Origin of the sequence: Arthrobacter sp. FW306-2-2C-D06B (assembly GCF_021789175.1) — a bacterium.
Lineage (GTDB): Bacteria > Actinomycetota > Actinomycetes > Actinomycetales > Micrococcaceae > Arthrobacter.
On sequence record NZ_CP084560.1, the window covers coordinates 3024691 to 3140033 of the forward strand.

The 115343-nt window shown below is 62.5% G+C and carries 108 protein-coding genes, 1 tRNA gene, 1 other RNA gene, 2 pseudogenes and 1 riboswitch (2 of these 113 only partly in view); of the genes and pseudogenes, 44 read left to right on the forward strand and 68 right to left on the reverse strand.

Going from position 1 to position 115343, the window contains the following annotated elements; translation table 11 throughout:
* The 7 genes from LFT47_RS14105 to LFT47_RS14135 all read right to left on the reverse strand — a co-directional run.
* On the reverse strand, window positions 1–746 hold the 5' portion of the coding sequence (locus LFT47_RS14105; RefSeq protein ID WP_236811720.1) for a F0F1 ATP synthase subunit delta. It extends 82 nt beyond the left edge of the window; only the first 746 of its 828 coding nucleotides appear in the window; the start codon lies at window positions 744–746; its stop codon lies off the left edge, out of view.
* Window positions 746–1306 carry a F0F1 ATP synthase subunit B gene (locus tag LFT47_RS14110; protein ID WP_236811722.1) on the reverse strand — a complete coding sequence of 187 codons (561 nt, stop codon included), beginning with the start codon at window positions 1304–1306 and terminating at the stop codon, window positions 746–748. The genes LFT47_RS14105 and LFT47_RS14110 overlap by 1 nt, the downstream gene beginning before the upstream one ends.
* Before the next feature lie 54 nt (window positions 1307–1360).
* A complete protein-coding gene (gene atpE / locus LFT47_RS14115) occupies window positions 1361–1579 on the reverse strand; it encodes an ATP synthase F0 subunit C (protein WP_028264751.1) in 219 nt (72 codons plus the stop codon).
* An 82-nt stretch (window positions 1580–1661) separates the two neighbouring features.
* On the reverse strand, window positions 1662–2462 hold the full coding sequence (atpB, locus tag LFT47_RS14120; protein ID WP_236811724.1) for a F0F1 ATP synthase subunit A: 801 nt from the start codon (window positions 2460–2462) through the stop codon (window positions 1662–1664).
* 81 nt (window positions 2463–2543) lie between these two features.
* A complete protein-coding gene (locus LFT47_RS14125) occupies window positions 2544–2882 on the reverse strand; it encodes a hypothetical protein (RefSeq protein WP_236811726.1) in 339 nt (112 codons plus the stop codon).
* Window positions 2869–3357 carry a hypothetical protein gene (locus tag LFT47_RS14130; protein WP_236811728.1) on the reverse strand — a complete coding sequence of 163 codons (489 nt, stop codon included), beginning with the start codon at window positions 3355–3357 and terminating at the stop codon, window positions 2869–2871. The genes LFT47_RS14125 and LFT47_RS14130 overlap by 14 nt, the downstream gene beginning before the upstream one ends.
* A gap of 128 nt (window positions 3358–3485) precedes the next feature.
* A complete protein-coding gene (locus LFT47_RS14135; protein ID WP_236811730.1) occupies window positions 3486–4595 on the reverse strand; it encodes an MraY family glycosyltransferase in 1110 nt (369 codons plus the stop codon).
* A gap of 213 nt (window positions 4596–4808) precedes the next feature.
* On the opposite strand from LFT47_RS14135, the gene LFT47_RS14140 reads away from it, so the two are divergent.
* The gene (locus LFT47_RS14140; protein ID WP_236811731.1) at window positions 4809–5705 is read left to right on the forward strand and encodes a glycosyltransferase; all 897 of its coding nucleotides are present in this window, start codon (window positions 4809–4811) and stop codon (window positions 5703–5705) included.
* Here the strand turns inward: LFT47_RS14140 and LFT47_RS14145 are convergent.
* From LFT47_RS14145 to argS, 10 genes are all read right to left on the reverse strand, one after another.
* A complete protein-coding gene (locus LFT47_RS14145; protein ID WP_236811733.1) occupies window positions 5702–6499 on the reverse strand; it encodes a WecB/TagA/CpsF family glycosyltransferase in 798 nt (265 codons plus the stop codon). The two genes, LFT47_RS14140 and LFT47_RS14145, sit on opposite strands and share 4 nt — an antisense overlap.
* The gene (locus LFT47_RS14150; RefSeq protein ID WP_236811735.1) at window positions 6496–7281 is read right to left on the reverse strand and encodes an L-threonylcarbamoyladenylate synthase; all 786 of its coding nucleotides are present in this window, start codon (window positions 7279–7281) and stop codon (window positions 6496–6498) included. Before LFT47_RS14150 ends, LFT47_RS14145 begins: the two co-directional genes overlap by 4 nt.
* 12 nt (window positions 7282–7293) lie before the next feature.
* The gene (gene prmC, locus LFT47_RS14155; protein ID WP_236811737.1) at window positions 7294–8166 is read right to left on the reverse strand and encodes a peptide chain release factor N(5)-glutamine methyltransferase; all 873 of its coding nucleotides are present in this window, start codon (window positions 8164–8166) and stop codon (window positions 7294–7296) included.
* An 18-nt stretch (window positions 8167–8184) separates the two neighbouring features.
* Window positions 8185–9258, reverse strand: a complete 1074-nt coding sequence (prfA, locus tag LFT47_RS14160; RefSeq protein ID WP_028264759.1) for a peptide chain release factor 1 — start codon at window positions 9256–9258, stop codon at window positions 8185–8187.
* Window positions 9259–9435: 177 nt separating this feature from the next.
* On the reverse strand, window positions 9436–11529 hold the full coding sequence (gene rho, locus LFT47_RS14165) for a transcription termination factor Rho (RefSeq protein WP_236811739.1): 2094 nt from the start codon (window positions 11527–11529) through the stop codon (window positions 9436–9438).
* Window positions 11530–11830: 301 nt separating this feature from the next.
* Entirely contained in the window at window positions 11831–12805 is a 975-nt protein-coding gene (gene thrB / locus LFT47_RS14170; protein ID WP_236811741.1) for a homoserine kinase, read from the reverse strand.
* A gap of 2 nt (window positions 12806–12807) precedes the next feature.
* Complete coding sequence (gene thrC / locus LFT47_RS14175) at window positions 12808–13914, reverse strand: threonine synthase (RefSeq protein ID WP_236811743.1); 1107 nt, start codon at window positions 13912–13914, stop codon at window positions 12808–12810.
* On the reverse strand, window positions 13915–15231 hold the full coding sequence (locus LFT47_RS14180) for a homoserine dehydrogenase (RefSeq protein ID WP_236811746.1): 1317 nt from the start codon (window positions 15229–15231) through the stop codon (window positions 13915–13917).
* Window positions 15224–16708: a diaminopimelate decarboxylase gene (gene lysA, locus LFT47_RS14185; protein ID WP_236811748.1), complete on the reverse strand. Its 1485-nt coding sequence runs from the start codon at window positions 16706–16708 to the stop codon at window positions 15224–15226. The genes LFT47_RS14180 and lysA overlap by 8 nt, the downstream gene beginning before the upstream one ends.
* The gene (gene argS / locus LFT47_RS14190; RefSeq protein WP_236811750.1) at window positions 16708–18357 is read right to left on the reverse strand and encodes an arginine--tRNA ligase; all 1650 of its coding nucleotides are present in this window, start codon (window positions 18355–18357) and stop codon (window positions 16708–16710) included. Before argS ends, lysA begins: the two co-directional genes overlap by 1 nt.
* Window positions 18358–18576: 219 nt before the next feature.
* Here argS and LFT47_RS14195 point away from each other — a divergent pair, with 219 nt between their 5' ends.
* The 6 genes from LFT47_RS14195 (at window position 18577) to LFT47_RS14220 (ending at window position 23092) form a co-directional block, all read left to right on the forward strand.
* On the forward strand, window positions 18577–18996 hold the full coding sequence (locus tag LFT47_RS14195; protein WP_236811752.1) for an FMN-binding protein: 420 nt from the start codon (window positions 18577–18579) through the stop codon (window positions 18994–18996).
* A gap of 4 nt (window positions 18997–19000) precedes the next feature.
* On the forward strand, window positions 19001–19873 hold the full coding sequence (locus LFT47_RS14200) for an FAD:protein FMN transferase (protein ID WP_236811754.1): 873 nt from the start codon (window positions 19001–19003) through the stop codon (window positions 19871–19873).
* Window positions 19870–21393, forward strand: a complete 1524-nt coding sequence (locus tag LFT47_RS14205; protein ID WP_236811756.1) for an FAD-dependent oxidoreductase — start codon at window positions 19870–19872, stop codon at window positions 21391–21393. Before LFT47_RS14200 ends, LFT47_RS14205 begins: the two co-directional genes overlap by 4 nt.
* Before the next feature lie 87 nt (window positions 21394–21480).
* Window positions 21481–21553: transfer RNA gene (locus tag LFT47_RS14210), tRNA-Arg, on the forward strand.
* 177 nt (window positions 21554–21730) lie between these two features.
* Entirely contained in the window at window positions 21731–22747 is a 1017-nt protein-coding gene (locus LFT47_RS14215; RefSeq protein ID WP_236811758.1) for a M4 family metallopeptidase, read from the forward strand.
* A gap of 33 nt (window positions 22748–22780) precedes the next feature.
* A complete protein-coding gene (locus tag LFT47_RS14220; RefSeq protein ID WP_236811760.1) occupies window positions 22781–23092 on the forward strand; it encodes a protealysin inhibitor emfourin in 312 nt (103 codons plus the stop codon).
* On the opposite strand, the gene LFT47_RS14225 is transcribed toward LFT47_RS14220, so the two are convergent.
* Entirely contained in the window at window positions 23089–24057 is a 969-nt protein-coding gene (locus LFT47_RS14225; protein WP_236811762.1) for a GlxA family transcriptional regulator, read from the reverse strand. The two genes, LFT47_RS14220 and LFT47_RS14225, sit on opposite strands and share 4 nt — an antisense overlap.
* Window positions 24058–24138: 81 nt before the next feature.
* Between LFT47_RS14225 and LFT47_RS14230 the strand changes: the two genes are divergently transcribed.
* From LFT47_RS14230 to hrpA, 3 genes are read left to right on the forward strand one after another with little or no spacing between them, the layout of a single operon-like run.
* Entirely contained in the window at window positions 24139–24303 is a 165-nt protein-coding gene (locus LFT47_RS14230) for a hypothetical protein (RefSeq protein WP_236811764.1), read from the forward strand.
* A gap of 60 nt (window positions 24304–24363) precedes the next feature.
* Window positions 24364–25350, forward strand: a complete 987-nt coding sequence (locus LFT47_RS14235; RefSeq protein WP_236811766.1) for a helix-turn-helix transcriptional regulator — start codon at window positions 24364–24366, stop codon at window positions 25348–25350.
* Between the two features lie 13 nt (window positions 25351–25363).
* Entirely contained in the window at window positions 25364–29365 is a 4002-nt protein-coding gene (hrpA, locus tag LFT47_RS14240) for an ATP-dependent RNA helicase HrpA (protein WP_236811768.1), read from the forward strand.
* Between the two features lie 146 nt (window positions 29366–29511).
* Here hrpA and LFT47_RS14245 read toward each other — a convergent pair whose 3' ends face one another.
* From LFT47_RS14245 to LFT47_RS14255, 3 genes are all read right to left on the reverse strand, one after another.
* On the reverse strand, window positions 29512–29940 hold the full coding sequence (locus tag LFT47_RS14245) for an HIT family protein (protein ID WP_236811770.1): 429 nt from the start codon (window positions 29938–29940) through the stop codon (window positions 29512–29514).
* Entirely contained in the window at window positions 29937–31115 is a 1179-nt protein-coding gene (locus tag LFT47_RS14250; RefSeq protein ID WP_236811772.1) for an NAD(P)-dependent alcohol dehydrogenase, read from the reverse strand. Before LFT47_RS14250 ends, LFT47_RS14245 begins: the two co-directional genes overlap by 4 nt.
* A 77-nt stretch (window positions 31116–31192) precedes the next feature.
* Window positions 31193–32047 (reverse strand): sulfurtransferase, encoded by an 855-nt coding sequence (locus LFT47_RS14255; RefSeq protein ID WP_236811774.1) that lies wholly within the window; start codon window positions 32045–32047, stop codon window positions 31193–31195.
* A 115-nt stretch (window positions 32048–32162) separates the two neighbouring features.
* Between LFT47_RS14255 and LFT47_RS14260 the strand changes: the two genes are divergently transcribed.
* Window positions 32163–33251, forward strand: coding sequence for a PLP-dependent cysteine synthase family protein (locus tag LFT47_RS14260; protein ID WP_236811776.1), 1089 nt, complete (start codon window positions 32163–32165; stop codon window positions 33249–33251).
* 18 nt (window positions 33252–33269) lie between these two features.
* Here LFT47_RS14260 and LFT47_RS14265 read toward each other — a convergent pair whose 3' ends face one another.
* The gene (locus tag LFT47_RS14265; RefSeq protein WP_236811777.1) at window positions 33270–33926 is read right to left on the reverse strand and encodes an MBL fold metallo-hydrolase; all 657 of its coding nucleotides are present in this window, start codon (window positions 33924–33926) and stop codon (window positions 33270–33272) included.
* Window positions 33927–34048: 122 nt separating this feature from the next.
* Here LFT47_RS14265 and LFT47_RS14270 point away from each other — a divergent pair, with 122 nt between their 5' ends.
* The gene (locus LFT47_RS14270) at window positions 34049–34531 is read left to right on the forward strand and encodes a Fur family transcriptional regulator (protein WP_236811778.1); all 483 of its coding nucleotides are present in this window, start codon (window positions 34049–34051) and stop codon (window positions 34529–34531) included.
* Here the strand turns inward: LFT47_RS14270 and LFT47_RS14275 are convergent.
* The 5 genes from LFT47_RS14275 to LFT47_RS14295 form a co-directional block, all read right to left on the reverse strand.
* Window positions 34528–35445, reverse strand: coding sequence for a metal ABC transporter permease (locus LFT47_RS14275; RefSeq protein WP_236811779.1), 918 nt, complete (start codon window positions 35443–35445; stop codon window positions 34528–34530). The two genes, LFT47_RS14270 and LFT47_RS14275, sit on opposite strands and share 4 nt — an antisense overlap.
* Entirely contained in the window at window positions 35446–36279 is an 834-nt protein-coding gene (locus LFT47_RS14280; RefSeq protein WP_442863398.1) for a metal ABC transporter ATP-binding protein, read from the reverse strand.
* Between the two features lie 120 nt (window positions 36280–36399).
* Window positions 36400–37362: a metal ABC transporter solute-binding protein, Zn/Mn family gene (locus LFT47_RS14285; RefSeq protein ID WP_236811781.1), complete on the reverse strand. Its 963-nt coding sequence runs from the start codon at window positions 37360–37362 to the stop codon at window positions 36400–36402.
* Window positions 37363–37495: 133 nt separating this feature from the next.
* Window positions 37496–38557 (reverse strand): hemolysin family protein, encoded by a 1062-nt coding sequence (locus LFT47_RS14290; RefSeq protein WP_236811782.1) that lies wholly within the window; start codon window positions 38555–38557, stop codon window positions 37496–37498.
* Window positions 38554–40020 (reverse strand): hemolysin family protein, encoded by a 1467-nt coding sequence (locus LFT47_RS14295; protein WP_236811784.1) that lies wholly within the window; start codon window positions 40018–40020, stop codon window positions 38554–38556. Before LFT47_RS14295 ends, LFT47_RS14290 begins: the two co-directional genes overlap by 4 nt.
* Before the next feature lie 541 nt (window positions 40021–40561).
* Between LFT47_RS14295 and LFT47_RS14300 the strand changes: the two genes are divergently transcribed.
* The 5 genes from LFT47_RS14300 to LFT47_RS21530 all read left to right on the forward strand — a co-directional run bounded on the left by LFT47_RS14300 (window position 40562) and on the right by LFT47_RS21530 (window position 46873).
* Window positions 40562–44374 (forward strand): multifunctional oxoglutarate decarboxylase/oxoglutarate dehydrogenase thiamine pyrophosphate-binding subunit/dihydrolipoyllysine-residue succinyltransferase subunit, encoded by a 3813-nt coding sequence (locus LFT47_RS14300; RefSeq protein ID WP_236811786.1) that lies wholly within the window; start codon window positions 40562–40564, stop codon window positions 44372–44374.
* Window positions 44375–44509: 135 nt separating this feature from the next.
* On the forward strand, window positions 44510–45109 hold the full coding sequence (locus LFT47_RS14305) for a GDSL-type esterase/lipase family protein (protein ID WP_236811788.1): 600 nt from the start codon (window positions 44510–44512) through the stop codon (window positions 45107–45109).
* A gap of 120 nt (window positions 45110–45229) precedes the next feature.
* Window positions 45230–46078 (forward strand): DUF4097 family beta strand repeat-containing protein, encoded by an 849-nt coding sequence (locus LFT47_RS14310; protein ID WP_236811789.1) that lies wholly within the window; start codon window positions 45230–45232, stop codon window positions 46076–46078.
* Window positions 46078–46692, forward strand: coding sequence for a PadR family transcriptional regulator (locus LFT47_RS14315; RefSeq protein ID WP_236811791.1), 615 nt, complete (start codon window positions 46078–46080; stop codon window positions 46690–46692). Before LFT47_RS14310 ends, LFT47_RS14315 begins: the two co-directional genes overlap by 1 nt.
* Before the next feature lie 106 nt (window positions 46693–46798).
* Complete coding sequence (locus LFT47_RS21530; protein ID WP_369299106.1) at window positions 46799–46873, forward strand: 50S ribosomal protein bL37; 75 nt, start codon at window positions 46799–46801, stop codon at window positions 46871–46873.
* Window positions 46874–46952: 79 nt separating this feature from the next.
* On the opposite strand, the gene rsrA is transcribed toward LFT47_RS21530, so the two are convergent.
* Both rsrA and LFT47_RS14325 read right to left on the reverse strand, forming a co-directional pair.
* Window positions 46953–47210, reverse strand: coding sequence for a mycothiol system anti-sigma-R factor (rsrA, locus tag LFT47_RS14320; protein ID WP_236811792.1), 258 nt, complete (start codon window positions 47208–47210; stop codon window positions 46953–46955).
* Window positions 47207–48046: a sigma-70 family RNA polymerase sigma factor gene (locus LFT47_RS14325; protein WP_442863399.1), complete on the reverse strand. Its 840-nt coding sequence runs from the start codon at window positions 48044–48046 to the stop codon at window positions 47207–47209. The genes rsrA and LFT47_RS14325 overlap by 4 nt, the downstream gene beginning before the upstream one ends.
* Before the next feature lie 217 nt (window positions 48047–48263).
* Between LFT47_RS14325 and LFT47_RS14330 the strand changes: the two genes are divergently transcribed.
* From LFT47_RS14330 to LFT47_RS14360, 7 genes are all read left to right on the forward strand, one after another.
* Window positions 48264–48779 (forward strand): DoxX family protein, encoded by a 516-nt coding sequence (locus LFT47_RS14330; protein ID WP_236811794.1) that lies wholly within the window; start codon window positions 48264–48266, stop codon window positions 48777–48779.
* A gap of 6 nt (window positions 48780–48785) precedes the next feature.
* Window positions 48786–50180 carry a 3-phosphoshikimate 1-carboxyvinyltransferase gene (gene aroA, locus LFT47_RS14335; protein ID WP_236811795.1) on the forward strand — a complete coding sequence of 465 codons (1395 nt, stop codon included), beginning with the start codon at window positions 48786–48788 and terminating at the stop codon, window positions 50178–50180.
* Between the two features lie 2 nt (window positions 50181–50182).
* Window positions 50183–51298, forward strand: coding sequence for a ribosome small subunit-dependent GTPase A (gene rsgA, locus LFT47_RS14340; protein WP_236811796.1), 1116 nt, complete (start codon window positions 50183–50185; stop codon window positions 51296–51298).
* A 75-nt stretch (window positions 51299–51373) separates the two neighbouring features.
* Complete coding sequence (hisN, locus tag LFT47_RS14345; RefSeq protein WP_236811797.1) at window positions 51374–52186, forward strand: histidinol-phosphatase; 813 nt, start codon at window positions 51374–51376, stop codon at window positions 52184–52186.
* A gap of 161 nt (window positions 52187–52347) precedes the next feature.
* Window positions 52348–52460, forward strand: a riboswitch (SAM riboswitch).
* Window positions 52461–52495: 35 nt separating this feature from the next.
* Window positions 52496–53920, forward strand: a complete 1425-nt coding sequence (locus LFT47_RS14350) for an aminotransferase class V-fold PLP-dependent enzyme (RefSeq protein WP_236811798.1) — start codon at window positions 52496–52498, stop codon at window positions 53918–53920.
* 50 nt (window positions 53921–53970) lie between these two features.
* On the forward strand, window positions 53971–54747 hold the full coding sequence (locus tag LFT47_RS14355) for a class I SAM-dependent methyltransferase (RefSeq protein WP_236811800.1): 777 nt from the start codon (window positions 53971–53973) through the stop codon (window positions 54745–54747).
* A 29-nt stretch (window positions 54748–54776) separates the two neighbouring features.
* Window positions 54777–55490, forward strand: a complete 714-nt coding sequence (locus tag LFT47_RS14360; RefSeq protein ID WP_236811802.1) for a metal-dependent transcriptional regulator — start codon at window positions 54777–54779, stop codon at window positions 55488–55490.
* A 9-nt stretch (window positions 55491–55499) separates the two neighbouring features.
* Here LFT47_RS14360 and LFT47_RS14365 read toward each other — a convergent pair whose 3' ends face one another.
* Complete coding sequence (locus tag LFT47_RS14365; RefSeq protein ID WP_442863400.1) at window positions 55500–56951, reverse strand: MFS transporter; 1452 nt, start codon at window positions 56949–56951, stop codon at window positions 55500–55502.
* Window positions 56952–57026: 75 nt separating this feature from the next.
* On the opposite strand from LFT47_RS14365, the gene LFT47_RS14370 reads away from it, so the two are divergent.
* Both LFT47_RS14370 and LFT47_RS14375 read left to right on the forward strand, forming a co-directional pair.
* The gene (locus LFT47_RS14370) at window positions 57027–57401 is read left to right on the forward strand and encodes a hypothetical protein (protein ID WP_236811805.1); all 375 of its coding nucleotides are present in this window, start codon (window positions 57027–57029) and stop codon (window positions 57399–57401) included.
* Window positions 57402–57521: 120 nt separating this feature from the next.
* Window positions 57522–57662, forward strand: coding sequence for a hypothetical protein (locus LFT47_RS14375; RefSeq protein ID WP_236811808.1), 141 nt, complete (start codon window positions 57522–57524; stop codon window positions 57660–57662).
* Window positions 57663–57728: 66 nt separating this feature from the next.
* Here LFT47_RS14375 and LFT47_RS14380 read toward each other — a convergent pair whose 3' ends face one another.
* Both LFT47_RS14380 and LFT47_RS14385 read right to left on the reverse strand, forming a co-directional pair.
* A complete protein-coding gene (locus LFT47_RS14380; RefSeq protein ID WP_236811810.1) occupies window positions 57729–58727 on the reverse strand; it encodes a S1C family serine protease in 999 nt (332 codons plus the stop codon).
* A 126-nt stretch (window positions 58728–58853) separates the two neighbouring features.
* A complete protein-coding gene (locus tag LFT47_RS14385; RefSeq protein ID WP_236811812.1) occupies window positions 58854–59324 on the reverse strand; it encodes a MarR family winged helix-turn-helix transcriptional regulator in 471 nt (156 codons plus the stop codon).
* 123 nt (window positions 59325–59447) lie between these two features.
* Here LFT47_RS14385 and LFT47_RS14390 point away from each other — a divergent pair, with 123 nt between their 5' ends.
* The 9 genes from LFT47_RS14390 (at window position 59448) to LFT47_RS14430 (ending at window position 70162) form a co-directional block, all read left to right on the forward strand.
* The gene (locus LFT47_RS14390; RefSeq protein WP_236811814.1) at window positions 59448–60389 is read left to right on the forward strand and encodes an SDR family NAD(P)-dependent oxidoreductase; all 942 of its coding nucleotides are present in this window, start codon (window positions 59448–59450) and stop codon (window positions 60387–60389) included.
* Between the two features lies 1 nt (window position 60390).
* Complete coding sequence (locus LFT47_RS14395) at window positions 60391–61284, forward strand: amidohydrolase family protein (RefSeq protein WP_236811816.1); 894 nt, start codon at window positions 60391–60393, stop codon at window positions 61282–61284.
* Between the two features lies 1 nt (window position 61285).
* Window positions 61286–62509: an acyl-CoA dehydrogenase family protein gene (locus LFT47_RS14400; RefSeq protein WP_236811818.1), complete on the forward strand. Its 1224-nt coding sequence runs from the start codon at window positions 61286–61288 to the stop codon at window positions 62507–62509.
* A 42-nt stretch (window positions 62510–62551) separates the two neighbouring features.
* Window positions 62552–63007, forward strand: a complete 456-nt coding sequence (locus LFT47_RS14405; protein WP_236811820.1) for a MaoC family dehydratase — start codon at window positions 62552–62554, stop codon at window positions 63005–63007.
* 43 nt (window positions 63008–63050) lie between these two features.
* Entirely contained in the window at window positions 63051–64400 is a 1350-nt protein-coding gene (locus LFT47_RS14410; RefSeq protein ID WP_236811822.1) for an MFS transporter, read from the forward strand.
* Between the two features lie 40 nt (window positions 64401–64440).
* Window positions 64441–66000 (forward strand): o-succinylbenzoate--CoA ligase, encoded by a 1560-nt coding sequence (gene menE / locus LFT47_RS14415; RefSeq protein WP_236811823.1) that lies wholly within the window; start codon window positions 64441–64443, stop codon window positions 65998–66000.
* A gap of 1112 nt (window positions 66001–67112) precedes the next feature.
* The gene (locus LFT47_RS14420; protein WP_442863472.1) at window positions 67113–68165 is read left to right on the forward strand and encodes a permease; all 1053 of its coding nucleotides are present in this window, start codon (window positions 67113–67115) and stop codon (window positions 68163–68165) included.
* Window positions 68155–68916 (forward strand): TIGR03943 family putative permease subunit, encoded by a 762-nt coding sequence (locus tag LFT47_RS14425; protein WP_236811825.1) that lies wholly within the window; start codon window positions 68155–68157, stop codon window positions 68914–68916. The genes LFT47_RS14420 and LFT47_RS14425 overlap by 11 nt, the downstream gene beginning before the upstream one ends.
* On the forward strand, window positions 68906–70162 hold the full coding sequence (locus LFT47_RS14430) for a hypothetical protein (protein WP_236811826.1): 1257 nt from the start codon (window positions 68906–68908) through the stop codon (window positions 70160–70162). Before LFT47_RS14425 ends, LFT47_RS14430 begins: the two co-directional genes overlap by 11 nt.
* Window positions 70163–70295: 133 nt before the next feature.
* Here LFT47_RS14430 and ssrA read toward each other — a convergent pair.
* From ssrA to LFT47_RS14495, 13 genes and pseudogenes are all read right to left on the reverse strand, one after another.
* Window positions 70296–70664, reverse strand: a transfer-messenger RNA (tmRNA) gene (ssrA, locus tag LFT47_RS14435).
* 152 nt (window positions 70665–70816) lie between these two features.
* Entirely contained in the window at window positions 70817–71287 is a 471-nt protein-coding gene (gene smpB / locus LFT47_RS14440) for an SsrA-binding protein SmpB (RefSeq protein WP_028264808.1), read from the reverse strand.
* 64 nt (window positions 71288–71351) lie between these two features.
* Entirely contained in the window at window positions 71352–72743 is a 1392-nt protein-coding gene (locus tag LFT47_RS14445) for a M23 family metallopeptidase (RefSeq protein ID WP_236811827.1), read from the reverse strand.
* Window positions 72744–72781: 38 nt separating this feature from the next.
* Window positions 72782–73696 carry a permease-like cell division protein FtsX gene (ftsX, locus tag LFT47_RS14450; RefSeq protein ID WP_236811828.1) on the reverse strand — a complete coding sequence of 305 codons (915 nt, stop codon included), beginning with the start codon at window positions 73694–73696 and terminating at the stop codon, window positions 72782–72784.
* Window positions 73693–74457 (reverse strand): cell division ATP-binding protein FtsE, encoded by a 765-nt coding sequence (ftsE, locus tag LFT47_RS14455; RefSeq protein WP_236811829.1) that lies wholly within the window; start codon window positions 74455–74457, stop codon window positions 73693–73695. The genes ftsX and ftsE overlap by 4 nt, the downstream gene beginning before the upstream one ends.
* Window positions 74458–74628: 171 nt before the next feature.
* Window positions 74629–75744 (reverse strand): peptide chain release factor 2, encoded by a 1116-nt coding sequence (gene prfB / locus LFT47_RS14460; RefSeq protein WP_236811830.1) that lies wholly within the window; start codon window positions 75742–75744, stop codon window positions 74629–74631.
* A 67-nt stretch (window positions 75745–75811) separates the two neighbouring features.
* Window positions 75812–76222: a hypothetical protein gene (locus tag LFT47_RS14465; RefSeq protein WP_236811832.1), complete on the reverse strand. Its 411-nt coding sequence runs from the start codon at window positions 76220–76222 to the stop codon at window positions 75812–75814.
* Window positions 76223–76284: 62 nt separating this feature from the next.
* Complete coding sequence (locus tag LFT47_RS14470) at window positions 76285–76803, reverse strand: hypothetical protein (protein ID WP_236811834.1); 519 nt, start codon at window positions 76801–76803, stop codon at window positions 76285–76287.
* The gene (locus LFT47_RS14475) at window positions 76784–77206 is read right to left on the reverse strand and encodes a TadE family protein (RefSeq protein WP_236811836.1); all 423 of its coding nucleotides are present in this window, start codon (window positions 77204–77206) and stop codon (window positions 76784–76786) included. The genes LFT47_RS14470 and LFT47_RS14475 overlap by 20 nt, the downstream gene beginning before the upstream one ends.
* Before the next feature lie 4 nt (window positions 77207–77210).
* The gene (locus LFT47_RS14480; protein ID WP_442863401.1) at window positions 77211–77474 is read right to left on the reverse strand and encodes a hypothetical protein; all 264 of its coding nucleotides are present in this window, start codon (window positions 77472–77474) and stop codon (window positions 77211–77213) included.
* A gap of 124 nt (window positions 77475–77598) precedes the next feature.
* The gene (locus LFT47_RS14485; RefSeq protein ID WP_236811838.1) at window positions 77599–78537 is read right to left on the reverse strand and encodes a type II secretion system F family protein; all 939 of its coding nucleotides are present in this window, start codon (window positions 78535–78537) and stop codon (window positions 77599–77601) included.
* The gene (locus LFT47_RS14490; RefSeq protein WP_236811840.1) at window positions 78534–79388 is read right to left on the reverse strand and encodes a type II secretion system F family protein; all 855 of its coding nucleotides are present in this window, start codon (window positions 79386–79388) and stop codon (window positions 78534–78536) included. The genes LFT47_RS14485 and LFT47_RS14490 overlap by 4 nt, the downstream gene beginning before the upstream one ends.
* Window positions 79388–80347, reverse strand: a pseudogene (locus LFT47_RS14495) (CpaF family protein); the annotation flags it as partial. The gene LFT47_RS14490 and the pseudogene LFT47_RS14495, both read right to left, overlap by 1 nt.
* A 108-nt stretch (window positions 80348–80455) precedes the next feature.
* On the opposite strand from LFT47_RS14495, the gene LFT47_RS14500 reads away from it, so the two are divergent.
* Window positions 80456–80920: a hypothetical protein gene (locus tag LFT47_RS14500; RefSeq protein ID WP_236811843.1), complete on the forward strand. Its 465-nt coding sequence runs from the start codon at window positions 80456–80458 to the stop codon at window positions 80918–80920.
* Window positions 80921–80923: 3 nt separating this feature from the next.
* Entirely contained in the window at window positions 80924–81103 is a 180-nt protein-coding gene (locus tag LFT47_RS14505; protein ID WP_236811845.1) for a DUF4236 domain-containing protein, read from the forward strand.
* Window positions 81104–81128: 25 nt separating this feature from the next.
* Here the strand turns inward: LFT47_RS14505 and LFT47_RS14510 are convergent, their stop codons facing one another.
* The 12 genes and pseudogenes from LFT47_RS14510 to LFT47_RS14565 all read right to left on the reverse strand — a co-directional run.
* Window positions 81129–81632, reverse strand: a complete 504-nt coding sequence (locus LFT47_RS14510) for a hypothetical protein (RefSeq protein WP_236811846.1) — start codon at window positions 81630–81632, stop codon at window positions 81129–81131.
* Window positions 81622–82044, reverse strand: a complete 423-nt coding sequence (locus LFT47_RS14515; protein WP_236811848.1) for a helix-turn-helix domain-containing protein — start codon at window positions 82042–82044, stop codon at window positions 81622–81624. Before LFT47_RS14515 ends, LFT47_RS14510 begins: the two co-directional genes overlap by 11 nt.
* Window positions 82045–82047: 3 nt before the next feature.
* The gene (locus LFT47_RS14520) at window positions 82048–82500 is read right to left on the reverse strand and encodes a hypothetical protein (protein WP_236811851.1); all 453 of its coding nucleotides are present in this window, start codon (window positions 82498–82500) and stop codon (window positions 82048–82050) included.
* Between the two features lie 356 nt (window positions 82501–82856).
* Window positions 82857–83090 carry a hypothetical protein gene (locus LFT47_RS14525; RefSeq protein ID WP_236811852.1) on the reverse strand — a complete coding sequence of 78 codons (234 nt, stop codon included), beginning with the start codon at window positions 83088–83090 and terminating at the stop codon, window positions 82857–82859.
* Window positions 83091–83100: 10 nt separating this feature from the next.
* Window positions 83101–83328: a hypothetical protein gene (locus LFT47_RS14530; RefSeq protein WP_236811854.1), complete on the reverse strand. Its 228-nt coding sequence runs from the start codon at window positions 83326–83328 to the stop codon at window positions 83101–83103.
* A gap of 3 nt (window positions 83329–83331) precedes the next feature.
* Window positions 83332–84633 carry a phage major capsid protein gene (locus LFT47_RS14535; RefSeq protein ID WP_236811856.1) on the reverse strand — a complete coding sequence of 434 codons (1302 nt, stop codon included), beginning with the start codon at window positions 84631–84633 and terminating at the stop codon, window positions 83332–83334.
* A 292-nt stretch (window positions 84634–84925) separates the two neighbouring features.
* On the reverse strand, window positions 84926–85180 hold the full coding sequence (locus LFT47_RS14540) for a hypothetical protein (protein ID WP_236811858.1): 255 nt from the start codon (window positions 85178–85180) through the stop codon (window positions 84926–84928).
* A gap of 319 nt (window positions 85181–85499) precedes the next feature.
* Complete coding sequence (locus tag LFT47_RS14545) at window positions 85500–85790, reverse strand: hypothetical protein (protein WP_236811859.1); 291 nt, start codon at window positions 85788–85790, stop codon at window positions 85500–85502.
* A gap of 22 nt (window positions 85791–85812) precedes the next feature.
* Window positions 85813–86487: a hypothetical protein gene (locus LFT47_RS14550; RefSeq protein ID WP_236811861.1), complete on the reverse strand. Its 675-nt coding sequence runs from the start codon at window positions 86485–86487 to the stop codon at window positions 85813–85815.
* A gap of 658 nt (window positions 86488–87145) precedes the next feature.
* A complete protein-coding gene (locus LFT47_RS14555; RefSeq protein WP_236811863.1) occupies window positions 87146–87547 on the reverse strand; it encodes a hypothetical protein in 402 nt (133 codons plus the stop codon).
* Window positions 87532–88929 (reverse strand): recombinase family protein, encoded by a 1398-nt coding sequence (locus tag LFT47_RS14560; RefSeq protein ID WP_236811864.1) that lies wholly within the window; start codon window positions 88927–88929, stop codon window positions 87532–87534. The genes LFT47_RS14555 and LFT47_RS14560 overlap by 16 nt, the downstream gene beginning before the upstream one ends.
* A 43-nt stretch (window positions 88930–88972) precedes the next feature.
* Window positions 88973–89239: pseudogene (locus LFT47_RS14565) on the reverse strand (CpaF family protein); the annotation flags it as partial.
* A 572-nt stretch (window positions 89240–89811) separates the two neighbouring features.
* On the opposite strand from LFT47_RS14565, the gene LFT47_RS14570 reads away from it, so the two are divergent.
* A complete protein-coding gene (locus tag LFT47_RS14570; RefSeq protein ID WP_236811866.1) occupies window positions 89812–91962 on the forward strand; it encodes a polysaccharide deacetylase family protein in 2151 nt (716 codons plus the stop codon).
* Window positions 91963–92539: 577 nt separating this feature from the next.
* The gene (locus LFT47_RS14575) at window positions 92540–94855 is read left to right on the forward strand and encodes a GH25 family lysozyme (protein ID WP_236811868.1); all 2316 of its coding nucleotides are present in this window, start codon (window positions 92540–92542) and stop codon (window positions 94853–94855) included.
* 177 nt (window positions 94856–95032) lie between these two features.
* On the opposite strand, the gene LFT47_RS14580 is transcribed toward LFT47_RS14575, so the two are convergent.
* Genes LFT47_RS14580 through LFT47_RS14595 form a run of 4 tightly spaced genes read right to left on the reverse strand, consistent with a single transcriptional unit; the run spans window position 95033 to window position 98562 of the window.
* A complete protein-coding gene (locus LFT47_RS14580; protein WP_236811870.1) occupies window positions 95033–96499 on the reverse strand; it encodes a lipopolysaccharide biosynthesis protein in 1467 nt (488 codons plus the stop codon).
* The gene (locus tag LFT47_RS14585; protein ID WP_236811872.1) at window positions 96477–97373 is read right to left on the reverse strand and encodes a glycosyltransferase family 2 protein; all 897 of its coding nucleotides are present in this window, start codon (window positions 97371–97373) and stop codon (window positions 96477–96479) included. Before LFT47_RS14585 ends, LFT47_RS14580 begins: the two co-directional genes overlap by 23 nt.
* Complete coding sequence (locus LFT47_RS14590) at window positions 97373–97789, reverse strand: DUF2304 domain-containing protein (protein ID WP_236811874.1); 417 nt, start codon at window positions 97787–97789, stop codon at window positions 97373–97375. The genes LFT47_RS14585 and LFT47_RS14590 overlap by 1 nt, the downstream gene beginning before the upstream one ends.
* Entirely contained in the window at window positions 97786–98562 is a 777-nt protein-coding gene (locus tag LFT47_RS14595) for a glycosyltransferase family 2 protein (protein ID WP_236811876.1), read from the reverse strand. Before LFT47_RS14595 ends, LFT47_RS14590 begins: the two co-directional genes overlap by 4 nt.
* 126 nt (window positions 98563–98688) lie before the next feature.
* Here LFT47_RS14595 and LFT47_RS14600 point away from each other — a divergent pair, with 126 nt between their 5' ends.
* The 4 genes from LFT47_RS14600 to LFT47_RS14615 are packed head-to-tail and all read left to right on the forward strand — an operon-like array spanning window position 98689 to window position 104000.
* Complete coding sequence (locus tag LFT47_RS14600; RefSeq protein WP_236811877.1) at window positions 98689–100746, forward strand: DUF6541 family protein; 2058 nt, start codon at window positions 98689–98691, stop codon at window positions 100744–100746.
* On the forward strand, window positions 100737–101750 hold the full coding sequence (locus tag LFT47_RS14605; RefSeq protein ID WP_236811878.1) for a glycosyltransferase family 2 protein: 1014 nt from the start codon (window positions 100737–100739) through the stop codon (window positions 101748–101750). The genes LFT47_RS14600 and LFT47_RS14605 overlap by 10 nt, the downstream gene beginning before the upstream one ends.
* A gap of 29 nt (window positions 101751–101779) precedes the next feature.
* Complete coding sequence (locus LFT47_RS14610) at window positions 101780–102184, forward strand: GtrA family protein (RefSeq protein ID WP_236811879.1); 405 nt, start codon at window positions 101780–101782, stop codon at window positions 102182–102184.
* The gene (locus tag LFT47_RS14615; RefSeq protein WP_236811880.1) at window positions 102177–104000 is read left to right on the forward strand and encodes a hypothetical protein; all 1824 of its coding nucleotides are present in this window, start codon (window positions 102177–102179) and stop codon (window positions 103998–104000) included. Before LFT47_RS14610 ends, LFT47_RS14615 begins: the two co-directional genes overlap by 8 nt.
* A gap of 172 nt (window positions 104001–104172) precedes the next feature.
* Here the strand turns inward: LFT47_RS14615 and LFT47_RS14620 are convergent, their stop codons facing one another.
* From LFT47_RS14620 to glf, 7 genes are all read right to left on the reverse strand, one after another.
* On the reverse strand, window positions 104173–106323 hold the full coding sequence (locus tag LFT47_RS14620) for an acyltransferase family protein (RefSeq protein WP_236811881.1): 2151 nt from the start codon (window positions 106321–106323) through the stop codon (window positions 104173–104175).
* Between the two features lie 55 nt (window positions 106324–106378).
* Window positions 106379–107461: an ABC transporter substrate-binding protein gene (locus LFT47_RS14625; RefSeq protein WP_236811882.1), complete on the reverse strand. Its 1083-nt coding sequence runs from the start codon at window positions 107459–107461 to the stop codon at window positions 106379–106381.
* Between the two features lie 163 nt (window positions 107462–107624).
* Window positions 107625–109499, reverse strand: a complete 1875-nt coding sequence (locus LFT47_RS14630) for a DUF6541 family protein (protein WP_236811883.1) — start codon at window positions 109497–109499, stop codon at window positions 107625–107627.
* A gap of 102 nt (window positions 109500–109601) precedes the next feature.
* Window positions 109602–110369: an ABC transporter ATP-binding protein gene (locus LFT47_RS14635; RefSeq protein ID WP_236811884.1), complete on the reverse strand. Its 768-nt coding sequence runs from the start codon at window positions 110367–110369 to the stop codon at window positions 109602–109604.
* 1 nt (window position 110370) lies between these two features.
* Window positions 110371–111240 (reverse strand): ABC transporter permease, encoded by an 870-nt coding sequence (locus LFT47_RS14640; protein ID WP_236811885.1) that lies wholly within the window; start codon window positions 111238–111240, stop codon window positions 110371–110373.
* Window positions 111241–113205: a glycosyltransferase gene (locus tag LFT47_RS14645; protein ID WP_236818598.1), complete on the reverse strand. Its 1965-nt coding sequence runs from the start codon at window positions 113203–113205 to the stop codon at window positions 111241–111243. It lies immediately after the preceding gene.
* A gap of 14 nt (window positions 113206–113219) precedes the next feature.
* Complete coding sequence (gene glf, locus LFT47_RS14650) at window positions 113220–114407, reverse strand: UDP-galactopyranose mutase (protein ID WP_236811886.1); 1188 nt, start codon at window positions 114405–114407, stop codon at window positions 113220–113222.
* 211 nt (window positions 114408–114618) lie between these two features.
* Here glf and LFT47_RS14655 point away from each other — a divergent pair, with 211 nt between their 5' ends.
* On the forward strand, window positions 114619–115343 hold the 5' portion of the coding sequence (locus LFT47_RS14655) for an FtsK/SpoIIIE domain-containing protein (protein ID WP_236811887.1). It continues 3406 nt past the right edge of the window; 725 of the gene's 4131 nt are visible here — the first part of the coding sequence; its start codon is at window positions 114619–114621; its stop codon lies beyond the right edge, outside the window.

The following is a 115343-nucleotide window of genomic DNA, read 5'->3' on the forward strand; positions in this document are numbered from 1 at the left end:
ATTCCACCGATCAGAGTCGGATCAACGCTGACGTTGACCTTCAGCTCGCGGCCGTAGAGGGCATCAAGCCCGGCCTGCAGACGGCTGGCCTGCGCATCCGTCAACGGACGGGTAACGCGGACAGTTGCGATCCAGCGCTGCTGGCGCTTGGCTGCAAGCTTGGCGAAATTGTCGATGAGCTTGCTCGGCTTGACGCCGCGCGGCTGCGACACGGCCTGGCCGATGAGGAGCTGGGCTTCCGGGCTTGCACCAGGAAGCAGCTTCTCCGCCAGGCTGATCTTGGCCGCAGCACTTGCCTGCGACTCTCCCAGAGCACGTTGTACCTCGTGGCTGGAAGCAACGGTCTGGTTGAAAGCAAACAGATCGTTTTCCAGCTCTTCCAGCCCCGTGATTCCGGAGGCAGAAACGGCCGACTTGTTTTCAGCCACGGCAATGACCACCGTGGCGGCAAGAGTCTCGAGTGCATCGCCGATATCGCGTGCCGATGCCCAGCGCAAGCTGGCCAATCCACTCGCGATTTCCGCAGCATCAGCGGAGACTTTTCCGCCAACCAGCTGCTTGACCAGCGCCGACTTTTCTTCTCCGCTGCGGGAGGGGTCAGTCAGGGCGCGGCGCAAGCCAGCCGAGCTGTCCACCGTTCCCAGGATTCCGAAGAGGTCCTTAGCCAACTGCAGCGAGGCCGTCGGAAGCGTGGCTTCCAACTGCTCCAGCGCCTTGGTCAGCGATTCGCTCGATACACCTGCCATTACTTAGCTGCACCTGCGCTCTGGGTCTCCAGATCTGCGAGGAAGCGGTCCACCACGCGGGCGGCACGCTCGTCATCGCTGAGCGATTCGCCAACGATGCGCTCTGCCAATGTCGTGGCCAGGGTGCCCACCTCGGAACGCAGGGAGACAACAGCTGCCTGGCGCTCCGATTCGATCTGGGCGTACGCCTGCTCGGTGATGCGAGCCGACTCTGCTGCTGCCTTGGTCTTCAGCTCCGCGAGGATCTGGGCACCTTCGGCTCGAGCTTCTTCGCGGATGCGGTTGGCTTCGGCGCGGGCATCGTGGAGCTGCTGCTTGTACTCTTCAAGAGCTGCAGAAGCTTCTGCCTGGGCCTTTTCAGCCTTGGCAATGCCGCCCTCAATCGCCTCTGCGCGCTCGGCGAAGGTCTTCTCGAACATCGGGACAACAAACTTGACCACGATGTAAAAGAGGACCGCAAAGCCAGCGAGGACGACGCCCATTTCCCAGACGTTGGGAACGAGCGGATTAGCCGACTCGGCGGCACCTTGAGCGGCGGCTGAGATGATCTGCTGATTCATATTTCACCCGTCCTTATCTACTCGGTTCTGAATGTTCGCTTGGTTCTTAGCGGTTTACTTGAGAACGAAAGCGAAGACCAGGCCGAGGATGGCGAGGGCTTCCGTCAGAGCCAGACCAAGGAACGCGATCGGCTGGAGCACGCGCTGGGCTTCCGGCTGACGTGCAACACCGTTGATGTAAGCAGCAAATACGAGACCCACACCGATACCACCGCCGATTGCGGAGAGACCGTAGCCAATGAGGTTAAGGGAGCCGTTGATATCGCCGTTCATTGTTTTCCTTTCAAGATGCCGCAGTCGCGGCAGGTTGTTTGGTTTGCTTCAACCCCCGGAGGGGAAGATTGAGGGGTTGTGCCTAGTGGCTGTCGGCGTGGAGCGCGCCTTCGATGTAGATCGCAGTCAGAAGAGTGAAGACGTACGCCTGCAGCACCATGATCAGGGCTTCAAGCATGTACATGGCGACTGCGCCAACGAGTACCAGCACGGACGCGCCCTTGAGAAGGACGTTTTCCTGCATGACGAGGAACTCAATGCCGGAGCCGGCGATCATCACGATGAGGTGCCCTGCCATCATGGTGGCGAAGAGACGAAGACTGTGGGTGACCGGCCGGACCATGAAGTTGGAGATGATTTCGATCGGCACGACGATCGGCAAGATGTACCACGGAACACCGGAAGGAACAGTGGCCAGCTTGAAGTACTTCAGGCCGTTCTTCTTGATGCCGATGCCGATCCAGGTGACGTACACGACTGCGGCGAGCACATAGGCCCCGCCGACGTGCGAGAAGCTCGGAAGCTGGATCACGGGAATGGCGCCGTAGATGTTGTTCACCAGGATGAAGAAGAACAGGGAGAACAGGAGGGGCACGAACTTCATGAAGTCGCGTCCGCCGATAATGTCCTTGGCGATGCTGTTGCGGACGAAGCCGTAGGCCATCTCGCCCGCGAACTGCAGCTTGCCGGGAACCAGCTGCTGCTTGCGCGCAGCGAGGATGAAGAATGTAGCGATAAGGACGACCGACAGGATCACCAGCAACATCTGCTTGGAGAAGCCATCGCTCGCACCCCACGGCAGGATAGCCGGCAGGTGCATTTGGTCGATTCCGGGAGGAGTGAAGGTCCCTGAATCCTGGGCCGGGAGCGCAAGCGCGATCAACGCGTTTCCTCTCTGCAGTGTCCATCATTGGGCGTTGTTGAGGATCCGGCCGCGTTTCTTGCAGCCATTTCCCGTGTGAAATTATTTGGCATTACTGTCCCCGTCCTGGGACGGACCACTGTCTGCTTTGCTTCCACCGGAAGACGAGCGATGACTAGTGAGGCCGTGCATATGGGAAAGATAGAACCCTCCTGCGGCTCCAAGCAGAGCGCCAAGGAGCACAATCCAGCGAGTCCCCCACAGATTATCCAGACCCCAGCCTATCAAACTCCAGACTATGATTCCGCCAACAATGTAGCTGAAGACGGCGATGCCGGCGTTGTATCCGCCGTCGCTTCCGTCGCTCACTTGTTCAGTGGAATCGCCGGGTTTTGGGGCATTGGGTGCAGCGGAGCGTCGCTTGTTCCTAGGAGTGAACATCGTCGCCCCCTTTGCCTGCTGCGGGGTCGTTGTAGATCTGGAGCCGGGCCTTGCTGAAGCCGTAGATCTCGGCGGCTTGCCACGAGACAACCGTGACGACGGCGCCGATCACGAACCAGCGTCCGTGCAGCCATGCGGGGGCTCCCAACACGAAGAGCACCACCGCGAAGCCGACCACCTTGACAAAGTAGCTGGCAACGAAAAGGCCAACCGCGCCGGAGGGGTTATCCCTGCCGACAAAATGGCCGATCAGGAGGCTGATGGCAAAGAAAGCCATCACGATAGCACCGCCGAATGCGGCAGAAAGCACTCCTACGCCACCGTTCATGACCGCCGCAACAGCCGACGTCGCGGCGAGAGCCGCCACCGCCGTCGTCGAGCTGAGGAAAAGAAGCCGCAGCCACAGCGAAGAGGTGGAGCGGGGGGCAGCAACGCCGCTCGAGTCGGACTGCTGTCCGCCGGCGTTGGAGGTCATGGGGATGCCAATCGTCGTGGCAAAAATGCCAAAGTCTCAAAAAGGGTGGGTGCGCGGGCGAGTGACTGTCCGCCCTAGAATTCTACATGAGATAGAACTGTGATGTTAACGCCCTCGTCACACACCGCCTACTGGGCGGCGCGCCCTTTTCGGACGAAGTATGGCCAGGCTGTCACTCCGGCCATGATCAGCGCGGCCACGATGTCGACCGTCAGGACCATCTGCCACGGGAAGATGGCAAACGCGAGGCCCCCGAACGCCAGAATGCAGGTCCAGACGTACATCATCAGCACCGCCGTGCGGTGGGTGTGGCCGAGCTCGATGAGCTTGTGGTGCAAGTGACCGCGGTCAGCCGACCACGGCGATTGGCCCCGGGCGGTCCGTCGCAACACCGCCAGGCCCAGGTCCAGCAACGGTAGCGACAGGATAGCGAAGGGCAGAAGGATTGGCACGATGGTCGGAATACCGTTGGCGCGGTCGTACAGTCCTGAACTGATCTGGCCCGTTGACACCACACCGGCCGAAGCCATCACGAGGCCCAGAAGCATGGCGCCGGAGTCGCCCATGAAGATTTTGGCCGGGAACCAGTTATGCGGCAGGAATCCGATGCAACAACCCACGATGATCGCCATCAGCAGCGCCGCCAGATCCGAGCGGTCCGTGAGCGTCGCATTGCGGTGGACCCAATACGCCGTCAGGAAGAACGCAACCCCGCCGATTGCGGCGACGCCGGCCGCCAGGCCGTCGAGGCCGTCGATGAAATTGACTGCGTTCATGGTGGTCACGATGAGGAGGGCAGTCAGGACGATCCGCAGCGGTTCGGCCTCAATCCGGATGGGTTCCGGAACAAACGGAATCACGGACATCTGCACTCCCCAGAGCGCAACGATCGTAGCGGCCGTGCATTGGCCGATCAGCTTGACCCACCAGCGGATGTCCATCACGTCGTCGGCAACACCGACCGCGACGATCACCAGTGCACCCGCCAGGATTCCCCACGGCGCACCGTTCCCGTGGAAAATGTCCTTCACGAAGAACGAATTGCTCGCTACCACGAGGGCCACGGCAAAGCCGGCGAAGAGTCCCAGGCCACCGAGTCGGGAAATCGGCACGGAGTGCATATCCCGGCTCCGGATGGGGGCGAAAAGCCGAAGTTTGTTACCCATCTGGCGGGCTACCCACGTAGCGAGGTACGACACGACGGCAGCCGTGAGCATCATGAGCGAATACATGATCACGTGGCGGCTCCTGTTGGCGGTGGTGGTGGATTCTGTCCCTGGCGACTAGCTGCCGGCACAACACCTGCAACACCCCTGCGCACCGCCGAATATTGCTGTACTACAGTTGGACTCTGTCAAGATACTAGCGTCAACGGCGGCTTTGCTCCGTTTCACGCGCCCCTAGGGCGAGCCGGGAGGACCCTCCCCGCGAGTGCCCGGAAGGAACCCTACATGACTGTCTCCGTTGCCGTAGCGGCTGTGACCTTTGACCGCCCCGGAGAGCTAGCAGTCCTGCTCGACGCCATCAACAAGCAGTCCATGCTGGTGGACACGATTTGCCTCGTGGACAGCGGAACCACCCCTTCACGGGAGCTCGCGTCAAGCCATCCAACGGTGGACTACGTCCGCTCAGAAGCGAACCTGGGCGGGGCGGGCGGCTTTGCCCTTGCCATCCTTAAGGCGGTGGCGAGCGGTGCCGAATGGGTCTGGATCATGGACGATGACGCCGAACCCGGCGATCCGGCCTGCCTCGAAACCCTGGTGCGCGAAGCCGAAGCCCGCGGACTTGACGCAGTCGTCCCGCTTGTCGTGGCCCCCGGCCACCCGGACAAGCTTTCCTTCTTCTTCCGGATTGACGGCAAGGTGACCCACGAGCGCGCCGAAGTCGAGAAGGCGGGGTTCCTGCCCGACGTCGGGCACTTCTTCAACGGTGCGCTCATCCGTTCCGAAGTCTTCTTCAAAGTCGGCGTGCCGGATATCCGGCTGTTCATCCGGGGCGATGAAGTGGACTTCATGATCCGCCTCAGGAAAGCCGGGATACGCTTCGGTACGGTCGCGACGGCGTGGATCACCCACCCGCACGCGTTCTCCGAGACGAAGCACGTCTTCGGCGCGCGCTGGCACGTGATCGTGCCGGATTCTGCCTTCAAGCGCTACTTCTACTACCGCAACAGAGGCTACTTGATCCGCCGCTACCGCCGCGGCAAGTCGATGGTGGCCGACGTCGGAGGCTACTTGGGCTATTTCCTCCCCCGCGGTGACTTCCGCGGGCTCGCCGAATGGTTCAGGGCATTCTCCGCCGGTTTGCGGGAAAAGGGCTTCGGCCCGCTGGAGGACCAGACGTTCTAACGGCCCGCCGGGCGCGGCGTGCTGTTCCTGCGGGAGAGCCGACGGCGGACCAGCAGGCCGAGGAGCACCCACGGCTCACCGAAGACCCGGTAAGCGACGCGACCCGGATGCAGGACGAGCCGCCAGGCCCATTCGAGCCCGAGACGGCCCAGCCAGCGTGGAGCAAGCTTCTGGAGGCCCGCCAGCTGCTCGATGGCGCCGCCGACCGTGCAGTAGACCGCAGGCGGAAGCTCGTCCAAGCGGCGTTGCAAGACCGATTCCTGCAATGGCATTCCAAGGCCAAGAAGCACGAGCTGCGGACGGAATTCTGCGAGCCAGGCGACGGCGGCCTCTTCGCTGGCATCGTTCCAATTCTCACCGGGCCGCCCGGAGACCTCGGCCCCGGGCACGATTTTGCGGAGGCGCTCCACCGTCTTGCTGTTGGCCTCGGGGCCGGCGCCCACGACGGCGATCCGGCGGAGTCCTTCGACGCCGCCGAGCGCCGGCACCCAGTCAGTGGATCCCAAACGGTACTCCATCAACCCCGCGCCATCGTCCCTTGAGCCTGTGCGGCGTCCAAGTCCCCAGAGCATGGCGACAGGCGCACCGTCCATGAGCACCACATCGCTGCGCTCATAGAGGCTGCGGAAATCCGGGCTCGAATGAAACAGCGTGACACTGTGCAGATTGTGTCCAAGGACTACCTTGGTGGTTCCGTCCGAAACATACCCGCTGATGGCCTCGATGAGTTCGGCGGCGCAAAGTGCGGTGACGTCCACGTCCAGAAGGGGAACACGATCCCGGACCAGGCTCATTCGGCCCTGGTCTCCGTGTGGACAGGGGTCTCGCCGGGGGCGGTTTCAGTTTCCGGCGCGGCTTCCGCCGCCGGTTCAGTTTCCGGCGCGGCTTCCGCCGCCGGTTCAGTTTCCGGCGCGGTTTCTCCCAGGGCCAGCACTCCGGGAACAATTTCGCGGAGGCGTTCCAGGGAAATGGCACCATCGCGGACCACACGGAGCGGCACGGTGGTGGCGTCGACAATCGTGGACGCCACGGACTCGGTTCCCTCGACAGGCCGGAAGCCGCCCTCAAGGTACACCTCCACCGATTCGGCAAGCTGAGTCTTCGCTTCGGAGGCTGTCTGCGCTGCCGGCTGACCGGTGCGATTTGCCGAGGACACCGCCAGCGGGCCGGTGCGGTTGAGCAGTTCCAGCGCAATTTCGTCGTCAGGCATGCGCAGGGCCACGGTTCCGCGGGTCTCCCCCAGGTCCCAATCCAGGGACGGCTGGGCGTGGAAGATCAGCGTCAGGCCGCCGGGCCAAAAGGCTTCTGCCAGTTTGCGGGCTTCTTCCGATACATCGGTCGCCAGCCCGTCGAGCGCATTGAGCCGCGGAATCAGCACCGGGGGCGGCATATGGCGGCCGCGGCCTTTCGAGACAAGCAGCATGGTCACGGCCTGCGGCGAGAAGGCGTCGGCGGCAATGCCGTAGACAGTGTCCGTCGGCATGACGACACACTTTTTCTCGCTGATGGCGCGCTGCGCATGCTCCAGGCCTTCGGCGCGTTGTTCCTCTGACGTGCAGTTGTAGCTTGTGGTCACAGCGCTATTCTTTCATTCCCGCGAGGTGTCGATTGCCAATACTGCGCTCGTGGCACGTTCCTTGCCGTTGAGATCGACGTGGGTGGCGACTTGCGTCCAGCAGCCTGCAGACTTCAGATGTTCGGAAATCCACCCTGCCTGCACCTCCGCATGCTCCATCACGAAGTAGCCACCGCTCTTGAGGAGGCGGGCAGCCGAGGCGGCAGCCGCCGTCGGAAGCTCCATTCCGTCCGCTCCCCCGCCGTAAAGCGCCTCCGGCGGATCGTGCAGTGCCACTTCGGGTTCGTTCGGAATGGCTTCAGCCGGGATGTAGGGCGGATTGGAAACGACGACGTCGAAAGTTCCGTCGTGTTCGGGCAAGGCATTCCTGAGGTCGCCTTGAACGAGCTTCACCCCGAGGGGCTTCAGGTTCTTCGCGGCCCAGGCATGGGCGAACGTGCTGAATTCGACGGCGTGGACCTCGGCCCCGGGCACTTCGTGGGCGATCGAGGCTGCGATGGCGCCGGAGCCGGTGCCAAGATCAACCACTTTGGGGTGCTCGAATCCCTGGAGGTGGTCGATGACAAGCTGGACGACGGATTCCGTTTCGGGCCGCGGAATGAACACGCCCGGGCCCACGGCGAGCGTGAGGTAGCGGAAGTGCGCGACGCCGGTGATGTGCTGGAGCGGAACGCGCTGGGCGCGCTCGGCCACCAAGTCGGCGTAGCCTTCCGGGGCGGCGGAGTCACCAAGCAGCATGGCGCGCAGGCGTCCGAGGCCGACACCCAGGAGATGTTCCGCGAGGAGTTCCGCGTCCACGCGCGGGGTGGGTACTCCGGCTTCGGACAGGATGGTTGTTGCCTCGCGGACGGCGTCGGCGAGGCTTTGGCCCGGAAAGAGCGTCATGGAGTTCCTTGCAGGCTGTTACTCGCCGAGGGCATCCAGGCGGGACTGTTCATCCATCTCGATGGCCGATTGGATGACCGGTTCCAGGTCACCGTTCATGACGGCGTCGAGGTTGTAGGCCTTGTAGCCGGTACGGTGGTCGGCAATCCGGTTTTCCGGGAAGTTGTACGTACGGATGCGCTCCGAACGGTCCATGGTGCGGATCTGCGACTTGCGCTGGGCCGAGTTCTCGGCGTCGATCTGCTCCTGCTGGTGGGCGAGGATACGTGCACGGAGGACGCGCATGCCGGCTTCGCGGTTCTGGAGCTGTGACTTTTCGTTCTGCATGGCCACCACGATGCCCGTAGGCAAGTGGGTGATGCGGACCGCCGAGTCCGTGGTGTTGACGGACTGGCCGCCGGGACCCGAGGACCTGTAGACGTCGATCTTGAGGTCGTTCTGGTTGATTTCGAGTTCTTCGGGCTCATCCACTTCGGGGAGCACGAGTACGCCGGCCGCGGAAGTGTGGATGCGGCCCTGCGACTCGGTGACAGGGACACGCTGGACGCGGTGCACTCCGCCTTCGAACTTCAAACGGGCATAGACGCCCTCAGCGGGATCGTTCGAGTTGCCCTTGACGGCCATCTGGACGTCCTTGTAGCCGCCCAGATCCGATTCCGTGGCCGAGATGAGTTCGGTCTTCCAGCCGCGCGACTCCGCGTAACGCATGTACATGCGCAGCAGGTCTCCGGCGAAGAGTGCAGCTTCGTCGCCGCCTTCGCCGCCTTTGACCTCGAGAATGACGTTGCGGGCGTCGTCTGGATCGCGAGGGATCAGCAGCCTGCGCAGCTTCTCCTGCGCTGCCGGAAGCTTCGCCTCGATTTCGTCTACCTCGGCGGCAAATTCGGCGTCCTCGGAGGCCATTTCCTTGGCTGCTTCGAGATCGTCCATGAGCCCGCGCCAACGGTTGTACGCCTCAACGATGCCCTGCAACTGGGCAGAGCGCCGCCCCAACTTGCGGGCCAAAGCCTGGTCGGCATAAACGGCAGGATCACTCAACTGCGCCTGGATAGCAGCGTGCTCATCAAGCAATCCCTGTACGGACTCAAACATTTCAAAACCTCTTTCGACTTCTACAAGTCTAATAACTGCAACGCGGGGTCACTTACGGCCCATCCGGGCCCCCGGCATGGGCCGTAAGTGACCCCGCGTTGCAACGGGAAGGGGCGGGGGCGGAACATCCGCGCGGAATCAACCGCACGAACGAACCAGCACCCGCCCCTAAGACAGCTATTTGTCGTTATCCGACTTGGCTCCAAGAGTCGTCTTCTGTACCTGCATGAGGAACTCGACGTTGCTCCCGGTTTCCCGGATCTTGTTGGTCAAGAGTTCAAGGCTCTGCTGGGTTTCGAGTCCGGACAGGACGCGGCGCAGCTTCCACATGATCTTGACCTCTTCGGCCGAAAGCAGGTTCTCCTCGCGACGGGTACCCGAAGCGTTGACGTCCACGGCCGGGAAGATGCGCTTGTCCGCCAGCTGGCGGGACAGGCGGAGCTCCATGTTGCCCGTGCCCTTGAACTCTTCGAAGATGACTTCGTCCATCTTGGAACCGGTCTCCACGAGCGCGGTTGCCAGAATGGTCAGCGAGCCACCGTTTTCGATGTTGCGCGCAGCACCGAAGAAGCGCTTCGGCGGGTAGAGCGCAGCGGAGTCGACGCCACCGGACAGGATACGGCCGGAGGCCGGTGCTGCCAGGTTGTACGCGCGGCCCAGGCGGGTCATGGAATCCAGGAGGACCACCACGTCCATGCCCATTTCCACGAGGCGCTTGGCGCGTTCGATGGAAAGCTCGGCAACCGTGGTGTGGTCATCGGCGGGACGGTCGAAGGTGGAGGCAATGACCTCACCCTTGACGGTGCGCTGCATGTCCGTGACTTCTTCGGGACGTTCGTCGACGAGCACCATCATGAGGTGGACCTCAGGATTGTTGGTGGTGATCGCGTTGGCGATGGACTGCAGGATGAGCGTCTTGCCGGCCTTGGGCGGGGACACGATCAGGCCGCGCTGGCCCTTGCCGATCGGGGCCACGAGGTCGATGACGCGCGGGCCGATCTTCTTGGGATCCGTTTCGAGGCGCAGGCGCTCGGACGGGTACAGCGGGACGAGCTTGGCGAATTCGACGCGGTCCTTGAGCTCTTCGGGCGTCTTGCCGTTGACCGACGTGACGCGGACGAGCGCGTTGAACTTTTGGCGCGCGGTCTGCTGGCTGCGGTCCTCGCCGTCACGCGGGGCGCGGATTGCGCCGACGACGGCGTCACCCTTGCGCAGGTTGTACTTCTTGACCTGGGCGAGGGACACGTATACGTCGTTTGGGCCGGGCAGGTAACCGGAGGTGCGGATGAACGCGTAGTTCTCGAGTACATCCAGGATGCCGGCAACCGGCAGCAGGACGTCGTCCTCGGTGACCTCGACGTCGTCGACGTCCGGTCCCTGGCCTCGGCCGCGGCGGCGCTCATTGCGGTCGCGGAAGCGGTCGCTGCGGGTGTTCCCATCGCGGTTGTCACGGTTGTCCTGCGGACCCTGACGATCGTTGCGGTCGCGGCGGTTCCGGCGGTTGCGGCGGTTGCCGGTGTCATCGCCATCGTTCGTGTCTTCACGGCGCGTGCGGGTGTTGTCGCGGCGTTCGCGCTGGCCCGGTTCGCCGGCTTCGACAGAGGCCTGCTCGCCTTGGCGCGGCTGTGCCTGACGCTGATCGGGCTGGCGCTGCTCGGGCTGGCGCTGCTCGGGCTGACGCTGTTCTACACGGGGCTGTTCGGCCTGGGGCTGCTCGGCAGCGCGGGTCTCACCGGCTTCACCGGCCTCCGCAGGAGCGGCCTCGCCACGACGACGGTTCCGCGTGCGCGGCTGGCGGCGTTCGCCGGCGGCCTCACTTGCTTCGGCGACGGGAGCGGCAGGAGCCTCAACGACGACGGCGGGAGCTTCCGCGGTTTCCGCGGCGGCAGGAGCGGCAACGACACCATCGCTAGTGGCGCGACGGCTTCGGCCACGGCCACGTGCCCGGGTGCCGTCCTGCGCAGGAGCTTCGGTGGATGCTGCGGCAGAGGTCTCAGCTTCCGGGGCTGCAGGCGCGGCTTTTGCCGCCACGGCCTTGGCCGCGGTGGGAGCCTTGCTGGTGGTTGCACCGGCACGGTGGGCCGAAATAGCCGAGACCAAGTCCCCCTTGCGCATCCGGGATCCGCCCGAAATGCCCAGCTGACTGGCCAGAGCCTGGAGCTGCGCGAGCTTGAGGCCTGCAAGGCCGCTGCTCTTAGCGGTTGCGGCCGTTGATTCAGCTGCAGAAGATGCTGTGTCCACAGCTGAAGCCAGCTCAGTGGTTTCTGTCACGAAGGATCCTTCCCCCTCGACGGCGTCCAGACCTAGAGCTGGACGCGATGATTTGTTCTGGACTGCAGTTCAGATCTGCAGCCGTGATTTCGGTCTTGCCGGTTTAGTTTCAGCAGGGCCGGATACTAATACGTCTTCGATGCTCCGGCGGGCGGGGCGCGGGCTGACGGCTCGGGTAACAGAAAGGGTTCTGTGGCACCTGCGACAGGCCGATAAGGAGACGACACCGGCAGACTTCGACACAGTAGGAGACGGGAACGGCTTTAAGCCGGGATCCAATGTCAGGGAACTGCCCGCGGTTCTACCGCCGGTGCAAGTCCACTCTAGCACCTTCAACGTCCACTGCCAGTGTCATCACGCGCCAGGCAACGTCCGGAGTGTTGTCCGCGGTAAACGAGTTAATCAATTCGGCAATCGCCCCGGCTTCGTCCGCGCCGTTGGCCAATGCAAGAACTGTGGGTCCCGCTCCCGAAACGACAGCCGCATGGCCCGAAGCGCGCAGTGCCTTGATCAGCGCCGCACTTGGCCGCATTGCCTCTGCGCGGTAGCTCTGGTGTAGGTAGTCCTCGGTTCCGGGAAGCAGGAAACGGGGGTCTGCCGTCAACGCGTGGATCAGGAGCGCAGCCCGTCCTGAGTTCATCGCTGCTGCGTGGTGGCCGATGGAAGCAGGCAGCAAACCGCGGGCGGTTTCGGTGGACAGTTCGTAGTCCGGGACGGCAACGATCGGAATGACGGACGGGACCACTTCCGCACGGGTGCTGCTGTACTGCTCGCTGTCCTGCCATGACAAGGCCAGTCCGCCGAAAATCGCGGGTGCGACGTTGTCCGGGTGCCCTTCCATCTCGCTCGTGAGCTGCAGGATCCACTCGCGGTCACGCTGGGCGGATTCGGGCACCAAGGCGTTGGCTGCGGTAACAGCGGCAACTACTGCCGACGCCGAGGAGCCAAGTCCACGGCCGTGCGGGTTGACGTTGTCCGCGGTGATCTTGAGACCGCTGTGCCGGAAACCGAGTCGTTCCAAGGCCGTGTTGAGGGCGCGCACGACGAGGTGGCTGGCATCGCGAGGGAGGGTGTCGGCTCCCTCACCGGAGAGCTCGAACTCGAGCTCTCCGGTGGTGAGTGTTTCGACAGTCAGGGTGTCGTAGATCGACAATGCCAGGCCGAGGCTGTCATAGCCGGGGCCAAGGTTGGCGCTGGTACCCGGGACCCTGACGGTCAGCTGCTGGCCTGCCGCGACAAGCTTGAGACCGGTCGCGGTGGGCTGCGTGGTTTCCACTCTTAGTTTTCTTCCAGTCCCAGTTCGGATGCCACGGTCACGACGTCGTTTGGCACCTTGACCGGCTGGACCTCGCTGCCGTCTTCGGTGCGGAGTGCCCACTGCGGGTCCTTGAGTCCGTGTCCGGTGACGGTGATGACAATCGTCTTTCCGGTGGGAACCTGGCCTGCCGCGTGCTTCTTGATGAGTCCGGCAACGCCTGCCGCGGAACCGGGTTCCACGAAGACGCCTTCCTTGGCGGAGAGCCAGCGGTGGGCATCGAGGATTTCCTCGTCGGTTACGGCATCGATGAAGCCGCCGGATTCATCACGTGCCGCGATGGCCGTGTCCCAGGATGCAGGGTTGCCGATACGGATAGCCGTGGCGATCGTGTCCGGTTCGGTGATGGGGTGGCCTGCTACGAACGGTGCCGCGCCTGCTGCCTGGAATCCCCACATGGCCGGCGTCTTGGTGGAGACGGCGGGAAGGGTGCCGGCGGTTGCGGACTCGAAGGGCGCGGAGTACTCCTTGTAACCCTTCCAATACGCGCTGATGTTGCCCGCGTTGCCGACCGGCAGGACGTGGATGTCGGGAGCGTCTCCGAGGGCGTCGACGATTTCGAAGGCGCCGGTCTTCTGGCCCTGGATGCGCGCAGGGTTGACGGAGTTCACGAGGAACACCGGGTAGGACTCGCCGAGCTTGCGGGCGATGTCCAGGCAGTTGTCGAAGTTGCCGTCCACCTGCAGGAGCGTGGCGCCATGTGCGATCGCCTGGCTGAGCTTGCCCATGGAGATCTTGCCTTCGGGGACCAAAACGGCACACTTCAGCCCGGCGGCCGTGGCGTAGGCTGCGGCGGAGGCCGAGGTGTTGCCCGTGGAGGCGCAGACAACCGCTTTGGCGCCTGCTTCGACGGCCGCCGTCATGGCCATCGTCATGCCGCGGTCCTTGAAGGACCCTGTGGGGTTCATGCCCTCCACCTTCAGGTACACGGTGCACCCGGTAAGTTCGGAGAGCTTCTGCGCGTGGACGAGCGGAGTTCCGCCCTCGCCGAGGGTAATGACCTTCGTGGCTTCCGTTACAGGCAAACGATCAGCGTATTCGCGGATTACTCCGCGCCATTGGTGAGCCACTTAGACCCCTTCTACCCGCAGGACGGATGTCACAGAATTGATGACGTCCAGGCCCTTGACGGCCTCGACGGTTGCCGCGAGTGCGGCTTCGGATGCGCGATGGGTGACGATCTTCAGCTCGGCAGACTCAACCTTCGAGGCGGCGTCGCGGTGGATCGTCTGGCGCATGATTTCAATCGATACGCCGTGCTCCGCAAAGATGTGGGTGATCCGGGCCAGCACGCCGGCCTGGTCGGCAACGTCGAGACCGATGTAGTAGCTCGTGGTCGAAGCATCGATCGACAGCGCGGGCACGTAGCCGGTGGTGGTCTCGGTACGACCGGGGCCGCCAAGCACCACGCGGCGGGCCGCCGAGACGAGGTCGCCCAGGACGGCAGACGCCGTCGGGGTCCCGCCGGCGCCCTGGCCGTAGAACATCAACTCGCCGGCATTTTCGGCTTCGATGAAGACTGCGTTGAACGCACCGCGAACGGCTGCAAGCGGGTGTTCGCGCGGCAGGAGGGTGGGGTGGACGCGGACTGAAATGCCGCCGTCGCCGTTTGGGTTGTCGATCTTCTCCGCGATGGCCAGCAGCTTGATGACGAAGCCCGCTTCCTTCGCCGCAGCGATATCCGCTGCGCTGACCTTTGTGATGCCTTCGCAGTAGACGTCTTCGAGGGCGAAGCGCGTGTGGAAGGACAACGACGCGAGGATGGCGGCCTTGGCTGCGGCATCGTGGCCTTCGACGTCGGCAGTCGGGTCGGCTTCCGCGTATCCGAGCCGTTGTGCCTCGGCCAGCGCGTCAGCGAACTGCGCACCGGTGCTGTCCATCTGGTCGAGGATGAAGTTGGTGGTGCCGTTGACGATGCCCAGGACCCGGGTGATGCGGTCGCCGGAGAGGCTGTCGCGGATGGGGCGCAGGATCGGAATAGCTCCGGCGACGGCGGCCTCGTAGGAGAGCTGGACGCCGGCCTTGTCGGCCTCTTCGTAGAGCGTGGGGCCATCCTGTGCCAGGAGTGCCTTGTTGCCGGTCACGACGCAGGCGCCGTTCTGCATGGCGGTCAGGATGAGCGAACGGGCCGGCTCGATGCCGCCCATGAGCTCGATCACCAGGTCGGCGTCCTTGACCAGGGTGTCGGCGTCGGTGGTGAACAGTTCGCGCGGCAGTTCGACGTCGCGCTCTGAATCGATGTTTCGCACGGCGATGCCGGACAGCTGCAGCCGTGCGCCAGTGCGGGCCGCAAGGGCGTCGGCGTCGTCAAGGAGAATCCGCGCTACCTGGGCTCCCACGTTGCCACAGCCCAGCAGGGCCACCTTCAGGGTTCGCACTTCAGACATTCGCCACTCCCATGTCGCGGTTCAAGAGATCTTCTTCGGTTTCCCCGCGGACGATCAGCCGGGCGGATCCATTGCGCACAGCGACAACGCCAGGCCTGGCCAGATAGTTGTAGTTGCTTGAGAGGGCCCAGCAGTAAGCGCCGGTTCCCGGTACAGCGAGCAGATCACCGGCTGCCACGTCTTCGGGCAGATATACATCTCTAACAACTATGTCGCCGCTCTCGCAATGTTTGCCCACTACTCGGGACAGTTGCGGGGCGGCGTCCGAGGCCCGCGAGGCGAGAATGGCCGAATAATCCGCGTCGTACAGCACCGGACGGGCGTTATCGCTCATGCCGCCGTCCACCGACACATAGCGGCGCGGGAACGTAACGTTCTCGTGCCCGGCCGTCGCGCCAGGCGCATCCACCCGAACGGTTTTCAGCGTGCCGACCTCGTACAACGTGAAGGTGCTGGTGCCCACGATTGCGCGGCCCGGTTCGATCGAAATACGCGGCGAGGTGATCCCCAGTTCAGCGCACTTGGAGCGTACGACGGCGGCCATCGCCTGCGCGATTTCGGCCGGCGGGCGGGGGGTGTCCACCGGCGTGTAGGCGATGCCGTAGCCGCCGCCCAGGTCCAGTTCCGGCAAGACGATGGAGTACTTCGCCTGCATCGCGGCGAGGAATCCCAACAGCTTCTCGGCTGCCAGGGCGAAGCCGTCCGGCTCGAAGATCTGGGAACCTATGTGGCAATGCAGGCCCAGGAGGTCCACATTGGAGTACGAGGTGGCCGCCGCGACGGCTTCTTCGGCGGCCGAGAGGCCCGCTGACTCGGTGGTATCCCCGGCCATGGAAAGACCGAACTTTTGGTCCTCGTGGGCCGTGGCGATGAACTCGTGGGTGTGGGCGTGGACGCCGGGAGTCAGCCGCAGCATGACCTTCGCCGTCTCGCCGCGGCCGGAGGCAATCTTGGCAACCCGCTCAAGCTCATCGAGGCTGTCCACCACGATGCGTCCGAGCTTCATGTCCAGTGCCCGGTTGATTTCGGCATCGGACTTGTTGTTGCCGTGCAGCCCCAAGTTGGCTCCGTCGATGCCGGCGCGGGCCGCGACGGCGAGCTCGCCGCCTGAGCACGTGTCCAGGCGCAGGCCTTCCTCGGCCACCCAGCTGGCAACGGCCGTGCACAAGAAGGACTTTCCGGCGTAGTAGACGTCCACTCCCCCGCAAATGTCCTCAAAAGCCGCATCAAAGGCATCTTTGAAGGAGCGGGCGCGGGCACGGAAATCGCCCTCGCTCATGACGAACAGCGGCGTGCCGAACTGCGCCTTGAGCTCGCTGACGGGAACCCCGTCAATGGCGAGTTCGCCGTCGTCGTTCCTCTGGACACCTTCGGCCCACATCGGCGAGTGAAGCGCGTTCACGTCCTCCGGCACGGCGAGCCATTCGGGGGCAAGGGGCGAGGCTGCTGCGTTGTTGGGGTTTTGCTGCACGCCCATCACATCCGTTCCGGAGCTGAAACGCCGAGGAGTTCAAGTCCGTTGGCAAGCACCTGGCTCGTGGCGTCGTTGAGCCACAACCGTGTGCGGTTGACGTCCTGCACCGGCTCGTCGCCGAGCGGTGAGACGCGGCAAGCGTCGTACCAGCGGTGGTAGGCGCCGGCGATGACCTCGAGGTGGCGGGCCACACGGTGCGGTTCGCGGAGCTCCGCTGCCTTGGCAACGATGGACGGGTAGCTGCCCAAGTAGGAGAGCAGCTCGTTCTCGGTGGCGTGGTCCAGCAGGGACGCGTCGAAGGCGCTGTGATCGACGCCGGCCTCGATCGCGTTGCGTGCCGTGCCGCGGGAGCGGGCATGCGCGTACTGGACGTAGAACACAGGGTTTTCGTTGCTGTTCTTCTTCAGCAGTTCCGGATCCAGCGTCAGTGGCGAATCGGCGGGGAAGCGCGCGAGCGAGTAACGCACGGCGTCCTTCCCGAGCCATTCGATAAGGTCCTTGAGCTCGATGATGTTTCCGGCACGCTTGGACAGCTTGGCGCCGTTGACGGACACCAGCTGGCCGATCAGGACCTCGATGTTGACCTCGGGGTCATCGCCTGCACAGGCGGCGATGGCCTTGAGCCGGTTGATGTACCCGTGGTGGTCGGCTCCGAGCAGGTAGATCTTCTCCGTGAAGCCGCGGTCCTTCTTCGACAGGTAGTACGCGGCGTCGGCGGCGAAATACGTGGGTTCGCCGTTGGCACGGATCATCACGCGGTCCTTGTCATCGCCGAAGTCCGTGGTGCGCAGCCAGACGGCCCCGCCGTCGTCGAACACGTGGCCCTGCTCCCGGAGGCGGGCGACGGCGGATTCGATCGCTCCCCCGTCGTGCAGTTCCTGCTCGGAGAAGAAGACATCGAAAGCCACACCGAACCCTGCCAGGGTGTCCTTGATGTCCTTCATCTGGGCCTTATAGGCGGCGGAACGGATCACGGGCAGTGCTGCCTCGTCGGTCAACTCGCGGATTGCCGGATGGGCCTTGAGAACCTCGTCGCCGAGTTCCCGGATGTACTCACCCGGGTAGCCGCCCTCAGGAACGCCGCGTCCGTGCAGGCGGGACAGTACCGAGTTCGCGAAAACGTTCATCTGCGATCCGGCGTCGTTGATGTAGTACTCCGCGGTGACGTCCGCACCGGAGGCACGGAGGACCCGGGCAATGGAATCGCCCAGGGCGGCCCAACGCGTGTGGCCGATGTGCAGCGGTCCCGTCGGGTTGGCCGAGACGAATTCCATGTTGACCACATGGCCCGCGAGCGCCTGGTTGGTTCCGTAGGAGCTTCCCGCCTCGACGATGACCTTGGCCAGGGCGCCGGCGGCGGCTGCATCCACGGTGATGTTGAGGAAGCCCGGGCCCGCGATGTCCACGGCTGTGACGCCGTCGATCGCTTCCAGGCGCTTGCCCAGGATTGTAGCGAATTCACGCGGGTTGGTCCCTGCATGCTTGGCAAGCTGCAAGGCAATGTTCGTGGCCCAGTCGCCGTGCTCCCGGTTCTTCGGTCGCTCCACGCGCACATCCTCGGGGAGGGCAGATTCGGAAAGGGCAAGCTCGCCGGCGGCGACAGCGTCTTTCAGGCAGGCGGATATGGCGGCTGAGAGTTCTTCGGGAGTCACCCATCTAGCCTACCGGTGGGGCTTGCAACTGGTGGAATTCTTATGCTTAGCAATGCGCACATGCGGGCACCAGCGCGCACCCAGCCGCCGCCCAGCTTCGGCCAGCAGAGCTCCCAGACTGAACCGATAGGCTGAAATCAACGTCAATGGTGTGATCGGCCCACGGCCCGGAGCAACGTGCATTGACCCTTTTCGAGTCCAGTTGAAACGAGCAGAACCATGACTACGCCACTCCGCAAGGGCCTTCTGGTGGGCGCCGCCGGCCTCTCCCTGGCCAGTTCGGTGGCAGCTTGCGCCCCCTCGGCCCAAGGCAGCACCCCGCAAAAGACCTCCACGATTTCCGGCCCGTATAAGGACGGTACCTACAGCGCGGACGGGGACTACATTTCACCCAACGGTGGTGAAACCGTGGGCGTCAAGCTGACCTTGGCCGGTAGCACGATTTCCGCGGTGGACATCACCGTCCATGCCAACAACCCGAACACCAAGGAATTCCAGGGGCAGTTCAAGAACGGCATCGCCGCGCAGGTGGTCGGCAAGAAACTGGACGAGATCAACGTCTCAAAGGTAGCCGGCTCCTCGCTGACCAGCGAAGGATTCAACAAGGCCGTCGAAACCATCAAGTCCGAGGCCAAATAGGGGCATGACACACACCGGCTGGAGCGTTTTCAGCTTCGACGGCATCGGGACAAGATGGGAAATCTCGACGCCGGAGGAACTCCCGGACGGGGTGCGCGCCAGCCTGCTCGGCGTCGTGGAGGACTACGACCGAAGCTATTCGCGTTTCCGGGACGACTCCCTGCTTGCAGCGCTCGCCCGTGAAGCCGGCACCGTCACCCTCCCCGCCGGGGCAGGAGAGTTGGAACAGCTATTCAAAAAGCTGTACCGCCTCAGCAACGGCGCCATGACGCCTCTCATCGGCGGCAGCCTCGAGCGTCTGGGCTATGGTCCAGGCTATGCCCTGCGGCCCCTCGGCCACCCCATGCCGGCGCCGCGTTGGGAAGACGTCCTCGACTGGAACGGCACAAAGATCTCCGCTTCCGCACCGGTGGTCCTGGACATCGGCGCTGCCGGGAAGGGCCAATTGGTGGACCTTGCGGCTGCGGTCCTGCGCTCAGCGGGAATCACGGAGTTCCTTGTCGATGCCAGCGGCGACATGCTCCATTCCGGGGCGGAACCCTTGGGCGTGGCCCTCGAACACCCGTACGACCCCAGCCAGGCGATCGGCGTCGTCAAACTCCGCTGCCGAGCGCTGTGCGCTTCCGCCGCCAACCGGCGCGCGTGGGGCGACGGACTGCACCATGTCCTCGACGGCGCTACCGGGCGCCCGATTGAGACGGTTGTGGCCACGTGGACCATGGCTGCCACGGCAATGGAAGCCGATGCCTTGGCCACGGCGCTCTTCATGGTGGATCCGACGGTGCTTGAGGGAGAATTCGATTTCTCCTGGCTCAAGGTCTATTCGGACGGACATGCCGCCTATTCGGCCGGCTTCGAAGGGACACTGTTCTCATGATTGCCATCAAAGCGCGTGTGGATGCCTGGCTTGGCCATTTCACGATGTACCGGCTGATCCTCTGGGTCCTTGCCGTGCTCGCGGCGTACAGCCTGGTGTTGGACGCCTTGGGCTGGCTAAGCTTCGGGCTGCCTGAAATGCTCGTCCACCTCGTGCTGTGCCTGGCTCTGACGTACGCATCCAACCGGCTCATGGCGATGCTCTTCAAGGTCCAGCCGCATTCGGAGTCCTCGCTCATCACGGGCTTTCTGTTGTACTTCCTGTTCTGGCCCACCGAGCTGACACCCTCGGTCCAGATCCAGGATCTCGCCGGAGTCGCCGTGGCATGTGTCCTCGCCTCGGCATCCAAATACGTCCTGGCCTTCCGCGGACGGCATATTTTCAACCCCGCCGCCGCGGGTGCCTTCATTGCCGGGCTCACGGGCTTGAACATCGCCACGTGGTGGGCGGCAACTCCTGCCATGCTGTGGCTCCTGGTCCCCGGGGTGCTGCTGGTGCTGTACCGGACGCTGAAGGTTCTCATGGCCTGCGTTTTCCTCGTAGTGGCGCTCTCGGTGGTGTGCGCCGTACTCTTGCGGGGCGGCATGGCTTTCGGCTCCGCGGTGTCGCAGCCGATCGCGCAGCAGCCGCTTCTCTTTTTCGTCGGCTTCATGCTCACCGAGCCCCTCACCCTGCCTCCCCGGCGATGGCAGCAAGTGGCATTGGCCGCCGTCGTGGGCTTGTTGTTTGCGGTGCCCTACAACCTGGCCGGCGTCATCGCCAATTCGCCGGAACTCGCGCTGCTCATCGGGAACCTCCTCGCGTTCCTCGTGGGGCAGCGGGGCGGAATCATGCTGACGTATAAGGGATCGCGTCCCCTGACGCCCTTCACCACCGAATTCCGTTTTGAGCCACGACGGCCGGTCCGTTTCCTGCCTGGGCAGTTCATGGAACTCAACCTTCCGCATTCGCGCTCCGATGGGAAAGGACGGCGACGGGTCTTCAGCATCACCAGCCCGCCGGGCTCGCCGGAAATGACATTCGGCGTCGGCACGGCGGAACCAGTCTCCACCGCCAAGCGCGCGTTGCTCGCGCTTGAGCCTGGAGAGTGCATCACTGGAACAGCGGTGGGCGGTGACTTTGTCCTGCCGTCCGACGCCGGCAAACCCGTACTGCTCATCGCTGCTGGAATCGGGATTGCGCCTTTCCTTTCCCAACTGGCGTCAGGCGACTCCGCACGAAGGGACATCGTCGTGCTGTATCTCGCCCCCAGCGTTGCCGAACTTGCCGGGAGCGATGTCCTGGAGGCCTCGGGCGCACGGGTCATCGCCCGCCTTTCGGACGGTTCCCCGCCGCCGTCGTTCATGCACGACGCCGGGCGGAGCCGCATCGACGGCGACTCCCTGCGGGAGCTCATCCCCGATGTCGCCGAGCGGGACGTATACGTCTCCGGGTCGCCCGCAAACGTCGACGCCCTTCGCTCCGCCGCCCGCCATGCCGGAGCCCGACGAATCCACGTGGACGCTTTCGCGGGCTACTGACGGCTCGCCCCCGCCCGTTTTTCATTGCGGCGCGGTGACCTGCTAAGCTCATGGACGTCCCTCCGGCAACGGACGGGAGCCCCGGATGCCCTCGTAGCTCAGGGGATAGAGCGTCTGCCTCCGGAGCAGAAGGCCGTAGGTTCGAATCCTATCGAGGGCACAACAGAAAACCCCGCCAGTTCAAGGAACCGGCGGGGTTTTTCTTTGCCTGGCCGCGTTGCGGGGGACATGCCGCACCCGGCCGGCTAAAAAGTCGGTGGCCGCTCCTAAGCTGTTCGTACCCGTCCAAAAAGGTACGAAAGGGTTCGCCGTGATTTGTTCCATCATTCCTCCCTATATGCTGCGAAGGCTGGCGGCCCAGCACGAGCCCCGCCTGCGGGTGATTGCGCGCGCGGCCAAGGAATCCCTGCTACACATCAAGAACCTCCAGGCGGTCCGGGCGCTTCCCGTGCCGGTCCCTGTGCCCACGGCGCGCCAGGCGAAGCCCGGCCCGCCCAAGCGGACCATCTACGACGCAGGCTCCACCGAGGCCTTGCCGGGGAAGCTCGTCCGCAAGGAGAAAGGTCCGGCGGCGGGCGATGCTGCCGCCGATGAAGCCTACGACGGACTCGGCGAAACCCACGCGCTTTATGCCGAGGCGTTCAGCCGGAATTCAATCGACGGCGCCGGGCTGAAACTCGATGCCACAGTCCACTACGGCGAACTGTACGACAACGCCTTCTGGAACGGCAGCCAAATGGTCTTCGGTGACGGCGACGGCGAGATCTTCCAGAGGTTCACGAAGTCGCTCAGCGTGATAGGGCACGAGCTCGCCCACGGAGTCACCCAGTACACGGCAGCCCTCGCCTACCGGAACCAGGCCGGAGCCCTCAACGAGTCCATGTCGGATGTTTTCGGGGCACTGGTGGAGCAGTATGCCAGAAAGCAGTCGGCAGCCGAGGCCAGCTGGCTGATCGGCGAGGGCTTGTTCACCGACGCCGTCCAAGGCGCCGCCCTCCGATCCATGAAGGCACCAGGGACCGCGTATGACGACGACGTGCTGGGGAAGGATCCGCAACCGGACTCCATGGACAAGTACGTCCGAACTACCGGGGACAACGGCGGGGTCCACATCAACTCGGGCATCCCCAACCGGGCGTTCTGCCGTGTTGCCCTGGAGCTAGGCGGCAACGCCTGGGAGGCGCCGGGACAGATCTGGTACAACACGCTGAGCAGCGGCTCACTGCCTGCGACGTGCACCTTCGGACGCTTCGCAAAAGCCACAGTGGCGTCTGCAGAGGAGCTCTTCGGCGCGGGATCAAACGAGCATGACGCAGTCCGCACGGCGTGGGAAACTGTGAAGGTAAAGCTCTAGCAGCACCCTCCGGAGCAGTGGAAGCCGCAGAACATGAAAATCACTGTCCAGCGCAGCGGTGGCGTCGCAGCGATCACACGCGTCTGGACCGTGGATGCCGCCACTTCCGAAGACAAGAGACGCTGGCTGCCGATCGTGGAGGCCTGCCCTTGGGACCAGGTGCCATCCCGCGCACTAGCGGCCGCGCAGGCAACCGGCAGAGCGGCCGGGCAAGCCGACCGGTTCATGTATTCGATCCGCGCCGGACAACACCGGGCCACGCTTCCGGAAACCGATGTCACCGGGCCATGGCACACCCTCGTGGAGAACGCCAAGGTAGAGGGACGCGAGACCCTCCGCCGCTAGCCGACCTCCGCCAATTGGCCACGGAAAGCCCTCCGGTACGACTGCGGGCTCGTGGCCAGGACCTTGGCGAAGTGGTGCCGCAGCAGCACGGAATGTCCGAATCCGGCTTCGCGCGCAATTTCGTCGATGTTCAGCTCCGTGGTTTCAAGGAGTTCCTGTGCCCGGAGCACGCGTTGCGAGTTGAGCCAAGCCGCCGGCGTGGCACCTGTTTCGGCCCGGAACCGGCGTGCGAAGGTCCGGGCGGACATGTGCAGCCGGGAAGCCAGTTCGTTGACGCTGTGGTCGTGCTCGAGGTTCTCCACCATCCAGCGCAGCAATGCCTCCATGGGCGCGGAGCCGCACGTGGGCATGGGCCGGTCGATGTACTGGGCTTGGCCGCCGTCGCGGTGCGGCGGAACCACCATGTCACGGGCAATGGCAGCAGCAACGTGGGCGCCAAGCTCGACGCGAATCAGATGCAGGCAGGCGTCAATGCCGGCGGCCGTGCCGGCACTTGTGATGATCGTTCCGTCCTGGACGTAGAGCACATTTTCGTCCACGTGAATCTGCGGGTACCTGCTGGCGAGGTCCTGTGAATAATGCCAGTGCGTGGTGCAGCGGCGCCCGTCAAGGAGGCCTGCACGGGCAAGCGCGTACGCCCCGGAACAAATTGACATGACCCAGGCCCCGCGCGCGTGCGCCGCCCGTAGCGCAGCCAATACAGACTCCGGCACGTCCTCATCCCGTCCGTAGGGAGCCATGATGACCAGGTCGGCATCGGCCGTGGCTTCCAGGCCCAGGCCGACGTGCATCGACAGCCCGGACTTCATCCTCACGTCTCCGGGGACGGGAGTGCAGACCCTGAAGTCAAAGGCGGGAACGCCACTCCCACGGTCCGCGCGGTCAATGCCAAAGACCTCGCAGGCGGTCCCGAACTCGAAGATCGAGAAGTTGGGAACAACAATGATTGCCACCGTTTTCAACATAGATCCAGTGTGGCAGAAAATTGCCTAAATGGGTCATTTCTGCCACTGTTTCTTGAGGTACACCAGGACCACGATGGAGTCATGGAATTCATCGGAGTCTTGCTCTTCATCATCCTCATCATCACTGCCGCCGCTTCCATCTCAGCTGTCCTTCGGGACGGCCGCGGCCGGCTTCCCGACCGTTCCGAGCCGTGGACGGCGAGGGATCTGCCTAACAACTCATGCTGGACACTGCGCGCGTTCTAAGCACAGTCTGCCCCTGAACACGGACGACTTTTGTCCGCATCGTGGGCTAGATTCGGTGCCATGATCCAAACATCCGCGAGGCTGCTGCAATTGCTGTCCTTGTTGCAGGTCCGGCGTGAATGGACCGGCCCGGCATTGGCCAAGCGGATGGGTGTCACGGAGCGCACCGTCCGCCGTGATGTCGACAAGCTCCGGAACCTCGGCTACCCCATCCACGCCTCGCCGGGGATAGCCGGCGGTTACCAACTGGGCGCCGGGGCGCAGCTCCCGCCGCTGCTGCTCGACGACAATGAAGCACTCGCCGTCGCACTGGGGCTCAACTCCGTGGCGGCGGGTCCGGTCGCCGGTATCGGCGAAGCGTCGGTTCGAGCCTTGGCCAAGCTTGAGCAGGTGCTGCCTGCACGGCTCCGCCCGAAGTTCGCGATGCTCAAGGCCGCGGTCACCACACTTCCGAGCAACGCGGCGTCGGTAGACCCCCAGCAGCTCACGGTGGTCTCAGCGGCCATCGCGGACAAGCGACAACTCAGTTTTGACTATGTCAAGGCTGACGGCGAGGCTGGCCGGCGTTTGGTGGAGCCATACCGGCTGGTGGACACCGGGCGGCGCTGGTACCTGGTCGCTTGGGATGTGGACCGGGAAGACTGGCGCACGTTCCGCGCCGACCGCATCGCCACGCTTCCGGCCGAACGGAAGAAGTACGTGCCGCGCCCCCTGCCGGCCAAGGATCTCGCGGACTACGTCCAGCGCTCCGTGACCCGCTCGCCGTACCGTTACGACGTCGTCGTGCGGCTCCGCGCCCCGATCGCCGAGGTGGCCGCCGTCGTCGGCCCGCAGCTCGCGAGCTTGAGCGACGACGGCGGGAACGCCACCTTGCTCCGCGCCGGCTGGGACAGCCTGGCGCAGCCCGCGGCACACCTCGCAGCGCTCGACATGGACTTCGAAATCATCTCCCCTGAAGAATTCAAGGACTACGCGCGCACTATGGCCGGGCGACTGGAAAATGCGGCCGGGCATCGCGGACTGCAAGGCGACGCGCCGCCACAGTAGACTGTCAGCAGCCATGACACTTCATATTTCCTACCCCGCAGAGCTGCCCGTTTCCGAGCGCCGCGAGGACCTGATGGCGGCCATCGCCGCAAACCAGGTGACCATCATCGCCGGCGAAACCGGTTCCGGCAAGACCACCCAGATCCCCAAAATGTGCCTGGAACTCGGCCTCGGGGACAAGGGCCTGATCGGCCACACCCAGCCGCGACGCCTCGCCGCGCGTACCGTTGCCGAACGCATCGCCTTCGAAATGGGCGTGGAGATAGGGCAGGAAGTGGGCTTCCAGGTCCGTTTCACCGGCGAAGTCAGCAGGGCCACCAAAATCAAATTGATGACCGACGGCATCCTCCTGGCCGAGATCCAGCGGGACAAGCTGCTGCGGAAGTACAGCGCCATCATCATCGACGAGGCACACGAGCGCAGCCTCAACATCGACTTCATCCTGGGCTATCTGAAGCGGATCCTGCCGCAGAGGCCGGACCTGAAGGTCATCATCACCTCGGCGACCATCGACCCCCAGCGTTTCGCGAGGCATTTCGGCAGCGAAGAAGAACCTGCGCCGATCATCGAGGTCTCGGGCCGGACCTACCCGGTGGAAATCCGCTACCGTCCGCTGTCCCAGCCGGCCGGCGGCAGTGCCTCCGGCGAAGATGAGGACGCATCCGACGACGAGCTTGAGGAAGACCGCGACCCCCTCGACGCCGTGTGCGACGCCGTCGACGAACTCTCGCTCGAGGCTCCGGGAGACATCCTGGTGTTCTTCTCCGGCGAGCGCGAGATCCGCGACGCCGCGGAAGCCCTGAACGGCCGGATCCAAGCCAACCGCCGGCTGGCGGGCACGGAAGTCCTCCCATTGTTTGCCCGTTTGAGCCTGCAGGAGCAGCACAGGGTCTTCAACCCGGGCGGCAAGCGGCGGATCATCCTCGCCACCAACGTCGCGGAAACTTCGCTGACGGTGCCGGGCATCAAATACGTCATCGACACTGGAACGGCCCGCATCTCCCGCTACTCGCACCGCACCAAGGTGCAGCGGTTGCCGATCGAACGTGTTTCGCAGGCATCGGCAAGCCAGCGTTCCGGCCGCTGCGGTCGCGTCTCCGAGGGTATCGCCATCCGGCTCTATTCCGAAGAAGACTTCGAGTCCCGCCCCCCGTTCACTGATCCGGAGATCCTGAGGACCAACCTCGCCGCCGTCATCCTGCAGATGACGGCCATGGGCGTCGCCCGCGGCCCCAAAGACGTCGAAAACTTCCCCTTTGTCGAGCCGCCGGACTCCCGTGCCATCAACGACGGCGTCACGCTCCTGCGCGAACTCGGCGCCCTCAGCGCAGCGCGCACGGGCGACGGCGGCGCTCCCCCGGCCATCGACGGCGGCAACACTCGTGCCGGCGGCGCAGAAAACCGGGGCGGCCTGACCGCCGTCGGGCAGAAGTTGGCCCAACTCCCGGTCGACCCCCGGCTCGGCAGGATGATTGTGGAAGCCGGAAGGCGCGGCTGCGTCAAGGAAGTCATGATCCTGGCAGCGGCCTTGACCATCCAGGATCCCCGCGAGCGCCCAAGCGATAAGCAGCAGCTTGCCGCCGAGAAGCACGCGCGCTTCCGGGACGAGAACTCGGACTTCACCGGATTCTTGAATCTGTGGAACTACATCCAGGAAAAGCAGCAGGAGCTGTCCTCCACGCAGTTCCGCCGGCTGTGCAGGAACGAGTTCATCAACTACCTGCGCGTCCGCGAATGGCAGGACCTCTTCCAGCAATTGCGCCAGCTCGCCAAGCCGCTGGGCATCACTATCGACAACAAGCGCGAGGCCGACCCCGTAGGCAACAACGAGGGAATCCACATCAGCCTGCTCTCGGGACTGCTGAGCCACATCGGCATGCTGGATGAACGCAAGCGCGAATACGCCGGAGCACGCGGCAGCCGATTCGCCATCTTCCCGGGCTCGGCGTTGTTCAAGAAGTCGCCCGCTTTTGTGATGGCTGCGGAGTTGGTTGAAACCAGCCGGCTCTGGGCCCGGGTCGCGGCGAAATTCGATCCCCTGTGGGCCGAGCAAGTTGCACCGGATCTCGTGAAGCGCTCCTACAGCGAGCCCCACTGGTCCACCCGGACGGGCTCGGTCATGGCCCACGAGAAGGTGATGCTCTACGGAGTTCCCATCATCCCGAACCGCCGCATCAACTACGGCAGGATCGACCCCGAACTCTGCCGCGAACTCTTCATCCGGCATGCCCTCGTAGAAGGCGACTGGAAGACCCACCACAAATTCTTCCACCGCAACCGCGCTTTGCTCCACGAGATCGAGGAACTCGAGACGCGGATGCGCCGCCGGGACATCCTGGTGGACGACCACACGCTGTTCGAGTTCTACGACGCCAGGATCGGCAAGGACGTGGTTTCCGAACGCCACTTCGACAAATGGTGGAAGGAAGCCCGCCAGCAGGACCCCACCTTGTTGGACTTCGACCAATCGCTGCTCATCAGCGAGGACGCCGAAGCCCTGGATGATTCCGCCTACCCGAAAACCTGGCTGCACAAGGGCTTTGAGCTGCCCCTGAGCTACGAGTTCCATCCCGTGGCTCCCGGCTCGCCGCCCAATCCCTCGGACGGGGTCACAGCCGAGGTTCCCGTGCTGTTCCTCAACCAGCTCGACGACGCCGCCTTCCGATGGCAGATACCGGGCCAGCGGGTCGAGCTCGTCACGGCCTTGATCAAGTCGCTGCCCAAACAGATCCGCAAGAACTTCGTGCCGGCCCCGGACGTGGCCCGGCAAGCGGCTGTTGCGTTGGAAACCGACTTCGATCCCGCCTCGGACGATCTCGAAACCTCACTCGAGCTGGTGCTGCGCCGTATCCGGGGTCACATCATTCCTCCGGGATCGTGGAATTGGGACGCTGTGCCGGCGCACCTCCGCGTCAGCTTCAAGGTAGTGGACAGCCGCGGCAAGGTGCTCGACGAAGGCAAGGACCTGGCCGCGCTCCAGGAACAGCTGGCCCCGGCTACCCGCCGGGCCATCGCCGAATCCCTTGGGGCAACCCCCGCGACGACGGCACGCGCCAACGGTCCGAAGGGCGCCCCACGTGCCGCGGGTGCCGGAGCCTCCGGTCGAAACGGCGGTGGCGCGACCCCGCAGGCCGCCGGATTCCTGTCCGAGCAAACCGGGCTCACCGAGTGGACTTTCGGAGCTATCGAACGCCAAGTCACGCGCACGGTGAAAGGGCACGATGTCACGGGGTTTCCCGCTCTCGTGGATGAGGGAAAATCCGTGGGGTTGCGCGTGTTCCAGACCCGGGCGGAGCAGGAGCCTGCAATGCGCGGCGGCGTGATCCGGCTGCTGGCCCTGCGGGTTCCGGCCCCGGACCGCTACGTCCTGGAACATTTGAACAACACCGAGAAGTTGACGTTCAGCCAGAACCCGCATGGTTCGGTGAGCGCCTTGATCGCGGACTGCGTCCTGGCGGCCATAGACAAGCTGACTCCGGCCGAACTTCCTTGGGACAAGGCGGCGTTCGATGCCCTGTACGAACTGGTCCGCGCCGAACTGATCGACACCGTCTTCACGGTGACCGCCGTCGTCGAACGCATCCTGGGGAGCACCCGGCGGATCGAGAAGCAACTCAAGGGCAGCACGAGCCTCGCCTTGATCAGTGCGCTCAACGATATGAAGAGCCAACTGGAGCAACTCGTGTTCCCCGGTTTTGTGGCACAGGCGGGCTACGCCCAGCTGAGCCAGCTGCCGCGGTACTTGGCCGGAATCGAGAAGCGCCTCGAAAAGCTCCCCAACAACGTGCAGCGCGACGGGCTGAACATGTCGGTGGTGCAGGCGTTGGAAGACGACTACGACGACGCCGTCTCCGCGTTGCTCCCCGGCCGACGGGCAGGAGCGGAGTTAACACGGGTGCGCTGGATGATCGAAGAACTCCGCGTGAGCCTTTTCGCCGTCGAACTCGGCACAGCCTACTCGGTCTCGGAAAAGCGCATCCGGACGGTTCTCAACCAGGCGCTGGCACCCGCATAGGCCCGCCACGGGCTAGGACCCTTTCGGGCTTCCAACAAAGGCGAGCGAGCGTTTGGAAAAAGGGCGACAAAGGTGAGCGAGCGTCGCCCCGGAACCAGGCCGCGTCCATTCCGCGAGCATGCGCGGGAGTTCTACGGCGCCGCGCTTCAGTCCGCCGGAACGGAGTCGCCGTGTCCGGCGGCGATGAGGCCGGCGCGGAGTTTCGCCGCGTTCGCATCGAGCCTCGCAGGGTCCGGGTTGTGCTCTACGGTTCCGAAGTCGAAATCGGCCAGGGATTCTGCCGGGAAGACGTGCACGTGGAAATGCTCCACTTCGAAGCCCACTACGGAGAGTCCTGCCCGTGGTGCGCCAAACGCCTCCACTTGTGCCTTCCCGATTGTCTGCGCGACGGACATGACTTTGTTGAGGAGATCAGGGGGGACGTCAGTCCAGCGGTCCACCTCTGCGCGCGGCACCACGAGCGTGTGGCCGTCGGTAAGCGGGGCAATGGTCAGGAAGGCCACGACGTCGTCGTCCTTCCAGACAAATCGTCCGGGAATCTCGCCGTTGATGATCTTGGTAAACAGTGTGCTCATACGTCTGCCTTTTCCGAAGCGGGCTGAAGGGTCTTGGTATCGAGGACGAAACGGTATTTGACGTCGCCGGCAACCATGCGGTCGTAGGCTTCGTTGAGTTGCCGGGCAGTGACGACTTCGACGTCGCTCACTACGCCGTGCTCGGCACAGAAGTCCAGCATTTCCTGGGTCTCGGCAATGCCGCCGATCAACGAGCCTGCATAGGAGAGGCGGCGCCGGATCAGCGCGCCGGGGTTGACCGGGGGCATGTCGGTGGGAGGCAGCCCCAATTGGAAGAGGGCACCGTTCAGCCGCAAGGTACGGAAGTACGGGTTCAGGTCATGGGGCGCCGCAACTGTGTCGATCATGACGTCGATGGTGCGGTTGGCGCCTTCCATTGCCTCGGGATCCTTCGAGAGGATCACGTCGTCGGCACCAAGTTCTATTGCCGCCTCGAACTTGGCCTCCGAGGTGGTGAAGACAACTACGTGCGCCCCCATGGCCTTCGCAATCTTGACCGCCATGTGGCCCAGCCCACCGAGTCCGACGACGCCGACGACGTCCCCCTCCTCGACGTCGAAGTAGCGCAGCGGCGAGTAGGTGGTGATGCCAGCGCACAGCAACGGCGCCGCCGCTGCAGGGTCAAGGCCCTCTGGCACCCGGAGAACGAAGCGGCGGTCAACCACCACCGAGGTGGAGTACCCGCCCTGGGTGATGGAGTTGCTGTTCCGCGTGTCCTTCACCCCATAGGTGCCAACGTTTCCGCGTTCGCAATACTGCTCCAGGCCTTCGAGGCAGCTGCCGCACTCGCGGCAGGAGTCCACCATGCAGCCGACGCCGACCAAGTCTCCCGGTGCGAAGTCGTCGACGGCGGAGCCCACGCTGCGGACCCGGCCCACGATTTCGTGGCCTGGGACCAACGGATAGTCCTGGGCCCCCCATTCGCCCCGTGTCGCGTGGACATCGGAGTGGCAGAGGCCGCAGAAATCGATCTCGATCTCGACGTCGTCTTCCTTGGGAACGCGGCGCGCCACGGTCAGCGGGACAAGGCCGCTGTCCGCAGATGTGGCGCCGTATGCGGCCGCGAGTGTCGGCGTGCCGTGCGCGCCGGGTGTTGATGGGGCGGCCTCCGCTGTGTCGTCAGCCACGACCAGCGGCTTGCCAAGGGGCGGAGGAACGGGGCGTCCGGGAGTCATGCCTCGACGCTACCCCTGCGGGCCGATTTCTTGCCACTCCGCGCTGCCATGCCCTCCGCCTTTGCCGCAGCCAAGGCTCAGGGACCCGGAGTGCCAAGGGGCGCCGCACCGGTGACCACCGGATTGGCTTCGAGCGAGGACCATTGCGAAAAGGAGCCCGGAAAGAGGGCAGCCCTGAATCCGGCGATTTCGAGGGCGGCGATCTCGTGGGCTGCGGTAACGCCGGAGCCGCAATAGACCGCAACCTTGCTGCCCTCGTCGATGCCCAGGGCCGCAAATCTATTGCGGAGCTGGGCTGCGCGGAGGAACGTGCCGTCCGGTCCGAGGTTTCCGGCTGTGGGAGCGCTCAGCGCGCCGGGAATGTGTCCCGCGCGGGGATCAATGGGTTCGATTTCGCCGCGGTAACGCTCCCCGGCCCGGGCATCGAGAAGAATTCCGTGGTTGTGCCACTCCGCTGCCTCGTCCATCGTGATCGCATCCATGTGGCCGTGTCCCAGCACCACATCGCCCGGAACCGGCGGTTGCTCATCCTGCGCCAACGGGTGGCCGGCCGCGCCCCAGGCACCCAATCCGCCGTCGAGCAGGAAGACGGAGTGGAAACCGGCGTCCCGGAGCAGCCACCACAACCGCGCCGCGGCGGTGCTGCCGCTGTCATCGTACGCGACCACGGTGTCGCCGTCGTTGATGCCCCAGGCACGGGCGCTCCGCTGCAGCGCAGCGGTTGGCGGCAACGGGTGCCTGCCTTGGCCCTCGGCCGTGGGATCAGCGAGTTCGTTGTGCAGGTCGACATAGACCGCGCCTGGAATGTGGCCCTGGCGAAAGTGCGAATGGCCGTGCGGATCGCCCAACACCCACCGGACATCAAGCAACACCGTGCGCTTGCCCGCATCCATGCGGTCCTTGAGCGCGGCTACGTCAATGAGGGTGGCCATCAAAACTCCTTCGTTCCGCTGTGTCTACCAAACGACGTCGACGCTGCCGCAGTGCAGCTGCCGACCGGCTACCAGCCTATCCTTGGGCGGCTGCCTCCGCCGGTAGGCTGGATCGGTGAGCACTCTACGCAACCAGGACCGGGCATGGGCCAGCGAGGCAATCCGACGCATCGAAGCCGAGAACAACCGCTCGGCGGACACGCACCTCTACGCGGTGCCGCTCCCGGAACACTGGGGTGTCCAGCTCTACCTCAAGGACGAGTCCACCCACCGCTCCGGCAGCCTCAAGCACCGTCTGGCCCGATCACTCTTCCTCTATGGCCTGGTCAACGGGTGGATCACGGAAGGGACCACCATTGTTGAGGCTTCCAGCGGGAGTACCGCCGTGTCCGAGGCGTACTTCGCCAGGCTGATCGGGCTTCCCTTCATCGCGGTGATGACCCGGACGACCAGTCCGGAAAAGATCGCCCTCATCGAAGAGTTCGGTGGCGCCTGCCTCCTCGTGGACCATGCCTCGGAAGTCTATGCGATGGCGGAGGAGGTTGCCCGGACGTCCGGCGGCTACTACATGGACCAATTCACCTTTGCTGAGCGCGCCACCGACTGGCGGGGCAACAACAACATCGCGGAATCGATCTTCGAGCAGCTCGCCCTCGAAGAGCATCCGGTGCCCGAGTGGATCGTCGTGGGCGCCGGCACCGGCGGAACCAGCGCCACGATCGGCCGGTACCTGCGGTACCACTGCCACTCGACCCGGCTGGCAGTGGTCGATCCCGAAAATTCCGCGTTCTATCCCGGGTGGCGCGACGGCGTCGCGGACTACTCCACGGGTATGCCGTCCAGGATCGAAGGCATCGGACGGCCGCGCATGGAGCCCAGCTTTGTCCCGGCCGTCATCGACACCATGATCCAGGTTCCCGATGCCGCCTCTGTGGCTGCCATGCGGCACCTGCGCCGGCTGGCCGGACTGCACGCCGGGCCTTCCACGGGAACCAACCTGTGGGGCGTTTGCCAACTGATTGCCGAGATGGTGGCCCGGGGAAAGCGCGGCAGCATTGTGTCGCTCATGTGCGACGCCGGCGATCGCTACGCGGGTAGCTACTACAACCCGGACTGGCTGGCCGGGCGTGGACTGGATCCGGCCCCGTACGAGGCCGTGCTCGCTGACTTCTTCGAGACAGGCATGTGGCCGCGCCGCCTCTAGGCGCCGCGGCGGACTGAGCTAGACCTCCACCGATTCCCGCGGCGACAACCTGGCATAGCTGGTACCGTACTTCGCGCCGATCCGGGTCACGTGGGCTTCCACCAATCCGCGTCCGAGTTCGTTGAGCAGGCCATCGTGGACCGGGTAGGCCTTGGGTGCGCGGACCGCGATCACGAAGTCAACCACCTCGCCCACTTTTGACCACGGCGCGTGGATTGGCACCAGCAGGGTTTGTACGTCGATGCCATCAGGGACAACGAACGAGTCCCCCGGATGGAAGACGTTTTCATCCACGAGGTAGCCGATGTTGGCCACTACCGGAATCTGCGGGTGGATGAGGGCATGCTGCCCTCCGAAGGAACGAATCGCAAAGCCCCCCGCTTCAAAGGACGTCCCGGGTTCGACGGCGTGTACCCGGTCGCCGTCGTCGCCCGCCTTCTCGGCCAGCTGGGAAGCGACCCCCGAGGGTGCGTGCACCTGAAGTCCCGGGTTTCCCTTGAGGGCCCCGACGACGGCGTCCGCGTCCACATGGTCAGCGTGCTCGTGGGTGATCAGCACCGTGTGGGCGCCTGCGAGGGCCTCCTCGGATTCGGAAAAGGTCCCGGGGTCGATCACGAGGACCTGGCTGTCCTTTTGCAGGCGGACACAAGCGTGGGTGAACTTGGTGAGCTTCATGCAGCCAGCCTAGGGCGGGCCTCCAAAGGTGTCCACGAGGCGGTGTCCACGAGCCAGTCTGCAAGCGCGGCCTGCTGGTAACGTTGGTATTTGCGAACATCCACATCGAAATGAGTCCACGAATGTCACACGGCGCCCATGCCGCCACGTCCGGGCCCGCAGCCCGGTCGCTTCCGGATGCGAAGGATCCCGCCGTCAAGGAGCAGCGCGTCACCAAGCAACGCCTTGCGGTCAGCGCCGCCCTGGACGAACTTGACGACTTCGTGAGCACCCAGGAACTGTACCGGCTGCTCCAGAACCAGGGCGTTTCAGTATCCCTGGCAACGGCGTACCGCATTCTGCAGTCGCTTGCCGACGACGGCCTGATCGATGTGCTGAGAAATGCCGATGGCGAAGCCGTCTACCGTCGCTGTGCCGTCACGGGCCACCACCACCATCTGCTGTGCCGCAATTGCGGCAAGGCCGTCGAAGTGGAAGCTCCAGCCGTCGAGACGTGGGCGGCCCGGGTGGCTGCCGAAAACGGCTACACCGAAGTGGCGCACACGGTGGAGATTTTCGGTCTCTGCCCTGAGTGCACCGCCAAGAAGGCTGCGGGCCTGCTCTAGCCAGCTACCGTCTGGTCCTGGACGGCCTGGCCCACGGCAGCGTGGGGACGGACGACCCTACCGTTGATTCCCCGTTTGGCCCGTACGTTGCCGATGATCCGGCACACCACATAGATCAGGAACGACAAAGTGGTGACATACGGGCTGATCGGAATCCGGCTGCCGAGCGCCAGGAGAATTCCACCCACGGTGGCAGTGATCGCAAAGACCACGCTCAGCAAGACCACGAGCCGCGGCGAAGTGGTCACCCGCAGGGCAGCAGCCGCGGGAGTGATCAACAATGCCAGGACCAGAAGCGCGCCGACTATCTGGATGGACAGGGCAACGCTGACGCCGAGCAACACCATGAAGGCAATCGCCAAGCCGCGGACAGGCACTCCCCTGGCTTCCGCCATCTCGGGGTCCACGCTCGCGAAGCTAAGCGGGCGCCAAATTGCGGCCAGTGCGAGCATGACCACCACAGCCGTGCCTGCCAGGACCTGGAGCTGGACAGTGTCCACCGAAACGATCTGGCCGGTCAGCAGCCCGAACTTGTTGGCAGCCCGGCCCTGGTAGAGGGCCAGGAACAAGATGCCAAGGCCCAGCCCGAACGGCATGATGACGCCAATGATCGAGTTCTTGTCCCGCGCCCGCACGCCCATGAGTCCTAGAAGCAGGGCAGCCGCGACGGATCCCGCGAGCGAACCGAAAATGATGTCCGCCCCGATGAGCAGGGCGAAGGAAGCACCGGCGAAGGATAACTCCGAAATGCCGTGCACCGCGAAGGCGAGGTCCCGCTTCATGACAAAAGTACCGATGAGCCCGCCGAGCAGGCCGAGGACCGCACCGGCCCAGATGGAATTCTGAACCAGCGCGAGCAGTTCGCCATAGTTTTCAAAGTTGAAGATGGTGTGCAGGATGCTTCCGAGATCCATTTAGTGACCTTCCTCCACACCGGCGTGGGCGTCATCGTGGTAGTGGGTGGTCGCGTCCGGAAGCCCGACGACGACGATCCTGCCGTTCGCGCGGATGACCTCAACGCGGCTGTTGTACAGCTCGGACAGGACCTCGGTGGTCATGACCTCCTCCGGTGTTCCCACCCGGAACCTGCCGCCTGCAAGGTAGAGAACCCGGTCGACGTAGTCGATGACCGGGTTGATCTCGTGGGTCACGAACACCACGGCGCTGTTCCGATCGTGGCATTGCTGGTTGATGAGGGCACTCACGGCCTGTTGGTGGTGCAGGTCCAAGGACAGCAGCGGTTCGTCACAGAGCAGGAGTTCAGGCGCCGCGGCAAGGGCTTGCGCAACACGGAGCCGCTGTTGCTCGCCGCCGGACAATTGGCCAAGCGGCACGCGGGCGTAGTCGCTCGCCCCCACCAAGTCCAGGAGCGAGTCGACGCGTTCATTGACGGCTTTGGCCTTGATCCGCAGGCCCCAGCGGTGGCCGTCAACGCCGAGGGCAACCAAGTCCCTGGCGCGCAAGGGCGTATCCGGAGCAAAGGACTTCTGCTGCGGAATGTAGCCGATCTTCCGGCTGCCACGTTCGACGGCGTGTCCGGCCACGGTCACTGTCCCCGAGTGAAGCTGCTGCAAACCGAGGAGGACTTTGAGGAAGCTGGTCTTGCCGCTGCCGTTGGGGCCGAGCACAGCGAAGAACTCACCCGCCTGGATGTCCACGTCGAGGTCCTTCCAGAGGGCCCGTTGGCCAAACTGGAGGCCCGCGCCGCGAAGGCTCACTACCGGTGTCAAAAAGATTCCTCGATCCATGGGATTCGCGAAGCGATGGTGCTGGTGGCCTGCTCTTGGATGAACAGAGAGGGCCCCGCAGCCGCCCTGTATATCTTAGGACGATTGCGGGGCCCGTCTGTTCTTATTTGGCGGCGCCGTTTACTTGTTCAGGGCAGAAGCAACGTTGCCCACATTGTCCGTCATCCAGGCGACGTAGTCCTTGCCCTCGGGAAGAGTTTCGGTGAAACCGATCACCGGAACCCCGGCGGCGGTTGCGGCGGCCTTCAGCTTTTCCGTCTCGGCGCTTGCAGTCTGTTCGTTGTACGCCAGGAAGCGAACGGACTTCGACGAAATCAGATCGCTCGTTTCCTTGACGGCTGCCGGCGGAACGTCCGAGCCGACCTCAATAGCGTGGCTGAATTCCTCCGGCGTCTTGTTCTCCAAGCCTGCAGCGTCAAGCAAATACCCGGGAACGGGCTCCGTGATGGCGACCGGAGCGGAGCCCTTGGATGACTTGATTTCAGCGACTTTGGCGCTGAGTCCGGTCAGCGCAGACTTGAACTTGCCGGCGTTGGCCGTAAAGGTCTTGGCATCGGCCGGGTTCAGGTTTCCGAGCTTCGCAGCGACGGCGTCGGCCACTTTCGCCATCGCGTCGAAGTTGTACCAGACGTGCTCGTTAAACCCTTCCGGCACCGCTGAGGGAGACGCGCCGGCCGTCGCCGCGGGAAGGAGCCCCGAAACGTTGACCGCGGTGATCGTCTTGTCCGCAGCCACCTTGCTGTCATCGGCCAGCTTGCTGAAGAAGTCGTCGTAGCCGGCGCCGTTGTCGATCACCAATTGGGCCTTGGAGACGGCCAGCTTGTCCTGGGTGCTTGCCTCGTAGGAGTGCGGATCCTGGCTGGTCTTGCTGATGATCGAGGTGACGGACACCTTGTCACCGCCGACGCTCTTGGCGATGTCGCCATACACGCTGGTGGAGGCGACCACGTCGATCACCCCGGAGGACGACGACGGCGCCGTCGCGGCGGGTGCCGAGCATGCGGCAAGCAGGACGGCAAGGCTGACGGAGGCGGCAAGGGCCGGAACTGCGGCAAGGGAAAGACGGGCGGCGGTAAGGCGCACGGGAAACCTCGGATCTACCGAATCAAGCACAACAGGGGACTCACATGAGTGTACCTACAAATGTGAATGATTCCTATTTAGAATTCCAAACGGGTCCTGCCGGCCCCTTGGGGCCGGCAGGAGGCTACGCTGACTAGGGTCCGCCCAGCCGCCGGATTCCCCTGGCCTGGGTGGCGTCACGGATCTCGCCCACAAGCTGCTCGATAACGTCCTCCAGGAACAACACTCCCAGGGTCGCGCCGCCGGTCCCCACGACACGGCCCAGGTGCGAGCCGGTCCGCTGCATCACGGCCATGGCATCTTCAATCTCGTCCTCGGGTGCGAGGTTCACGAGGGACCGGATCCGGCTTTCCGCGATCGGGTAGCGCCGTCCTTCCTCGGGGATGGAAAGCACGTCCTTGATGTGCAGGTAGCCGGTCAACTCGCCGTCGTCGTCCAACACGGGGAAGCGGGAGAAGCCGGTGCGGCTGACCGCTTTCTCGAGTTGCCTCGGCGTGGAGCCAGGCTTGAGCGTCACCAGTTTGTCCAGCGGCACCATGATGTGGGCCGCGGTGTGCTCGGAAAACTCCAGAGCGCCGCTCAGCAAGCCGGCGTCGTCGTCCACCAGTCCGTGGCGGGTCGATTCCTGCACGATGGACTGCACTTCTTCGAGCGTGAAGGAGGAGGTCACCTCGTCCTTGGGCTCGATTTTCATCAGTCGAAGGATGCGGTTTGCCAGCCAGTTCAGAGTCCAGATGACGGGCTTCACGAAACGGGCCACGTGGACCAACGGCGGAGCAAGCAGCAACGCTGCCTTGTCTGCGACCGAAACAGAGATGTTCTTGGGAACCATCTCGCCAAAGGTCACATGCAGGAAGGTGACGCCAAGCAAGGCAACCGCAAAAGCGATAACGTCTGCCAATTCAACAGGGACGCCTACGGACTCCAGCGGCGCCCCCAGCAAATGGTGGATGGCAGGCTCGGCCACGAGGAGAATCAGCAAGGAACACACTGTGATGCCGAGCTGGGCACACGCCAGCATCAGCGAGACGTGTTCCATCGCGTACAAAGTCGTCTGCGCGCGCTTGGAACCGCGTTGGGCCAAAGGCTCAATCTGGCTGCGGCGTGCAGACATCACGGCAAACTCTGCGCCGACAAAGAAGGCGTTGCCGATCAACAGCACCACGAGCCACAGGATTCCTACCCAGTCGCTCATGCGGCACGTCCTTTGCGACTGGTTTTGGCCATGGGGTTGCCAATGGCATCGCCTGCCGAACCGCCGGAGCCCTTAGCCAACCGTTTGCCCGCCTGCTTCCTGCTTTGCCATCCGCTTGAATCGCTTTCCGTGGCACCTTTATCGTCGTCGCCGTCATCGTCGGTGTCGGGCGCCGCGGGGTGAAAGCAAATGCGGTCGATCCGGCGGCCGTCCATACGGGTGACGGCCAGGGTGCCGCCGCCGGCCTCGACGACGTCGCCCACCAACGCGATCCGTCCAAGTTGGCTCATGACGTAACCACCCACGGTCTCGTAGGCGGGGTCGTCGGGAACCGTGAGGCCCGGGATCTGCTCGCTGACCTCGTCCGGGCGCAAGAGTCCGGGGAAATACCAGTCCCCCGAGGCGCTCTGCAGCAGTCCAGGACGGACCTTGTCGTGCTCATCCGCAACTTCGCCGACGATTTCCTCCACCAGGTCCTCAAGGGTCGCGATCCCCGCGGTTCCGCCGTACTCGTCAAGCACGACGGCGAGTTGCAGGTTGCCCTCGCGGAGTTCCAAAAGCAGGGCGTCAAGGTGGATGGTCTCGGGAACGCTCAGGACCTCGGACATGATTGCTCCGGCTTCCAGCCGGCTCCTGCGTTCCGACGGGACCGACACGGCCTTCTTGATGTGCACCACGCCCCGGATGTCATCGGCCGATTCGCCGATGACCGGGAAGCGCGAATATCCGGTCCGACGCGCCGCTTCGATGATGTCCGATACCGGCTGGTCGGCGTCGATGGTTTCCATGCGGATGCGTGGGGTCATGACGTCCGCCGCCGTGCGCGCCGAGAAGTTCAAGGTCCGGGCAACAAAGTTGGCCGTCCCGGCGTCAAGGGTCCCCAGCTCTGCCGAACGGCGTACGAGGGAGGCCAGTTCAGAAGGCGAGCGGGCGCCCGAGATTTCTTCCTTGGCCTCGAGTCCCACGAGGTTGAGCATCTTGTTCGAGAAGCCATTGAGCACAACGATTGCGGGCTTGAACACGGCTGTGAACATCAGTTGCGGTCGGGCCAACGCCCGGCCCAGCGGGAATGCCAAGGCGAGTGCCATGTTCTTCGGGACGAGTTCGCCGATCAGCATCGACAAGACGGTAGCGAAGGTCATGGCCAGGATGAGTGACAAGGACTGCGCAGCGGCCTCAGGCAGCCCGGCCCAAAGCAGCGGTCCGTGCAAGAGGGAGCCGACGGATGGCTCCATGACGAAGCCGGTCAGCAAGGTGGTGAGGGTGATTCCCAATTGGCAGCTCGAGAGCTGGGTGGAGAGGGATTTCAAGCATTTGAGCAACGCCGCGGCAGCATGGTCGCCGCCGTCGACCGCTCTTTGGACCGTTGACTGGTCAAGCGCCACGAGCGAAAATTCGACCGCGACAAAGAAGCCGGTACCCAGAATGAGGAGCACGCCGGCCAGAAGGAAAAGCCACTCCATCAGAGGCCGCCGTATGGTGCGAACGGCTGGAGCAGGGCACCAGGAAGACTAATGGCTGGTTGACCCGGCGGAGGTTGGTCGGACGCTGCGGAAGAACTATCCGCCGACCGGCCGGCTTGGAGCTCCGGGGTGCGATGGGCATGTGTACGGGCATTGCCGGCTCTATGGGTGCGTTGCTCGGAGATAGCCGAACGGCGTCCCCCGCAGCTCCCAGGCCGGCACCTAGAATTACTGTCCATAAGAATTCAAGTCTACAGTCCGGCCGCGGCGCGGCTTCACGCGGCTTCACCGGCCGGGTTCGCGATCTACGACGCTAAAACGGCAGGAAAAACCCGGTAAAGAAGATGCACCTCAGGGCATGGAAGCCGGGGCCTATCGCGATCGACATGATTTAGATCACCACTATTGGCAGATAGCCGTCGCTCGTCACTAGACTGGCTAGGGTCTGAGTTCGCGGGACCCAGACCCTGGCTCGCCTTTGCACCTCCTGCAGTTCCCGGGCCAGCTGGAAATCAACACTCATGGAAGAGGCGTATTTCAAGTGCCAGAGCAGCCAAGCCACCGTCTACCCGAGGAATTTGGCGGAAACGAGTGGCTCGTTGACGAACTGTACGAGCGGTACCAGCAGGACAAGAATTCGGTCGACGCCAAATGGTGGCCGCTTTTCGAATCCTTCGACACCGCAGACGGCACTTCTTCCAACGGAACCTCCGCAGCCCCTGCAAACCCTCCCACTCGCGAGATTCCTGTCGTGGCACAGGCCGCCGCAACGGCAATGACGCCGGCCGCGCCCGCGGTTGCCCCGGCAGCCGCCCCTGCCGCCCCCGCACCTGCTCCGGCTGCTCCCGCAACACCGGTCAAGAAGGCTCCGGCCACTGTCGCCAAAGACGGCGCGCAGAAGCCATCCGACGGCAGCCAGTCCCAGCCGATCCCGGCACAGCTCCCCAAGAGCACCAAGGCTCCCACTCCCCCGGAAGAGGACGTCGTCTCCGTCCTCCGTGGTCCGGCCAAGGCCATTGCGTCCAACATGGTCTTGAGCCTTGAGGTTCCTACCGCCACGAGCGTCAGGGCCGTTCCTGCCAAACTCCTGATCGACAACCGCGTTGTCATCAATTCCAACCTCGCCCGTGCCCGTGGCGGCAAGGTCTCCTTCACCCACCTCATCGGCTACGCGGTGGTCCGTGCCCTGTCCCAGTTCCCGTCGATGAACGTGTACTACGACGAAGTAGATGGCAAGCCCGTTGCCGTGCAGCCCGCACACGTCAACTTCGGCATCGCCATTGACATGCCCAAGCCCGATGGCACGCGCCTCCTGATGGTTCCCAACATCAAGAAGGCCGAGACCATGAACTTCGCGGAGTTCTGGCACACCTACGAAGACCTCATCAAGCGTGCGCGGAACGGCAAGCTCACGGCGGACGACCACGCGGGGACCACAGTATCCCTGACAAACCCGGGTGGCATCGGTACCGTACACTCCGTGCCCCGGCTTTCCAAGGGCCAGGCAGCCATCATCGGCGTCGGAGCCCTCGACTACCCGGCTGAGTGGCAGGGCGCCAGCGAGAAGATCATCGCCCAGAACGCCATCAGCAAGATCCTCACGCTGACCTCCACCTACGACCACCGCGTCATCCAAGGAGCCGGAAGCGGCGAGTTCCTCAAGCTCGTCCACCAGCTCCTCCTCGGTGCCCAGAACTTCTACGACGAAATCTTCGAAGCACTCCGCATCCCCTACGAGCCCGTCCGTTGGAGCCCCGACCTCCAGGTTGACCCCGCTGACGAGATCAACAAGGTTGCCCGCATCCAGCAGTTGATCCACTCCTACCGGGTCCGCGGCCACCTCATGGCCGACACGAACCCGCTCGAATACGTCCAGCGCAAGCACCCGGACCTCGACGTGCTGACCTATGGCCTCACCCTGTGGGACCTGGACCGCGAATGGCCTACCGGCGGATTCGGCGGCAAGCCGATGCTCAAGTTCCGCGACATTCTGGGCGTCCTCCGCGACGCTTACTGCCGCACTACGGGCATCGAGTACATGCACATCCAGGAGCCTGAAGAACGCAAGTGGTTCCAGGACCAGGTGGAGCACCCGTACTCCAAGCCGAGCCGCGAAGAGCAGCTTCGCATCGTTTCCAAGCTGAACGCAGCAGAGGCCTTCGAGACCTTCCTGCAGACCAAGTTCGTGGGCCAGAAGCGGTTCTCCCTCGAAGGCGGGGAATCCCTGATTCCGCTGCTGGACACCATCATTTCCGACGCCGCCGACGACGGACTCGACGAAGTCGCGATCGGCATGGCCCACCGCGGCCGCCTCAACGTGCTCACCAACATTGCGGGCAAGACGTACGCCCAGGTGTTCCGCGAGTTCGAAGGCACCCAGGACCCCCGCTCCGTACAGGGTTCGGGCGACGTCAAGTACCACCTCGGCACCGAGGGCACGTTCACTTCGGACAACGGCAACGAGACCAAGGTCTACCTCGCCGCCAACCCCTCCCACCTTGAAGCGGTTGACTCCGTGCTCGAAGGCATCGTCCGGGCAAAGCAGGACCGGCTGGACCTGGGCGAGGCGTTCCCCGTCCTGCCCATCATGGTCCACGGCGACGCTGCCTTCGCCGGCCAGGGCGTTGTAGCGGAAACGCTCAACCTGTCCCAGCTGCGTGGTTACCGCACCGGTGGAACCATCCACATCATCGTGAACAACCAGGTCGGCTTCACCACCGCACCGTCGTCGTCGCGTTCCTCGACCTACTCCACCGACGTGGCCAAGATGATCCAGGCCCCGATCTTCCATGTGAACGGCGACGATCCCGAGGCCGTCGTGCGCATCGCGCAGTTGGCATACGAGTTCCGCCAGCGCTTCCACAAGGACGTCATCGTGGACATGGTGTGCTACCGCCGCCGGGGACACAACGAGGGCGACGACCCCTCGATGACGCAGCCGCTTATGTACAACCTCATCGAAGCCAAGCGCTCCGTCCGCAAGCTCTACACGGAATCCCTCATCGGCCGTGGCGACATCACCGAGGACGAAGCCGAACAGTTGCTGCGCGACTACCAGGAACGCCTCGAACGCGTCTTCGCGGAGACCCACGCGGCGCAGACTTCGCCTATCCCGATCATCACGGCGGATTCCGCCGCGGTTTCGGACATCGAGCGTCCCATCGCCCAGCAGGCGGACTTCGGCACCAACGCGCCGGCCACCACCGCCATTTCAGCCGAAATGCTGCAGAGGATCGGCCAGGCTCACCTCGACATTCCGGAAGGCTTCACGGTCCACTCCAAGCTCAAGCAACTGCTTGAGAAGCGCGAGCAGATGTCCCGCGAAGGCGGCATCGACTGGGGCTTCGGCGAGATCGCGGCTTTTGGTTCGCTTGTCATGGAAGGCGTACCCGTCCGCCTTGCCGGCCAGGACTCCCGCCGTGGCACGTTCGTTCAGCGTCACGCCGTCTTCCACGACCGCGCCAACGGACGCGAATGGATGCCGCTGGGCAACCTGAGCGACGAGCAGGCCAAGCTGTGGATCTACGACTCCTTGTTGTCCGAATACGCAGCCATGGGCTTCGAATACGGCTACTCCGTGGAACGCCCGGACGCATTGGTGTTGTGGGAAGCCCAGTTCGGTGACTTCGTCAACGGTGCACAGACCATCATCGACGAATTCATCTCCTCGGCCGAGCAGAAGTGGGGCCAGCGTTCCTCGCTCGTGCTCATGCTGCCTCACGGCTACGAAGGCCAAGGGCCGGACCACTCGTCCGCACGCATCGAGCGGTTCCTGCAGCTTTGTGCCGAGGACAACATGATCGTGGCGAATCCCACCACTGCTGCCTCGCACTTCCACTTGTTGCGCCGGCAGGCCTACAGTCGTCCGCGTAAGCCGCTCATCATCTTCACCCCGAAGCAGCTTTTGCGCCTCAAGGGTGCGGCTTCCGCGGTGGAAGACTTCACCACGGGCGGCTTCAAGCCGGTTATCGGCGAACACGAGCCCCTTCAGGCCCAGAACGTTGACCGCGTGATCCTGGTTTCCGGCCGTCTCTATTACGATCTCCTGTCGAACCGCCAGAAGACCGGCGACACCTCGACGGCAATCATCCGCCTGGAGCAGCTGTACCCTCTGCCCCAGGCCCAGATCGAGGCGGAACTGGCCAAGTACCCGAACGCCGACATCGTCTGGGCGCAGGACGAACCCGCCAACCAGGGTCCGTGGCCGTTCATCGGCTTGAACCTGCCGCAGGCACTGGACCGCAAGGTCCGGCTCGTTTCGCGTCCGGCATCGGCCTCCACGGCAGCGGGTTCCATGAAGCGCCACAGCGCCGAACAGGCCACGTTGCTGAAGCAGGCGTTCGAACGCAAGTAAGACGGCGGCTGCCCGGCTGGAGGTTCAATACCCGCTTCCAGCCGGGCAGTTCTGTTTAATGGAACAAGTGTCCGGTGATCCAGCCGCCCGGCCGGGCACAGTGCAAGGACCGCAACGTTTGGTGAAGAGGTAACTGTGGAAGACAGGAAGCTGCGCATCGCAGCTGTTGGTGATGAACTACTCGCCGGGCTCGGTGATCCCAGGGCCTTGGGCTGGCTCGGACGGGTTCTTGCGCGGACTCCACAGGACTCCGTTCTGGTGGAAAGCTATTCTCTTCCCTGCCCTATGGAAGGCACAGAAGGCCTTGCGGCGCGCTGGCTCGACGAAGCCGGACGACGCTTCAGCAACGTCCACGAAAACCGCCTGGTGATCGGCCTGTCCGGCCGCGACATCGAATTCGGTGTCTCCACGGCACGCAGCCGCCTCAATCTGGCCAATATCCTGGACGGGGCGTCCCAAAGCAACATCGAAGTTTTCGTCGTCGGTCCGCCGCCCACGCTGGACCCGGCCAAAAACCGTCGGATCGCGGATCTCAACGCGGCATTTGCGGACGTCACCACGCGCCGCAACCATCACTACGTCGACACGTTCTCGCCCTTGCTCAACCACGAACAATGGCGCACGGACCTCGCTGCGAATGGCGGCACCCCGGGCCAGGCGGGGTACGGACTCATGGCCTGGCTCGTGTTGCACCGTGGGTGGTTCCAGTGGCTGAGGATCGCCCAGCCGGAATAGCCGCGGCCGGAGACGCCCTTTCCCGCGAGCAAGGCCCATTGCCAACGCCGATATCGCGATATATCGTGTGTACATCAACGCGATATATCGCAATATCCGTAGTGCAGCAATGGAGGGGTCATGTCAGAAGAAAACTGGACCGTTACCGGTCCGCAGACCATCGACGTCGACGGCGTCCGCTCACTCAAGCTGGGGATCGTCAAGGGCCGCTTCGACGTCGTTACCCACGACGAAGCCATCACCAGGATCGAAGTCTCGGAGATAGCCGGCGATCCACTGAGCGTCAGCCTCATTGACGGCCGACTCGAAGTCCGCCATCAGTTGCACGGCCCCCAGGGCTGGTTCCGCAACCTGATGGGGACCGTCAACAACACCAGCACAAACACGATCGTCATCAGCATCGCGCTGCCAGCCGGCGTCGACGTCGAAGCAGGAACCGTCGGCGGCGACGGCATGGTGTCGGGCGTCAGCGGTCATATCCGCCTCAACACAGTTTCCGGATCGGTCCTCGCGGACGGCACGCGGGGCGAACTCCACGTCAACACCGTCAGCGGTGAGGTCATCGCCCGGAACCACGACGGCGTCATGACCGCCAAGAGCGTCTCGGGCGAAGTCACGGCTTCGGGCCGTTTCAAGAATATCCGGGCCAATACCGTCAGCGGCGACCTTAGCTTCGACCTTCACGGCTACACCCAGGACTTCGGAGCCAATTCCGTTTCAGGCGACCTCACCATCCGCCTGCCGCATGATGTGGGCGTGGACATCGTGGCCAAAACGGCCGGTGGCACTGTGATGATCGATGACCAGCTCTACGCGCAGTCAGGCGGCAGGGTCCAGACCATCGTTGGCCCCGACGAGCGGCTCATGGTGGCGCGTACCAATTCCGTGTCCGGAAAGACCTCCATCATCCATGGCAGTGCGCCAACACCTGGATCAACGCACCCGGTCCCCGGAGAGGAGGAAGCCTGATGCCGCCCGTCTTTGCCCACGGAGCCCTGCGGCTCTACCTGCTGGCACTCCTGGAGTCTGGCCCCAAGCACGGTTACGAGCTCATCAAGGCCCTTGGCGAACGCTTCGGCGGGACCTACTCCCCCAGTGCCGGGACCATCTACCCGCGCCTCGGCAAACTCGAGGAAGAAGGACTGGTAGCCACCACGAGCGACGGGCGCCGCACCAACTACTCCATCACCGCGGCGGGGCTGGCGGAACTGAACAGCCGGCGGCAGGAACTGGCCGACGTCGAGGACAACATCTCCGCTTCCGTTCGGCGCTTGGCCGACAATCTCCGCGACGACATCCGCAGCAACATGCGCGGCCTGCGCGCAGACCTGGCCGCGACCGCCGAAGCCGCGCGGGCCAATGCGAAGTCCGCGGAGTTCCAGTCATGGGCCGGAAGCTACTCTCCGGAGGGACACCGCATCCTGAAGGAAGCCGAGATGATGGTCCAGTCCTTCCGCGATGACATCCGCGTGGAGCTACGGCAGCACGCCGGCTCCAAGGCCCTGACGCCGATTGCCCTCGAAACCGTGCGCGCCGTCCTGGACCAAGCCAGGATCTCCATCCGGAATTCCCTGCGCGGCTGAGTCCGAACTCGCGCGGGGCCGGCCGGCACGGTTCGCGGGGCAGCCCCGTGATGTGGGAGACTGGAGGGCAGCTTTATTGAGTATCAAGAATCTAAGGAGGCCAGCTATGAGCAAGCGTGCACGTAAGCGTCGTGACCGTAAGCGCGGCGGCGCAAACCACGGCAAGCGTCCCAACACCTAAGCCAGCGGCTTAGCGTAAGACTTAATGCGGAGGGCCCCGGAAACCATCAGGTTTCCGGGGCCCTTGCCGTTTAAGGCTCTTACACGTCCACGGACTTCATAGCGTGGATCCTGTCCAGGATCGAGTTCTTGAGATTCTCAGGAGCCGCTTCCGTACAGGAGCGCTTTACCACGGTGCGGATGACGCACTCAAGGTCGTATTGCTCGGTGCACTCCGGGCAGTCTTCCAGATGCACTTTGATCTCTGCGATGTCGTCGCGGGTCAACGCACCGTCGAGGTACTCGTAGATACGCTGCATCCGCGCATCGTCGCAGTCGCCCAATCCTTGGCAGCTCATTTCCTTTTCTCCTGTTTTTTGCTTGTGGCCGTGCCCACGGCCAAGGCCTTTTCTTCCGCGCCGGCGCTGATTCCCCGTTCTGCGGCATAGTCCGCCAGCAGATCGCGCAACATCTTCCTGCCGCGATGAAGCCGGGACATGACCGTCCCGATCGGGGTATTCATGATGTCTGATATTTCCTTGTATGCGAAGCCTTCGACGTCAGCGAAGTACACCGCGAGCCGGAATTCCTCCGGAATGGACTGCAGGGCGCTCTTCACGTCCGAGTCCGGCAAATGATCCAGTGCCTCCGCCTCCGCGGAGCGCAGCCCCGCGGACGTATGGGATTCCGCGCGTGCCAGCTGCCAGTCTTCGATGCTGTCCGAATTCGACTGCAGCGGTTCGCGCTGCCGCTTCCGGTAGAGGTTGATGTACGTGTTGGTCAGGATGCGGTACAGCCACGCCTTGAGGTTGGTTCCCGGCTTGTACTGGTGGAAGGCGGAGAAGGCCTTGGTGTAGGCCTCCTGGACCAGGTCCTCGGCGTCGGAAGGGTTCCTGGCCATGCGCATGGCAGCCGAATAGAGCTGGTCGACATACTGCATGGCGTCGCGTTCGAAGCGCGCCCTCCGTTGCTCGGGGGTCTCGGTTGCGAAGTCCACTGCAATCTCGACGTCGGCCTCAACAGTTGCGTCGCCGTCGGACGTTGCGTCCGTGACTTCCGTCGCTGCTTTGTACATGGCCGCTGCGGCCGGATCCATGGTGCTCATTGCATCCAAGTCTACTGTCACCCTCCGCGACTCCATCGGCAGCTCGCGCCCAAGCGCCAAGTGTCCCTCGCGGTCCTTAACCAAGGCCAAAAAACCATCTCCACTCGCTTGACGTGGCCCAGCGCGGCACAGTGCACGCGCCACAATCCAAGGTCCAGCCCATACCGCACCTTCTCTTGACAACGGCGGGCTCCGGGCAAATATTCCGCAAAGATGCAAGACTAGATCCGACTGCACCCCGTGAACACCGCACCACTTGAACGCAACACCACCTGAACACTGTGGCACGCCATCCAGGAGGCAAAACATGTCCCTCGTCCGTTTTCTCGCCAGGCCAATGTTGGCTTCCAGTTTTGTCGTCGCAGGGCTGGACAAGCTCAAGAACGCGGATGACACTGCCAAACAGCTCTCTCCGCTGCTCCGCCGCGCTTCCGAGTCCCTGCCTTTCCCGGCCGACGAGAAGGTGCTGGCAAGGGTCATAGGCGGCGCACAAGTCGGCGCCGGCGCCTTGCTGGCCCTCGGCAAATGTTCCCGGTTCTCGGCAAGCCTGCTTGCCGGCATTTCGGTCCTCAACACCTTTGTCGAGTGGCGTTCTGCCGACATCAGCTCCAAGGAAGGCCGCGTCGCCCGCCGCGCCCAGTTGCTCAAGAATATTTCGCTGACGGGTGGCGTTTTCCTTGCCGCCGTCGACACCGCGGGCAAACCGAGCCTCGCATGGCGCGCCGAACACCTCGCCATGGACGCCAAGAAGGCTACAGGCAAGCAGTTCAAGAAGACAGACCGGGCCGTCCGCAAGGCCGTAGACAACGCAGTTGGAGCATAAGGAAGCATGCCCGGAACCCCCGCGACGCAGACAGACGATTCAGGGAGCACCACAGCCTCCGCACTCCCCCTGTGGCCGGCACCCTTCGCCAGCCACCCCGTGGATGCCACGGTCACGGTTCCCGGTTCGAAGTCGCTGACCAACCGCTATTTGGTCCTGGCGGCATTGGCCAACGGCCCAAGCAGGCTGCGGGCGCCCTTGCATTCGCGGGATTCCGCGCTGATGGTCGAGGCCCTGCGCCAGCTGGGTGCCACCATTACCGAGGTTCCCGGCGATGGACACTACGGCCCGGACCTTGAAGTCACCCCGATCAACCCCGTGGCTGTCGCATCGGACACCTCCATCGACTGCGGCCTGGCCGGCACGGTCATGCGTTTCGTGCCGCCGCTCGCGGCCCTCCGCAACGGCGCTTCGGTGTTCGACGGCGATCCCCACGCACGCCAACGTCCCATGGGCACCATCATCGAAGCCCTCCGGACACTCGGAGTGGAGGTCAGCGCACTTGACGGGCACGCGGCGCGCTCCCTGCCGTTCAAAGTATCCGGCACGGGCTCTGTCCGCGGTGGCCACCTGGTCATCGACGCGAGCGCTTCGTCGCAGTTCGTTTCAGCCCTGTTGCTGGTCGGTGCCCGGTTCGATGAGGGCCTGCACCTGGAGCATGTCGGCAAGCCCGTGCCGAGCCTCGACCACATCAACATGACCGTCTCGGTCCTGCGCGGCGTCGGAGTGCAGGTGGATGACTCCGTGCCGAACCATTGGCGCGTCGCCCCCGGTACCATCCAGGCGTTCGACGAGCGGATCGAACAGGATCTCTCCAACGCGGGTCCCTTCCTCGCCGCGGCGCTGGCCACGAGGGGAACCATCCGGATCCCCAACTGGCCGGTCAACACCACGCAAGTCGGGGACCTCTGGCGTGACATCCTCGCCACCATGGGTGCAACCGTCACGCTGGACAACGGCACGCTGACAGTCACCGGCGGGCCGGAGATCCTGGGCGCGGACTTCGACGAAACCAGCGAACTTGCCCCTACAGTGGCGGCTTTGTGTGCCCTGGCCAGCGGTCCTTCCCGGCTCACCGGCATCGCGCATTTGCGTGGACACGAAACGGACAGGCTGGCTGCCTTGGTCGCCGAAATCAACCGGCTTGGCGGCGATGCCGAGGAAACCAGCGACGGCCTGGTGATCCGGCCCGCAGCGCTGCACGCCGGCGTCGTGCATAGCTACGCCGACCACCGGATGGCTACCGCGGGCGCCATCCTTGGGCTCGCCGTCGAGGGTGTACAGGTCGAAGACATCGCGACGACCTCCAAGACCATGCCCGAATTTCCGCAAATCTGGGCATCGATGATCAGTGCCGGCCCAGCGGGCGCGGACACCGCTTCAACGGAGACAAACAACTAACGATGGCCCGCGACGCAAGCTCCTGGGATGAGTCCGATGTCCGGATCCGCCCCAACAAGAAGGGCACACGCCCCCGCACGAAGGACCGCCCCAGCCACGACGACGCCGTGATCGGACGCATCATCACGGTCGACCGCGGCCGCTACACCGCGATCGTGGGCGAAAGCTCGGACAACGAGCGCATCGTCATTGCGGCCCGCGCCCGGGAACTGAGGCGCTCCCCCGTGGTTCCCGGAGACTTCGTGGCCCTCGTCGGCGATGTGTCCGGAGCCCCGGACACCCTCGCCCGCCTCGTGCGCGTCGAGGAGCGAAAGACCCTCCTGCGACGAAGCGCCGACGACACGGATCCGATCGAACGGGCCGTCGTCGCCAACGCCGACCAGCTCGTCGTGGTGGTTGCGTCCGCCAACCCGGAGCCGCGCACCGGATTCATCGACCGCGCCTTGGTGGCGGCGTACGACGCCGGAATCGAGCCGCTGCTGCTCGTCACCAAAGCGGACGTCAAGGACCCGACGGAATTGCTCGCCAACTATGTGAGCCTTGGCTTCCCCATCATCATCAGCCGGACGGCCGACGCCGGCGCCTCCGGCATCGATGCCCGTTCCGACGACGGCTTGTCCGCCCGACTTGATGGCGACGCCGTCGGCCAGTTGCGGGACTACCTCGACGGCAAGGTCACCGTGCTCCTGGGCCATTCCGGCGTCGGGAAGTCCACGATGGTGAATGCCCTCACCGGCGCCGAGCGCGCCACGGGCGGGGTCAACGCCGTGACGGGTCGGGGACGGCACACTTCGTCCTCTGCCCTCGCACTGAAGCTCAGCGACGCCCCCGGTGGCAGCTGGATCATCGATACACCCGGCATCCGCTCCTTCGGCCTCGCCCACGTGAACCCGGACCGCATCCTGCATGCCTTCCCGGACCTCGAACCCGGAACGGAGATGTGCGAGCGAGGCTGCAAGCACGATGCCTCCGCGGTTCGATGCGGACTGGATTCCTGGGTCGCCGATGGCCACGCCGGCGAGGCAGGTCCGGCCCGTTTGGCGTCGTTGCGCCGCCTCCTCGGTGCGGACCCGCGCATGGAAGCCCAAGAGGCGAAGGAACTGGGCACGGTCAACTAACAGCACGGTCAACTAACTGCGCGATTGCCGTCCTACATCCCCGGCTCACCGGCGAAGAGACGGTAGTTTGGAACCATGACCCAACCCGATTCGAGCTACAACGACGACCTGCGGCTGGCACACGTCCTGGCCGACTCCGTCGATTCCCTGACAATGGAGCGGTTCAAGGCACTCGACCTCCAGGTCGAGACCAAACCCGACCTGAGCCCCGTCACCGATGCCGACAAAGCAGCCGAGGAAGCAATCCGTGGGCAGCTCTCCCGTTCCCGCCCCCGCGACGCCGTCCTCGGGGAAGAATTCGGCAGCACGGGCCACGGCTCGAGGCGTTGGATCATCGATCCCATTGACGGGACCAAGAACTTCGTGCGTGGCGTACCCGTCTGGGCCACGCTGATCGCCCTCGTGGACGAGGGCGAGGTAGTAGTGGGGCTCGTGAGCGCTCCGGCGCTCGGCAAGCGTTGGTGGGCGGCCAAGGGCTCGGGCGCCTACATGGGCCGATCGCTCGCCGCAGCCACCCGGTTGAAGGTTTCCAACGTGTCGCGGCTCGAAGACGCGTCGCTCTCCTACTCCGAGCTTTCCGAGTGGAAGCAGCACGATAAGCTGGACAACTTCCTGGGCCTCGAGAACGATGTCTGGCGTAGCCGTGCCTACGGTGACTTCTGGTCCTACTGCCTCGTGGCTGAGGGCGCCGTGGACATCGCCGCCGAGCCGGAACTCCAGGTCTACGACATGGCGGCCTTGGTGCCGATCGTGACGGAAGCCGGCGGGCGCTTCACGTCCCTGGACGGCGCCGATGGTCCCTTCGGCGGAAACGCCGTGGCCACTAACTCAATCCTGCACTCCGAGGTCCTCAAGAGACTCAACCCCGAGCTCGACGACCTCCTCTAGTCCACTCTCTCCACTGAATAAACGACGGCGGACACCCACTTTTGGGGGTGTCCGCCGCTTTTTCTTCGGCAGAAGGCATATTTTTGCGGCGGTGTAATAATCCGCTTAACAATCGCCGGTCACATTGGAATGAGCCTTGCCGGTGTCCTACGCTCTTTACAGGTCACGAGTGCCAGCGCGAAACCCCGGTTTGCTGGCCGGCAACCCTCCATCGCGGCGGGGTGCCCCGGGTGACGACCCGGCCGGTCCGGAACGGATGCGGCAAGCGCGGACCCCCTGCACGCAGGGGTCCCTCTTGAGTGAGGTCCCATGAGCACAGCCACATTTACTTCCCCGGTTCTTTCGGTGAACAACGAATCTGCACAGCACCGCGGTGAAACCCTCCCCCGGGCATCGCGCCCACTCGCCGCGGTCACCGGCGCGGAGTTGCAGGCACCCCTGATCCAGGGCGGCCACATTCGCTACGCCAACCTTGACTACGGCGCTTCCGCACCTGCCCTGACGGTGGTTTCCGCGTACCTCAACGAGATCCTGCCGTACTACGCGAGCGTCCACCGCGGCGCGGGCTATGCCTCCCAAATCAGCACCTCGGTCTACGAGAACGCCCGCAACATCGTCCGTGACTTCGTTGGCGGGCGGCCGGACGATTCGGTCATTTTCACGCGCAACACCACCGACTCCCTCAATCTGCTGGCCGGCTGCTTGCCGGTTGAAGACGGTCGACACATTGGCGAAGTCCTTTACCTGGACATCGAGCACCACGCCAATCTCCTCCCGTGGCAAAGTGTCCCACACCGCAGCATCGTTGCCGTGGGAACGTTGTCCGAGACCGTCGGCAATGTCCGCACGGCCCTCTCCCACGGTGGCGTCAGCCTCCTGGCCGTCACCGGCGCGTCAAACGTGACCGGTGAAATCCTCCCCATCAAGGAACTCGCTGCCTTGGCCCACGAATTCGGCGCGCGGATTGTGGTGGACGCGGCGCAACTCGCCCCCCACCGCAGAATCGACATCGCCGCAGCGGAGGTCGACTACTTGGTTTTCTCGGGGCACAAGCTTTATGCACCGTTCGGCGCAGGTGTCCTGGTGGGCCGTCCCGACTGGCTCGACGCCGGCACGCCGCACCTGGCCGGAGGCGGCGCCGTCCGCGAAGCGCGCCTCGATTCCGTCAGCTGGGCCACAGGACCGGCCAGGCACGAAGGCGGGTCGCCGAACGTACTCGGCGCGGCCACTCTCGCCCGGGCCACGCAGGTCATCGCCGGCCTCGACCACGATGAATGGCACGCCCACGAGGCAGCCATCCGCTCGCACCTGGTCGAGGGCCTCAAGCAAATCGACGGCGTGACGGTGCACCAGATCTTCAGCGACACCGATCCCCAGGACACCATCGGCGTCGTGAACTTCTCGCTCCAGGGCTACGACGCCGGACTTGTGGCTGCCTATCTTGCGGCCGAGCACGGCATCGGCCTGCGCGACGGACGCTTTTGCGCCCACCCGCTGCTCAAGCGCCTCGGACTACCTTCCGGATCACTTCGAGCCAGTTTCGGCGTGGGCTCGCGCTTGGAAGACGCCACCCGGCTCATTGCGGGCATCCAGGCGCTCAAGAGCAACGGCCTCGGTTGGGACTACGTAGTGGATGCCGGCCGCTGGGTACCGGCGAACGACCACCGCAGCTACCCGGAGTGGGCTCCCAACACTCCAGGGACCGCAGGAGCCGCTCCCTGCAGCACCGACTGATTGCGGTAGATTCGTAGGGTATTTTTCCTGTCCTACGAAGGAGTTCCCGCGTGGCCACGCGACCCAAAGGCACGTCAGCCGGCCCCAAGCTCTATGAGGAACGGCGCCTTGAACTCGGCCGGAGTTTCCAGGACGGCGGAGAACACTATGATCGTGTCCGGCCCGGCTACCCTGCGGATTCGGCGGACTGGCTGCTGCCGGAAGGCGCCCGGGACGCGGCAGACATCGGCGCCGGCACCGGAAAGTTCACTGCGCTCTTCGTCGAGCGCGGGCTAGCGGTGTCCGCAGTGGACCCCTCCATGGACATGCTCACCCAGCTCCGCAAAACGTATCCACAAGTGGTCGCCCTGAAGGGCACGGCCGAAGCAACTGGGCTGGCGGACTCAGCATTCGACGTCGTCAGCGTTGCCCAGGCCTGGCATTGGTGCGATCCCCTCGCCGCGAGCACCGAGATCGCCCGGATCCTTAGACCCCAGGGCACTATCGGCTTGATCTGGAACCAAATGGACACTTCGGTGCCCTGGGTCCATCGTTTGACCCGCATCATGCATGCGGGCGATGTCCATAAACCGGACTTCCGGCCTGTGGTGGGCCCGGAGTTCGCGGACCTCGAAAGTCACGTGACACGTTGGGAGGATCCCGTGACTCCGGCCGATATCCTCGAACTTGTGAAGTCGCGCAGCTACTACCTGAGGGCGAATGACGCCACCCGGGCAAAGGTCATGGGCAACCTTCAGTGGTACCTCTTCGAACATCTGGGCCATTCCGAGGGCGAGGTCATCCCATTGCCTTATCTCACGCAGAGCTGGCGCGCGCGGAAAGTCTGATTCGGCCGGTACGCGATAGGCTTGGAACCGTGAAGACCAGTGCGCCCTCCTCCTCGATCGAGGACTACGTCAAGGTCATCTACTCCTTTACGGAGTGGCAGGACAAACCCATCACCTCCTCGCAGCTCGCGCAGCGGCTCGGTGTCGCGAATTCCTCCGTCTCTGAGATGGTCCGCAAGCTCAAGGACCAAGGCCTGGTGGACCACCAGCCGTACAGCGCCATTACTTTGACTCCCCAGGGCATACAGCTGGCCCTGGGCATGGTCCGCCGGCACCGCCTGATCGAGACCTACCTCGTGAGGGAGTTGGGCTACAGCTGGGATGAAGTCCACGACGAGGCCGAGATGCTCGAGCACGCCGTCTCGGACACCTTCATCGATCGCATGGCCGCCAAGCTGGGCAACCCCGGACGCGATCCCCATGGTGACCCCATCCCCGCCGCGGACGGTTCGGTGAGCCTGCCGCATGCGCACCGGATGATCGAGCTCGACGACGGCCATTCCGGGAAGATCACCCGGATCAGCGACGAAAACCCGGAGCTGCTGCGGTACCTGTCTGCCGAGGAAATCGACCTCGATGCCAGCATCGAGGTGATTGGCCGCAAACCTTTCGGCGGTGCGCTGGTGGTGCGGATCGGAAAAGGTCCGGGCAGCCGCGACTACGATCTCGCCGATGAAGTCGCTTCGGCGCTCTGGGTGGCCACGGACGCCGTCCACGAAGGCTGCGTCCTCGCGGAACGCTGACGAAAACCGTCAGGCGCGCTGGGCAGCCGTCCCGCCGTCGTCGGCGGCTGGACCGTCCGGAGAGTCCATCACCGCAGCGCCCAAGACCGGGTTCCGGATCCCGACGGCGGATGCCGCCGCCCCGAGGAAGAACAGCACAGCGGTGACCACCACGGCGTTCATAAGACCTTGGCGGGTGAAGACCGGGCCGATGATGAGCCCGGCAAATGCGATGCAGATCAAGCCTGCGATGCGGGCCACGGCGTTGTTCACTGCGGAGCCGATCCCTGCCTCTTCGGTGGGTACCGCGCCCAGGATAGCCGCGGTGAGGGGCGCCACCAAGGTGCTGAGTCCGATCCCGAAGACGATCTGCCCGGGCAGCACCTGGGTCCAGTAGTTCAAGGGCTCCTGGACGGCCAACGTCATGAGAAAACCGACTCCACAGATGAACGGCCCTGCCGTCATGAACCACCGCGGACCGTATTTGCCGGCCAGTCCGCCGAAAAATGAGGCCGTGAGCATCAGGAGGACCGTCGCGGGGAGCAACGCAATGCCCGCCGTGGTTGCTTTCATCCCTCCCACTTGCTGCAAGTAGATGCCTACGGCGAAGAAGCCGAGGGACAGGGCGCCGTAAATGGCCAGCGTGGCGATGTTTCCCCAACCGAAATTACGGATTCCGAAGAGCCGCAGGGGCAGCATTGGTTCCGGGGTCCTGGCTTCGTGGATCAGGAAGAGGACCAGGCCAACGGCTCCGACGGCGAGCGGCATCCAGACCACCATGTTGCTCCAGCCCATGCGCCCTTGTTCGATGAAAGCGTAGACCGGGCCACCGAGTCCCACCATGGCCAGGAATGCGCCGAGGTAGTCGATTTTCTTGCTCGTGTCCGTCGCGGCATCGGACTTCCGCAGCCCGGCGAGGATCGGCCAGACGGCGACGGCCGGAACCACATTGATGAAGAAGATGATGCGCCAGGACAGCAGATCGACGGATGCGCCGCCGATCAGCGGGGCGACGATCGCGGCCGCGCTGGTCCAGCCGGACCATTGGCCGATTGCCTTGGACTGCGCTGGCCCGGAGAAGAACGTGACGATCATGGCGAGGGAACTCGGGACAAGCAGCGCCCCGGCGATCCCCTGCAGGGCCCTTGACACCACCAGCACCTCCCCGTTCCACGCAAGGCCGCACGTGACGGAGGTGAGGGTGAAGCCGGCGAGTCCCCATTCCAGGATGCGGGCGCGGCCGAAGTGGTCGGACAGGGATCCGGCGACGAGGATCAGCGCGCCCAGGGTCAAAAGGTAGGCATCCACCACCCATTGCTGGATGACAAGTCCACCACCCAGTTCGCGGCCAATCGCCGGGAGTGCGAGGTTCACCACGAAGCCATCCAAAATGGCGATGAAAGAAGCCACAATAGCCACAACAAGGACCCGCTTTTGGAGCGGAGTACTTGGCAGCAGGGCCGCTGCGTCGGTCATGAGCACAGCCTACGCCTGCTTGTCCGCTCTCGTCCGGATTCCCCGTCCGATCCTGCCACGGCGAAAGTCCCGTATCGTTGAATGGTGATTAGCAGACGTGACGCCGCATTGGCCCTTGATATTTCGATGGAAATGGCCCAACGCCACGGCATCCCCTCCAGGCTTTCACAAGCCGAGCTGAGCGAGCTGCAAGACAATCCGCCGCAGTGGCTCGTCCAATCCCGCGCCAACCGCACCGGGAAGCGTCCTGTGTGGGTGCACTTGAGCTGCGTCGTGTGCGGTTACACCGAGGCTGCGCGTCCCAAGAAATGGTGGCCGGAGTTCACCTACGTTTTCTGTGGCCACCACCGGAACAGCGAGGTTCCCGGGATCCTGCCCGGAGAGGTCCGCAGCGAGTACGAAGGAATCGGCTCGCGGTTCGTGGGCATTGTGGACGTCCCGGCCTCCGAAGCCTAAACACCTGAGCGTTTGGGGTCGGTTGATTTCGCCTGAAACAGGCGTAACTTACAAGGAGAGGGCCTTTCAGGACCCTCTTTGCAGGATCTTCACGAAAGATCCGTAGTTAGGGAGCATGACATGCCTGACAAAGCGCCGCACCAGCACGAGACGAAAAAGAGTATGAAGACCATCAAGGAGAAACGGGCAGTGAAGCGTGCCAAGCACGAATCCGACGCCGCTGTGGATCCGGTGGCCCATTTGAGGATGCGGAAGAAGTAGCAAAAAGCCGGAGCCAACTTGGCCCCGGCTTTTTAGCTGAATGGTTCCCGTCGTGACCCCGGCTCCTCACGAATCCGCGTCAGTCATTTCGCTGGGCACGGCGACAATTGCGTGGACTTTGCCGTCGCGCAGGACCGTGAGCAGGAACGGCTCCCCAATGGCCTGCGAGAACAAGAGCTTTTGAAGGCTCTCGGCGCTGGAAACGGCCCGCGACTGTGCGCTGAGGACCAGGTCTCCAGCAAGTATTCCCGCCCGCTCCGCCGGAGATCCGGCGATGACTTCCACCACCCGAAGCGCTTCCTTCTGGCCTGTCCGGATCACCGCATTCGCGTCCAACGGAATAGGGGTGCTCACCAAGCCAAGGTACGCCCGGCGGACCCGGCCGTCCTTCAGCAGGGCGGCGATGATCCGTTGGGTGGTGGTGTTGATGGGTACTGCGAGTCCAAGGCCGAGGCCAGCCACGGCGGTGTTGATTCCCACAATCCGTCCCTTGGTGTCGGCCAAGGCTCCCCCGGAATTGCCCGGGTTCAACGCGGCGTCGGTCTGGATAACGTCCTCAATGACCCTGCTGTGCCGTCCGGACCTGACCGGGATGGAACGCCCGAGCCCGCTGACGACGCCCGCGGTCACGGATCCAGCCAACCCCAGCGGGTTTCCCACGGCGATGACCAATTGGCCTACGTGCAGCGACTCCGCGTTGCCCAGGATAGCCGGCGGCGGCGTGTGATGGCCCCGGACGATGGCGAGATCGGACAAGGGATCCGCACCGACGAGTTCGACGTCGGTGTGGGTTCCGTCAGCGAAGATTGCCCGCCCGGAGCGAAGGCCCGAGACCACGTGGGCGTTGGTCAGCATATAACCGTCCCCCGTGAACACGACAGCCGATCCACTTCCGATCCTGACCTGCCCGTTCCTGCGGGCGCTGCTCATCTCCAAAGCTGCGACATGCGGCGTGACCGTCTCTGCGACGTGCATCACTGTCCGCGAGTAGGCGTCCAAGGCTTCGTCATCCGACGGGGCGTCAGGGATGTCCTCGGGAAATACTTGTTCCGGCAACGTACTCATCGTGCACCTCCTGTAACCGGTGGTGTCTATATCAACGAATACGCCGCTTCGGTTAGTCCGTTCCGTCCTACGCCGTGGGTGAACTCCGTCACGCCGCTGATGATGGGGAACCCAACTCCACGACGCCTAACCCCATAATGCCTTGCGCAGCAGCGCCTTGAGCTGGGCGGCTTCCCGGTCGTCCAGCGCGGCCAACACTTCGGATTCCGCATGGCGGGCCGCAATGGCCGCTTGGGCGAGCAGTTCGCTTCCCTTCGGCGTTGCAGTCACTGTCTTGGCCCGGCGGTCCTGATTGCCCGGCGCCCTGGCCACGAGTTTCCGCTTTTCCAGATCATCCACCAAGGCGACGATCTGGCTGGGGTCGAGGCTGAGGAAGTCCGCCAACTCCCGCTGGGTGGGCTCCAGGCCGCTGTTGGCCAGGATCAGCACTGAGTACGACCTCACCTTGAGGTCGAACTCAGCAAGCACGCGGTTGTTCACTGCCGAGCCGCCGGCGTGGAGCTTGGCCAGAAGGAAACCCACGTCGTGGCTGATCGGAGCGGCGGCCAGGCGGTCCTTCGTGGCGGCCCGTTGCTCGTCCTGCGTCTCGATCGTCATAACAGACTCCAATAATCTTCAAAATCAATCGTTGACATTTTCAACTATACGTAATTTCATGGATACAGAACAGCATCCCACGCCGAAGGCTTGGATGCACGGGGATCGAGCAAAGGAGCAGCGATGAGCCTGTCAGGAAAAGTAGCGATTGTCACCGGAAGCGGCCGTGGCCTGGGTCTGGCGTACGCCCGGGAACTCGCCCGTCAAGGCGCGGCGGTAGTCATCAACGACGTCGACGCCGACGTGGCCGGCGAAGCGGTCCGGACCATCGAGGCCGACGGCGGCCGGGCAGTCGCCGTCGTCGCTCCCGTAGGCAGCACAGAAGCAGCGAAGCAGCTGGTGGACGCAGCCGTCACGGAATTCGGCCGCCTGGACATTCTCGTCACCAACGCCGGCATCCTGCGGGACAAGAGCCTGCTGAAGATGACGGACGAAGACTTCGACCTGGTCATCAACGTCCACCTCCGCGGCACCTTCACGTGCGCCCGAGAAGCTTTCGGCTACTTCAAGGAAAACGGGATTGCCGGCCGCATCATCGCCATCGGCTCCCCGACCGGGCAGCGCGGCAACTTCGGGCAAACAAACTACGCCGCCGCAAAGGCCGGAATCGTGGGCATGGTCCGGACCTGGGCACTGGAAATGAAGAAGGCCGGCGTCACTGCCAACGCGGTCATCCCCGTAGCCGCCACGGCCATGACCAAGACCATCCCGTACTTCCGCAGAGCGGTGGAGGCGGACGAACGCAGCGAGGCCATGCCGCGTTTCTTCCGCCATGAGCTCGGTTTTGGGACGGCCGACGACGTCTCCGGACTCATTGCCTTCCTCGCCTCCGACGAAGCGGCCGGAATCACCGGCCAAGCCATCGGCGCCGGAGGTGACCGCCTCCAGCTCTGGACCCACCCCGAAGCCGCCGCCACCGAATACCGCGAGGGCGGGTGGGGATACCAGGACCTTCTGGAGAACTTCGGCCCGTTGTTCGCAGACAAGCTGCAAAGCGTCGGCGAGGAATTCCTGCCGCTCCCGGCAGAACTGCACCCCGAAACCGCCGCGGCACAGGTGCGCTGACATGGCCGCACAGCGTTACGAACTCGGCATCGACGCCGCAAAACTTGACGCGATCGACATGCACGTCCACCTCGAAGTGGACGGCTACGGCCACGAATCCCTTCCAGCGGCCCTGACGGAGGCTTCAGCCAAGTACTTCAAGGCCGAGGACCGCACACCCTCGCTGGACCGGATCGCCGAGGTCTACCGGGGACTGAACATGGCCGCCGTCGTGTTCACCGTGGACGCCCGCACGCAACTCAAGCACGAGCCCAACAGCATCCCCGAGCTGATCGCGGGGGCAGCAAGGAACAACGACGTGCTGATCCCGTTCGGCAGCGTGGATCCCCGCACCGGCGCCGAGGCCATCCAGGGCGCCAAACATCAGGCCATCGACCTGGGCGCCCGCGGCTTCAAGTTCCATCCGAGCCTGCAGGGCTTCGATCCCTCCAACGAACAGTTCTACCCACTTTGGGAGACGCTGCAGGAACTGGGCCTTCCGGCCATCTTCCACACAGGCCAGAACGGCATGGGCGCGGGCCTTCCTGGAGGCTACGGCATCAAGCTGGCCTACTCCAACCCGCTCCTGCTCGACGCCGTGGCCGCCGACTTCCCCGGGCTGCAGATCATCATGGCCCACCCCTCGGTGCCCTGGCAGGACGAGGCCAACTCCATCGCCACGCACAAATCCAACGTGTTCATCGATCTCTCCGGCTGGTCCCCCAAATATTTCCCCGAGTCGCTGGTGCGCATGTGCAACTCGGTGCTGCAGGAAAAAGTCCTTTTCGGCACGGACTTCCCGCTCATCACCCCGCAGAAATGGCTGGCCGCCTTCGCCGAGCTCCCGCTCAAGGACGAGGTCCGGCCCAAGATCCTCAAGGACAATGCCGTGCGGCTGCTCGGATTGGACGGCTGACATGAGCCTGGGAACCCATGTGGAGACCGCGGTTACAGAACGCCTCTACGACGTCTCCGACTACTACGACGCCGAGTCCCTCCTCACCGAGGACGAGCGCCGGGTACTGAGTCGGCTGCGCGACTTCCTGGACCGCGAAGCGAAGCCACTGTTGGCCGACTACTGGGAGCGCGGCGAGTTCCCTGCGCGGTTGGCCCAGCCGCTCATCGACCTGGACCTCATGGAACCGGCGGAGCTGACTGTTCACGGTCCCGCCCGGGGTATCTACCAAGGCTTCAGGATCTTCGAACTCGCCCGCACGGATGCTTCGCTGGCCACGTGGTACACGGCGCAAGCCGGCCTCTTCCGCACCGCCATCCGGGTGGGCGCCTCGGAGGAACAGCAGCGCGAGTGGATGCCGCGTATCATCGATTTCTCGCTCAAGGGCGTCTTTTCCCTGACGGAACCGGAGTCCGGATCGGACATTGCCGGCGGACTCTCCACCACCGCACGGCGCGATCCCGACGGCGACGGCGATGCCTGGGTGCTCGACGGTGCCAAGCGCTGGATCGGGGGCGCTTCGACGGCCGATGTCCTCGCGGTGTTCGCCCGGGATGTCGCCGACGGACAGGTCAAGGCCTTTCTCGTGGACCGCGAAGCCGCCGGGGTGACTTTGGAGAAGATCCACGGGAAGACCTCCTTGCGAATGATGCAGAACGCCCACATCACGCTCGACGGCGTCCGGGTCCCCGAGTCCATGCGCCTGCACAACGTGAACTCCTTCAAGGACGTGGCGGCAATGCTCCGGGCCATGCGCTCCGATGTCGCCTGGATCGCCACCGGCATCCAGGCCGGCGCCTTCGAAGCAGCCCTCCGCTACGTCCGCGAGCGCCAACAGTTCGGCCGCCCGTTGGGTTCCTTCCAACTGGTGCAGGAGAAGCTGGCCCGGATGCTTGGCAACCTCACCGCAAGCTTGTCCCTCGTGGTCAGGTTGACCGAACAACAGGCGCGCGGGGTCTACCGAGACCAGGACTCCGCGCTGGCCAAGATGCAAAGCTGCGTGGCCATGCGGGAAACAGTCGCAATGGCGCGCGAGCTGGCGGGCGGCAACGGAATCACACTCGAGAGTGATGTTGCCCGGTTCCACGCCGACGCCGAAGCCGTCTATTCCTACGAAGGAACGCACGAAATCAACGCCCTGATCGTGGGGCGCGCGCTTACGGGCGAGAGCGCCTTCACCCGCTAGCCCCGCACTCTCTTCACCCACCACAACCACCAGGAGGCAACAATGCCCAATCTCGTCGTCGACTTCGACAAACTGCTCACCCTCGCCGGAACCGATCTCGGCGTCACCGAATACCGCGAAATCACCCAGGAGCAGATCAACAAGTTCGCGGACGCCACCGGGGATGACCAGTGGATCCATGTCGATCCGGAACGCGCCAAGGACGGCCCGTTCGGCGCCCCGATCGCCCACGGCTTCCTCACGCTCTCGCTTATCATCCCGTTCTGGGGCGAGCTGTTCGACGTCGAAGGCGTCACCACCAAGGTGAACTACGGCCTCGACAAGGTCCGTTTCACGTCCCCGGTCAAAGTGGGGGCGCGGATCCGCATGCAGGCCACCATCGCCGAAGTCACCGAGGTCAAGGGCGGCGCCCAGATCAAAGTGTCCAACACCATCGAAATCGAAGGCCAGGAACGCCCCGCCGTCGTGGCCGAATTCCTCGCCCGTTTCTACAAATAGCCGCTACAAGGCACTCCCCCGACCCCTGCCTTAAGGAACAACGATGTCCCAAATATCGCAGCTTCAATCCATGGACGTGGCCACCAAACGCAAGGAAGCACGCACGGTCATTGCTTCCAGCTACCTGGGCAGCACCATCGAGTACTACGACTTCCTGCTCTATGCCACAGCCGCAGCCGTGGTCTTCCCCAAGGTCTTCTTCTCGGGAATGGACGACTGGGTGGGCGTCGTGGCCGCCTACGGAACTTTCGCCGCAGGATATGTGGCGCGCCCGCTGGGTGGAGTCATCTTCGGGCACTTCGGCGACAAGCTGGGACGCAAGGGAATGCTCATTGTCTCCATGTTGGTCATGGGCTTGGCTTCCGCGCTGATCGGCCTGGTCCCGGGCGCCTCCGTGGCCGGTCCGTGGGGCGCCGTGATGCTTGTGGTGCTCCGGGTCTTCCAGGGCATCGCGGTGGGCGGTGAGTGGGGCGGAGCCGCCTTGATGGCGTTGGAGCATTCGGAATCGGGGAAGCGCGGCTTCGCGGCCTCGTTCGTCAATGCCGGCGCGCCGTCGGGTGCCGTGCTGGGCACCCTCATCATGGGTGCCTTTTCGGCCTTGCCAAACTCCCAGTTCCTCGCCTGGGGCTGGCGCGTTCCCTTCCTGCTCTCGTTTGTCTTGCTTGCGGTGGGCATGTTCGTCCGGCTCAAAGTTTCGGAGAGCCCCATCTTCAAAGCCGCCATCGAACAGGAAAGGGTGGCCCGGAACGCTGACAACCGTGCCGCCGCGAAGCCCGTCATCCCGCTCCTCCAGGTGCTGCGCCGGCCCAGGACCTTGATCTTCACCATGCTCGCTGGGGCTGCCGGCTTCGCCCTCCAAGTGGTGCTGGCAACGTTCGCGGTCACCTTCGCCGTCTCCAAGGGCGCCGACCGCCAAGGCGTGCTGTACGCCTTCGCGGCCGCTTCTTTCATTTCCATCGCCTTCGTGGTCCTGGGCGGCAGGCTCTCCGACAAACTGGGCCGCAGGCCCGTGATGATCGGCGGGCTCGTGCTCTTCATCGCCTATCTGATCCCGATGTTCCAGCTGTTGTCCTCGAACAACATCCTCCTGGTCTTCGTCGCCTTCACCATCGGCCTGATGATCCACTCAACACTCTTCGGGCCACTGGCCGCCTTCGTCTCCGAGCAGTTCGGCACCACGTCCCGCTATACGGGAGCCTCGCTCGGCTACCAGCTCGCGACGCTCCTCGGCGCGGGCTTCACGCCGGGGATCGTGGCCCAGATCTTCAAGGACTCCGGCCAGAACACCGGCTCGGTGGTCTTCTACCTGGCTGCGATGTCCGTCGTCTCGATCATCTTCATCCTGTTGACCCGGGAACCGAAGAACAACGATTTGCAGACCGTCCGGCCTTGAGGCCGGGAAGGGTCTAGCTCGGGAATCAGAAAGGACCGTCATGGAGAATTTTGGCATCGGTTCGTGGCTGCAGCGCCGCCGCCCGAAGTCCGGAAGCAAGGTTGCACTGATCTTCGGAGACCGCCGACTCAGCTATGAGGAATTTGCGGAACGATCGGACAGGCTCGCCAACGCCCTCAGATCCGGGGGCGTGGCCAAGGGCGACAGGGTGGCCTATCTCGGGGAAAACCACCCCGCTTTCCTGGAAACGCTTTTTGCTTGTGGGCAGCTCGGGGCGATCTTCGTGCCCCTCAACACCCGATTGGCGCCGCCGGAGATCAATTTCCAGCTTGACGACAGCGGTGCCGTTGCGCTGATCCACTCAGCGAGCCTCGACGGCCTTGCGGCCAGCGGCGCGGAAGGCACCCGCGTGGGCCGGCGCGTCGTCGTCGGCGATTCCTTCCGGGGCGACAGTGGCGCCGCTTCCGGAAGCCAAACCCCGACGGCGGCGGAGGACTATGAGGACGTCGTCACCTCGGGAGCGGCCCGGCATCTGGATGAGGAAGTCGGACTCGATGACGGGGCCATGATCCTCTACACTTCCGGAACCACGGGACGCCCCAAGGGTGCATTGCTGACCCACGGGAACATCACCTGGAACTGCATCAACGTGATTGTCGACTTCGATTTCTCGTCCAGCGATGTAGCGCTCATGATCTCGCCGATGTTCCACGTCGCCTCGCTCGACATGGGGGTGTTGCCTACCCTGCTCAAGGGCGGGACCGTGGTCCTGGAGTCGAGGTTCGATCCCCAACGCACCCTGGAGCTCATCGAGCAGCACAGGGCCACCACCATCAGCGGGGTGCCCACCACCTACCAGATGCTCTGCGAGCACCCGGCCTGGCCGACGTCGGACCTTGGCTCCCTCAACAAGCTGACCTGCGGCGGATCGGCAGTTCCGATGCGCGTCCTGGAAGCGTACGAGGCGCGCGGACTGCACTTCTCCAATGGCTACGGAATGACCGAGACGGCGCCGGGCGCCACCACGCTGCCAGCCGCCAGGTCCCGGGACAAAGCGGGCTCTTCCGGGCTCCCGCACTTCTTCAGCGACGTCCGGATCGCCGACGTCGCAGGCGGCCTTGCCGGGCAGGGCGCGGTGGGCGAAATCCAGATCAAGGGTCCCAACGTCATCCACGAATACTGGAACCGGCCCGATGCCACGGCCGAATCGTATGAAGACGGCGGCTGGTTCAAGTCCGGAGACATGGGCTACAAGGACGCTGACGGATTTGTCTTCGTCTCGGACAGGCTCAAGGACATGATCATCTCGGGTGGCGAGAACATCTATCCTGCCGAGGTGGAACAAGCGATCAGTGAACTCGCCGCAGTAGGCAGCGTGGCAGTCATCGGCGTGCCGGACGAGAAGTGGGGAGAGGTGCCGCGTGCAGTGGTGGTTCTGCGCGAGGGAGCCTGTTTGACCGCGGACGAACTCAAGGAGCACCTGGCCGGCAGACTGGCCCGCTACAAAATCCCGAAGTCAGTGGTATTCGTGGACGACATGCCGCGAACGGCCAGTGGAAAGATCCGCAAGAGCGAACTCCGCCGGAGCACCGTATCCTGACGGGGCCGTCGGCACGTTGCGTGGCGGATCCGCAGTTCTTGCTCAGCCTCCCGTCTCGATAGGGAGGCATGACGCAGATCCACCGAGGGACGGTGCAGCGTCGGCAACGATCGCAGCGACGTGGGCCAGTGCCGAAGCCGCCAGACCGTCGTATACCTTTACGAAGATCTTGCGGGCTTCGACTGAACCGCGGCGAGCATGTCGCACCCGACCGCATCTACACCGTCGACGGCGGCCGCTAATACCGCCGTCGTGACCTTCTTGAGCTGGTTAACAACCCCACTCGACGGACCGGAATAGCGGTCGCGTAGGGGTCCCCGAAAACAAGTAGGGACTACTCAAGACAGCAATCGCCAGCAGTCCTAGCGTGTCGGACAGCGTCCATGCCGCAAGAGATGGGCGGATTGCAACGACTGGGCCCGGACTGGCGAGGGGCCGCAGCCAAAAAAGCAAGGGGGCTTGCTGAATGGACTACCCGCTTCTCAACCGGGGTCGGTGCATCGCCTACGCAAACGATCAGGAGCAAGACCGACTCCTTACCGGGCCCGCCCTCGCAGCCTAGGCAGACGGGGCGAGTGCCTTTCGCAGCACAATGCCGGACCCAGCCGACGGGCTGAGATTGGGGAGAACGTGGACGGGCAACAGTGGATATGGGTCGTAATGGTCCTTGTCGGTGCCGCATTGGTAGCCGTTGTGATGGTTTTTGGCCACCAGCGACGCAGGCTGGTTGATAGAAAACGCGTCGCGAAACATCGCGACGGGGAACCCGGGAGTCCCACGGACAACATCGACAGCTCGGATGACGAGCCCGCGGCCCGGAGTCCGCACCACTAGGACGGCCCGGGTGCCAACCACTCACACCCGTAGGTGGTTGACCCTCACCAAAATACTGTCGTTCCCGCGCAGCTGCTTGAGTGTCCGCTACCTGTCTTTTAGACCAGGCACTCGATTTCTTCCGGGTGCCCCGCTCAGCGGGTAGTGGAGGGATTTCCTGCGCGGAAACCGGTGGGGGTGACGGGCTAGTCGCGAAGGTGACCGACGTGTACAGTCGGTTTTCGCGGCCCCTTCCGGAGTCCCCGACCGGGTCCGAGGAGTAAGGAGTGACTGTGACGCTGCCTGCGGTCGACAAACGCGAACAGCCGGAAGGCGAGCGCGGAAGCCCGTCCCGTGCTTTCACGTCGAAGTCTGCCGCCGGTCTCATCGTCGGCCTAGCCCTTGTTGCACTGTTCGCAGTTGTGCGGGTGCTGGCACCCTCCACGCCGGAGGCGTTTGCGCTTCCCAACGCCGCCCGCGACTTTGCCACGCTGTCGATCAGCGTTGTCATCGAGTCCCTGCCGTTCGTTTTCCTCGGGATTGTTCTCTCGATCGCCGTCCAGGTCTGGCTGCCCGAGGGCCTGCTGCTCCGCCGCCTGCCCCGGAGCCCGGCGTTGCGGAGGCTGGTCCTCTCGCTCCTGGGAATGCTGCTGCCTGTTTGCGAGTGCGGCAATGTTCCGCTGGCGCGTGGTCTGGTGGTCAACGGCCTCACGGTTGCGGAATCGATGACCTTCCTGTTCGCGGCACCCATCCTGAACCCCGTCACCATCGTCACCACCGCGCAGGCGTTTGGGTGGGACAACGGCATCCTGGCCTCCCGCGTCCTGGGCGGTTTCTTCATCGCCAACCTTGTCGGCTGGATCTACAGCCGGCATCCGCGGCCCGCGGAGCTGCTGACCGCCCGGTTCCAGGAAACCTGTTCGGTGGCAGACCACCACGCCGGCCCTGCCGGGAGGATCAGGCGCAGCGTGCAGATGTTCTCGCAGGAGACGCGCGCAATGATGCCCGCCCTCTTTGTTGGTGCGGGCATGGCGGGGCTGATCCAGGTTGCCGTTTCCCGGGAAGTGCTGGTGGCCTTGGGCAGCAACCCGGTGTGGTCTGTCCTGGCGTTGATGTTGCTGGCCTTCGTCGTGGCGATCTGCTCAAACGTGGATGCCTTCTTTATCCTGTCGTTCGGAGCAACCTTCATGCCGGGAGGCATCGTGGCTTTCCTCGTCTTCGGGCCCATGATCGACGTGAAAATGCTCGCCCTGATGCGCACCACGTTCACTGCGAAGACCCTCCTTCAGCTCAGCTTGCTAGTGGCGCTTTGCGCCGCGGTCCTCGGATTGGCGGTCAACTATGGTCATTAGGCGGCTCGTGGGCCGCTGGCAGGGCGTGGTCCTCAGCCTGATCGGCCTCATCGCGACGGTCTGGCTGAGCCTGTCCGGCCAGCTTGCCTTGTATATCCATCCGCGGTATTTCGTGTTCACGGTCATCATGGCCGTGATCGCAGGGGTGCTTGCCCTGGCGGCCTTCGCCTTTGCTCCCACTGCCCACGACGGGCACGAGCATGAGCACGGCGACGAGGCCGGTTCGCGATGGGGCTGGCTGTGGCCGGTCGGGAGCGTGCTGACCATCATCGCCGCCGTCGTCGCCTTGCTGATCCTGCCGCCGTCGACCCTTACTGCTGCCACTGTCGCACAGCGGGACCTCAACGGCTCAGCATCCGCCCTCACCCTGAAAGCACCCGCGCTGCCGGGCAAGGGAGACTACTCCGCGTTCACAGTGAGGGACTGGGCATCATTGCTTCGGTCCGGCGCTGGGCAGGACTTTTTTGCCGACAAGACTGCCACCGTGACCGGGTTCATCAGTACGGACAAGACAGATCCAAACGTCTTTTTCGTGACCCGTTTTGTGGTGACCTGCTGCGCTGTCGATGCCCAGCCGATTGGCGTTCCGGTTTATCACCCCGGGTGGCAAAACGAATACAAAACCGACAGTTGGGTCACGGTCAGCAGCAGCTTTCGCGCCAACCCCAACGCGGCCAGCCGTGAGGCAATCGTTCTGATCCCGGACTCCATCAAGCCCACCACACAGCCGGCGCAGCCCTATGTCTACTAAGCGCCGTCCCGTCTCAGCCAAGCGGGCTGCGGCGGTTGCGGCGGCGGCAGAGCTCCTGGCGGGACGTCGATTCGCCCGGCGCCTTTACGGCACCTTCGCGATCCTCGCCCTGCTTGCCGGCGCACTGACCGCGGCGAATCTTTCGAAGCTTCCGCACCCCAATTCCACCTCTGCCCTGGCCCGATCCGCCACTCCTGCCACCTTTGACCTGTACACCCTGCAGAGGGACACCGGTAAAGACAACTCAGGGCTGAAGAAACCGGACACCATCCTCGGCACAAGCCTCTCCGGCAGCGATCAGGGCTCTGTCATTGTCAGCGCCCCACGCATCCAGGAGTATGCCGCCCTTCCCTCCGCCCTGGCCGTCGTCACACTCAATGACGACAACACCAGCTCCCTCGAGATCGCCCCCCTCACCGGCGGACCGCCCACACTCGTTCCATTGCCGAGCCTGGGGACAGTGGCGAACCTTCACGCGGCAGGATCCAAGCACCTCATTGGTTTCACCTTCACCGCGTCTTCGGGCACAGGCCAGTACTGGAAATCACTCTTCGTGTACGACGTCGACAATCCGTCCTCGGCTCCGCGGGCCGTCCAGGGGATCAACGGTCCGGTCTCGGCCGCCGACTGGCGCTTTGTCCCGGGCGGGGCCACCTTGGTGGCGCAGACCGACGATCAGTCCATGTTCCTCATTGACGCGCTGGAAACCGGCAAAGTGTCGCCCCTGGGCGCGCATGCCGGGATCCTCGGATTCGTCCCCGGCACCGACGAACTCGCCGTCGCCGATGCGGGGCTGAAAAAAGGCATAGACCCGCCACGGTATTCGACCATCAACCTCACCACCGGGACCTCCACGCCGCTCACCCTCCCCGGTGCTTTCGTACCGGATGCCGCGAACGGGGTCACCACCACCGCGAGCCAGCCCCTGGTCCTCGACGCTTCCGGCCAGTACGCACAGGTAGTGAGAAAGTACGACGGCGGGAAAGAGACCTCTCTGGTCAATCTCACCGACAAGAACGGCTCGCGCATGCTCTACCAGCCTGACGCCGCGTGGTCACGCATCCTGGACACCTGCGTCTCGCCGGCCAGAGACTACCTCGCCGTCGAAACAGCCGCACCGCAATATGCCGGCGACCAATACCCCGTCCTCCCCGAGCCGACCCCCATACGGACCGGCCTTGTGGACGTGAAATCGGGCACGGTCCTGAAAAGCGTTCCCGGTTTCCTCCCCAACTGGTGCGGTTGAGCGAACCCGGGCACCGGCTGGCTCCGGAGGTCTGATGGTCCGCACCCAGACAAAGAAAAACACCCCGGTCCGAAGACCGGGGTGTTACCGATGACCCGACTCATCCATGAAGGATGTCTCGACTCATCACAAAAAGTGGAGATGGGGGGAATTGAACCCCCGTCCGATGTCGTGTTGTCAGGGCTTCTCCGGGCGCAGTTCGCGTCGGACTTTCTCGGCCCCAGCTATCGTGCGAACAAGTAGCTGATCCGGGCCCAGTCATCTAAAAGTCCCGCTCGCCTCGATGACGAAGGCAAACAGCAGTGGCTATCTAAATGACGCCAGGATCCGGGGCAATAGCAACCTCGGGCTGACGGACTGTCTTACTGCTTAGGCAGCAAGAGCGAAGTCAGTGCGCTTTGAATTGGCACTTATTGGTTTGCAGACAGCGTTTACGAGATAATTCTGCATCCTCGGCCCGCTTCACCTGTCGCGACTAACATCGTCGAAACCGATCATCCCCGTATTTTGTTATCAATCCCAGCAGCACGATGGTCGCTCGAAAGCTACCACCATGAAAACTTGCCGGGTTAATCATCATAACGCATCGCGGCACCCGAACATTCCGGGACACGCATTGGCTGGCGACGTACTCGGCTGCGCTTTCCGGGCAAGTCAGCGGCGGTTGCGCTCGCGCAGTTCACGCAGTGATTCACGCTTGTCCTGCTGCTCGCGCAAGGTCTGCCGTTTGTCGTAATCCTTCTTGCCTCGAGCCAACGCAATCTCGACCTTGGCGCGTCCATCCAGGAAGTACAGCTGGAGCGGTACGACCGTCAGTCCTGTTTCACGGATCTTGCCGGAGATCTTGTTGAGTTCCTCGCGGTGAAGCAGCAGCTTCCGCCGGCGGCGCGCCGCGTGGTTGGTCCAGCTCCCCTGGTTGTACTCAGGGATATGGATGCCCTCCATCCACAACTCGTCATTGTAGAAAGTACAGAAGCCATCCACCATGGAGGCGTGGCCTTCACGCAGGGACTTTACTTCGGTTCCCATGAGGGCAATGCCGGCCTCATAGGTATCCAATATGTGGTAGTCATGCCGAGCCTTGCGATTGGTGGCCACTACCTTACGGCCACTTTCCTTGGGCACGGTAGAACTCCTTGGTTGTCGAAGAATCACACTAGTCTACGCCAGTAGACCGCTGTCGTGCGGGCTACAAAAGGTTCATCGGGTCGACGGCCTGCCCATTCACCCAGGTTTCAAAATGCACGTGGCAACCAGTGGAGTTACCCGTGGTCCCTGAATATGCAATGAGCTGGCCTTGGCTCACCTGCTGACCGGAAGAAACCACCACGCTGGTGTTGTGGTAGTAAACCGTGGTCAGGGAATCACCATTGATGACTCCGTGCGATATCTTGACACGGTTGCCACCGCCGTCGTTACCCCAGCCCGCTGAAAACACCGTGCCGGCAGCGGCGGCGTATACCGGGGTTCCACAGGGGGCGCCGAAGTCGATGCCCGTGTGCATGTAGCCGCCTTGGCCGTAGAAATCGATGGTCCCAGGCGGCGTCGCACGCCACCCGAAGCCCGAGGTGATCGGGATGTTCGCGGGCACCGGGTGGATCAGGCCGAAGTTGGAGCGCGGGTTGCTCGCTGGGGGGACAAAAGGTTGCGGGGCTGCTTGGTTTTGTGCCTGAGCGGCTGCCGCAGCGGCTGCGGCCAGTCGCTGCTGTTCGGCCAACCATGCTTCGCGCAGTTTGCGGTCGCGCTCCGAGATCTCCGCAGCGACTGCGTCCTGATTCGCCTTCACTTGTTGGAGCTGGGCCTGGATTCCGGGCTTGGCCGCTTGAAGCTGGCTGTTAAGACGGGTGGTGTCGGATATCAGCTTGTCCACTTCCGCCTTCTTGGCAGCGGCATCATCGCGGGCTGCCTTTTCGCGCTCAAGCGCCGCGTCCGCTTTCGCCTTGAGGTCGCGGATTTCCTGTTCGACGGCGGTGAGCCGGGCTTGGGAGTTAACGTTCGTGGCGCTCTGCTGCGTCAACTTCGTCATCGTGGCGTTCTGGCTGCGCATCGCCTGGTTGGCGAGGTCCATGGTGTCCGTGAGGTTGCCGCCGTCGTTCGCTCCGAACATCAACGCAACGTTCGTGGGAACGCCACCGGACTTATATGCCTGAGCCGCGATCTGGCCGATGAGCTTCTTGGTGTCGGTGATCTTTTGCTTGTCGTTTTCCAGCTGCTGGGTGATCTGGGCTTTGCTCTGCTGCGCGAGGTCCACGCGGGCCGCCAGGGCGTCCGCCTCCTTCACCGCTGTGGCAACCTTGCCCTGGGCTTCGAGAAGTGCCTGCTGAGCTCCCGGGAGCTGTCCTTGATAGACCACAAGGTCGCCGGCGGCCTTGGCAATGTTGGCATCAACGAATTCCAAGGACTGCTGGACCCTCGCCGACTCCGCGTTGAGGGCGGCCTGTTGGTCATCGAGGTTGTCAGCGTGTGCCATCGGGGCAGTGCCAAGGCTCGCCGCGAGCGCAATGGCCAGCACGGATCCAGCAACCTTCGCACGGCCTCTAACTTTTCGCAGCCGCAGCGCAGCCTGGTACTTCCGTGTCATCGGCTGTCCTATTCGCCCGGGATCTGTGCTCTTCATGGCTAGACCTTGAGATATCGACGGAGGGTCAGAAGTGAAGATATCCCGGCCAGGCCGCCGCCCAACGCTATCAGGACCGGAGCAATCACGAGTACCTGGGCCGAGGAAATAAACGGAGTGTTCAGGAACTGCCGCGACAAGTCACCGTTAAGCCAGAACTGGGCAACCAGCCACAGTGTGCCGGAAGCCAAGACTGCACCCACGACCGCGGCGATGACGCCTTCAAGAATGAACGGCAGTTGGATAACGGTCTTTGACGCTCCGACGAGACGCATGATGCCTGTCTCCCGCCGCCTGCTGAACGCGGACAGCCTGATGGTGGTGGTGATGAGCAGGACGGCACAGAAGATCATGACTCCCGCGACCACCATTGCCGCAACAGAGGCACCGTTCATCCATTCAAAGATCCGTTCCAGGACCTGGCGCTGATCGCTGACGGTCTCCACCCCGGCCTGGGAGGAGAAGGTCTCGCTGATGATCTGGTACTTCTGGGGGTCCTTCATGTTGATTCGGAAAGACGAAGGAAGCTGGTCCTGTGTCACCGAGTCAACGATCGGAGAGTTGGAGAACTGTTCCTTGAAGTGCTTGAACGCGTCGGCCTGTGATTCGAACTGGTAGTCGGTGATGTACTGCTTGACTGTCGGCGAATCGAGCATTTTGGCCAGGTTGGCCTGCTGCTCTTTGGTGACCGCGCCCGAAGCGCATCCCGTCGAAGTCGAGGAGTCGTTGCAGAGGAAGATGGCAACCTGGACTTTGTCGTACCAGTAACCCTTCATCTGGTTGATCTGCATCTGCAGCATGCCGGCAGCTCCGACAAAGGTGAGGGAGACAAACGTCACCAGGACAACGGAAATCACCATGGACAGGTTCCGGCGCAGGCCGCTGCCGATCTCGCCCAGGATAAAAGCGAGCCTCACTGCTGGACCCCCTGTGCGCGATCGATTTCAGCATCGCTCGCGTCCTTCATTCGCCGGGACTCTCCCACCACCGGAATCATCGAGGTATATAGGGCCCTTGCCTCATCACGGACCACCACGCCGGCCCGGAGCTCCACCACGCGCTTTCGCATCTCGTTCACAATGTCGTCGTCGTGCGTTGCCATGACCACAGTGGTGCCGTTCTGGTTGATCTTGTCGAGCACACCCATAATGCCCATCGAGGTAATGGGGTCCAGGTTTCCGGTGGGTTCGTCCGCAAGGAGGATGCCGGGGCGGTTGACGACGGCACGGGCGATCGCGACGCGCTGCTGCTCACCACCGGACAACTCGTGGGGCATGCGGCGTTCCTTGCCTTCAAGCCCAACAGTCTTCAGCACTTCCGGAACTGTCTCGCGGATGATGCTGCGGCTCTTGCCGATCACCTGCATGGCGAAGGCCACATTGGCGAAGACATTCTTCTGCGGCAACAGGCGGAAGTCCTGGAAAACGACACCGATTCCACGGCGAAGCTTGGGGACCCGCCAGCTTGAAATGTTGGCTACGTTCTGGCCTGCGACGTACACCGAACCCGATGTTGCCCGGTCTTCCTTCAGAATGAGCCGCAGGAACGTCGACTTGCCGGAGCCAGAGGCCCCGACGAGGAAGGTGAATTCTCCACGGTCAATCTCAAGGTTGACAGCATCCAGCGCCGGACGGGCATTGGGGTCGTAGACCTTGGTGACATTCTCAAATCGGATCATGACTCTTCAGAACCCCGCCGGACATGCCACGTTCGACCAGTCCAACGGCCAGCGCACGGGCTTTCGTTGGGGGAAGTTGAGCGCCGGCTCTTCGACTATACGCACGCTCCGCGACGGAATCGCGGGCTTGGTGCGGTGTGTCGCCCAAACAGGCAAACAGCGCGGGCGCCGTTATCCCTCGGCGTTGCGGTTGCCCGTGCGCCAACGAATGCCGGCGTCGATGAAGTCGTCGATGTCGCCGTCGAACACCGCTGACGTGTTGCCCACTTCGTGTTCAGTCCGCAGATCCTTGACCATCTGGTACGGATTGAGGACATACGAACGCATCTGGTCCCCCCACGATGCCTTGACGTCACCTGCGAATGCCTTCTTCTCAGCGTCTTCCTGCTCCTTTTTCAGGAGGAGGAGCCGCGACTGGAGCACGCGCATTGCGGCCGCGCGGTTCTGCAGCTGGGACTTCTCGTTCTGCATGGAGACGACAATCCCTGAGGGGATATGGGTCAAACGTACTGCGGAGTCCGTCGTGTTGACTGACTGGCCGCCAGGCCCGGACGAGCGGAAGACATCGACGCGGATCTCATTGTCCGGAATGTCGATCGAGTCGGTCTGCTCAATGAGCGGGATGACTTCGACGGCGGCAAAGGACGTTTGCCGTCGGCCCTGGTTGTCGAAGGGGCTAATGCGGACAAGGCGGTGCGTCCCGGCTTCGACACTGAGGGTACCGAAGGCGTACGGCGCTTTGACCTCGAAAGTGGCTGATTTGAGGCCGGCCTCTTCGGCGTACGAAGTGTCCATGACTGTAGTCGGGTAGCCGTGGCGTTCCGCCCAGCGTAGGTACATGCGCATGAGCATTTCGGCGAAGTCCGCCGCGTCAACACCGCCGGCGCCCGCACGAATCGTGACGACCGCTTCGCGTTCGTCGTACTCGCCGGAGAGCAGGGTTACCACTTCAAGTTCCTTGAGGGCCTTGCGAATAGAGTCGAGTTCCGTGGCAGCTTCGACCATGGAGGCGTCGTCGTCTTCGTCCTGGCCGAGCTCGACGAGAACCTCAAGGTCGTCGATGCGGCCCGTCAGCCTGTTCAACCGTTCAAGTTCCGACTGCCGGTGGGACAACTTCGATGTAATCACCTGTGCGGCAGCTGGATCGTCCCAGAGGTTCGGTTCACCCGCCCGCTCGCTCAGTTCTGCGATCTCCTCCTTGAGCTTCTCGACATCGGAAACCTGTTCGATGGAGCGGTAGGTGGAGCGAAGCGCGCGGATTTCTGCGGGAAAGTCAATCTGAGCCATGGTTGTTCCAGAGTACGCCATCCATTGGTGGCCTTGGCACGGGGTCTGGACGTATGACGCTTGGAGTTCAGCGGGTCAGCCTGGAGCGCGCAGTGGAGCGGGCTTCGATCGGAACGCCGTCGGGAAGCAGAAAGCTGACCACAGGCGGATGGGCCACCGCGCTGAGCACCACTTCGGCGGTGGTGCTGTCCGGACTTCCGGTCCCCCTTGCGACGGCAAGTTGATCGAACCGTGAATGGGCGCCGTTTTGGCTGAGGTACGACTCGGTAACGCTGCGTACCCGCTCGCTGTTGAGGAGGGCCGATGGCGTTTCGGCGCTACTTTCCACTTGACCGAGGTTGTAGCTGTCAGCGGCCGCCACCGAAGCTCCGTCCGCCATGGAGAGGAGCTTCTTGTGTTCGATGTAGATGGCGGAGGCCGCAGCAACGACCGTTGCCAGCAACAACGCGATCACCACGTAACCGATGGCCAAGACCATCAATTGGCCGTCTTCCCCCTCTGATTTTCGACACCACGCATCCGTCTTCTCGGGACGGTCCTTCACCGGAACCGCCCGACGATTTGCGTGGCCGTCGCGCTCAGATTCGCGGCGTCAAGATTCAGGGTGTCCCCAAAGGGCAGCATGGGCAACGGCACCGTGAGCTTGACCGTCACCGTGACCGCAGCACCGGCCGACAGGCAATCGCCGCGGTCGCAGGCGACGTCGACAAATGCGCGCTCCGCGGGATGGCCATAGTCGGCAAGCGTCAGAAGGGCAGCCTGCTCGGCGGCGGCACGGCCTTGGGAGGCGTCCTCCTGCATGACGTAAACCTTGGCGGCTTGGTCCGCTGCCCCCACGACGGCGAAGGAACCGCCCTGGATCTGTCCAATAGTGACGATGAAGTAGACCACGGGAACCATGAGCAGAAGGGACAGGAGGATGAACTCGACCACCGCGCTTCCCCGCTCAGAGGCACACCGCGGGCCGATGGATTGCCGGCCCTCCGAGGGCGGCAGGCAGACCGCCTTCCGGAAGCGGGAAAGCGCTACACGGCCAGGATCAGCCAGAAGTCGCAGCATGCCCCCTCACCTCCAGCGCCGCTCCGGGTCCTATCAGCCCGATGACGGGCAAGGGTGCCCGGACTGTCACTACCAGGGTATGGATTCCCTGGAAGCTGGCCTCCGACGTCGAGATGTCCCGCGCATAATCCGCGTTCAGCGCCATTCCGATCAGGTCTGCGGTGCGCTCACGGGCATCCGCCGGCGTCCGGTCGGCGAGAGCGCCGTAACGGGCACCGGACGAGGCTGCCTCAATGAGGGTATTGCGCACGTGCAACACGAGGGTCAGTTGAACGACGGCGAGGAAGAACACGGTCAACAGACCCCCGACCAGCACAAAATCCACGACGGCGGAGCCCTGTTCATCCCCTCGGCTGGCACTGACGCTCCGGCCATCTTCCGCTCCACGGCTGCGGAACGGCATGGACTTACTTTCCGACCTTGCTCATGGCCTGGTTGAAGAGTCCCTCTAGAGCCGGGCCGGCCAGCGCCAGCAGGCCCGCGACGAGTGCCGCGGACATCAATGTGATCATGACCCAACCGGGGACATCTCCCCGCTCGGGATGGCCATCGTCCGGGACCGAACTTTCATTCGGGGTGGTTCTCAGCGTGGGTCTGGACGGCGGGAGTGACCACAACTGGCACAGCAAAAGTCCCGGAGCGGGCAGGCTACGGCGTCCGGGCTTTTTCATTCTTCCCCAGTTCATTTTTCCCCATTTCGCTGTGCAGGAATCGTTGTGATCCATGCTGTTTTATGTTTGGCATTCAGGCGGATGCCGAAATGATGGAGGTGAAAAGGCTTGTCGGAGTCCGCCATCAGAAACCAAGTTCCAGCGCGGCCAGGCCCGGATAGACGGCGAAGATCACTGTGAGGGGGAGGACGCCGAAAACCAGCGGCACCATCATGGCGATTTCCTTGCGGCCCGCCGCTTCCATCAGCTCCCGTTTGGCGGAATCGCGGACATCCGCAGCTTGGGCCCGCAAAACATCTGCCAAAGGGGTACCACGTTCGACGGCAACGACAATCCCATCCACGAACCGAATAAGCGGTCCGAGCTCGGTTCGTCCCGAAAACTCGTGCAAGGCGTCAACCAGCGGCGTGCCGGCCCGCGTGGCGGCCGCTACCAGGGCAAACTCCTTCGCCAGCTCGCCGCGGGCTATCCGACATACTCTATCGAGGGCACCGCTGGCGCTCTCCCCCGCACCCACCGCGAGGGCCATCAATTCTGCAAGGCTGGGGAATTCCGTCAGCATCTGCCTTTGCCTTCGTTTGATCCGCACCCCCAGCACGTAGTCGCGGAAAAGAAAGCCACCCAGTGCACAAACCAGGACCGAGGCAACCGCAAGCCCCGGATTGATCCGCCCCCGGGCGGCACTCACGACCACCACGGCAACCGCCGTGGCAAAGCCCGCCGCCGCCCATAGCAGCTGCTCCGCGCGGAAGTCCAGCGCGGACTTGCCGGAACCGGACTTTGCCAGCCTCTTGTTGAGGGACGCGGCACCGAGGTTGAATTTCGCCAGGTAGCGGAGAGCGTCCCGGATCGCCGGCCGCAGAATGCGCTCCAAGGGGCCGAACGGTGCGACGTCCGGGGTTGTGGACAGCAGGCGCGATTCGAGGTTCTGGGACCGGAGCTGCGGCTCGATGCGTTCCGCGAAGGGAATGGCCCGCATGAATGGCATGCGAACAAAGATGAGCCACAACCCGGCTCCCAAAAGAAAGCCGCAGGACACGGCCAGGGCAGTCAACGCAGTCATCGAAGCACCCTTTCATCTTCAGGAAGCGCGGCAATGCGCAGCATCGCCCAGTAGCAGAAGCCCGACACCAACAATCCGCCTCCAAGAACGCTGACTCCCGCGGCCGAGTTGTACGCGGCGACGGCTTCCGGCCTGCTGGCCAGCAGCATCAGGACGATCCACGGGGCGGCAACGGCCAGGCGCGCCCCATTGATGGTCCATGATTGTCGTGCCTCGAGTTCGCGGCGGGTCCTCGCGCTCTCGCGAAGGAACTCGGCGAGAGTTCCCAAAAGGCGACCGAGATCGGATCCGCCCACGTCGCGGGTCAGCCTGAGTGCCTCAATGATCCGGTCGGCAACGGGATCGGCCAAACGCTCCTTTAGCTTGCTCAACGCCGCATCAAAATGACCGCCGGAACGGTAATCCGCAGCAAACTCGCGGAAGAGGGCCCGCAACTCTTCGGGCCCCTTGTCCCCAAGTTGGATAAGCGCCTCGGGCAGCGAAAGTCCTGCGCGGATTGCCGAGCGCAAATGGTCGACGACATCGGGCCAGAGCTCCCGGAGCATGGCGGTCCGCTTGCGCGCCCGCCAGCTGACAACGGCCAAGGGAAGCCACGCGCCGAACAAGCCGAAACACGCCGCAATCGAAAAGGACGCTGTCACGACGTAGATCACCAGCGTGGTGAAGAGGCCCAATCCCAGGCACGATGCGATGAATCCCCCGCCGCTCACCTTTTCGATCCCGGCGGTGAGCAACAAAGACTCAAGGCGTTTCGGTTTGGGCTCCTTGGCGGCAAGGGGGTGTTGTTCCCACGCAGACCACCAGACAAGAAAGACGCCCAGGCCGCAGAGAACGCCCAGCAGCGGCGCCATCAGAACTGTTCCAGAAGCGCGGCGACGTCAAAACCTGCCCGGGCGAATTTCTCGGCGGCCGGCATCGAATTAGAAGTGGCTTGGAGCCTGCCGTCCTGCATCGCGAATACCTTGGTCGACTCAATGATGCCGTTCTCCACGCGTCGCCCCAGCGAGAGGATCTCCGTGACTTGCCGGCGACCGTCCGTCTGGCGGCTGCAATGGACCACGAGGTCGATGCAGGATGCGACGGTCGGTACGACGAAGGCACTCGAGATGTTCCCGCCGGCCAGCAGCGGCAGGGTGCAGATCTTGGTCACGGCGTCATGGGCGGAGTTGGCATGGACAGTACACATGCCCGGCAAGCCCGAATTCAACGCAATAAGCATGTCCAGGCTTTCAGCTTCCCGGACTTCGCCCACCACGAGGCGGTCCGGCCGCATGCGGAGAGCCTCCTTGACGAGCCGGCGCAAGGGAATTTCGCCTTGACCCTCAAGGTTTGGCTGGCGGCACTGGAGCCCAACGACGTCTCGCAGCGGGAAGTGGAGTTCAAAGATCTCTTCGACGGTGATGACTCGCTCCCGGGAGCCGATGTTGGCTGCCAGGCAGTTGAGCATTGTGGTCTTTCCTGCCTGGGTGGCTCCCGAGACGAGAATGTTCAGTCCACTGGCCACCGCGGCCCCCAGGAACCGGGCTGACCCGGGCGTCAACGTGCCCAGCTCCACTAGATGCTCGAGCCGGGTCGCCTTGACCACGAATTTGCGGATATTCACGGCCCAATGGCGGCGGGTGACGTCGGGAATGACGACGTGGAGCCGAGAGCCATCGGGCAGGGCCGCGTCCACAAAGGGTGAGGAAAGGTCCAGCCTGCGCCCGGAACTCTTAAGCATCCGCTCAACAAAGTCGCGAACCTGCTGCTCGGTGAGGCTGATCGAGGTGAGTTCGGATTCGCCATTCCGGGCAACGTAAACCTCATTGGGGAAAAAGTTTCGTTATACGTTGCTCATATGAAAGCAAGCCCAACTCAGCAAACAAGCAACTTTGTAGACCCAGGCACGGAGTACGGTCTGGACATTGAACGCGCAGCTATGTTCATAGCAAACGCTGCCGCGTGGGAGGAATCCAGCCCTTCCCGTGAGATTGAGCGCAACTCGATGGGGTGGCGCATCCTCCGGGCATACGCCCAGCTCTCAACCTCGCGGCTCCAAGCCATGACTGGCCGGGAACGGTACGCAATGCTCATGGATGTTGTGCCCGGGCTCCTGTTCCGCACGCCCCGCCCGGAATGGGCAGCCCGCACATACTCGCAGAGCGACGAAAGCGGGGACGTCTGCACCCACGAGCTCAAGCTTTCCCCGCGCGGAACCGTTGAACTGATCCTCGAGCGGACGGACACGGCCGACCCCTCGGGCGAACTGCACCTAGGCGAACCGGCCGTCTTCCTCTACGTCGGAGAAGACGAGCGCCGAGCGCTTACGCCCCATGACCTCATGGCCCTCGCGAAATCTGCCAACGCGGGCGCTGTACAACTCACCCGCGCCTTGAGAGGCTGAGCCATGGGTTTCGTATTCCGCAAGCGCATCAAAGCCGGGAAAAACACGAGCATCAATCTGTCCAAGTCTGGCGCGTCAGTCTCGGAACGTGTCGGCCCAGTGAGCATAAACAGCCGTGGCCGCGTAACGGTCCGGACCTTGCCCGGTTTGTCGTTCAGGTTCGGCCGGAGACGACGTGGTTAGGAACTAGCCTACTCAGTGGGTCTAGTCAGTCAGTCCCCGAGCGCCCTTTTCGTTTTCGTTGGGCTTTGGGCGGCTCGTCATCAAGCTGTACCTTTGTCGGCGGTGACACCTTCGGCAAATCAAGATCCACGTCCATGACGGCAGATTGTGCCTGCAAAGCACGCCTACACGTGTCGTAGGTTGCTTCAACGAATCCATAAGCGAGGCGATCGCGCACAAATTCTGGGTTCATGGGCATACCATCGAGCTCAAACGCTCGCACTAGCGCGTTCGCGCGGACCTGACCGTGACCACTTTCGTTGGCCCGGAAGAGGTGACCGACGAGCAAAAAGTTTGGAGCTTCCACTTCCGGTCGCTTCCCGTTGGACGGGACCGGATAGAGGTAAACGTCCCAGTTAAGCCTTTCCTTTTCCTTGTCGAAGCCGCCGTAGTGACGGACTAGCTCAATTCTGTCGACGAAAACCTCATATGACACCGGGCTAAGTATTCGACCTTGGACTTCGGTGGAAACCTCGACTTCAGTGTCCACCGGTAAGCATTTCGGCTCTGCGGCGGACGTTAACTTCGTCGTCATCCCCATGCTCTTCTTGGCTAGGAGTGTGCCACGGTAGTTCTCCCACCAGCGAACGGCGGAAAGTGTCGTAAGTCGTTGTGTAACGGGGGCTAACCTTATAGGCGACCACGGCATCTACCGCATAGGCGAACTCGCGAAGATCGCCAAGGGTGATGTCAATTCGTCCCTCACCAATTGCGTTGGCCAACTCCGCAGTTACACCGAGTCGCTCAGCAACTTGCTCATCAGTGAGCCCTGATGCTCTACGGGCCGCTGCCAACGATTCCCATAGATGTTCTTGGGCACCCAGATTGTCATCCGCAAGAGACTGGGCGGCATCGTCATCGATGCCCGCCCAGGCATCAACAGGGTGGCTTATTCGGCTCATACGTCATCCCCCATTTCCTTGGCTCGTTTCTGGTGTGTACTGCAACATTTCCCAATCATGTGCCCTTTGGACGGCAGTATCAATGGATACGTTCTGTTCGCGAAGTATATCTTCGGCATTGGGTTTCGTCCCCAAGTGTAGCCCGAGAATCGTGTCCTCGACGATGCGTGGTTCTGCGCAGTAAAGCCGAACCAAGCGTGCAGGGAGGTGTGGCTGTCCAAACCTCAGCTTTCTCTCTGGCATAGGTCTGAGCTCGATCACGAACTCAGCGCGCTCCATCACTTTGGCATCGGGCGATGCCCCGGAGAACTCAAGGCATCCCTTCTTCGCCTTGATGATCAGCTTCTTCATTCTGGCAAAGGCGTCACGGTGCTCGGATTCGGACAGTTGAGGATCAAGCCGGTTGTCATGAAATGCCGCCATCTCCAGTCTCAGCTGTTGCTGAGTGAGATCCACATGGTTGACCTCGTGAGGGTCGCAATCCGATCCGATATTACAAGTGCAACGGCATCCGACCGGCTGTGCTGCTGAGAACAACGCTTCCCCCGTATTGTGGCAACTTTGGCCCAGTCTTGGGGCGGCACCGCCCTGAGCTGAGTATCGCTAATAGTTGCAAATACGCCGCAACGAATCAAGCTTGGTCCCAAATGGGAACCACAAGGGGACAAAAGCAATGCCCGCCGTGGATGGAGACCTCACAACGGGCGGGCATTGCTTCTGTGGGCGCTGGCCGGGAGCGGAGAAAGGAGACGCTTCCTTTTGGGCCATCGTTCCGGGTGCCGGCTGTCCATGGCCCGGCACCCTGGTGACGTTTACGCCCGGTCTTTACTGACTGCCCGTCTGCCCTTCGGTGGTTGCACAACGGGCATGGCGGGCGCCTTGTCCTTCGCTTCCTGGACGGCTGCCGCGAAGTCGGGCAACGCCTCGCCGGGCATGAACACGACTTCCAGACCCGTTTCCGGGTGCGTGCAATGGACGTAATCATGGGCGATGGTCTTGCCGGGGAACGGCGCACCGTCCGCCAGATCCTCATTCTTGAGCACCATTATTTTCTCCTTACCGGTAGGGCAGCGCCCATGCGGGCAGGGTTTCGCCGGGCATGAACACCACGGGTTTGCCGTTCGGGTCCGTGAGATTCATGATGTGCCGGGCATTCTTCGGGGGCGGGTCAACAATGGCCGTGCCGTTGTGCAAGCGCACACGGTCATGGTCGCTGATCGGCTGGTTACGCAGATCCCCGGGCGGGTCCGGGAAGCTGTGAACGGGCCATACTCGGAGGACCATGGCTTACAAACCGACCAAGTACCGGTACACCGCGAACGCGCTGGTGCGGGCAGGCTGGATATCGCCGCGCCACGTGGCGACGATGCCGATCTGTCCAAGCTCCGCGTAGCGCTCCGTGAGCACCTGAATTTGCAGTCCGAGACGCTGCCCGATCAGCAGTTCGGTCCAGTCACCAACGAACGCATCAGCGGCGGTGGTTGAGGTGCCTTGCGTCATGCCTGACTGCACTTGGTTCGAGACGTAGAACGGGAGGTCGCTAAGGTCATCCGGCTTCCGCATCGGCTGGTTCGTGGTGTCCTTGAATTTCGCGTACTTCTGAGCCAACCGGGACGGAAGAATCAGGCCTGTAGGGTGCTCATTGAGGTTTTCCACCGTGTAGTCAAGGTCGATGAGCTCGTCATAGCTTGTGGGCGTCGTGCCGTTCGTGGCGGCCGCGCCAATCACGTTGGCCGGCCGGTTCGCGTTGAGAGCAGCCAGGACGCCGCGGGGGTTTGGCGGCGTGGGAAGGTTGACTGAGCCGGCCCCGGTCGTGATGCCACCGTAGAGCGCAACCTTGTCGATCATCAGCCCGATTGCCTTGCCGATTGAATTGATCACGAGGCCGTCAGCGTTCGGCGCATCATCGAACCATTCCACGGACCCGACCACAAGCGCGTTCAGGCTCTTCGCCGTGAGCGTTACGTTGTCGAACGTAGGATCGGACGCATTTATGGCGGAACCTTCCGCCCGGAACGCGGCCGTCACATCGCCCGTGAGCCGCCCAACCTGGACGGTACTCGCGTCCATCGGCAAAATGGTCGCCCCGGCCTTCATAACCGCAGCGTTGGCACGGGCAACGTCGATGATCTGCGACGCCCACACGGTAGGAACAACAGCAGACGCGCCGGTTGTGGACAGAGAGCGGACCATTTCAACGATGCTGCCGCCATACGTGGCCATCGCCGCTTCTTCGCCCAGCCGGCCCCGCTCGCGGTGCGCAACCACCAGTTCATGTTCACCGAACAACTGGTTGGACCGGAGAGCAGGTGCACCGGTATTGCGGTTGATGAACTTGACGGCCCGCGCCTCCGCGCCTCCGGTCCCGGTCCCGGTCCCGGACAGATGCTCACTCAGCTTGCGGGCATCCTCGTTGAACTTGGCGGCCCGGTCCAACTGCCGCTCAACTGACTCGCCGTCTTCCATGAACCGTTGGAACTCGGCCTCTTCCGCGTCGGTAAGTTGGCGGTTCTCCGTCTCAGCGCGGGCCAGCAAAGCACCGGCGGCCGCCTTTATCTCGGCCTTCTTCTCATTCAGCATTTCACGCATGGTCTTAGGCATTGGAATTCACACTTTCAAACGGGTGCACACGCAACAGGGGCACCAAAATGATGGGGGGATTTTGGCACGTACGTGCCACCGGGGTGTTTTCAGGTGCGTTTCGCGCTGCCTGCCAGTGCCGTTCACTGGTTGCCGCTTACGGTGGAAGGTGGCCTCGCCCCTGCATCGCCGCCGCTGCTTGAGAAGAAAAACAGGAGGGGTGGGTTTCGCCCGGCCTGACTCCGCTGAATTTTTGGCCTTCTCGTAATCACATTCTACTCCTGAATTACACGGTTGTAACTTACTTCGGGCCGAACTTCCGAAGCCCGTTGACGAAATCCTCGGCCTCGTCCCCTACGCTTTTCGGCTTCGGGCACGGAGCAACAGGGCCGGCAGCGCGGATACGGTCCAAGACCCGGACCAGCCGCGCCACCAACGGCGAAAGCTTGTCATCAGGTGCATTGTCGATAGCCCGCGCCGTCCGGACAGCCAACGCATGCAATGTCTGCACCCAGGGCGGCAAGAACGCCGCAGCTTCCTTCAATTCACGCCTCACAGTCCGTTCAATCAGCCCAGGAACGGGGGGCGGTGAAGTTGCTTTTGCCTTCGCCCTCGCCGCTGCGTTCCGTACACGCTGCGCAGCCCGGCAAATATCGCAGCCACAGCCCTTCCGATACCCGGTAACACCATGCCTGAACCCCGGCTCAACAATCGGCTTCCGCTCCCCCATCGCAATCACGCCACAGAACTTTTGCAAAAAACGGGGAGAGAAATTGCGGAAGACGGGCGGTCGTCCGGGGGTTCCATTTTCAAAAACCAGGTCCGGTTTGCGTGTGTGGGCCGCACTCGTCGTTGTGCGGCCCTGTGTCCCGCCCTCATGATTGGTTCCCTTCGAGCTTCAAGGTACTGGCGAGCACTCGTTGTAGCTCTGCCTCGGCACCGTCAAGGCGGTCATCGCTCGCGAGCGCGGCAATCACGGTCACGGCTGCCAGCATCATGGCGTGCGCTTGGCCTGGCTCCATGGGTTGTAGTGCTGCGAGCGCTTCCACGTCGGCCGTGGTCAGTGCGCGTGCCAGCGCGATAACGCGGCGGTAGTCATCAGCCGGGATAGCGATAGCCCCCGCCTTGCCGGGCTCATCCCCCGGGTGTGCTGGTGTGGTGGTCATGATGGAACTTCCTTTCCTTGGATCACACGGTTTCTGGAACCCGCGAAATACTCGCGAGGTGCTCACAGTTCAGACAGATTGCCGAACCTTTCTCCACTTGCCTTTGGTTCAAGCGACCGCCACAGCCGTTCGCACAGTCAGGGAAATCTCTTGTTTTAGGAGTGCTTGCTTTAAAGGCCTGTCCTGTCCTGTCCCTTTTGGTTTCGCTTTCGGTTAGCGATTCGGTAACCGGCTGGGTTTCTCGCCCAGTGATTACGCGGGATTTGGCGAACTCTTCGGGTTTCCAGGCATTCGGGTCAATTGCGGATGGATTGGGCGATTCGGCAACCGGCTTGGTTACCGAATCGGTAACCGGCTGGGTTTTCTGGATCGGCTTTGGCTTTGGTGGCCGGCCGCCCTTCTTGCCGTTTGCTAGGTTCGCTTCTTGCTGTGCAATGACAGCCTCGCGGGTGCGCTGGTACTGCGCGTGGTGGCGGATTATGTAGCAGGTGCCAGACTCCTGCCAGAATCCTGCATCAAGGAGCTCGCCAACAGCGTCCGGATTCTTGGCGAACCTGCGCAAATCGTCCTTCTCGAGGACGCAATCAAGCAGCTTCCTGTTCGACCACACCAAGCCCTCGGTATGCAGCCGGAAGGCTGCGTCTGAGAGCGTCCAGGTGTCGTCCGAATAGTCGTCGCTCAGCTTGGCCCAGGTCATGGCTTCACCTGCTCACGTTCGGCCTTCCTGGCACGACGTCGGCAAACACGGCCCCGGCCGGTATGGAGGCTCTCAGCGCCCCAGATGACCTGTCCGCAATCGTGGCAGCGGCCAGCTACTACTAAGCCAACGGATGCCGCGTAGCGCTGCACATCAGCGATGACCGCAGCAGCAGGCATTCGCGCGGCGTGTTGCTCAGGCGTTGGCTCAGAAGAGGTGGCAAAGTTAGAAATGTCCCCAAGACCAGTCAGCCCGCCCGAACCCCCAACTGGGCGGGCTTTCTTGGCGCTCATGCCGCATCACCTGGCGCGGCTGGGCGCAGCAAGGTGGCAATACGGTCTAGCTGCGACTGAGAGAGTTCTGGCGCTTCCGCCAAGGTCTTGAGAACGTATGCGGCCAGCTTCGCGGCCCGAAGTGATTGGCGGGCTTCGATTAGTTCAGGATCGGACTCAGGACGACGACGAGACAGGGCAGCTGCGCGGCATTTGAGATGTTGGAGCTCAGACATTGCGGGCGGTCTCCTTCCAAGGAAACGGCCCGCTGGGACCGGCGCTGAGCGCCTACCCGGGGATTTTTCTTCATACCAGCCCCGGGACAGGTGGCGAACTTACATCCGTGTATTTCGCCTATGACAAGCATACATGCTATGCAGTTGTACTTACGGAAGCCGGAAGGACTTTTCTGAACGCATGACTGTGTCCGCGTAGAGCAGGACAAGCCTCTTGCCGGTCAATGGCGCGTTGAGCGCCTTCTTTCTCTTCGCCAAGCATTGTTCGCAGGTGAACACCGTTCGTTGAAGGCTAACGACGCCGGTTCGTGGATCTCGCTGGCTTCCCTCATGGCCAGCCCGCGTATCCGACTCGCGGTCAGACATCATCTTCCAATTTCCTGAAGTCTCGTTGAAATTCAATTGGATCATGTCTATGTAATGGCCACGCTGACAGTGAACCATTACGACTGGCCAATGCAGCGTCTCGGCCCTTTCAGCCAGATCGAGAAATTCCTTATTGGCGACGAGCCTCCGAAGTAGGTCTTCAAGGTCGTTCAATCGGTCTTCCATGAGATCTCCACCTGTTCTGGCGAAAAAGGGATACCCGGACCGGACGGGAGAATTGTCACCGTGGCTAGAGTGCGGATGATCTCTCGCTTGCGGTCTATGGACGCGGCCGCCCAGCTAGCAGCAGAATCCGGCCCGGTCATGCCGTCAAGAACGCGGACCGGCTGCGACGCTTTGACCTCATGCTCAGCAGCGTCCAGTTGCGTCTTTAGCTGCTCGTTCATCCTTGCGAACTGCCTTGGCGTGGTAATCCCCGCAGCGGACATGTCGGCAGCCGCGTCCATCCGTGCCAACACTGCATCCCGGGCAGCGAGCGCGGCCCGGAGCATGTCGGGTTTAGGTGCGGTCGCTGCTAGCACGTCCGGACGCGAGAGCCGCCCAATCATGACTGCATTGACGACTTCATGCACGGGGTCCATCTGGCGGGTCAACCGCATGCAACCGGGGCACACATAGGACGGCTTCCGTCTTGTACTTATGCTCGGCCTCATGGCCGTCCCGCACCGCCCACACAAGGCAATACCCGAAAGCAGGTGCTTAGGCTCAAGACCACGAGAATGGCGACGCCCGGGAGCGGCGAGGATTGCGGCAACCTGATCCCAAGTGTCCTGGCTGACGATCGGCTCCCATTGTCCCTTGCTCACGATCTGCCCGGCATGTGTCCTATGCCCCGCGTAGCGCTGACGGCGCAACATATTACCCACCACATTGCCCCTGAACTCGTTGCCCCTGCCCGTTTTGAAACCCCTGTCATTCAGGTATTTCGCAAGGCCCCGCAATGACTCCCCGGCAATCACCATCCGGTAGAGCTCCCGGACCGCATCAGCCTCGGCCGGCTCGATGACCTCGCGGTATCCGGAGTCCCGGCCTTGATCGTCTTTGGTGCGCTCACGCCTGTACCCGAACGGAGTAACACCGTGAGCTTGCCCATCTTTCGCGCTCTCCTGAAATTTGCGCTTCAGGCGGCGTGACATTTGCTCGACCTCATGACGGGCCACGCTGCCCTTGATACGCGCCGTAAGCCGCCCCTGGGGCGTTGCCAAGTCCACATCGCCACCAACGGACGCCAACGCCGCATGGTGCCTGTCAGCTAGGTCAATGAACCGCTCAAGTTCCGCCGGGGTGCGAGTGAGCCTGTCCACGTCATAGACCACCAGAGCGTCAATGGTCCGCGCCTCAATAGCCACCAACAGCCGCTCATACTCCGGGCGTGGCTTGGACTTGGTTGCGGAAACATCATTGTCTGTGAAGACTTGGGCAACAGGCCAGCCGCGCCGCTCGGCCTCCCGCGTGCAATCCTCTATCTGCCGCGCCACTCCAAGTGCCGAACCGTCGTCAGACGATATCCGCGCATAGATCCCGCAGGCTGTCACTGCTGTGCTCATGGAAACATCTTAACCGGGAAAGATACGTAAATGGAGCCTTGACCGGTGCGTTGAGCCAGACCTCTTCGATGGTGGGGTCATCCAGGAGTGGCTGGAGCGGCCCGAAGCCGGCAACGGCGTCGAACACGTACTTGCGGGCAGTGTCCAAGTGTCCCAAAGGAGGCAAGGGGCCGAGGAGCGCCCGCTCGTCGTAGTCATTCACGGCGGCCTCGACGAGCCGGTGAACTTCGACTGCTTGACTCAAAGGATCCAGCCCACGCCGACGAATCAGCTCCCGGACTTCGTCTTCGACGATGCGCAAAGCCTCCATGTTCCCCCCAATGCAGCATGCGCCCAGGCGCTGCGGAAACCTTCAACAGGGTTAAGGCTAGGGGAGGTGCAACACCCTGCCAAGTCAATTTGACCCGTTTGTGGATAACCACCGACGAGTAGTCACACTGGATTGAGTTTGGTGCTCTGGGAGAACCTTCTCTTGGCCGGATTTTTGCGAGCCTATCGGCGGTACAGCATCCACGAAATCAGAACGAATTCAGCCGACTACTCGAGTGATAGCGGTGATTAAATGCGAGTGTTGACACCCTGAATGGCCACTCGTAGCGTCAAATAATCAGCCGCGCACCATGGGCCGAAGCAGACCCAGCGCCTTGCTTCACAGCCCTTGGCGCGCTGCGGTTTCAATAAATGAATGCCCACGATGAGTACTGGCAACCCCGAATTGTGCAAGCGGATCACACAGGCACTGAAGGTCTCACCAGTCAGGTTGCAGGCGCGACGAACGGACTTGGGATGCAAAAAAGGTGGATGGTGGCCTCCCGCCATGGGCGGGGGCTCCCATATGAGGGCCAACAGACCCATCGAAAGACGGCTGCCATGGGGGCGGCCGTGCTTCTCTTAGCAACGCTCTTCAATGCGACCATTTTGACCCAGCCAGCGCACGCAGCGGGTCCTCTTGTCGTCACGTTGACATTCGATGACGCCAACGCTGATCAGGTGGCTGCCGCGAACTATTTGAATTCCAAAGGAATGTTGGGGACATTCTTCCTTCCATCCGGCTACCTCAATGCGACCGATCCTAATGGTGGTCCGGCCCCTTACATGACGACCGCCCAGGCGCTCGCCCTCCAAACGGCAGGCAATGAGATCGCCGGGCACACCGTCACGCACCCCGACCTTGCCCAGATGGACGCGAACGAGGTGGCACGCCAAATATGCAACGACCGCGTCAACCTGACCAACATGGGCTTCCGGGTCACAAACTTCGCTTACCCCTTCGCGTCCGCCACTCCCGCCGTTGAGCAACAGGTCGCCAACTGCGGCTACAACAGCGCACGTGGCCTGGGCGATCTTAAAAGCAAAGCTGCCCCAACGCTGACCGACCTGGCTGAACCGCTCCCCGTTCCTACGGCGGACCTCTTCTTCACCAAGGCGCCCGATGAGGTAGACAACACATGGGCCGTTGCCGACATGCAGGCCGTCGTGACCCAGGCAGAGGCTGGCGGCGGATGGGTGCAATTGACTTTCCACCACTTCGACTCGGGTACCGATCCTCTGACTGTCACGACCACCAATTTCCACACTTACGTCGATTGGCTGGCGACTGAACAAACGGCGGGCAGGATCGTCGTCAAGACAGTGCGCCAGGTCATGGCGGCCCAGTTCCCTGACCCAAGCAACTCCGCACTGGACGTGGACAAGCCGCTCGTCAATGGACCGGCTGCACCTCCTCCGATCACTACCGGAAACCTCATCCAGAACCCGAGCCTGGAAACGGCAGGACCCGTGGCCACCGGACTCCCGTACTGCTGGGCAGTCGGCGCCTTCGGAACCAACACCCACGCTTTCACCAGTGTGTCTCCCGGGCACACAGGATCTGTCGCCGAACAACTGGTGATGACGGCCCGGGTTGACGGCGACGCCAAGCTGCTGCCGACCCTGGACCTGGGACAATGCGCCCCGACGGCCATTCCCGGTCACAGCTACCAAATGTCAGCCTGGTACCACTCGACGCTCCCGACTCAGTTCGAACTCTATTACCGAACCGGCTTGGGGACTTGGAATTACTGGACTGCGAGTCCCACGGTTCCGGCATCAGCCAACTGGGCCCAGACTGTATGGACCTCACCCCCGGTACCGGCCGGAGCAAGCGCCATCAGCTTGGGCCTGAACCTGGCAGGAATTGGGACGCTCGTGACGGATGACTACGAACTCTACGACTTGGGCTCCTTGCCGCCAGCCACGGCCGCGATTGCGGCAAAAGCGGCTGCTGTTCCGGCGATAGGGTCGGCCACGGGTCTGGTGGTCTGCGGACTCGTAGCAGGCGGGTGCTACCAGCTCTACACCAATGGAGCCATCCTGTGGTCATCCGCAACCGGGGCACACGTTTCCATGGGCGATATTCGCACTTTGTGGGCAGCTTATGGCTACGAACACGGATACTTCGGTTACCCCACGAGTGATATCGTCTCCGGTCTTGTTGGCGGAGGCTACTATCAGACCTTCCAAAACGGAGCGATGATTTCGTCCTCGACGACAGGGGCCCACGTCTCCTACGGCGCCATACGCGACAAGTGGGCGCAGTACGGATTCGAAAACGGAATCCTGGGCTACCCGACGTCGGACCAGGTGGGCGGACTCATCAACGGAGGTGCCTACCAGCTCTTCCAAAACGGCGCCATTCTTTGGTCGCCGTCAACAGGGGCCCACATTTCCATGGGAGTCATCAGGACGGCGTGGGCAGCGCAGGGTTACGAGCGTGGCTATCTGGGCTACCCGACTAGCGACATCGTCTCCGGACTGATCAACGGCGGAACCTATCAATTGTTCCAGCACGGAGGCGCGATCATTTGGTCTCCAACCACCGGGGCCCAGATCTCATTTGGCGCTATCAGGGTCGCGTGGGCCTCAACGGGATATGAGCAAGGACGGCTCGGCTACCCGATCAGCAACGAGTACACCATCGCCGGAGTGACCTATCAGAACTACCAGCACGGCACTATCACTTGGACTCCTGCCGGCGGAGCCGTAGTCCACTAGATCCGTCACTGTTTTACCAGTATTCGCTACAACTCCGCTGGATAGCCAGAATGCATTGCGGCCGTACTCTCCGAGTGCGGCCGCAATGCATTTTCCGCGCCCTTGATAGAACACCAGTAACAGGAGCATCACTAGTTACTTGTGCACCACGGGTGGTAAGCTTTCCGACGTCCGCCCCACCACATACGGGGCCGTGTGTGGTCGACGACAAATATCGGCTAGGCAATGCGGCTCCTGATCCCATAGGCGGCAGGTCACCGCTCTGGAGCACAAATTGAAACTGTCTCGCAACAGCAACCTTCTTAGAAGCCCTTCGGTGAAGTCGGCGCGCCCAGTCCGCACATTCGCCGCCGTTGCAGCGGCATGCATACTCCTTACCGTGGAGCCCATTGGGTTGGCCGCGGCCAGTCCGACGCCCAGCCCCGCTTCGAATCCCACGCCGGCGGCAACATCCCGCCCCAGTTCGAACGGCGCCGTGGGGACTTCTTCAGCCTCCCCAAGCCCTACACCCAGTCCTGCGCCAAGTGTGTCTTCGCCGACACAAGCCTCACCGAATTCGGAGGCGATGAAAAAGGCCATGCGCGACGCTATTCCAGCCGGCGGCGCGGAAATGGGTCAGCGTTCCCCGCGAGTGATGGCCGACAAGAAGGTTGGGTTGGGATCGATAGTCGCAGGCTCACGCGCGGTGCCGGAAACCCTCTCCCTGACTGTTCCGCAGGCAACAGATCCCAGCCATTGGCGGCCGTCATACGGTATTGCCGGTCAGGATGTCAGCGCCTACCAGGGTGCGGTGGACTGGGCAAGCCAATGGAATCAAGGGTCTCGATTCGCCTATGTGAAGGCCACAGAAGGCAATTACTACCAAAATGAGAATTTTTCCCAACAGTACGATGGTTCCCGAAGCGTCGGGATGATCCGTGGGTCATATCACTTCGCGATTCCCAATTGGTCCTCCGGCGCGGATCAGGCGAGGTACTTTGTTGCCAACGGTGGGGGGTGGACTGCTGACGGGTACACGCTACCGCCCGTACTCGACATCGAGTACAACCCCTACGAAGGACAGACCATCAACGGTTTTTACTTCGGGAATACCTGTTATGGCATGTCGGCAGGGCAAATGGCATCCTGGGTGGCGGACTTTGGCAATACAGTCAAGTCCTTGATCGGACGCTACCCCGTCATCTACAGCACCACGGACTGGTGGACGCGCTGCACCGGGAACGCCGGCGGATTCACGGACTATCCGCTGTGGATTGCGTCCTACCCCAGTTCTGCAAGCGACTATCCGGGCACCCTACCGGCTAGCTGGTCCCAGTTCAGCTTTTGGCAGTACAGCAGCACCGGACCGCTCCTGGGCGACTCCAACATCTTCAATGGCGGCATGGACCAGCTACAGGCTTTCGCCAACGGGACCACAGCTGCATCAACCGCGATTCAGGCCTCGGCGGCGGCAAACCCATCGATTGGTACCGCCGTCGGGCAAGTTGTTTGTGGTCTTACCGGCGGTGGGTGCTATCGCATGTACACCAACGGTGCGATTATCTGGAGCCCCGGGACCGGAGCACAGCCCAGCCCGTTTGGGCCCGTCCGGGATGCGTGGGCCGGCCAGGGGTACGAAAATGGAATCCTGTCCTACCCCACCAGCGGTATCCTCTGCGGTCTGGTGAAGGGAGGTTGCTACCAAGCATATGCGGGCGGGGAGATTTTCTCTTCCCCCGCCACTGGTGCACAGGTCAGCCGCGCAGGAGCGATTAGGTCGGCTTACCGTAATTCCGGTGCCGAAAACGGGCCGCTTGGCTATCCGACCGGTTCCGAAACCTGTGGCTTGGTCCGAGGAGGCTGTTACCAGCTCTTCGAGGGAGGAGCCATCATTTGGTCGCCGTCCACCGGCGCCCAATTGAGCCCCTATGGCCCAATACGGACAGCTTGGGCTAACAACAAATTCGAAACAGGCGTCCTGGGGTATCCAACCGGCAGTATCGTATGCGGGCTGAGCAACGGCGGTTGTTACCAGGGATTTGAAGGGGGAGCCGTTCTCTACTCTCCTGCAACGGGAGCGCAGCTGAGCCTTAACGGACCAATCAGGGACGCGTGGGGACAGGTCGGCTACCAATCGGGTTCACTGGGCTACCCCACCGACAACCAGGTGTGCGCTCCGGCCCTCGACTCTTGCTACCAGAAATACCAGGGTGGCACCGTTACTTGGACCGCGACGATTGGAGCCCGGTATGTCACCGGAGGAATCAACACCGGCTGGCTGGCGTCAGGCGGCGTCTCGGGTCCACTTGGATACCCCACAGGTTCCCCGGTTTGCGGAATAAAGGATAGCGGCTGCTACCAGTCGTTCCAGAACGGCTACATCCTGTGGACTGCCGCCACGGGCGGACAGGCCAGCGTCAACGGCCCCATTCGCGATGCTTGGCAAAAGAGCGGACTTCAGGACGGACCCCTCGGATATCCCGCCACCGGAGTTGTCTGCGGGCTTGTCAACGGCGGTTGCTACCAGAATTACCAAGGTGGTGCGATCATTTGGTCCCCCCCCACAGGCGCCCAACTCAGTCCGACCGGACCAATCCGTACCGCGTGGCAGCAGAAGGGCTTTGAAACCGGCCCCCTAGGCTACCCGACCACAGACGTCGTGTGCGGAATCAAGAACGGCGGTTGCTACCAGAACTTCCAAGGTGGCGCGATCGTATGGTCTGCGGCGACGGGCGCACAATTAAGCCTCACCGGACCAATCCGTTCCGCCTGGCAGGCGCAAGGGTTCGAAACCGGACCGTTGGGCTACCCCACAGGCCCTCAGACCTGCAACACGAATCAAACGTCGTGCAGCCAGACCTTCCAAGGCGGGAAAGTTAACTGGGATTCGACTCGCGGTACATGGATCGGCTGAAAACCAATCAAAGGTGCTGTTGACGGCAGGTCCATGTTCGGCTGGGATCCAGGATGGGCATCCCAGCCGATGGTCCACCGCGCCAATCGGAGAACATCGACCGGTTCGCGGCCATGTTGCTAAGACCCAACGTGCTCGCCATCACGACCTGGTCCATGAAGGTCAGGGTCGGCGGTTTTAGTTTCCTGTAGCGTTGCCGGCTGTTTCTGCGATCAAGGGCGAACGGCGCTTTAGCCATAAAACTGCGCAACCCACGACAACAGCCATCGCGATCCCGACCTCGATGAATCCAGCGGGAAGGGTAGCGGGAAGCAGCAACAGCAGTCCCAGCAGGACCACGTGGGCAACAAGGGCCAAAGCGAAGATTCTCAAAGGCCACGAACCGCGCGTGACTTTACGAATGGCCAGCCAGTAAAACAGACCCAGCACTATGAAGCTCACTGCGTGGATGCACGCGACCATCCTCAGATCGCCTTTGCTCGCTGGGACTACAGCAGCCGCTGCCGCCAACAACAAAGCCGCAGGTGTGACGTAGGCCATCATCGCCGTCCGATGAAAGACATACACGACGTTGCTGGAAATAAGGAAGGCGGCATAGCCCAAAGACATCAGGGGCAATATCTGAGCGACAGGGGCGAGCATCTCGGGGTCGCGGCTCAGCACGATACTTCCGAGGGTTGCGGCAGCCGAGGCGAGCATACCGACGGCGACCGCACTGACCGCTGCCTCTAAGAGGACGTTGCGCAGTCTGGATCGAAGTTCGCCTTCTCCCGCAGACATGATGCGGGTCGACCATGAATTGTTCAGAGCGTTGAGCACCGTTAAGGGACCGGTAGAGAAAATCAACACGGCGCCGTACTGGCCCGCCGTCGTCACTCCTGAGGTCGCTGCCAAAAGCAGAACCGGCCCTTGGGTCAACAGCATCAGGGCCCCGGTATGCGGTAACAGCGGCAGGGCGATCCTTCCGGATTCCCTCACCACACCGTTTACGGACCACGGAGCCTTCGGACGGACGACGACGAAAGCGAACAAGGCCGTCGCGAAGACAGCAAGTGTGTACGCCAACAGGTAATTAGTGGCCGTCGGGCCTACCACTGTCACGGCGGCCAGGCCCACAAGGTTCGCTACAACGGACGAACCGATACTGAGCAACACAAACACCGCCGGGCGGTCCTGTGCGCGAAGCACAGCCTGGCATCCGAGCACGGTCCCCAGAAGTCCGATGGAGACCAATGCGAGGACCATCGTCCAGGGCACCGCCCCGGCCCCACCTATGGGAAGGCATGCAATGACCGTGGCTGCCACCAAACCAATGATCATGCAGCCTAGCGCCAAGAAGCCGTACATCGCCAAGGATCGTGCCCGGCCATTATTCGTAGCAAACCACCGCTGGGTGATAGCCAGTGGCAGCCCCGCGGAAAGCAGGACCACCACTACTTGAATCGTGACGACGGCCGTAGACACCAAGCCCCACTGGGTCCCGTCCAGCACCCGGATCGCAAACGGCTGGATGAGGAGGAGTCCAAGTCCTTGGAGGAGGGATCCCACAAGGTAGAGCAACGCCGAACGGGCTCCGGCAATCGGGGAAGGGGTTCCGCCGTCGTCGTTCACTCCATGCCCTCTAAGGTGTGACTGCGTGGGCAAGCAGTTTCTTCAGTCCGGGCCACATACGCTTTTGGATAACTTTGGGGGCCAGCGTCAGGGCATGCAGTCGCGAGGAGAAATGGGCTTGGGCGGCATTGGCAGCACTTGTCCAGCCCAACTTCCGGAAGTCACGGACACATTCGTCAAAGAACGCCCGCTCCTCCGCAAAACGGCGGCCGTCCAGTGCACGTACCGAGGAATCCGACTCGCGGTGGCGGCGGTACTGGAAGCAGACCGTATCTGAAACCATCATTTTGCCACCATCCATGATGATGTCCATTGCCAGGGCAAGATCCTGGACGACGTCGTACTGCTGGCGGAAGCTGTGCTTCGTGATCGCAGAAGAACGCCAGGCAACCGAGGGGAAGTAGAGCCAGTCGCCGGTGATCAGGCTCTTGGCGATCGCTTCGCCCGCGATGACGGCGTCAGCCGCTTCTCCTACTGCACGACGGCGCAGGAAGGCCTTGACCTTGTCGCCAAGTGGCTCGTAGACGACGCCGTCCTCGTCAATCACCTCGACGCCGGGCTGGACAATATCCACCTCCGGGTTCTGGAACGCTTTGCGGATGGTGGCGATGTAGTTCGGCAGCATGATGTCGTCAGCGCCCATGATCACGGTGTAGTCGTGTTCCAGCAATCCCAAGCACTTACGGTAGTTGCCGTTGGCACCGAGATTCTGCTCGTTGCGCAGGTACCGGACGCGATCATCGGTTTCCGTCAAAGAATTGAAATAGGCCGGCAGGGAATCGTCCGGGTAACCGTCGTCGACAATGGTCAAGCGGAAATCGCGATCGTCCTGGGCCAGGATTGAATCAACGGCTGCCTTCATCATCGCCACGTCACCGTAGTACGGCAGCATTACATCAATGGTCATTAATTTCTTCCCTTGTTGGTAGGCCGCGAGGCCTGATCGTCAACGATTGTCGTTGTTTCAGCTTCGGCTGCTCTTTGCTTCGACTGGAGGCTCTCCAGGCCCGAGCGGAGGATGGATACTTCCTCGGCCAAGATCCGGGTTTCGTCTTCCAGAATGGTCAGCTCACGCGAAACGTGCAGTCCCACTCCCACGAGGAGGACGATTGCAAGAGCGAAGAGCAAGTTGGACGGTACTCGGACACCTACAAGCGACGCCGACCAGTCGAGCAACTGCGGGAAGATTCCCAGAACAATGGTCAAGCCCCCCACAACGAGCCAGAGCACCGTGTATTTTTCACGTAGTTTCCCGCGTCGAAGCATCTGTAGGACGGCGAGCACCATGACAATGGCAAACACCAGTGTTGAGGCAACGCTCATGATTCAGTACCGCTTTCGCCGGCAATGGCCCCCAGCTCGGGGGTATGGATTCTATTGACCGAGGGCGTGCGCCGGCGGGCAAGCGCAAAGCACAGGACGAGCCCTGACCGCGCAAGGTAGACCGTGGACTTCAACGGGCTGGTACTTGGGGTGCCCGCCTGACGCACCTTCATCTCAACCGGCACCTGGGTGACACGGCATCCCGACTTGACGGCCACAACCAGGGAGTCGATGGTGTCCCCAAGGTACTCCGCTGGGAAATGGTCAATGTACTGGTGCAAGGCCCGTTGGTTTGCCGCGCGGAAGCCACTGGTTACATCCGTCAGCTCAGTGTGCGCGACCCATGAAATCACTTTGGCCAAAACGGACATGGCCCAACGTCGCGGCCCCTTGGCATCGTAGTTCCCCCGGCCGGCAAAACGAGCGCCAATCGAGATGTCCGCGGTTTCCAAACCAGCCAGGACCCGATCAATGTCCAACGGATCGTGCTGGCCATCCGAGTCAACTTGGATGACTGCTTTGTAGCCATGCCGGATCGCGTACTTGAACCCTGTACGCATGGCACCACCGACGCCAAGATTGAAGGGGAGCCGAAGCACGATTGCCCCGGCCTCGTGGGCTACCTTCGCGGTTTCATCCTTAGACCCATCGTCAACCACGAGGACATCGTGGGAAACAACGCGTCGGACTTCCCTGATGGTGTTCCCAATGGCTTCCTCCTCGTTCCATGCAGGCATGATAATGAGGACCTCTGAAGTCGTAGATTTGCCCATGATGCTCCACTATATCAAGCATCACCCCCCGCTTCGGTCGCCTCGAGTGGGTCCGGTGGTGCCATCGCCCCCAACAAAACAAGGCATACTTGGAGGGTTGAGTTGGCATTCTGAGGAGTTTTTTTGATGACCTGGTTGCAAACAGGCCCCACGTTCGCATTGACGCTCTTGGTCTTCTTTGCCCCAGGTTTGGCTATATTGACTGCTGCAGGTGTCCGCCGCCTGAACCTCGTCGCGCTTGCGGCTCCCGTTTCGTTCACGGTTGCATCCGTCCTTGCCCTCGTTCTTGGCAAGGCAGGAATCCCCTTCAACCCGCTATCGTACTTCGCGGCCAGCGCCGCCCTGTCGCTGCTCGCCTACGCTCTGAGGTATGTCCTGCGACGTCGCGCAGGCCTGGCCACGTCAGGGGCCGATTTCGGCGTTCTCGGGGCGAACAGCCTCCCTGCAGCGTCATCCAAACAGCGCTGGACCAGGCCGTTGATACTCGTATCCGCTGTCGGGTTCCCTGCTTTGATCGTGACGTACCGCTATTTGAAGGGTTTTGGAGTTCCCGACAACTTGTCCCAGACCTTTGACAACGTCTATCACCTCAACGCGGTCAGATTCATCGCTGACCACCAAATGGGCTCCTCACTGACCCTTGGAAACCTCACCGACGCGTCTGCAGGCTTTTACCCGGCAGCCATGCACGATCTCATGGCACTCGTATTCATGATGGGCTCGCCTTCGGTGATGCAGGCGATCAACATTGGCACTGTCGTGATCGGAGCCTTGGTCTGGCCGTTATCCTGCATCTTCCTCGTCACCCGGATCATTGGCAACCGGCCCGCGGCGGTGCTGCTCGCAGGCGTCCTGTCTGCCGGCTTCAGCGCCTTCCCGTACCTTATGGTTGCTTTCGGGGTCCTCTATCCGAACCACGCAGCCATCGCGCTGCTCCCCGCCGCCCTCGGCCTCGTCATCGAGCTCCTCGGTCTGTCGCGCGTCAAGCCGACATCGTTCTGGCCGCCGCTGTTGGCATTGGCCGCAGTCGGACCGGGACTCGCATTGGCCCACCCAAGCGCCGTCGTCGCCTTGATCGGCTTCGCCAGCCCTTTGGTGCTGGCCCGTCTCATCCGGAGCTGGCAAGGATTTCGAAAGGGACTCGAAACCGGGCGGAATGCGCTGCTCTGGCTTGGCTTTACCGTGGTTTATCTCATCGTTGGCGCCACGGTTTGGACTTTGGTCCGGCCCAGCCTTGCATCTGCCCCTTGGACCCCTTTCCAGTCGAATGCCCGGGCCTTGGGAGAGGTTCTGGCGAGTGCGCCTATGGGGACCACTGCGGCCTGGGTTCTGCTTATCTGCACCATCATCGGCATATACGTCATCGCAAGACGACTCAACCAGTTCTGGTGGGTTCTTGGCATGTACGCCATCGGCGGCACCCTATACATAATCGTCTCGGCCTGGGGCCTGGGCGACTTCAGGACATTCTGGACCGGCGTCTGGTACAACGACAGTTTCCGCCTTGCAGCGCTATTGCCGACTGTGACTTTGCCTGTCGCTGTTATGGGTGCAGAATGGCTGATCTTCCGGCTACGGGCATTCTGTGACTATTTGGTCGCCACCGGGCACCAGAATCCATCAGAACTACCCGGGTTCCTCCGTCCGGTCGCTTCCAGGCTTCCTGCCTTCACCGGGATCGCTGCCTCCGTCATCGTGATCTTCATGCTGGGCATCGCCGCGCAGGGCGGCACGTTGTCCAACGTCCAGCAGAGACTGGATACCATCTTCGTCACCAACGACAACTCTTATCTCCTGACAGCCGACGAAATGGCGATGCTCAAGGCCGTCCCGGACATCGTCCCCCCGAGTGATGTCGTCGTCGCGAATCCTCGGACAGGTGGATCCCTCGTCTATGCCGTCTCGAACCGCAACACCGTCGCTCCACATATTTTCGGGGACCGGACCCCTGCCGAACAGTATCTGCTGGACCACTGGGACGAGGCAGCCTATAACACCAAAGTCTGTCCCCTCATCCACGATCTGAAGGCTTACTGGGCCCTTGATTTCGGTGACTTCGAAGTTGTTCCCGGAGATGCTCCCTTTACAGGCCTGAGCACACTTGCGGACGGCAGTGCGCCGGGAATGAAGTTGGTAAAAACCATCGGCAAAGTTCATCTCTACAAGGTGAATGCATGCACCTAGAACCGGTCGGCAACGAACTCAAATCCAACCATGTGAGGACATCCACGATGCGCGGGAGCAGTATTTCGTTCATCTTTCCGATCTTCAACGAATCCGGGAACATTCCCCTGCTTTACGAGCGGGTGTGCGAGGTAGCCAACAACCTGCCGTACGCCGTGGAGCTGCTCTTTGTCAACGATGGAAGCAAGGACGACTCCCTCAAACTGCTCAAAGCACTCCGCCACGATGACGAACGAATCATGATCATCGATTTCGCACGCAACTACGGTCACCAGATCGCCGTAACCGCCGGGCTCGATGCAGCCACGGGCGACGCAGTCATCGTGATGGACAGTGATTTGCAGGACCCTCCGGCGGTTGCCCTTGAACTCATCAGCCAGTGGGAAGCGGGCCACGATGTTGTCTATGCGCAACGACGCACCCGTAAAGACTCCCCCTTCAAAAAAGCTACGGCGTCAGCTTTCTACAAGGTCCTCCGCCGCGTGTCGGAGATTGATATTCCCCCGAACACCGGTGATTTCCGTCTGCTAGACCGGCGCGTCGTGGATGAAGTGAACAAATTCCGCGAGCACGACCGGTTTATCCGTGGCATGGTTGCCTACGTTGGTTTCAGTCAAGTAGCCGTCGAGTTCGACCGGGACGAACGCTTTTCCGGTACAACCGGCTACCCGCTGCGCAAGATGTTGAAACTGGCGGCAGACGGGATCCTTGGATTCTCCACGTTTCCACTAACAATCATTGCCCGCGTCGGCTTCGGCGCCGCGGCGCTCAGCGTCGTCGGCGTGCTCTACGCGCTGTTCATGAAACTCTTTGTCCCGACGGCAGTCATCGAGGGTTGGACCTTCATTGTCATCTCAGTCCTCTTCATGGGCGGACTGCAACTGATCATGCTGGGCATCCTCGGTGGCTACATCGGCCGAATCTACACCCAGGTGCAGAACCGCCCGCTGTATGGCGTACGGAAGATCTACACGCGAACGAGCCAGAGGGATCGCGCAGAGTGAGGTCTGGTACAAGGCCAAGCATGAGTGTGATGACCACAGCCGCGATCAAGCACTCGGCGGCGAAGTTCATCATTGTTGGACTAGCAAACAATGCGGCAGGCTACGCAATATTCGTTGTCTTGTCACTCATGGGCGTCGGTGCGCTTCCCGCCATGACCTTGTCCTATGTCGTCGGGATGGGAATCAGTTTCACAGCCAACCGCAGGTGGACGTTTTCCCACAACGGGAACATCGGCCCGGCGCTGCTCCGCTTCTTCTGCGTCAACGCCGTCGGCTACAGTTTGAATTTCTTTCTCCTGTGGATTTTCGTCGGAGTCCTGTCATGGCCGCAAATCCCCGTCCAGTTGGGTGCGATCTCTCTAGTGGCAATCGCTACCTTCGTCCTGATGCGTCTATGGGTCTTCAGGGCCACGAAGGAACGCGAACGTGACTGACACGCATACAAAGCAAGCCAATCGCACCACGCAATTTCCGCGCGCACGAGCATTAAGGGTTCTGGCAACGGTCGGGGCGGGTTGCCTCGCCTTTTTCCTCTCCCGGTACTTGATCCCCAACCTGGCCTTTCAGTGCCTGGCCGCTGTGGCCGCCGCAATAATGGTGGGCGATTCCGACTTCATCAAATCTTTCTACGCCCGCGTATTCAGCCTGGAGTTCCTGAAGCTCAACAAACGAACCGAAACTCACTGGCTGCTGCGCTCATCACAAGTCCTTTTTTGCGTTGCCATCGGGCTCTTCCTGATTGGCGCTTTGTTCCATCCTGTGACTTGGCGGGACTTTTACAACACTGGACCCATTGTGATCGGAAGCTTCGTCACGGCTCTGGTTCTGCCTTCAATCTTCCGGTTCGCCCAGCGCGCGGGCGCCCTGTTCGACGCGGTATCGAAGTCTTTCCAAGTGGTTATCCTCGCCTGTGTGCTGGCCCTGGCGTCGACGATCCAGATTCTCCTCGGACACGCCATCCAGTTCATCCCTGAATGGGATGCTGGCACTGTTTTCAAGAATGCGGCGGGCTTGGCGACAGGAACGCAGACCACCTTGGATGAAGACTACTTCTCCATGTACCCAAACAATGTCATGCTTGCATTGCTCCTTAGGTCGTATCTTTCCCTGATGCACTCATGGAATGTCACGGACCTTTATCTGAGTGCAATAGTGCTGAACTCAATGGCCCTGACTCTCAGCCTGCTGTTGACATTCCTTGTGGCCCGCAGAATTGCCGGCAGTTCCATGGCAGTGTTCACCTTGGTTCCGGCGTTTGCCTACATCGTCCTCAGCCCCTGGGTCTCCATCCCTTATTCGGACACCTTGGGGATGGTTTTCCCTATCCTGATTCTCTACCTTTTTCTGGTGAGCCGAACAGCCAAGGCCCCGGCGGCAAAATTGGGTCTTTGGGCCGCCATGGGAGTATCGGCCGCAGTCGGCTTCAATATCAAGCCGACCATTGTTTTCGTGCTTGGCGCTGCCGTCGTTGTCGCTTTCCTGACCTCGAACGTCAAGCGCTTCGGGTTGAAGCGGTTGGTTCTCACAGTAGTGGCCGCCGCGGTAGCCTTCAGCACGTTCTTTGGTGGAGGCATTGTGATCACAGCTCTCGAGTCGAACAGCGGGGCGCTTAGCTTCGACATCAACCATGACGACAAGGCTTTCCCCGCCACTCATTTCTTGAAGATGGGGGCCACTGGGGACGGTGGATTTAACCAGGACGACGTCATTGTGAGTCGCTCCATCACGTCGCCGTCAGAACGGTTCCAAAATGGACTGGACGTCTATTTTCAACGCGTTGGGGCGATGGGGCCCTGGAACTATTCGAACTTCCTGTTCACTAAAGGCAAAGCGATTATCGGTGACGGGGCGTTCTCCGTCTGGGGCGAGGGAATGTCAGCTGGTCCGGTCAATTTTGAGGCGACTGACGGACTGAGCGTAAAGATTCGAGACTATTTCTACTTCGAAAGCCCGAACTTCACCTTCGTCAAGGGATTCTGGCAATCGGGATGGTTTGTCATCCTGGCTTTGGTTGCCATCCCGGCATTCGTTCGCGGCCGTAATCTGTTCGGGTCCGCCGGATCAGTCATGAGGCTATCCTTGCTCGCCCTGGTGGCCTTCCTGCTCCTGTTTGAAGGTCGGTCGCGCTATTTGTACATGTACATGCCATTCTTCATCCTTTTGGCATCCATGACAGTGGCAACAATTTCCCAGAAAGCAACGGCTGTGGCGGGACAGTTCCGCCCCGGAGCCGCTACTTCAGACCGCTAGCCGCTCTTCGTGGTTCCGAGTTCCCTGTTCGACGGCGTCATCCGGCAAGATGCCGATGCTCCCCTGTCGTCCACGATCGCGCGACAGAGACAGCCGCCGCCAGGAACGTACGAAAAGAATTTGCGAAGGCGACGCCCCTGAACACGACGCCCTCGCGAGGGCTGTCAGGCATTTAGCCCGGCATCTGCGATCTCGCCGCGTTGAACCGGGCGATCATCACAGGAAGCATCGAATGTATGTAACTGCGGGCTGCGTGATCCCGGTCAAAATAGACGTGCAGACCGCCGATGACCGCATAGCATTTGCTCTGGTCGCAGAACTGGTCGGAAAAGTCGAGCAACTTAACGCGGGGGTCGTCCATCTTGACCACTGTGTCCGCAATGGGATCCGGCGGGAGAGCATCAGTTCGGGCGTTGGCACATGCCATTGGATTGGAAGCATTGAGGGCAACGCAATCGGGCGTGCTGTGCGACAACGTCAGAGGCGTGTCCCTCAGCACGAAAACTTTGGTGCCCACGCCCGACCAGCTGGCAAGCGCCTTGCTCGCCAGGTCGAAGTACTGACTACCTTGGGAACGCCCCGAGCCATCGTCGATCGTCTCCCCTGCCCCGAAGGACGACACGAAGACCATGTCAGGCTTTTCGACAGTAATCCGAGCGGTCAGTTTGGCACCCCACTCAACACACTTCTGTTGGATTCCTGGATCCAAGGTCGGTGCTCCCAGGAATGCAATGCGCTTGGCACCCATAAAAGGGCACCCGCCCAGGAGGCTCACCCGGAGATTCCATTTGTTCTGTCGGGCAAGTTCATAGATTGACGTCTTCCACTGTTCCGCGTGGGAGTCGCCCACCAGCCACACCGTGGCCGTGGCCTTCGCCCCGCCCGTGAAGTCGCAGTCCGTCAATAGCTTCAGGTCACGGACTTCGATGGGGTCCGGGGCAGCGGTGCATTCCGGTGTGTCGAACCACGGGGCTTCGTCCTTGCCAACGTTGGCGAGGTCCGGGGCCCTGAACGCGTCTTGGCAATTGTTGGCCGGATTCATGCTTCGCGCACCGTAGCAAGGCTGCGAAGAGAGTGACTGGCCTTTGAGTGCCTCGGCGTTTTGCGCCTGACCCATCGCAACCAGCATGCTGGCTCCGAGGGCACAAACGATCGCCATGGCCAACGCCATGGCGATGAAGGTGGTACGTGGACGTGCCCCCTTCAGGAGTTTGGTGCGGCCTGGATCTTCGACGAATTTCTTGGAGAGGAAAGACAGCCCGAGTGCCGCAGCGATCAGGCATACCTTATCCAGCGAGCTTGGGACGCGACCGAGGAGCGCAGGAGCGAGAACTACCAGCGGCCAGTGCCACAGGTAAAGCGAGTAGGAGACATCTCCGACGAACTGCACCGGCCTCATTGCGAGTGCCGTGTTCGGCGACCACACGGGACCTCGCGGTCCCGAAGCGATCACGAGGAGAGTGCCGGCCACAGGCAGAAGCGCCGCCACGCCAGGGAAATAGGTCTGCTCGTTGTAGTTGACCGCAGAATATGCGATCATCCCATAGCCCAGCCATTGCGCACCGCCGGATGTTGCCCAGCGGGTGAGCGGGCCGAGACGTTCAAACCATGCCGTTCCGGCAATGGCAACCAGTGCGCCCGCCGCAAATTCCCAGACTCGGGCAGGGGTGACAAAGTACGCTTGGCTCTTATTCGTGAAGGTAATCCACACGCAGAAGGCAAACGCGGCAGCCCCCAGAACTGCCATCGCCAGGACAAGCATCCGTCGGTGGCGGAGTCTGAACCTGGTCGCCAGCATGAACACCACCATCAACAGCAACGGCCACACGAGGTAAAACTGCTCCTCAACGGACAATGACCAATAGTGCTGAACCGTGGAAGCGGCGTCATTGTGGGCAGAATAGTCAACCGATTTTGCGGCAAGGAGCCAATTCTCCACGTAGAGGACAGACGCCATGGTCTCCTGCGCTATGGCCTCCCAACGCGAAAACGGAAGCCACAACCAGGCGGCCGCGAGCGAAAGCACGCCCACCAGTGTCGCGGCAGGCAGCAACCGCTTGACACGGCGAGCATAAAAAGCGCTCAGCTTGACGCGGCCGGATCGTTCCAGCTCGCCCAGCAAATGCTTTGAAATCAAGTACCCGGAGATGACAAAAAAGACGTCGACGCCAACATAGCCTCCAGGAAGCCGGAGCGGCCAGAAGTGGTTGATTACCACTAAGCCCACGGCGATGGCGCGAAGAGCCTGGATGTCCTTGCGCACACCGTTCGCAGGCAGCGTCCGACGCAGGGGGGGCGCCCCTGTTGCGACTTGCTGAGTCACGCAGTCTCCTCAACCGACGATGTACTTGAATACCGGACCAATTGTTGTGGCCCGTCTAGCTGCTGTGCTTGGCGCCGTAAGCGGCTTGGGCAAGCTGGGCGACCATGTTGCGAGCCAGCCATTTGACCGAAAGCGGAGACGCGGCATTGAGCGCCAGCCCGTTGTCGTTAAGGTCGGCGAGAACAGAATTCTTGGCCTTGTGCGCGGGCACTTGATTCAGGACACCGCTCCCCAATACTCCGGCGCGCTCGTTGTGCTCCACCACAAAAATTGCGATGTCAGCGCTCAGTTCAGAAGCCCGGCTAGCAGGCCATTCATAGGTTTCAGGCCCGGAGCCGCCAGGGTGAACTGCCCTGCCAGACGCCTGGATAACTCCCATGGACTTCGCGGGCACAATACCGAACTCCTCCAAAATCCGTACCGGGTTGGACTCCGGGCCGAACACTTCGAAGCTTGAGCCAAGCGCAGAGTGGACATTCGCGACCACAAAACTCGAGTTCTTCAGGTCTGGATAGCTCGGCAGTTGTTCCGAGATGCTGGCTTCGGTTGCCTTCCGGACCTCTTCGGCTTTCGCCGTCCTGCCGAGGGCTTTGCCGACCATGGCCAAAACGGTGCGCCAGTCGGTGGCCATCGGAACCTTCGGGTAGGCCACAACGGGCGCAATTTTGGCCAAGACGTCATAGTCCTCGCGGGTGAGTCCCGAGTTGCAAGCCAGGATCAGGTCCGGACCCATCCCGCTCAGATCATCGACAGGGAGCCCCTTGGCTTCATCGAGGAGCAAGGGGACGGCAACACCGAAATCAAGGAGCGCAAGGTCAAACCAAGGCGTTGATCCATTCGGCTTGGCCTGCGATAGCGGCATAGCTGTTGGCACTACGCCGAGCGCCAGGCATGCATCGTTGGAGCCAAGTCCCAATGTCGCGATCCTGGTTGGTTCCCTCGCGATTGTCGTGTCGCCGAACGCGTGGGTAATCGTCACCGGAAACGCTTGAGGTTCAGCTGCCGTCGACGGTCCGCTCCCCGCGGCCTTCCCACCGCAACCGGCCAGGCCCAACGGGACCAGCGGAAGACCTGCAAGTGCCGCCAAGAACGAGCGCCTTCCCGTCAGGTTCTTCCGGCCCGGGTTGCTGTCAGTCATCGTTGGCATTTCCGTTCTCAGTCATTGTGAAGCCCTCGATGGGTCCTGCACCTCAAATCCACTCCGGCGTAGTCCAGTCTTCGCCAGAGGAGGCCGATTGTCGGCTTCCCCAGTTTACCAAGCCAGGGAAGCAGCTCAGCGCACCACCCCGCTCGCCGGTCCGTCAGCGGCAGGCGTTGAACTTGAAGAGCTTCGCCTCGCCATGCTGGGACAGCAGGCTGACCGTTCCCGATTCGGCCAGATTGTCCAGCCCGGGCGCAGGGTGGGACCCACCGTTGACCTCTTGCGTACCGAAATCAAGCACATAACCCACGCCCAAAGCATGCGCGGCGGGGCACACGGCGGGATTGGTTTTTGCGTCACGAAGGTGCGCCAGTACGACGGCGTCTTCCGGACGAACGTTGCTGCTCAGAACGTGGAGCTCAATTGTCGTCCGGCCAGCCAAGGCATAGGCAAGGGCGCTCCCGTTCCATGGGTTGGCCGCGACCACGGCATTCTCGGGCACAAGCGCGGGCATATCCTTGAGCACCGCCATCTCGTCACTCGAGATCAACGGAGAGTCCGCCGTGAGCTCATAATTGCGGTGCGCACTGTCTGTTGCGTACTGAACGTTGCCGAATTGCGTGAGGAGGACGAGCAGCGCGGCCCCTGCGACGGTGAAGACCTTGGCAGGCACCGTTGAGCGGACGCGTTCGCGCAGCTTTGACCTCAGGTAGACGATGACCCAGACCGCACCTACGCTCGCGAGAACAAGGGCCACGGTTGGGATCAGGGCAGCGAGCCTGTAGCTGTCGTTGTACCAGACACCTGTAAAAAAGTCCCTTATGCGTCCTGGCCGGAAGGCGGAGACCACTTCGAAAAAGAAACAGAGAACTGCGAATGCCCCTAAAAGCCACCACTGGCGCCGGCGGGCGAGGACTGCAATCCCAACGACAACAAGAACGGATACCAGCAGCGCAGGCGGCCGGTTCATCAGGGAGTTTGTCGCGAGTTCCCACAGCGAACCGGCTGGCGAATTGATGGGCGGCCAAAATGCCGTGGCCGAGTCAGGCCTGATGGACTGCCAAACGATAGCAAGCAGTACCAGGCCAGCCGCCAAAGCTACGGACCAGGCGACGCTCCTCCGACGGTTCGCCTGCCAGTTCAATCGCCACACGCTCCACGAACGCGCATAAACATAGCCGACTGCCGGAACCAGAATTGCAAGGAATGCCAAAAAAGTACTCGGATGTGCCAAGGCTATGCCAGGGCTGGCGATGACCAGGGCAGCCAGGATCATCATCTTCGGCAGCTCAACAGAGATGGAAAGCCCCAGTACCCAGATTCCCAAGACCAGCATCCCGGGAAGCAACGCGATGGACAGCAGGTTCGGATAGAGCACACCGAAATCCGCCATCATGAGCGGGAATGCGCCAAACGCGGCGGACATGGTGCCTGCGGTAACCATGGCCAACTTCGACGTGCCGATCACTTGCCGACAAAGCAAAATCGATCCCAAAGGCCAGACCACTGCGCCGATGATCACGTTGGTAGCATTCACTGCGACCGGTATGGGGACGCCGGAGAGCTGCTGCGTCAATGCCACCACCGCGTGCCAAGCCGCGGGATAGAAAGGGATTCCCGTCATGGACCCGACCGTCAGGGAAGAGGCTTCCTGGGTGTGCTCAATGTAGGCAACCGCATTGAGGTGGAAGATATTGTCAAACGTCTGCGAGATATTCCCCGGAGATCCAATCGCATACAGCATTCTTGAACCGATAAGTATCGCGGCCAGGGCGACGCCCAGCAGGGCAGCGGTGCTGCCCGCGGTCCATCTACGGGCGGGAGCTTCGGGGGGGACTCTTCGATGGAGAATGCTCCGGAGGCGCCAGACGACGAGTCCAGCCAGCACTGTCAGGACGGTTACCGGCAAAATCGACCAGGGCACCGAGACCAGTGCTGCGATGATCGCGCCGACGGCGATCAGCGAGACCGACAACAGCGGCGCGATGGCGATCAGCGTGAATCCTCGGGCCCGCAGCGCCCACCCCAGAACCATCCCAGGTCCTAGCAGTACGAACAGGGCACACGCGATCGCGGGAGCTGCGTCTAGCCACTGCAATTCACTCAACTCCCCTCAGCCGTGCAGCCGCTGTCCCACTCACGCCGCGGTGGCCGATCGCCGTCGAAGCTCCTTCACTACAGCGTGCACTTCGCCGTCCATGATGATCTGGCCGTGCTCCAGAAGAACACCCCTTTTGCACACGGAAGCAACCAGATCCAAGTCGTGACTCACCACGAAAAGCGTCTTGCCGGCGTCGGCTAGTTCGTTGATTTTGAGGATGCACTTGCGCTGGAAAGGTTCATCGCCCACAGCCAAGATTTCGTCAATGAGGAAAACCTCAGGGTCGGTGTGGACCGCGATCGAGAAGGCCAGCTTCAAGTACATGCCGGAGGAATAGAACTTGACCTCGGTATCGATGAACTCGCCGATTTCCGAGAACTCGACGATCGAATCGAACATCTCGTCGATCTGGTTCTGGCTCATGCCCAGGATCGCGCCGTTGAGATATACATTGTCCCGGCCGCTGAGGTCGTGATGGAATCCCGCTCCGACCTCGATGAGACCTGCAACTCTCCCCCGAGTGTGAACGGTACCCTCATCTGGCTGAAGCACACCTGAGATGAGCTTCAAAAGAGTTGACTTCCCGGAACCGTTTAGCCCAAGCAGAGCCACGGTTTCGCCCTGTTCGACGTCAAGCGAAACGTCCTTCAGCGCATCGAACTTTTTGGAAAGGTCACCTTTGCGCCCGGTCAACAACCAGACGATCGCTTCCTTCATGCTGCGGGTGTGGCGAAGCACAAACTTCTTCCGCAAATTCCGACATGTGATGGCTATGCTGTCGGGGACTCCCGCGGGTACGGACATTTCAAAGCTCCTGGGCAAAATGTACAGACAGCTTCATGAAAACCAGCTGTCCAATCACGAGGACGAGTGCAGCCACCCCGAAGGCAGCCGGGAACCAGATGGTGAGCAGGTCCGGCGGCATGGAAATCGACCCCGCCTGAGCGGCGCTCAGGGTTGGTGACCAAAACGCCCAGTGGAAGATTTCGACGGCGACCGTCACCGGATTCAGCTGGTACAGGAAGAACCAAGGACCCATGACCCGCTGCACCATCGGCCACACGTAGAGGACAGGCGAGGCCCATGTGACGATCATGAGGATCATATCCACGATGTTCTCGGAATCACGGAAGTACACGTTCGCAGCGCCGAACAATAAGCCGAGGCCCGTGGAAAGAATCGCCGTCAAGACAAAGGCTCCAACAACAGCCAGGAGTTGCCAAATGGATGGACTCCAACCGCTCAGCAAACAAGCGCCGATCAATACCACGACCTGCGGAAGCAGGTGGGCTGCTGAAACCCAGATCGTCGAAACCGGGAACAGCTCCCTGGGTAGGTAGATCTTCCGGATAAGATCTCTGTTGTCGACAATGGAGCGCGTGGCGTTGCCGAGGGACTCCGTGAAGAAGTTGACGAGCACAATTCCCGCAAAGAGGTAGATCGCATAGTTGGGGGTTCCTCGCTGCATGTCCAGGAAGACCCCAAGCGCAACGAAATAGATCAGGAACTGCATCAACGGCTTCACGTACGACCACAAGAGTCCCAGCACCGACCCGCGATAGCGGATCTTGATCTCCTTGCGCACCAACAACTGCAGCAGGAACTTGTGTTTATAGACGTCAACGATGCCGCGGCCGCGGCCCGGTTGGACCAAGTCGGTCACGGGCTGTGTCATCTAGCGCCCTTTCTCGTCGGCCAAGCCAAACGTCTTTTTCCAGGCTTCCATGGATGTGATCTCCGGCAAGGCCTTACGGTACTGCTCGGAGAGCTCCTCCCAATGGCGGTAAAGCTTGGCGTGTTGCCGTCCTGCTTCAGCCAACATGGACCTGAGCTTCGCAGGGTCACGCTTGTACCAGGAAGCCGCGGTGCCATCGGCGTTCGAGACAACGACGCTGTCATAGTGCGCCAGCCGGAACCATCTGTTGTCCCGGTGGGCCAGGAAGCCTTGGGGTCGCTCCGCTGATTCCTGAGCCGGCTTCTTCACCAACTGGCGGGCAACAGTGCTGACTCCCCACTTTACGAGGTCCTTCTTGTTGGGAAGTCCGATGGGCTTGAGACCTGAAGGCCCGCGACCCAACGCCGGGGCCGGAAAATCATCCACGTTCTCGCGCATCTCAGCATCGGGATATTCGGACTTCAGCGCATTGATCTCACCGAGCTTTGTGGCGATGTTGCGGTGCAGGTGCTCTGGTCCGAGGAAGAGGTCCTGCAAAGCATCGAGCCGCGAATGTTCGGTGAAGTACTGCATGGAAACCAAGTGCTTTACATCCGCTTGGAACGACTCCCGGATAACGCGTCCCCCCTTCTTGTAGGGGCTGTAGATGAGCGTCGTGATCAGGCGGTTCCTGCCATGGAAATAGGCCTGCCAGCCGACGAGGTCGTCCTTGTCGATCCAGGAGACATGCCAGACGGCGGAGCCGGGCAGGGAAACCGTGGCAAAGCCGGCTTCACGGGCACGAAGTCCGTACTCGGCGTCGTCCCACTTGATAAAGAGCGGAAGGGAAAGCCCGATCTCGCGGATGATCTCCGTCGGGATCATGCACAGCCACCAGCCGTTGTAGTCGACATCGACGCGTCGGTGCAACCACGGCGTCTGCCGAAGGTTCGCGACGCTGAAGTCGTGCCGCATCTCCATGTCCGCATGGGGCATTGCAGGCACAAAGCGATATGGATCCACCACTTCACCGAACGTGTGAAGCACGCTCCGACTGTAGAGGTCGAACATGTGCCCACCGACGATGGTGGGCTTACGGCAGTGATCCGAGAAGGTCAGCAAGCGCGCAATACTCTCGGGCTCGATCACGACGTCGTCATCCAAAAGGAGTGCGTAGTCGCTGCCGTTCTCCACCGCTTCGTACATACCGCGCGAGAAGCCACCCGAGCCGCCGAGATTGGCCTGGTCGATGATCCGCAGTTTGTCACCGAGGGCTGACTTCACGTCGGCAAACCCTGGCTGCTCGGCGACCTTTTGCGTTCCTTGGTCCACGATGAGGATTTCCTGGACGTGCTCCAGCACCTCCGGATGCTCGGAGAGAATCCGGGCGTTGTTGAGACAGAAGTCCGGCTTGTTCATGGTGGTGATCTCCAGGGTCACCTTGCCAGGGTTGCCTTCGCGCTCTGTGCCCTGCCATTCCGCTGAATCGAGCGTCAGCTCTTCACGGCTGGAGGCGAGATCGAACCAGTACCACCCTCCGTCCCCGAAGGGCTTGAGGGAGAGCTCGAATTCGGTGACAGCTGCTCCCTGGACCCGTGCCCCATCAACGCGCTGGAGAGTACCCCGAGCGTTCGACTTATAGACCGTGACCGTGCCATGGCCCGTTGTCCGGACGACGAGGCGGATCGATTGCAGATCCGTCCAGCGCCGCCAATAGCTTGCAGGAAAGGCGTTGAAGTACGTTCCGAACGAAAGCTGCTCGCCCGCGCGGAGCCTCACGGAACTCCGGGAGAGGACGTCCTCAAAATGGACCTCTTCACTGCCCGAACTGACGAAGTGAAGTTTCTCCTCGGTCGACTTTGGGTTCCTAGCGAATTCGTCGTTCTCGCGGAAGCGAATACCGTTTGCGGGGCCGGCGTCGACGTACAACGCTGTAGTGTCTAGCTGATCATCAGCTGGCAGGATAACCCGCTGCAATACTTGCATCTTGGTTCCGCTGCTCACGCGTCAACGCCACCGCTTTCAATTTCCGCGCCGTTTTCGAAATGCGGACGGACCTTGTTGTCAAACATGGAGAGAGCCGAACCGATGGCCATGTGCATATCGAGATACTTGTAGGTGCCGAGGCGCCCGCCGAACAGCACGTCTTTTTCAGCGGCTGCGAGATCGCGGTATTTCAGCAGCTTTTCGCGGTCATCCGGGGTGTTGATCGGATAATACGGCTCATCGCCGCTTTCGGCGAACCGGGAAAATTCGCGCATGATGACGGTTTTCTCCGTCTGGTAGCCGCGCTCCGGGTGGAAATGGCGCGGTTCGATGATCCTGGTGAACGGGACGTCGTCATCGTTGTAATTGACAACGGACGTTCCCTGGAAGTCGCCCATGTCCAGGACTTCCTCTTCGAAATCGATGGTGCGCCAGGACAGATCCCCGGCGACAAAGTCGAAGTAGCGGTCCACGGGTCCTGTGTAGACGACGGGAATCTTGCCGACAACCTTGTTTTTTGAATACTCATGCGACTCGTCAAAGAAGTCCGTGTTCAGGCGTACCTCGATATTCGGGTGCTCGGCCATCTTCTCGATCCACGCCGTGTACCCGTTGGTCGGCAGGCCTTCGTACTTGTCGTTGAAGTATCGGTTGTCGTAGTTGTACCTGACAGGAAGGCGAGAAATGATTTCCGCCGGGAGGTCCTTGGGGTCGGTCTGCCACTGCTTGCCGGTGTAGTGCTTGATGAATGCCTCGTACAGGGGGCGACCGATCAGCTGGATGCCCTTGTCATTGAGATTCTGCGGATCGGTTCCCGCGAGTTCACCCGCTTGCTCCTTGATCAAATCTTGGGCCTGCCCAGGAGTCAGATTGGCCCGGAAGAACTGGTTGATCGTTGCCAGGTTGATGGGGAGGGAATACACCTCACCCTTGTGGACGCCATACACCTTGTGCACGTAGTTGGTGAAGGTCGTGAATCGGTTGACGTACTCCCACACCCGCTCGTTCGAAGTGTGGAAGAGGTGCGCCCCATAGCGGTGAACCTCGATTCCGGTCTTCTCTTCCGTTTCGCTGTAGGCATTGCCACCGATGTGATGCCGGCGGTCAAGGACAACAACCTTCAAGCCCAGCTCAGTGGCGGCCTGTTCTGCGATTGTCAGGCCAAAAAAGCCCGACCCGACGATGACGAGGTCAGCGGTCACAAATACTCCTGGTTCGAATGCGGGCAGCCCAAGGATCTGCACTGGCTGCAGGTCAAGCCTACCCGAGATGGCACGCCCGGTTTTCGGGCCGGTCCCTTCCCGCGCGACTGAGCGCAACGTTTTCCACATAGGCCAACTGCCCTGGAACACCGGTCCGCGCCACAAATATCGTGGAAGAACAGCAGTCGCGCCAACCGGAGGAGCGGATTCAGTGGCATTCCATTGCACCCTGGTCCGCGCCCCAGAGGCGTTGCGGCAAGGCGAACCCATCGAACTGACCATAGCCGCAGGCAACGGCACCCCTGGGGCCGTCGTCGAGGCTGCCGTCGCGGCCGAGTTCGGAACTGGAAAGCTTGCCGTCGAAGGCCTGCCACTCAGCGGTCTCACCGTTGGTTCGGCGCCGCTCATGTCGGGGGCTGTGTTGGTGTGCGGGGCGGATGCGCAAGTCACCCGTGATCGATATCGCAGTCCCGCGGCGTTGTCGTTGCTGGTGCACGCCGGTCCAGCCGCGGGCCTGGTCATACCGCTGGAACGTGGCACTTACAGGATCGGCCGGAACAACGCCGATGTCTGCCTCCCGGATCCTGATGTTTCGCGGGATCACGCCGTCCTGACGATCTCCGAGACAGCGGTCACCATAATCGACAACGGGAGCGCGAACGGAACGTTGGTGGATGGACGCAAAGTCCGCTCCGCCCCTGTCTCAACCGCCTCCCGGATCCGATGTGGCGGCTCTGTCATGTCAATTGTCTTCGGCGACGAAGAATACGGAGCGGAGTCGCTGGGGGCAGCCGGCCAGGGCGTCGCCGAGCCGATCTTGGTCCCTCGGCGCCACGATGCGGGCAGCCGCACGCAACTTCTCCTCATGGCCGGGCTCCCGTTCCTGCTGGGAGTTGGAATGGCTCTGGCCACTGGCATGTGGATGTTCCTCGGATT

Coding starts and splice junctions, on each gene's coding strand:
- LFT47_RS14125 (WP_236811726.1), bottom strand. CDS start 2,882: ATGTTCACTCCTAGGAACAAGCGACGCTCCGCTGCACCCAATGCCCCA.
- LFT47_RS14245 (WP_236811770.1), bottom strand. CDS start 29,940: ATGAGCACACTGTTTACCAAGATCATCAACGGCGAGATTCCCGGACGA.
- LFT47_RS14205 (WP_236811756.1), top strand. CDS start 19,870: ATGATTGCCATCAAAGCGCGTGTGGATGCCTGGCTTGGCCATTTCACG.
- LFT47_RS14575 (WP_236811868.1), top strand. CDS start 92,540: ATGCGCGACGCTATTCCAGCCGGCGGCGCGGAAATGGGTCAGCGTTCC.
- prfA (WP_028264759.1), bottom strand. CDS start 9,258: ATGTTTGAGTCCGTACAGGGATTGCTTGATGAGCACGCTGCTATCCAG.
- LFT47_RS14220 (WP_236811760.1), top strand. CDS start 22,781: ATGAAAATCACTGTCCAGCGCAGCGGTGGCGTCGCAGCGATCACACGC.
- aroA (WP_236811795.1), top strand. CDS start 48,786: ATGCCCGGAACCCCCGCGACGCAGACAGACGATTCAGGGAGCACCACA.
- LFT47_RS14525 (WP_236811852.1), bottom strand. CDS start 83,090: ATGGTGCTCAAGAATGAGGATCTGGCGGACGGTGCGCCGTTCCCCGGC.
- LFT47_RS14235 (WP_236811766.1), top strand. CDS start 24,364: ATGATCCAAACATCCGCGAGGCTGCTGCAATTGCTGTCCTTGTTGCAG.
- LFT47_RS14350 (WP_236811798.1), top strand. CDS start 52,496: ATGAGCACAGCCACATTTACTTCCCCGGTTCTTTCGGTGAACAACGAA.
- LFT47_RS14635 (WP_236811884.1), bottom strand. CDS start 110,369: ATGTCCGTACCCGCGGGAGTCCCCGACAGCATAGCCATCACATGTCGG.
- rsrA (WP_236811792.1), bottom strand. CDS start 47,210: ATGAGCTGCCAAGGATTGGGCGACTGCGACGATGCGCGGATGCAGCGT.
- LFT47_RS14490 (WP_236811840.1), bottom strand. CDS start 79,388: ATGGCGCCGCTGCTGGGCGTTCTCTGCGGCCTGGGCGTCTTTCTTGTC.
- LFT47_RS14560 (WP_236811864.1), bottom strand. CDS start 88,929: ATGAGCACAGCAGTGACAGCCTGCGGGATCTATGCGCGGATATCGTCT.
- LFT47_RS14215 (WP_236811758.1), top strand. CDS start 21,731: ATGCTGCGAAGGCTGGCGGCCCAGCACGAGCCCCGCCTGCGGGTGATT.
- LFT47_RS14280 (WP_442863398.1), bottom strand. CDS start 36,279: ATGGATCGAGGAATCTTTTTGACACCGGTAGTGAGCCTTCGCGGCGCG.
- LFT47_RS14430 (WP_236811826.1), top strand. CDS start 68,906: ATGTCTACTAAGCGCCGTCCCGTCTCAGCCAAGCGGGCTGCGGCGGTT.
- lysA (WP_236811748.1), bottom strand. CDS start 16,708: ATGGGCGTGCAGCAAAACCCCAACAACGCAGCAGCCTCGCCCCTTGCC.
- LFT47_RS14500 (WP_236811843.1), top strand. CDS start 80,456: ATGTTCATAGCAAACGCTGCCGCGTGGGAGGAATCCAGCCCTTCCCGT.
- LFT47_RS14390 (WP_236811814.1), top strand. CDS start 59,448: ATGAGCCTGTCAGGAAAAGTAGCGATTGTCACCGGAAGCGGCCGTGGC.
- LFT47_RS14145 (WP_236811733.1), bottom strand. CDS start 6,499: ATGAGCCTGGTCCGGGATCGTGTTCCCCTTCTGGACGTGGACGTCACC.
- LFT47_RS14370 (WP_236811805.1), top strand. CDS start 57,027: ATGGTGATTAGCAGACGTGACGCCGCATTGGCCCTTGATATTTCGATG.
- LFT47_RS14110 (WP_236811722.1), bottom strand. CDS start 1,306: ATGAATCAGCAGATCATCTCAGCCGCCGCTCAAGGTGCCGCCGAGTCG.
- LFT47_RS14290 (WP_236811782.1), bottom strand. CDS start 38,557: ATGAGCGACTGGGTAGGAATCCTGTGGCTCGTGGTGCTGTTGATCGGC.
- LFT47_RS14230 (WP_236811764.1), top strand. CDS start 24,139: ATGGAATTCATCGGAGTCTTGCTCTTCATCATCCTCATCATCACTGCC.
- LFT47_RS14400 (WP_236811818.1), top strand. CDS start 61,286: ATGAGCCTGGGAACCCATGTGGAGACCGCGGTTACAGAACGCCTCTAC.
- LFT47_RS14255 (WP_236811774.1), bottom strand. CDS start 32,047: ATGGCCACCCTCATTGACGTAGCCGCGCTCAAGGACCGCATGGATGCG.
- hisN (WP_236811797.1), top strand. CDS start 51,374: ATGACCCAACCCGATTCGAGCTACAACGACGACCTGCGGCTGGCACAC.
- LFT47_RS14445 (WP_236811827.1), bottom strand. CDS start 72,743: ATGACACGGAAGTACCAGGCTGCGCTGCGGCTGCGAAAAGTTAGAGGC.
- LFT47_RS14315 (WP_236811791.1), top strand. CDS start 46,078: ATGCCGCCCGTCTTTGCCCACGGAGCCCTGCGGCTCTACCTGCTGGCA.
- LFT47_RS14505 (WP_236811845.1), top strand. CDS start 80,924: ATGGGTTTCGTATTCCGCAAGCGCATCAAAGCCGGGAAAAACACGAGC.
- LFT47_RS14270 (WP_236811778.1), top strand. CDS start 34,049: ATGTCACACGGCGCCCATGCCGCCACGTCCGGGCCCGCAGCCCGGTCG.
- LFT47_RS14275 (WP_236811779.1), bottom strand. CDS start 35,445: ATGGATCTCGGAAGCATCCTGCACACCATCTTCAACTTTGAAAACTAT.
- LFT47_RS14590 (WP_236811874.1), bottom strand. CDS start 97,789: ATGAGCGTTGCCTCAACACTGGTGTTTGCCATTGTCATGGTGCTCGCC.
- prmC (WP_236811737.1), bottom strand. CDS start 8,166: ATGACGCTCTTTCCGGGCCAAAGCCTCGCCGACGCCGTCCGCGAGGCA.
- LFT47_RS14585 (WP_236811872.1), bottom strand. CDS start 97,373: ATGACCATTGATGTAATGCTGCCGTACTACGGTGACGTGGCGATGATG.
- ftsE (WP_236811829.1), bottom strand. CDS start 74,457: ATGATCCGATTTGAGAATGTCACCAAGGTCTACGACCCCAATGCCCGT.
- LFT47_RS14410 (WP_236811822.1), top strand. CDS start 63,051: ATGTCCCAAATATCGCAGCTTCAATCCATGGACGTGGCCACCAAACGC.
- LFT47_RS14130 (WP_236811728.1), bottom strand. CDS start 3,357: ATGACCTCCAACGCCGGCGGACAGCAGTCCGACTCGAGCGGCGTTGCT.
- LFT47_RS14380 (WP_236811810.1), bottom strand. CDS start 58,727: ATGAGTACGTTGCCGGAACAAGTATTTCCCGAGGACATCCCTGACGCC.
- LFT47_RS14465 (WP_236811832.1), bottom strand. CDS start 76,222: ATGGTCTTGGCCATCGGTTACGTGGTGATCGCGTTGTTGCTGGCAACG.
- LFT47_RS14485 (WP_236811838.1), bottom strand. CDS start 78,537: ATGACTGCGTTGACTGCCCTGGCCGTGTCCTGCGGCTTTCTTTTGGGA.
- LFT47_RS14530 (WP_236811854.1), bottom strand. CDS start 83,328: ATGGTCCTCCGAGTATGGCCCGTTCACAGCTTCCCGGACCCGCCCGGG.
- LFT47_RS14265 (WP_236811777.1), bottom strand. CDS start 33,926: ATGAAGCTCACCAAGTTCACCCACGCTTGTGTCCGCCTGCAAAAGGAC.
- LFT47_RS14180 (WP_236811746.1), bottom strand. CDS start 15,231: ATGTCTGAAGTGCGAACCCTGAAGGTGGCCCTGCTGGGCTGTGGCAAC.
- LFT47_RS14545 (WP_236811859.1), bottom strand. CDS start 85,790: ATGACCACCACACCAGCACACCCGGGGGATGAGCCCGGCAAGGCGGGG.
- LFT47_RS14200 (WP_236811754.1), top strand. CDS start 19,001: ATGACACACACCGGCTGGAGCGTTTTCAGCTTCGACGGCATCGGGACA.
- LFT47_RS14640 (WP_236811885.1), bottom strand. CDS start 111,240: ATGACACAGCCCGTGACCGACTTGGTCCAACCGGGCCGCGGCCGCGGC.
- hrpA (WP_236811768.1), top strand. CDS start 25,364: ATGACACTTCATATTTCCTACCCCGCAGAGCTGCCCGTTTCCGAGCGC.
- LFT47_RS14310 (WP_236811789.1), top strand. CDS start 45,230: ATGTCAGAAGAAAACTGGACCGTTACCGGTCCGCAGACCATCGACGTC.
- LFT47_RS14475 (WP_236811836.1), bottom strand. CDS start 77,206: ATGCCGTTCCGCAGCCGTGGAGCGGAAGATGGCCGGAGCGTCAGTGCC.
- LFT47_RS14375 (WP_236811808.1), top strand. CDS start 57,522: ATGCCTGACAAAGCGCCGCACCAGCACGAGACGAAAAAGAGTATGAAG.
- LFT47_RS14555 (WP_236811863.1), bottom strand. CDS start 87,547: ATGGAAGACCGATTGAACGACCTTGAAGACCTACTTCGGAGGCTCGTC.
- LFT47_RS14295 (WP_236811784.1), bottom strand. CDS start 40,020: ATGGAGTGGCTTTTCCTTCTGGCCGGCGTGCTCCTCATTCTGGGTACC.
- LFT47_RS14470 (WP_236811834.1), bottom strand. CDS start 76,803: ATGCTGCGACTTCTGGCTGATCCTGGCCGTGTAGCGCTTTCCCGCTTC.
- atpE (WP_028264751.1), bottom strand. CDS start 1,579: ATGAACGGCGATATCAACGGCTCCCTTAACCTCATTGGCTACGGTCTC.
- LFT47_RS14225 (WP_236811762.1), bottom strand. CDS start 24,057: ATGTTGAAAACGGTGGCAATCATTGTTGTTCCCAACTTCTCGATCTTC.
- LFT47_RS14645 (WP_236818598.1), bottom strand. CDS start 113,205: ATGCAAGTATTGCAGCGGGTTATCCTGCCAGCTGATGATCAGCTAGAC.
- LFT47_RS14595 (WP_236811876.1), bottom strand. CDS start 98,562: ATGGGCAAATCTACGACTTCAGAGGTCCTCATTATCATGCCTGCATGG.
- LFT47_RS14140 (WP_236811731.1), top strand. CDS start 4,809: ATGACTGTCTCCGTTGCCGTAGCGGCTGTGACCTTTGACCGCCCCGGA.
- rsgA (WP_236811796.1), top strand. CDS start 50,183: ATGGCCCGCGACGCAAGCTCCTGGGATGAGTCCGATGTCCGGATCCGC.
- menE (WP_236811823.1), top strand. CDS start 64,441: ATGGAGAATTTTGGCATCGGTTCGTGGCTGCAGCGCCGCCGCCCGAAG.
- LFT47_RS14385 (WP_236811812.1), bottom strand. CDS start 59,324: ATGACGATCGAGACGCAGGACGAGCAACGGGCCGCCACGAAGGACCGC.
- LFT47_RS14195 (WP_236811752.1), top strand. CDS start 18,577: ATGACTACGCCACTCCGCAAGGGCCTTCTGGTGGGCGCCGCCGGCCTC.
- LFT47_RS14535 (WP_236811856.1), bottom strand. CDS start 84,633: ATGCGTGAAATGCTGAATGAGAAGAAGGCCGAGATAAAGGCGGCCGCC.
- LFT47_RS14600 (WP_236811877.1), top strand. CDS start 98,689: ATGACCTGGTTGCAAACAGGCCCCACGTTCGCATTGACGCTCTTGGTC.
- LFT47_RS14610 (WP_236811879.1), top strand. CDS start 101,780: ATGACCACAGCCGCGATCAAGCACTCGGCGGCGAAGTTCATCATTGTT.
- LFT47_RS14605 (WP_236811878.1), top strand. CDS start 100,737: ATGCACCTAGAACCGGTCGGCAACGAACTCAAATCCAACCATGTGAGG.
- LFT47_RS14625 (WP_236811882.1), bottom strand. CDS start 107,461: ATGACTGACAGCAACCCGGGCCGGAAGAACCTGACGGGAAGGCGCTCG.
- LFT47_RS14330 (WP_236811794.1), top strand. CDS start 48,264: ATGTCCCTCGTCCGTTTTCTCGCCAGGCCAATGTTGGCTTCCAGTTTT.
- LFT47_RS14425 (WP_236811825.1), top strand. CDS start 68,155: ATGGTCATTAGGCGGCTCGTGGGCCGCTGGCAGGGCGTGGTCCTCAGC.
- LFT47_RS14405 (WP_236811820.1), top strand. CDS start 62,552: ATGCCCAATCTCGTCGTCGACTTCGACAAACTGCTCACCCTCGCCGGA.
- LFT47_RS14630 (WP_236811883.1), bottom strand. CDS start 109,499: ATGGTTCTGGGGTGGGCGCTGCGGGCCCGAGGATTCACGCTGATCGCC.
- LFT47_RS14480 (WP_442863401.1), bottom strand. CDS start 77,474: ATGAAAAAGCCCGGACGCCGTAGCCTGCCCGCTCCGGGACTTTTGCTG.
- LFT47_RS14250 (WP_236811772.1), bottom strand. CDS start 31,115: ATGACTCCCGGACGCCCCGTTCCTCCGCCCCTTGGCAAGCCGCTGGTC.
- prfB (WP_236811830.1), bottom strand. CDS start 75,744: ATGGCTCAGATTGACTTTCCCGCAGAAATCCGCGCGCTTCGCTCCACC.
- LFT47_RS14395 (WP_236811816.1), top strand. CDS start 60,391: ATGGCCGCACAGCGTTACGAACTCGGCATCGACGCCGCAAAACTTGAC.
- LFT47_RS14550 (WP_236811861.1), bottom strand. CDS start 86,487: ATGACCTGGGCCAAGCTGAGCGACGACTATTCGGACGACACCTGGACG.
- LFT47_RS14515 (WP_236811848.1), bottom strand. CDS start 82,044: ATGAGCCGAATAAGCCACCCTGTTGATGCCTGGGCGGGCATCGATGAC.